Raw genomic sequence first — 115,343 nt, 5'->3', positions numbered from 1 at the left:
CTTTAGCATAGGTGATTATATCAAGATTGAAAAAAGGTTCTACAAGATTTTTGAACCACCGTTAAAAGATTCTTCGAGTGAAATATGGAAAATTGAGGCAATAGAAAGTGTTTGATATTAAAATTAGTAACAATATTAATGAAATAGTCTACAATATTGACGAAAAAGAGCAGAAAGTAAAACTGGCAGCTATAAAAGCACTAAATAGAACAGCACTATGGTTAAAAGCGCAAGCAGCTAAGGAAATCAGTGAGGAAAAGAAGATAAAATTAAGTTTGATAAGAAAGAGATTAAGAATTTTTAAAGCAAAAACAAGCAGATTAGAAGTGTTAATTAGAGCAAATCTCTACGACATTAGAGCATCGACAATTGGCAAAATACAAAAAACAAGAAGAGGATCGAAAGTAGGAAAGCATGAGTTTATAGGAGGATTTGCAGCAGTTATGCCAAAAGGAAATAGCGGTATGTTTAAACGTGAAGGAAGAGCAGCATTGCCAATAAAGGAAGTTAAATTGTCACTCGAACCTGAGGCTTCAAGGATAATAGGGAATCTTGTTAATTATGAGGTTGAGGAAGTGTTTGAAAAGTTCTTTGAACGTGATATTACAAGAAATATATGAATTTTAAAGATTTGCATAACGCAATCTGCACTACGCTGAAGAAAGAAATACCAGCAATTCAAACTTGTGAAATTTATCCATCGATAAGGAAAGAATTATTAGCGCCAGCGTTATTTGTAGAGCTTGTGAGTTTAGAATCGGGAAAAGATCCAGGAACAGAAGAATTAGCACTGAAAGCAAGATTTGAAGCACGAATTGTGATTGATAGCACAATAGAAAATGCAGCTATTATTGTCAGAACATTAGCTGCTGAGGTGGCAAAAGTTGTAAACAAAAATACATGGAATATAAAAAATGTTTCACCAGGAGAATTTATCTCTGCAGAAATTGACGGATTTAGACCCGAATTAGATGCATATTTGGTGTGGATGGTTGATTGGAGTCATCAGCTTCATTTAGGTAAATCGATATGGACAGAAAATAAGATTAAGCCACATACGATTATAATAGAAGAAAATGTTAGAGAGTAATTTTGCTATTTCAGAGCTGCAAAGAAAGTTAGCAAACATTGTACGAATAGGAGTTGTAAAAGAAGTAGATTATGAGAAAGCAAAAGTAAGAGTGAAGATAGGAGAACTTTTAACAGATTTTCTTCCATGGATAACTTCTAGAGCAGGAGAGGAAAGAAGCTGGCTACCACCAAGCATAAATGAACAGGTAGTAATATTGTCACCATTGGGAGAGTTATCATTAGGAGTAGTACTAGCTGGAATATATCAACAGAAGTATGCTGCACCAGAGAATAAAAAAGAAATAAATAGTGTGAAGTTTCAGGATGGAACAAGATTGTTATATGATAAAGAGAAGCATCATTTAGAGATTGAAGTAGTAGACAAAATAACACTGAAAGCTGGGGAATCGAGCATAGAGATGACGAAGAGCGAAATAAAACTGAAAGCAGATAGAATAAACCTTAATTAAATGAATAAATCGGTTGTACGAGTAGGAGATTATTGTGTAGAAGTAACACCGCATTTTTGCATTAGTGGGAGTAACAATGTTTTTGTAAATGGTAAGCCAATGTGCAGACAAGGAGACAGTTTTAGTGAAGGAAGAGCATTAACTGAAGGATCAAAAACAGTGTTTTCAAATGGTCTTGGTATAGGAAGAGTAGGAGATATAGTTTCATGTGGGTTTAAAGTAATAAAAGGCAGTGAAAACGTGTTTGCAGGCTAAAAATGAAAGGGATGGACTCCAAAACAGGAAAAGAATTAGAAGGAATAGAACATCTGAAACAATCAATAATTGATATACTGACCACTCCTATTAACAGTAGAATAATGAGGAGAGATTATGGGTCAAGACTATTTGAATTAGTAGATAAGCCAATAAATAGAGATTTAACTTTGGAAATCTATTCAGCAGTAGCAGAAGCTCTACAAAGGTGGGAGGAAAGATTTAAGCTAGAAAAAGTAAAAATGACAGAGGTGAAAGAAGGAAAAGTAACGCTTGATCTAGAAGGATTATACTTACCAAGCGGGAAAAACATTCATTTTGATGAAATTGTAGTTTAAAGATGAAGCAGCTAAATATTGTAGAAAAGCTGAGTTATGAAGAAATCTTTTCGAGAATGAAAGAAGAGTTAGTCCGTAGAGATGAAACCTTTTCAGGATTAGTAGAATCGGATCCAGCAATGAAGGTATTAGAAGTAGCAGCATGGAGAGAGTTGTTACTCAGACAAAGGATAAACGAAGCTGTAAAGGGTAATTTACTAAAATTTGCAACGGGAGAAGATCTTGATAATTTAGCTGAGTTTTATGGAGTGGAGAGGCAAAAAGAAGAAGATGATGAACGATTTAGAAAAAGAATTAAAGCAAAGATAGTAGGCTCAAGCACGTGTGGAAGCAAGGAGTATTATAGGTATCATGCACTGTCGGCAGATAGTAGAGTAAAAGATGCATTAGTAGAATCACCTATACCAGGAAAAGTACAAATTTCAATCTTATCAACACAATTATCCACAACTGGCATAGTGTCAGAAGAGCTACTAGAAATTGTAAAAAAGCAGGTTACTAGAGATGATATAAGGGTATTAACAGATGCAGTAACAGTGATTGGTTGCAATATTATGGAAATAGATATTCACAGCAGAATGAGCATAAGTCCTGTAATATCGAAGGAGGAAATCAAGAAGCAGTTCATTAAGAAGTTTGAAGCAAATAGAAGGCTGGGATGGAATGTTACAAGATCTTGGATAATAGCAAATTTGTTTGTAGAGGGTGTAGAGAATGTAGAATTAATAGAACCAAAAGAGGATGTTGTGGTACTGGGGAATGAGTGTGCGGTGCTTAGCTACGTCAAGTTAGATAGGATTTAAAACGTATTTTTTGCTTTGTGGAATCATACCAGTGAGAGGATTACGTGCAATAAGTGGTTTAAGGTTTACTGGATAAAAATGACCAATGTTATGCAGACGAAAAGATTCTCCTTCTCCTAGCTGTTGCAACTTATTTTTTAAGGTATTAACAATATAGTCAAATATCAAAGAAAGTATTTTTAATACCGAGAATATCTTTGTTTTTTATCAGTTCTGCAATGATCTCTTGCTTACTCATAAGCTACCTAAATAAAGGAAATTAAAGCAACTTGAAAGAAAAGACAAATGAAAAGTTTATTACCGCCAAACGCAACAAAGCAAGAAAAAGAGCTAGTAGAAACAATCGACTATAAAGTTAATCCCTTACTATTACCCACAAATATAAATGTTTGTTGCATAGCTCTTAATGGCATAACTTTTGCTTGAAATAACTGTTTATATGGTGCAATTTACAGCTTTTAGTTGCTAAAATTATAACTCTTAGTTTAATAATTTTAATCTAATAAGCTTTCAGGTTAATAAAATTAAATTATTTGAGTAAATACAATACTATGTTTTTATTTGTGGGTAATAGTAAGAGTTAATCCAAGTTGCATAAGAGGGTTTAAATTTAGATTAGAAGAAGAAACATTGCCGTGGTTGATTGAGGAATATGGTTTAGAAGAGATACTGCGTTGGGTAAAAGATAGAAGAAAAGCCGTAATAGAAGGAGTAAAATTTCAAAGACTGAGAGGAACTCCAGCATCACTAAAAATAGCACTAAAATGGGCAAATATAGAAGATATTAAAATTATCGAAGAACCACCTGGTAAACATTTTTTTGAGTTGCAAGTAGGGATAAAAGAGGTAGCAAATGACTTCTTCGTAGATGCAGTAGTAGAGCTGGCAAAACTATCACTGCCTGTAAGATCCAGATTGATGAGGATTTTTAACGATTATTATAATGCGCAGAGATTTATATTGGATGAGAGTTTATTTGGAGATCTTCTTTCTGATTATTCAGGGGTAAAAATAGAAAAAGATGGACCAGTGTTATCATTTGGAAGAGTAAATTTTTTCAGGTCTAGTGGTCCAGTTATTAGGATTATAGAAAGCTATCTACGCGATCATTATGAACGAGCTTTAAGCAATGATATATATCGCCTAGATGTAGCAATCCTTGGAGAAACCGAGCCTCACACAAAGAATTATAACGGTATTTATGAAAGAAATCATTTGTGGTACAACTTAAAAGCACTATATCCATTACCACAGAGTTTATTACTTACTATTACCCACAAATAAAAACATAGTATTGTATTTACTCAAATAATTTAATTTTATTAACCTGAAAGCTTATTAGATTAAAATTATTAAACTAAGAGTTATAATTTTAGCAACTAAAAGCTGTAAATTGCACCATATAAACAGTTATTTCAAGCAAAAGTTATGCCATTAAGAGCTATGCAACAAACATTTATATTTGTGGGTAATAGTAAGAGTTTATTACCATCGATTAAATTTGCAAAAGCGCAGATAGTATTATCAGACAGTTGGGATTTAGGAGACATAAATACGTGCTTTCCAGTTAGTAGCGTAGAAGAAAGAGGAAATAAATTTGTATTGGGAAGCGATAAACTTTCAGGGCAATATTGGAATTTAAAACACAAGCCAATTTTAGAAAGATTTAGCGTTACTCACAACTATAAAGTAGAAAATTATACAGATCAGAAGGTCAGAAAATATGTTTTAGCAGAACACAACGTTTACTATAAAAATGATTTGGATTCAGAGCAAAAAGACTCAATACACGAATTAGAAAAGCACATTTTAGTATTTTATCCGGGAGTACTGAAGTGGCATGAACATCGACATTTGCACAGAAGTTGGAAAGATAGTCGAATAATATCTCTAATAAGTTAAGTACTTATATTTAGATACTCATATATTATATTAATAATAGGTAAAAGTGTATGAAATAAAAAGAAAAAGACTTGCTTTCTCATGCTAAAAAGGACATGACTTGAATAGCAGCAGGTAAATATAAGAAATTTGTCTGGCGCTAGAAAAGCTAATTTTGTGAGGTATGAAATGAGTTTTAGCAAGAGTAAGTTTTTTAAAGAAGTAGCAAGTAACGGATTTAAAGACATTAATAAAAGAAATGAAGAAGGAGAGACGATCTTGCATCAAGCAGTAGAAATCTCTGATTACAAAACAGTGAGATTATTAATAAAAAAAGGAGCAGAGGTAAATGCAAGAGATAAAAATGGTTATACACCTCTACACTGTGCAGTATTCGCAAAGAGTTTAGAAAATGTAAAAGTGCTGCTAAGGTCGGGAGCAGAAGTAAATGCCACTCAATATGTCACTGGATGTACGCCACTCCACTCTGCGTGCAAGATGGGAGGAGCAGGAGTTGAAATAATAAAAGAGCTGGTAAAGGCTGGAGCTGAAGTTAATCAACTGAATAAGTACGGCGCAACGCCAATGTATTACATCTGGGAAAGTGAAAAGTATCGTCTATGTGATAGCAAAGAGAGTGAAAAGGCGAGTAAATTTTTGAGAGAAAAAGGAGGAATAACAAAAAGTAGAGAACTGACGTGCTATGGAATAGAGGGCTTACTATTACCCACAAATATAAATGTTTGTTGCATAGCTCTTAATGGCATAACTTTTGCTTGAAATAACTGTTTATATGGTGCAATTTACAGCTTTTAGTTGCTAAAATTATAACTCTTAGTTTAATAATTTTAATCTAATAAGCTTTCAGGTTAATAAAATTAAATTATTTGAGTAAATACAATACTATGTTTTTATTTGTGGGTAATAGTAAGAATAGAGGGGCTAGTGGGAGAAATAGCAGACATGTTGAATGGAAGCTACATGCCGGAGCTAAAAATAATAGAGATAGGAGAAATAAGGAAGAGAGATAAATCGCTAATAAAGAAAGAATGTCAAAATTTAGCAAGCAAGATAATCAGCCAAGTGAATGCAATGATAGATGAGGTGGTAAAAAGGAAGGCTTAGGTTTAAAGAAAAGGTGGGGTAAGTTATGGTAAAGCTGGGTAAAAAAGATGAGTCACTATTAGAGAACTCGTTTAAAAATATTTATGAAAGAGACGAAAAAGGAAGAACAGCTCTACATTATGCAGTAGAGGTAAAAACAGTGAGGTTATTAATCGAAAAAGGAGTAGATGTGAATGCAGCAGATGTAAGAGGACATACAGCACTGCATCTAGCGATAACGGAGAAACGTCTAGAAACCGTGAGAGAATTGATAAAATCAGGAGGGAATGTAAATGCTGAAGAGTATGGCAATAAATGCACTCCGCTGCATCTTGCATGTATGGTAGGAGAAAAAGAAATAGTGGAGGAGCTAGTAAAAGCAGGGGCTGAAATAGAGCAAGCAGATAAATTTGGAATAACAGCGATGGATTATGCGAAAAATAGCAAAGAAATAGCCGAGGTATTAAAGAAAGAAACAGAGAAAATGGAAAGTTTGTTAAAAAAATAAGAGTCGTATCAGAAAGCGCAACAGCAGTTGGTAAAGGAAGGGCTAGACCAAATTTGAAGGCTGTAGCTGATAAAAGTTGGTCTTTTTCATAAGAGTAAATGGATTGATGGAAAAAAGGAGTGGTAAGGCTCCTTGCACTACAAAAACATTTGCAGGAGAAACTATGAGAAAAAGAACATTAACTTGCCGATACGAGCCAGATGAATTAGCGGAACAACATCTAGCAGACGCCTATGAGCTGTTACTAAGGTATGCGGTAAAAAGAAACAATGAAAAGGAGATAAAGAAAAATGATAACAGTGGCCTTATATGCAAGAGTTTCATCGAAGAGTCAAGCGCAGAACAATACAATAGAGAGTCAAATTGCCGAGCTCAAGCATAGAATTGCTGCAGATAAGCATGAGTTATTGAATGAGTATGAATTTAAGGATGATGGGCTTAGTGGGTGGAGTTTAGAACGTGAAGGTTTAGATGCATTACGTGATAAAGTAGGAGAAGATCAAATTGATAAAATTTATATTCATTCACTTGACCGACTATCAAGAAAATCTGCACATCAAATGATACTACTTGATGAATTTGAAAAAGCAGGAGTAGAAGTAATATTCTTAAATCATAAGACTGAAAATAATCCAGAGTCTAAATTGTTATTGGGAATGCAAGGATTAGTGGCAGAATATGAGTGTACAAAGATTATGGAACGTAGTCGTAGGGGAAAACTCCATAGAGCAAAAAAAGGCTGTGTAAGTGTAATTGGCATTGCACCTTTTGGTTATAATCGTATAAAGCATGTAGATAGAGAAAAGACAAAGTTTGAAATAAATGAAGAGGAAGCAAAAATAGTAAAGCAGATATTCATGTGGGTAGGGCACTTACTATTACCCACAAATAAAAACATAGTATTGTATTTACTCAAATAATTTAATTTTATTAACCTGAAAGCTTATTAGATTAAAATTATTAAACTAAGAGTTATAATTTTAGCAACTAAAAGCTGTAAATTGCACCATATAAACAGTTATTTCAAGCAAAAGTTATGCCATTAAGAGCTATGCAACAAACATTTATATTTGTGGGTAATAGTAAGGGTAGGGCAAGAGAGAATAAGTATAAGGGAAGTGATACGTAGACTAAGAGATAAGTCAATTAGAACAAGAACTGGAAAGAAGGTGTGGTGTCCAATAGTAATTTGGAAGGTATTAAGAAATCCAGCATATAAAGGACAAGCAGCGTTTGGTAAATTAAAGAGGGTTGAAAGAAGAGAAAGAAATAAACAAAAGGTTTCTATCTGTCGCACAGATGAGGACAGCTGGATTTATATACCAGTACCAAAAATAGTTGATGAAGGGTTATTTAATAAAGTACAAAAGCAACTGGATGAAAATAGAAAAAGAGCAAGGATGCAGAGAGAGGGAGGAAAAAAGAAATATCTATTACAAGGTCTAGTTGTGTGTCAAAACTGTGGATATGCGTATAGTGGTGCACAATGTGGAGTTGAAGGAAAAAAGTTTAGCTATTATCGCTGTAGTAGTACTATACGTATTACTGATGGTAGGGAGAAGTGTACTAATAAATTGGTCCGTACAGATATGTTAGAAACAGCTATATGGGAAAAGGTGAAAAATTTACTAAAAAACCCAGAGATAATAAAAAATGAGTATCACCGTAGAATTGCAGAAAATAAAAATGATGAATCATCAGATAAGAAGTTTGCAAGAAGGGAAAATCAAATAAAACAAGGCATCGAAAAGTTAATGGAAGACTATTATAGTCAAGAAAATGTAGGAGATAAAGGATATATAAGTGAGGAAGAATTTAAACAGACGATGAAAAGAATGAGGGAACGCTTAAGAGGGATAGAAGAAGAGAAGAAAAAGGTAGTTGATCAAAAAGCAATAGAGAAGGGAATGAACCTTATCATCAACAGTATAAAGAGTCTTTATTCCAGTGTAAAATCTAATTTGGAACAGCTAGATTGGCAAACTAAGCGTGGCATCATTAAAGTGTATTAAACAAGACTTGATCTGACACTTTAAAAAAGTAAGTTATAAAATAATAAAAGAAAGGAGTGTTAGAAATGAGTACAATACAAACAAAAATACTAAAACCAAAGCTAGGGTTATTAGAACTAGCAAAACAACTAGGAAATGTATCTCAAGCATGCAAAGTGATGGGATACTCAAGAGATACATTTTATCGATTCAAAGAGTTGTACGAAAATGGAGGAGAAGAAGCATTACATGAGATAAGTAAGAAAAAACCTCTATTAGCGAATAGAGTTTCCGACGATATAGAAAGAGCAGCGATTGGTATAGCAACAGAATTTCCAGCATATGGGCAAGAAAGAGCTGCAAATGAACTGAGAAAAAGAGGTATAATAATTTCTCAGGGAGGAGTGAGATCTATATGGCTGAGAAATGATCTTGAAACTTTCAAGAAAAGACTTAAAGCACTGGAAGCAAAAGTAGCTCAAGATGGAATTATATTAACCGAAGAGCAACTTGCAGCTTTAGAAAAAGTTAAAGAACAAAGAGAAGCACATGGTGAAATTGACACCGAACATTCAGGTTATTTGGGTTCTCAAGATACCTATTATGTAGGTAATATAAAAGGTATAGGAAGAATCTACCAGCAGACCTTCATTGATACTTATTCTCGAGTAGCATTTGCCAAGCTTTATACAGACAAAACGGCTATTACTGCTGCTGACTTGCTGAATGATAGAGTGATACCATTTTTTGATGAGCAAAATGTGCCATTATTGCGTATCCTTACAGACCGAGGAACAGAGTATTGTGGTAAGCCTGAAAATCACGCTTATCAGCTTTATTTGGGAATCGAAAATATCGATCATTCTAGGACCAAAGCCAATTCTCCACAGACTAATGGCATATGTGAAAGGTTTCATAGAACTATGCAAGATGAGTGTTACAATATTATCTTCAGAAAGAAAATCTACAATTCTTTGGAAGGTCTACAGATTGATGTTGATTATTGGTTGCGTTCTTACAATGAAACAAGACCGCATTCAGGTAAATATTGCTATGGTAAGACGCCTATGCAGACTTTTCTTGATAGCAAACATGTTGCTTTTCAGAAAAATATTAGTAGCATTACACAAGAGACTGATATTAGTTTTGACTACCTCAATTCTTCTGTCAGTTAATTCTTGTCTGTCAGATTAAGTCTTGTCTTTTACAAGTAGAACGAATTCAGATTGGTTATGACCCTTACTATTACCCACAAATAAAAACATAGTATTGTATTTACTCAAATAATTTAATTTTATTAACCTGAAAGCTTATTAGATTAAAATTATTAAACTAAGAGTTATAATTTTAGCAACTAAAAGCTGTAAATTGCACCATATAAACAGTTATTTCAAGCAAAAGTTATGCCATTAAGAGCTATGCAACAAACATTTATATTTGTGGGTAATAGTAAGGTTATGACCAGGTAGAAGTGGCGTTTAGAATCGAAGAACCAGCACAGGATGGAGAGATTTTTAATTTGCAACATTGTACTGGACGTCATGAAACTGAAGCTATTGTATTTGCTTTCGCCAATCTGCAGATTAAAAGGTAAGGATTACTTAATGTATCGGCGTCTTATGTTCAATTTTTTGCAGTATATAGATACTGTATGTCTTTACAAAACTTCATCTACATCTAGATTTTTATCTAAATAAGCTGAACGCGCTTATAAAGCGTTACAAGACATCAAAAAATGCCAATACTCGACAGAGATAGTAAAAGACTAGCTAACTCGGGGATTCTTTGTCTTTTTTTCTGCTTAGTAAATTTCTTAAACATTTGCAGCGTAGGTTAGTTGCAATTAAAAGCAGCTAAATCTTGCTTGTCAAGCGTTTAAAGCATAAAAAACGCCAATATTTTAAAGCAGATAATAACCCCAGGGCTTCTTTTGCCTTTTTTTTTATTTGGTAAATTTCTTAATGTTTATGGCTAAACGACAATCGTCATCCCGCTACTTGTTAGCAGGATCTAGAGATACCGCGAATGAATCGCGGTATGACGGTTTGTGGCGGTATGACGATAAGGTTTATATCTTGTCATCCCAGTGCTTGACACTGGGATGGCTTTGTTGCATCGCTAGCTATGATGGATAAAGATAAAAAAGGTAGAGAATATCAGTAGCTTATTATTCTGGTATTTATAACAAGAACGGTCAGTGAATACCTAAATTTGAGTAAAAGAAATTTCACTACCACTCACTAATCCGGCTAAAATTCAAGAATTCCAATGCTTTAGTTATTTTCAATAGAATTAAATTTATTAATATAAATAATAAATTACTATTCTTAAATTTAATCAGATTGATTGCAAAAAAACAAGATTTTCAATAGGTTGCTTATAATCCTAACTATAGTTAGCCTTTCATAAATAGCGATGCAACAAAGCCATTCCAGCGTCACGCGCTGGAATGACAAAAGCTGCTAATTTTTCATGTAAATAATGGTTATGCAAGCAGTCTATTTTGTAACTAACAAAAGAGGACTTTGATTCGCATGTTTCTCACGCTTATTCTATTATTTAACTATACTTTGAGCAATGTCTTCATAAATCTCTGCCAAATCCTCACTTAGCATTAAAGGATTTCCGCAATCAGAAGCATGGCATATTTGTGGATCTAGAGGAACTCTGCCTAGAAGTTTGATGCCCAGCTCCTCAGACATTTTTTTTGCACCGTCTTTTCCAAATATGTATATTTTTGAGCCGCTTTGAATGAAATAACTCATATTTTCTACAATGCCAATAACCGGTACGCTGAGCTTTGTAAACATATCATAAATTTTGCGAGCATCGATTAAAGAGAGCTCCTGTGGAGTTGAAACTATTATCGCCCCAGTTAAGTTAAAATTTTCCATAAGACTTAAATGCACATCGCCAGTTCCAGGTGGTGTATCAATTATCAAATACTCTATATCGGACCATTTTGTTCCCATTAGCAGACTATAAAGTGCTTTTGTAATCATAGGTCCGCGCCATATTGCTGCACGATCTTTATCGATAAAATAGCCAATTGAAATAGTATGCAGTCCATACTTTTCTATAGGCATTGCTTTACTATCCTGTATTTCTGGCTTTAATTTTTCAGCGCCAAGCATTTTAGGAATTGAAGGACCATATATATCTGCATCAACCAGCGCAACTTTATGTTTCAACTTTGCTAATGAGAGAGCAAGATTAAGCGCAACTGTGGACTTGCCCACACCGCCTTTACCAGAGGCCACAACGATTATATTTTTCACTCCTTCGATATGTAATTTAGCTTTTTGTTGCCCAGTTTGTTTTTGACAAGTAGCAACCACGGTCACTTTTGTCACCCCCGGTATAGCTTTAACAGCTTGCTCACAATTTCTTCTTAATTCTTCATTTGCTTGCGTGTTACCGGCAACTTCAAGCGCAAAACCAACGTCCCCACCTTTAATAATGATTGAGGATATTATACCAAGAGTTTTACCACTTTCTTGTTTTACGACTTTTTTTAAGCTCTCTCTTACAATTTCTTCGTTGATCATTAGTCTTTTAGGTGATTTCTTCCTGAAGTCGTTTAATCTCAGCTTGAGGAAGGCCGGTTGTCTGAGAGATAATATGTAAAAGACAAGACTTAATCTGACAGACAAGAATTAACTGACAGAAGAATTGAGGTAGTCAAAACTAATATCAGTCTCTTGTGTAATGCTACTAATATTTTTCTGAAAAGCAACATGTTTGCTATCAAGAAAAGTCTGCATAGGCGTCTTACCATAGCAATATTTACCTGAATGCGGTCTTGTTTCATTGTAAGAACGCAACCAATAATCAACATCAATCTGTAGACCTTCCAAAGAATTGTAGATTTTCTTTCTGAAGATAATATTGTAACACTCATCTTGCATAGTTCTATGAAACCTTTCACATATGCCATTAGTCTGTGGAGAATTGGCTTTGGTCCTAGAATGATCGATATTTTCGATTCCCAAATAAAGCTGATAAGCGTGATTTTCAGGCTTACCACAATACTCTGTTCCTCGGTCTGTAAGTATTACCTACATAATAGGTATCTTGAGAACCCAAATAACCTGAATGTTCGGTGTCAATTTCACCATGTGCTTCTCTTTGTTCTTTAACTTTTTCTAAAGCTGCAAGTTGCTCTTCGGTTAATATAATTTGTATTAAACAAGACTTGATCTGACACTTTAAAAAAGTAAGTTATAAAATAATAAAAGAAAGGAGTGTTAGAAATGAGTACAATACAAACAAAAATACTAAAACCAAAGCTAGGGTTATTAGAACTAGCAAAACAACTAGGAAATGTATCTCAAGCATGCAAAGTGATGGGATACTCAAGAGATACATTTTATCGATTCAAAGAGTTGTACGAAAATGGAGGAGAAGAAGCATTACATGAGATAAGTAAGAAAAAACCTCTATTAGCGAATAGAGTTTCCGACGATATAGAAAGAGCAGCGATTGGTATAGCAACAGAATTTCCAGCATATGGGCAAGAAAGAGCTGCAAATGAACTGAGAAAAAGAGGTATAATAATTTCTCAGGGAGGAGTGAGATCTATATGGCTGAGAAATGATCTTGAAACTTTCAAGAAAAGACTTAAAGCACTGGAAGCAAAAGTAGCTCAAGATGGAATTATATTAACCGAAGAGCAACTTGCAGCTTTAGAAAAAGTTAAAGAACAAAGAGAAGCACATGGTGAAATTGACACCGAACATTCAGGTTATTTGGGTTCTCAAGATACCTATTATGTAGGTAATATAAAAGGTATAGGAAGAATCTACCAGCAGACCTTCATTGATACTTATTCTCGAGTAGCATTTGCCAAGCTTTATACAGACAAAACGGCTATTACTGCTGCTGACTTGCTGAATGATAGAGTGATACCATTTTTTGATGAGCAAAATGTGCCATTATTGCGTATCCTTACAGACCGAGGAACAGAGTATTGTGGTAAGCCTGAAAATCACGCTTATCAGCTTTATTTGGGAATCGAAAATATCGATCATTCTAGGACCAAAGCCAATTCTCCACAGACTAATGGCATATGTGAAAGGTTTCATAGAACTATGCAAGATGAGTGTTACAATATTATCTTCAGAAAGAAAATCTACAATTCTTTGGAAGGTCTACAGATTGATGTTGATTATTGGTTGCGTTCTTACAATGAAACAAGACCGCATTCAGGTAAATATTGCTATGGTAAGACGCCTATGCAGACTTTTCTTGATAGCAAACATGTTGCTTTTCAGAAAAATATTAGTAGCATTACACAAGAGACTGATATTAGTTTTGACTACCTCAATTCTTCTGTCAGTTAATTCTTGTCTGTCAGATTAAGTCTTGTCTTTTACACATCCAGAAGTAGATTATATGTCTGACAGGAATGCTGCTATTAGGTTAATAAAATTATACGGTGAAGATGGCATGAAAGAATGGAAAAAAGAAGTAAATTATGGGAAAAGATCTTATATTGAAGGGTTTTTCTCAAGATTAAAGCAAATATTCGGATTTAGTTTTAGGAATAAATCTGAGATAAATCGAGAAAAAGAACTGCTAATCAAATGCTATTTGCTTAATAAATTCACTGATATTGGTATGGCTAAATTTGAGATAGTTACATGAATTTACCATAAATCACCATCTCATAAAGTGTGATGCAACAAAGCCATTCCAGTGTCAGCTACTTTCATGACACCACTACCTGTGCAGGAGTTGCCTTCAAAATTACAACGTTTGTGCAATTTTGTACCAGCTATCTGGATAATCAATTCCATAACTCTTCTATTTTATAATACTCCCTTACTTCCGGCCTGAATATGTGAACCATTATGCCTTGAAAATTCAAAACCACCCAATTGCCTTCATCCATACCTTCTACATCTATTTTATCATGTGGCTTGAGGCTTTTTATTACGTGCTCAGCTAAAGCTTTAACGTGACGGCTTGAATCACCAGATGCAATAATCATATATTTTGCAATAACGGTTTTATTCTGCACATCAAAAGTTACTATATCATGACCTTTATTTTGATCTATTATCTCTTCAATTGTACTTCTTATCGATTTCATATCGCTAAGCATTGTTTACAGGTTATATGATTCATTTATAATTATATACTCAAAATTTCTAAATATGAACTATTTTCAACGCAACTACTTGTTAAAGGTATTACCTGCATCTATTTTATCATCATGTTTTTAGCATGTACAATGTATATACTTTTTATATAATTGAAAATAGCTTTTTACTAGTATTCATCATGGGCAAGACTCTCATCTACTTAATCGGCTTTCCAGGCAGTGGTAAGTTTACTACTGCAAAGGAACTGTGTAAAATCATTGGTGCAGTAATAGTAAGCAATAATCTATTCAATAATATTATATTTGATATTGTTAAATTACAAAACGCTGAAGTTCCAGATGACCTATGGGAAAAAATTTTTGCAGTTAGGGAAAATGTATTAGCAATACTGGAAAAACACTATGTAAAATCAAAACATTATATATTTACAAATGAATTGATAGAGGGTGATCCCTATGACCAAAGATTATATAACTCAGTGGTAAATTTAAGTAAAAAAATGGACATGGAAATTTTTTCTGTAGTATTACATTGTAATAATGAAAAACTAGTAAGACGTGTCCAATCAGAAGAGAGATATCAGGAAAATAAAATTACTGATCCGGATTTTGCTATAAAGAAAATTGAAGGGAAAAGGCTATTTATACCTGAGGGTTCGCTTGAAATTGATAACTCGAACTTGAGTGCAAAGGAAGTTGCAAAGAAAATTGTTGAAGAGATGAAGAAAGAAAAAAATGGAAAATTAATTAAAACTTCTGTAACAAATCATTTAAAAACAGAGCGTACTCGTGGTTGAGCAGAAAGATAAGTACCGTCCTTGTGTTGGCATAATGCTATTTAACAGACAAGGACATGCCTTTATTGGAAAACGCTTTGATAGCGATTCTTACTGGCAGATGCCACAAGGAGGTGTTGATGATGGTGAGGAACTGGAACAAGCAGCGTTACGTGAGTTGCTAGAGGAGGTTGGTACTAATAAAGTAAAGGTTATAACTAAAAGCAAGGATTGGATATACTACAACTTGCCTGAAGAAGTTATATCAATATGCTGGAATGGAAAATATTCTGGTCAAAAGCAAAGGTGGTTCTTAATGAAGTTTTGCGGAGAGGATGAGGACATTGATATTAATTATACTGGTCATCCAGAGTTCAAAGAGTGGCGTTGGCAAGGTATAGATAGTTTAGTAGCCAGTGCTATATCATTTAAAAAAGAAGTTTATAAAACAGTGATAGAAGAGTTTTCTTCTATAATAAAAGCCTCAACAATAAGCTCATGATAGTAGATTCTCATTGCCACTTGATTTATTTTTCTGACGATGAAATACCAAAAGTAATTTCAAGGGCAGAGCAAAATGGTGTAAAGGTTTTGCATAACATATGCGTAAGCATTGACGATGTTCCTAAGTTATTAAAAATTTCTTCATCCTATGATCAGGTCTACTCCTCTGTTGGTATACATCCGCTTGATGCTGCTATAGAAAACGGTGAGTGTATACATGTTGATGAATTAGTTGAATTTACCAAGAACCAAAAGGTAATTAGTATCGGTGAAACCGGGTTAGATTTTTATAAATCTGACAACAAAGACAATCAGAAAAAAAGTTTTGCATTACATATAGAAGCGTCAAGAATAACTGGACTACCTTTAGTTATTCACACAAGAAGCGCTGATAATGAGATGATCGATATGTTAAGGTCAGAAATGAAAGCCGGTGCTTTTAGTGGAGTAATGCACTGCTTTGCTTCCTCTAAAGAACTTGCTTATCAATCTATAGATTTGGGGTTATATATTTCATTTTCTGGAATTATTACTTTTAAAAATGCGAGCTTACTCAGAGAAATTGCACAAAATGTACCACGCGAGCGTGTTTTAGTCGAAACTGATGCACCATATCTATCACCTGAGCCTTATAGGGGAAAAAAGAATGAACCAGCAATGGTGAAATACGTTGTTGATTGTTTGGCAGAGTTGTGGAATGAGTCACCAGAACAAGTAGCGAAGGTAACCACAAGCAACTTTTTTAGGCTGTTTGAGCTATAAAGAGGCTCTATAAAACCATTAATTTGCTTATGAACCTAAAGATTTCACCAGCTCTCTCACCGAGTTTACAGACTTATTAAACATTTCTTGTTCACTATCATTCATTTTAACTTCTAGGATCTTTTCAATTCCGTTTTTTCCAATAATTACAGGAACACCAATAAACAAATCTTCTACACCATATTCACCATTAAGGTAAGCAGCACATGGTAATATGCGCCTCTTATCTTTTAAATATGATTCTAACATGCATATAGCTGAAGATGCAGGAGCGTAGTATGCAGATCCAGACTTAAGCAGATCAACTATTTCTTTACCGCCATTGCGAGTGCGTTCAACTATTTCATCGACTTTTTTCTGTGTGATAAGACCCATATCGATAATTTGAGTAAGTGGAATTCCAGCAACTGAAGCACAATTGATTAGTGGTACCATAGTGTCGCCATGTCCTCCAAGCACAAAAGCAGATATATCTTCAACTGAGATATTTAACTCACTTGCAAGAAAGTAACGAAAACGGGAAGAATCAAGCACTCCTGCCATGCCAACAATCATATTAGTTGGAAGGTTTGAAAATTTATGCACCACTGAAACCATGGCATCCAAAGGGTTGGTAACCACTATTACAAACGCGTTTGGAGAATATTTTTTAATATTTTCGCCAACCTCCTTCATTACTTTAGCATTGGTTTGCAGGAGGTCATCCCTGCTCATTCCAGGTTTTCTAGCGATGCCAGCGGTTATTATAATTGCATCGGAGTTTTTTATATCTTCATACCTATTTGTGCCAGTAATATTGACATTAAATCCATCAATAGGGGATGATTCTGCTATGTCGAGTGCTTTACCTTGTGGTATTCCATCACTAATATCAAGTAAAACAACATCACCGAGTTCCCTTAGTGCAATCATATGGGTGAGAGTTCCACCGATATTTCCTGCACCGATTAAAGATATTTTTTTTCTTTGTACTGTCATTTTCTACTCCTTTGTATTTACTTTTATGGTTTTACCTTCCCAAGGCGATAAGCTATCAAACATACGAAAATCTTGCGGTAAATCTATAGGATTATACACAACCTTTTTTGTCTCTATATCATATCTTACTTCCTCATAACCAGTGAGAGGGAAATCTTTTAACATTGGATGACCTTTGAATCCATAGTCTGTTAGAATCCTACGCAAATCAGGGTGATCAGAAAACTCTATTCCATACATATCAAACACTTCACGCTCAAACCACAAAGCCGTACTAAATATCTTCGCTACACTTGGAGGCATGTCGCTTTCACATAACTGAAGCTTTATGTGTACTCTAATATTATGCACAATGCTGAGCAGATTGTATATTAGCTCGAAGCGCTTCTCTCTATTTGGATAGTCAACCCCAAAAATATCAACTAATAGTTCAAACCTACACTTTTCATCATCACGTAGAAAGAATAGGTGCTTTTCAATTTCATCTAAAGTTGAATATATTACAATAATGCCATCATCTTTTTGAATGCACTCGCATTTGGTCTTTTTTTGTATATACTTTGCAGTTTTATCCATTCCGAGTCCGTTTTATTTTGTTTTGTAGGCATAGCATTCCATATAGCAACGCCTCAGCGGTTGGTGGGCATCCAGGGACATACACGTCAACTGGCACAATTCTATCACAGCCTCGGACTACTGAATAAGAGTAATGGTAATAACCACCACCATTTGCACAACTTCCCATGGAAATAACATACTTCGGGTCTGCCATTTGATCATAAACCTTGCGCAATGCTGCTGCCATTTTATTAGTTAGTGTGCCAGCAACAATCATCACATCTGATTGACGTGGGCTTGCACGAAACATTATACCATATCTATCAAGATCATAACGGCTGGATGCAGTATGCATCATCTCAACTGCGCAACATGCAAGACCAAATGTCATTGGCCACAATGAACCAGACCTTGCCCAATTCATTACATAATCTGTTAAATCACCAAATTTAGTGACAAGAAACCCTTCTTTTTTATAACGACCCCAGTCATCATTAGATAGAATTTGATTTGTCATAAACTACTCCCACTCTAATGCACCTTTACACCATTCATAGATAAAACCTATAGTGAGTATTGCAAGAAATACCATCATAGACCAAAATCCACCATAGCTTATCTTAGATAAAGAAACAGCCCAAGGAAAAAGAAAAGCAATTTCTAAGTCAAATATTATAAATAATATTGAAACTAGATAAAATTTAATGTCAAAATTTTTTCTTGCACTGGATAGTGGATTGAAGCCACACTCATATGTGGAAAGCTTTTCACCATCTGGCTTACTCACTGCAAGAAACATAGGCAATATACCTAAAGCAAAAGATACTACAATTGATACGCAGATAAAGATTACTATGGTTAAATATTCGCTCATTTAACAAAACATATAACACTATGAGTTTACATGCTTTCCTAACTTTTTACCACCTAAAATATGCACGTGAAAGTGTGGTACAACCTGCTCTCCATTTTCACCGTAGTTAGTGACTAATCTATATCCTGTTTTTTCTAGATTATATTTGTGTGCTATCTCTCTTACAGTTTTGAAGAAATCCGCTATTTCCTCTTCAGGAGCTTTTAGAATGAAATCATCATATGAAATATATTGATTTTTTGATATAACTAAAATATGAACTGGTGCGTCAGGGTACTTATCATGAAAAGCTAGTACATTTTCATTTTCATGTACCTTCTCACAAGGTAACTCACCTCTTAATATTTGAGCAAAGATGTTATCGCTATCATAAACTTCATTGCTCATATTTTAAGAGCGACCTTTCCCTCTTTCTTCGTTTTTCTCTACATTAGGTGTAGATAGTGGTTTTATCGCTTCACCAGAAGCATCTTCAAGATTTAAAGAGCTTACAAGTTCCCTTACTTTTACCATGTCCTGCTGTTCTTTCAAAAAGGGTTCTATTCCACTTACCCTTTTTCCAGTAATAACTCCTGGTTGTAAGTGATACATATCCCCAGGAACAGTTAGACTATGATGTCTTTCCTCTATTTTTTTAGCTTCACTCATAATACTCCCCTATAACTTATTTTTGCATTCCACAACTTTGCGACTTACCTGCTTTTATAGCTTCTTGCGCCCATTTTTTCTCACCTGAAGCTATAGTTTCTGAAGGCTGACCAACATCAGACTTCACAACTTTGTCTGATGACTGCTTTTGATTGTCATATTCCTTATACAATTTTTCTGCAATACCATTCAGCAATTTTAAGTCTGTATGAATTTTAAATTCTCCACCAGTAATTCCTGCCAGCTTCTTAAGGTCGCCATTAATGCTATCAGCAATTCCTTGAAGAGCAAGCTTTTTTATCTCCCCTGGACTCTTTCCTTTATTTTTAGAGTCAGTTTTAATGTATTCAATTATTTTTTTAACATCAACTTCAATTACAATTTTGTTTTCTTCTCTAAAAATAGTTACATTCGGTAAATCTTTTTTTATTTTATCTAATTGCTCTGGGCTCAAATAAGGTATATCCCCTGTCAGAGTTCTTGATGCTAAAAAACTTACCTTTCCTTTCTCTTGTTTTTTTATTTCTACACCAAGATTTTTACTAGCTTGTGTGGTTTCTATGGGTGGGTCATATTCCTCTTCTTCTTCAGGTACATCTATACCAACAGCTTCCTTTAACGAAACTGTGGCATCATGTTTCATTTCACCCATTGAAGCAAACGGCTTCTTTATAGGGTAAATAAGTGCTTTAGGCACAAGAGCAAGCACCCGACCTGTAGCCTTTACACCTCTACCTAGAAAACTTCCTACTTTAGCTAGTATAGAAGTAGATTCTTCATTTTGGTCGTTTTTTGGCATACATACCTCCAAGGTACTTTCTATAACTAAATACATTTTAATTATAGACGAAAAAATTTAAACTTCTATATCCATTATAAGATAGAATTATAGGGATTGCAACCATTATTTGTACATTGTCTAAAACATGTAGTATTTTCGCTACTTTTATTGTTCAATTTATTATAAAGAATACTCTAAATTATGTGTAAATGGAACACAAATAATATCATTGATGCAACTGGCGGAAGAGACGTAAATGGTTATAATTGGATACATAGCTCAAATATTTCAACGGACACAAGAAGCATAAAAAAAGGTGATTTATTTATTGCACTCAAGGGAAAGAATTTTGATGGCCATAATTTTTTGCATGAAGCGTTTTTAAAAGGGGCTATCGCTGCAATAGTGAGTGAGGGTAAATATAAAAGTTTCCCTCTCATTATTGTACAAGATACCCTGAAAGCTTTGCACGATATGGCATCATATTACATTAGAAATGTTCTTATTGATGCTAAAGTTATTGCAGTTACAGGCAGTGTCGGAAAAACCACTACAAAGGATATGCTACACACTGTTTTATCGCAATATGGAGTGTCCCATGCAAACGAAGGTAACTTAAATAATAATATAGGGTTGCCTTTGACAATTCTAAAAGCTCCAAAGAACTGCCAGTACTTAATCCTTGAAATGGGAATGAATAAAGCTGGTGAAATAAAAGAATTATCAAAGATTAGTAATCCAAATATTGCAGTTATTACCAACATCGAACCTGCACATGTTGAAAATTTTTCATCACTATTTGACGTTGCACAAGCGAAGTTAGAAATTCTGTATGGTATGAAAAATAACGGTACTTTGGTTTTAAGCAGAGATAATAAATATTATGATTATCTCTCATCACACGCCAATAGAAATGTAATAAGCTTCGGTAAAGATAAAAATGCTGAAGTTTGTTTACTAAACTTAATAAGAAACGATGAATCTTCTGTCATTTCAGCACTATCTTCTGTCATCCCAGTGCTTGACTACTTGGATCCAGGAAGTTCAATTGCAAATGAGCATATCAGACGGTTGTATAATAAAGACTGGATTCCAGCGTCACGCGCTGGAATGACATCAAACCGAGTTGCTAATAGATTAAGTTTAAAAATCAGGCTGAGTGATAATCAAATTATAAACTGTAATTTACGTGTACAAGGTGAGCATTTTGCTTATTCGCTACTTGCTGTTGCAGCAGTTGTGCAAAGCCTCGGACTTGATTTATCAAAATTACCACTTGCACTTAAGAATTTTAGTGTAGCGAAAGGTAGAGGCAATATTCATAAGGTCAAATACAATAGAAAATATATACATTTAATTGATGACTCCTATAACGCCAGCCCTGCTTCGATGAAAACTGCGATAAAAACTTTGAGTACATATTCTAATCAGAGAAAAGTAGCTTTGCTTGGTGATATGTTGGAACTTGGTGATGAAAGCATAGAGTTTCATACAGATTTGGTTAAGATTATCACAGAAAATAATATAGATAAAGTTTATACAGTTGGTAAATTTATGTTAGAATTGCATGAGCTTTTGCCAGATAATATAAGAGGCACGCATTTTAGTGATTCTAATCAATTGAAAAGTGATTTAGCTAACATTATTCAGAATAATGATGCAATTCTAGTTAAAGGCTCACGAGGAATGAAAATGGATCTTATTGTACGGGAATTCGTAATAAAATATTAAGCGAAATCATTGTATTAATTTACAGTAACAAATTATTAGGAACTTTAATTGTGACAAAACGTGTAATTATTTTTGGTGGAACGGGGTTTATAGGGAAACACATCGTAAGACGCTTGGCAGCAGAAGGATATTTAATAAAGATATTCACTCGTAATCAGGAAAAAGCTGCTTGTTTAAAATTGTGTGGCAATTTAGGACAAATATCAATATTTAAAGGCGATTTTTTTGATGAAAAATCAGTTCTGGAGGGTATGGAAGAATGTGATGTAGCTATAAACTTAGTGGGAATATTATATGAAGCAAAAAAGCACGATTTTTACGCTGTTCACGTTAAAATAGCTGAAAGGATAGCAAAAGCTGCAAAAATGAAAAATGTACCTATGATGATACATTTTTCTGCTATGGGAATAGAAAATAGCAAGTTGTCAAAATATGCCAAAAGTAAATTGGAAGGTGAAAAAGCTGTAACTTCAGCATTTCAAAAAGCAATAATAATTAGGCCAAGCCTTGTATTTGGTAAAGAAGACAACTTCTTTAATAAATTTGCAAGATTAGCAACTATTCTTCCTTTCTTACCACTAATTGGCAATGGAACAACTAAATTTCAGCCAATATGTGTAACAGACTTAGCTGAAGTGGTATATCGTATTATCAGTTTTAATAAGCAAGACAAGAAAATTTATAACATGGGTGGACCAAAGGTTTACTCTTTCAAAAGCTTATTGAAGTTTATTCTGAATGTTACTAACAGAAAGTGTTTGTTGATCAATGTATCTTTTCCAATGGCAAAGTTAATAGCTTTCTTTTTAGAAAATAAAATTATTTCTATGCTGTTAAAACCAATAACCGGAGATACGAACCCTGTGCTTACTCAAGATCAGGTGAAAGTTATGATGAATAGTTCAATCGAAAGGTCAGCTGACCTTGAAACAATGAAGGTTCGACCATTAGCAATTGAAAATGTAGTGCCAGAGTACTTGAAGATTTATAGAAAGTATTGATAGAAGAGTGTGCCCGGTGGGATTCGAACCTACGACCCACAGCTTAGAAGGCTGTTGCTCTATCCAGCTGAGCTACGGGCACACAACATATATAAAATGCTTCTTAGTACACGTGAAGTCAAGTATTTCGTGTGAATATGATGTTTATCTTGCGACACCTTGTCATTGCAGTTGTGTGTCGCGCGCTGCCAAAATTGGATGCGAGAAGTCTATTTATTTTAGAAAATATTATATAGAAACTTGCTTGACAAGCCTTGCCAGTCCCCTTATCATGAAACTGAAGCTATTTATTTATCTTCTCTGTACAGATTAAATGACAAAAAAACTCACGTATCTGGCGTCCCATGTTTAATTTTTTGCACTATGTGCACCTTATGTCTTTATAAAATTTCTAGGTTTTTACCTAATATAAGCTGAAATGCGCTTATAAAGCATTTAAAACATCAAAAAACGCCGATTTAAAAAATGGATAGTGAATAACTAGCTACCCTAGGGTTTCTTTTGCCTTTTTTTCTGTTTAGTAAATTTCTTAATGTTTATAATTTAGATTAGTTGCGGCTTAAAAGCAACTAAATCGCGGTTATTAAGCGTTTAGAATAAAAAAGCGCCATACTTGAAAGTATAATGTAAGTAATTAGCCAACCACGGGGCTTCTTTTGCCTTTTTTTTCGTTTGGTAAATTCCTTAATATTTATAGCTAAGAGAGCCCAAGAGAGGTGTCATTCCAGCGCGTGACGCTGGAATCCCAAAAAAAGGATGATGTCATCCCAGTGCGTGACACTGGGATGACACTCTCTTGGATGGAAAGCTACTTTCATGACATCATTCTTTTTCCTGGATCCCAGTGGGCTTTGTTGCATCACACTTTATGAGATGGTGATTTATGGTAAATTCATGTAACTATCTCAAATTTAGCCATACCAATATCAGTGAATTTATTAAGCAAATAGCATTTGATTAGCAGTTCTTTTTCTCGATTTATCTCAGATTTATTCCTAAAACTAAATCCGAATATTTGCTTTAATCTTGAGAAAAACCCTTCAATATAAGATCTTTTCCCATAATTTACTTCTTTTTTCCATTCTTTCATGCCATCTTCACCGTATAATTTTATTAACCTAATAGCAGCATTCCTGTCAGACATATAATCTATTTCTGGATGTTCTGCCGCATTGTTTATTGGTGGAATTTTTGTCTTTATATCATATTTGTTACACAACTTATAAAACTTGTGCCTATCACATGCTCTATCTGCATATAGTGCTTTTATGGCATGCTGAAAATCAACTTCTTTTAGCAAATCACAAGCTCCATAGTGATCAGACAATGGCGTCAACTTAAGAACTTTCATTAGCAAACTCTCCTAAAGACATGATGGCGTTTGGGCTTATCTACCTTATCGCAGCTATACAATCGTCCCGGTCGGATTTTAACTCTTACTATTACCCACAAATATAAATGTTTGTTGCATAGCTCTTAATGGCATAACTTTTGCTTGAAATAACTGTTTATATGGTGCAATTTACAGCTTTTAGTTGCTAAAATTATAACTCTTAGTTTAATAATTTTAATCTAATAAGCTTTCAGGTTAATAAAATTAAATTATTTGAGTAAATACAATACTATGTTTTTATTTGTGGGTAATAGTAAGATTTTAACTTTAGCGCGTATACTTGCTCTATCAAAAAGGGCTTGAAAGTTTTTTGGTGCAATAAGTACCTGATAGAGTTTCTGCCTCATTACACCAAATAAAACCGAAAAATTTAAACGATACTCAGCAATTTGATCTGGATTCCAAGGCCCTTGTGCATCACACATATGAAGCGACAATATATTACACATGACTAAGTTTGCCCAAAATTCTTGTAATACAGCCTCTAAATTTACGCCAGAAAAATTCTCTAACTCTGCACCTATTTTGAGTCGTTTATAGCACTCCTCTATATGCCACCTTAATACATAAGCTTTGCTGATATCTTCCAAAGTAAATTTTTCTCGATCAAAAAGTGAAGTAACCAATACCTCTGTTTCTCCGTTGGCTAATGTCAGCACTATTACTCTTACTTTTTGGCTTTTCGTTTTATTTTCTAGCACAAAATCAAAATCTAATTCACCAGATGAAATTCGTTCCCATAGCTTGCTATAATTTCTTTTTTGCAAGCGAAAAATAAAGTCTACTTTCAATTCATAATGCTGCTGAATGAATTTTAATGAAGACGGTCGTAGATAAATAATAATCTATCTTGATTTAATGAACGCATTTGAGTAACGACTTCAGGTAATTGTTCTTCTGCTAACGTTTGCTCACCCACATTCCAAGCCGCAAGGCGAGCACTGCAAATCAGCGAAGTACATAAATCAACAAACAAAGAAACCCTTGCTAATGGTGGCATTATACCTGTTGTTCCATTTGGTTTAAAACGGCCAAACTCGGATACAATTTCTTCAGAGCTCGGTAATCGAATACCAGAACCATCTGCTGCAATAAGCCTATAGCCTCTCCAACTCAGGCTCATCTTGATAGGCTGTTTGGATGCTTAAATTCTTTAAAACCTGTATGACAAATCTTATATCTTGCTTTAGAAAAAGCTTGCTTTGAGGGTGGAACTTTACAAGTCAATGGATCCATAAGCTCGCATTCTATTCCTAAACTTTTCTTAATTAACTTTAAAATCATAGAAAATACTGTCGTAAAAGGAAGTTTTCTTGTTCGTGTAAAACTCAACACAATGGATTCTCTGAAAAGCTTTCGAGTATATTATATTTTTAATTTGTAGAATAAGATTTTTCCTTTTTGTTTGGTAGAAGTCATAGTTTTAAATCCTCCTGATTAAGTTTTATCGCTATGACTCCCCCACCAGAACCGTGCTTGCAGCTTTCCCGCACACGGCTCCACAATGTAGTATTCACAGCATTTCCTATTTTGTATATAATGAGTAGCATATTCTTGGTTTTGGTAATGGATTAACTTGTAGATAGTGTATAAATTGCTTTGAATTCATACTCTTCTTCTGACTACGTCGGTTTATCCATTTATACGCTAGCTTGATTACCCGCCAGAAGAATTTATTCAACCACCGGTAATTTCCGCTAACTCCGAAGTAGTTATAGTGTCCTGTTAGTTTTGCTTTAAGTATTGACCACCAATCTTTAAGGTGAACTTTATTTCGAATCTTTTTCACCCATTCTTTGATTTCTTTAAGTTTTCTAGATAGATTTTCTTTCGAGGTTTTATGACCTACCATTACTCTACCTTTACGACTCCTTGTACCATAATGGGTGAATCCTAGAAAGTTGAAACTTTCCGTTTTTCGTTTCTCCCTTATTCCTTGTTGCCACTCCTTTTTGCCAAACTTTACTATTCTTGTTTTGTCTTCAGATATTTCCAGTCCAAATTTTCCTAGCCTTTGTTTCAGTGACTCTAAGAGTTCTCTAGCATCTTTTTCTCTTTCGCAGCAAATCAGGTGATCGTCTGCATACCTAACTAGCTCCATATAACCTTTAGATCTTAGCTTGAATTTCTTTTCAAACCACAAATCCAGCACATAATGCAAGTATATATTAGCTAGTATAGGACTTACTATTCCCCCCTGAGGTGTGCCTAGTTCAGTTGCTTCATAATGTCCTGCTTCGACTACTCCTGCCTTAAGAAATCGTTTTACTAACCACAGTATGTTTGGGTCTGTTATCCGTTCTCTCAAGCATCTCATTAGCCATTTGTGCTGGACATTATCAAAGAATTTCTTGATATCAACTTCTACTACATAGTTAGTTGGTCTGTACATAACTGCTTTATTTAGTGCATTTACCGCTTGATGACAGCTTCTACCAGGACGAAAACCATATGAGTTATCCAGAAAGTTAGCTTCATAAATATTTTCTAATATCTTCTTCAGCATTATCTGGACTAACTTATCTTCTGTAGACGGTACTCCAAGCCCGCGTTTCTCTTTGCTTCCAGCTTTTGGTATATATACTCTTTTCACTGGTTGCGGTTGATATCGCTTTCTTTTCATACTATCCACCAGAGTGTTGAGCTTCTCTTCAAGATTTTCTCCATAAGCTTCTACTGTCACCTGGTCTATACCGCATGCTTTGTTATGCTTTAGCTCTTTATAACATTCAGCAAGATTCTCTGCGTTTATCAGATGAATTAACGATTAAATTTCAATCGTTTATCTTGCCTGGCTCTTACTGCTATCTGATTTAGTTTTCTTTGCACGTTATTCCAACCTCCGTTGTATTGGCATAGCAATTCCTAAACCAGTCACTATATTGCTGACCGCTTCCCCTTGTATGTGGCTTTCCCACACTCTGAGTACTATCAATCAGTCCGACTTCCTTTATATCTTCCGTCAGTACTCGCCTTTGTTGACTTGTTCCAACGTACCTTAATAGGAATACAAAGGATCTCCCAAGTTTACGTAAACTCCATCTCAACACGTGATACGGCCTCAGATCCCGATAGAGTGAGTGATAACTTGCCCTATTGTTACCCTTCTTGCTGTCTTCCACTATATGCAACGTGTCGACCTCTATGACATCGAGAATTTCGGGACTCAATACCTTCACTTTCGTTGTACCCTGTGTTGTCCATTCCACTAGCTTTACTACGCTCGTTACCTTACGCAGCATAGTGGTTTGTTCCAGCCTGCTGGCTAGGCTTTGCCTGGGTTGGATTTTCACCAACTGGACTTTACGCACTTTGCTTGGCGCACGCATGTTTCACCTAAAAAGGACACATTTTAAACTTCTTTGTTGAAATAAAATAGAAACAAAAGTGCTGTTTCCTGCGGCTTCTGGATAATTTAATGGTAAAAGTTTTAGAGAGAAATTTTATACACTATCGCTGATATTTTTCCTTAAGTTGACGCCATTGAGCATACGGGCACATCAAATTCGAAGCTCGCAGTGATTATCGCATCTTTTACTGGCGGTTTCATGAATGTTATTTCTCCCGTTGAATAATTTACTGAATATTCACTCTCTTCTTTACCATTTAAATAAATCTTTACTGTCCCATGTACTGGCTTTTTGATCATACGTATATGCTTATCTTCCCCACTTACATAAGTTTTGATTAGCTGAAAAGTCGTTTTTTTGTTATCTCCTATACCAATCTCTTGGTTGATGGCTATAAAATCCGACCAATCCTTAAAACGAAACCCTATTGCTTTACCTTTTCGTGCATGAAAAAATGTTATTAGTTCTAGTAGCTGCTCGTTTGATCTGACCCCGTAAGCTATGTTGTATCTAGTGCGTGCATGAGACCAATTGATGTTGCGCTGTTCACAACCATTGTGAGTTGTTACAACGTCAGTAGAAAATTCCGGTCCTCCAGTGGAACCATGAGATATATTTTCTGGAAATCTAATTTCTGTGAATGACATATACCCTCCTGTGAAAGTAAAATAGTTTGGTTGAAGAAAATGTTGTAATTTGAAAGCGTTTCACATAGTAAATGACGCTATGGAAAGTGGATGAGACTACTGAGTTAAACTGCTGTCACACCCACAGCTACTATACTCAGGTTCATTTGAGTTGTCAAGCAAAAAAATAAAATTTTATGGCAAACTGTAACTAGCCTTGCTTGTGACTTAATTCATCTACTTTTTTGCGTAATACATTCAAATCAGTTGCTCCTACAAACAGGCTATCTCCAATTATTAAAAAAGGTGTACCACCTACTCCCAAATCTCTTACTAGAAGCCTACTGTTGTTTATCATTTGCTCAATTTTGTCCGCGTTATCTTTTATGGAATCATTAAAATCGTCCTCATCAATCCCTATGTTTTTCACTATATCCAATATGCTTTTGTCTGAAAATTCTCCTTTGTGACTTAAAGCAGCATGGTGAAAATCGAAATATTTTTCTTTATCGAGAAAATAGACAGCTAAAGCACTTTTTGCTGCCTTTAAAGAAGCGTTACCAAGTATTGGAGCATCCCTAAAGATATACTTAATTTTGCCGTCGTTAATTAACTGCTTTATATCATTCTTTATAGCTTTGCAATGTCCACAAGAATAGTCAAGGAAGCCTACAGCTATAACACTACTATTTTCATTTCCGGAGTAAGGATAAGTAAGGTCAAATATTTGATCCTTGTATTGTGAAATTTTACTTTTGGTTACATTATCTCGAGCAGCGTAACTACTTTTAATCGACTCCTCTTTGAGAGTTCTTACGATCTTATCAAAATTTCTACTGATATAATCATCTAATCTCGTACTTATTTGGTCATCGGTTAGGGTTTGACCGCGGTGTGAAAGCCAATTGTTTATTATCGGCAAGCTTGCTATTGCTATTATTAAAATTAATAAAAACGATATTCTAGACATACAATTTATTTAAAAACCTACAACATAAAACTTTTAGTACACATTTATCTGTATATTAAAAGAAGCATCTAATGTTAATATATAAAAACATTTATATCAAGTGTATTTTATAGCCAATTTTGCTGCAAGTACAAACTTTACGCACAGTGAAACTCAAGCACATTACTGAAAAGCTCATCAGAAGACTTGGTGATGAGGGTGGTGAAACATTTTGGTAGTTGATTATCTTATAACTGCCATGTATAATGCTAACAAACGCGGCGATAAATATTGGTAAAAAAAAGGAAATAGCCATTCTAGGAAGTAAGCTTCTCTTTTTCCCATTTGCTGAGTTTATTGCAGTGTATGGTCGCGTCGTGTGGGTGTAATAAAACAATTTTTCAGTCAATATGCCGATAATTTTAAATATTCTATATGAGTGTCATAATGAAATTTTTAAAAACTCTTTTTAACTTAACATTGTTAGTGTTTTTTATAACTCCTCCAGTTGAAGCAAGGTGGACTAAGTATGAAGATGCTCCCATTGAGATCAAAATTTCTAATAGTACCATTAATATTAATGGGGATGGTACTTATGAATTAGAATCAGAACTCCAAGCAAAAGTACTCAAGGAATCTGGGCGTAGTGCATTCTCCCCATACAGTCTTATTTATAATGGTGATAGTGCAGACCTCACTATTTTAGAAGCTAAAACAGCTTACAATGGGAGGGAATACGTAGTCGCTAAAAACATGATAGAGGACAAGGCGTTGGCTAGTCCTCAAGGTTTCGATCAGCTAAGGCAAGTAACCATATCATTTCCTAAAATGACAATTGGTGCAGAAGTATATCTAAAATATAAACAAATTCATAAAAAAGTTCCTATTGATAATTTTTATGGTTTGCACTTTTCTTATTATGGGCGGTATTTTCAAGCAGAGAATACTAAAATCAATTCTGAGTTGCCTCTAGAGATTAGAGTGAATGATCCAAGAAACGTATTAAAGATCGCTGAGGAGAAAAAGAATGGTGTACATTCTATAAGCATTACTTTAAAAAAGGCAATTTATGAAGGTTTGATAAATGAGCCACATAATGGAATATTGAATTTTAAGCACAATACTTGGGTATCACTGTCAAGCCTATCTAAATGGGAGGATTTAGCAAAAAAATTAGCTCCTGGATATTATAACGTCATTACTCAGCCACTTCCTACAATTTTTACGGCCATAGCAGAATCTGCTGCCAATGAGAGTACTGATGAAGAGAAAATTAACGTTGTTACTTCTTTGTTGAATGAGAAAATTCAATACACGGGAGATTGGCGTACAGTGTCAGGACGATTTTTTCCAAGAGATTTAGAGAAAATTGCTGATTATCAAACTGGAGATTGTAAGGATTTTTCTGTTAGTACGGCTGCTATTTTACAAAAACTTGGTTACAGAGTTCAACCTACTCTAGTTATGAGAGGAATTACTAGCATTCCTAATTCCGAAGCATTACCTAATCTGGGTAATTTTAATCATACGATGCTCAGAGTAACAAATAAAGGTGGAAAAATATATTGGATTGATCCGACTAATAAGGTTAGTATGGCACAAGGTATTTTTCCAGATGTTGCTGACAAAGTTGCTTTAGTATTGGATTCTAAAGAAGTTAGCTACACAAAAATTCCTGCTGTACAAGCTGAAAATTCAAAAATTATATCCCATAGTGAATTAACTATACAAGATAATGTTGTAAACGAACGTGGTCAGCTTACTATGCAAGGGGAGTCAGCTATGAGCTTAGCAAGTGCTGGATTATATTACTCAAACGAGCAGTTAAGAGATTCTGTTTTTTATATAATTAGTGGGGTATATCTTAATGAAAAAGAAAAGAAATTCTTAGAATTGCCTGATCTTACTTCGCGTAATGTAGAGGATCTTACAATTAAGTATGAATTACAACAAAAAAATAAAGTTTTTAGGACGAACCTAGGACTTGTTTTAACTTTAGAAAATAATTTGCTTAATGGTGTCGTAAATACAGTTTCTGACCAAGTGTCAGACATTTTTATAGGTACTCCTCATACTCGTGAAACGCATACGGTAATAAAAGACATTGCGATTAAAAACTGTGCAGAATTGAATTTTGAAATAAATTCTCCATGGTTATATGTAAATAGGTCATGTAAACATCAAAATGGCAGCACAGAATTAAATGATATAGTAGCTATACAGAAAAGCTTTATTACCAATGAAGAGTTAAACACTACTGAATATAAAAACTTAAAAAGCGAGCTGGAGAATAATTTTTCTAGAGCCTCTATAATAATAAGTGAATAGGTTGTGCTGGGAAAAACACTTCTTAAAAGACTTAAAATCTTTAAAATATGTACAACAACTTACACGACTTCATTAAAGCCTTAGAAGAAAAAAAAGATCTGATTAGGATTAAGGAGGAGGTTTCAACAGTTCTTGAAATGACAGAAATTCATCGCAGAGTTTTGTCAAGCAAAGGGCCAGCGATCATTTTTGAAAATGTTATCACAGAAAATGGCAAAAATTCGATTCCAGTTTTGGTGAATTTATTTGGTACTATTAAGAGGATTGCATTGGGGTTGAACATAAACCCTGATGAACTAAGAGATCTTGGTAAACTTTTAGCATTTTTGCAATCACCTGAGCCGCCAAAAAACTTTAAGGATGCTATAAAAATGTTTCCTTTGTTGAAAGTCGTGTTATCGATGCGAAGTAAAGTCGTGAGCAAGGCTCCATGTCAAGAGGTAGTGCTAACCGGAGATGAAGTGGACCTAAGTCTACTGCCCATTCAAACATGCTGGCCAAATGAACCTGCACCACTTATCACCTGGCCAATTGTGGTAACGAAAGGACCCACGAAAGAAAAGCAAGATAATTTTAATCTTGGAATATATCGTATGCAGGTTATAGATAAAAAAACAACACTAATGCGTTGGCTTGCACACAGGGGTGGCGCAACTCACCATAAGCGTTGGAAGGAAGAAGGCAGAAATATGAAATTTCCTGCTGCTGCTGTGATCGGTAGTGATCCTGCAACGATTATTGCTGCGGTAACTCCAGTGCCAGAAACATTGTCAGAATACCAATTTGCTGGACTGCTGCGAAAGAAGCCGCTTGAACTTGTAAATTGTAAGACTATTCCACTTCAAGTGCCAGCTCACGCGGAAATCGTTCTGGAAGGCTATGTGAGTTTGGATAGATATCAAGATGAGGGACCATATGGAGACCACACTGGCTACTATAATTCTGTTGAGCAATTTCCAGAATTTAATATTACTGCAATTACTATGCGTAAAAACCCGATATATCTTAGCACTTTCACTGGCAAGCCACCTGATGAACCATCGATTCTTGGTGAAGCACTCAATGAAATTTTTGTGCCCATTCTTATCAATCAATTTCCAGAGATAGTGGACTTTTATCTGCCACCGGAAGGTTGCTCATATAGAATAGCGATAGTGTCGATAAAAAAATCCTATCCAGGGCAGGCAAAAAGAATTGTTATGGGCATACTTTCTTTTCTAAAGCAGTTTTTATACACGAAGTTTATTATCGTTGTTGATAATGATATAAATGTACGTGATTGGAAGGAAGTAATGTGGGCAATGTCAACGAGGATGGACCCTGTGCGTGATACAATCATGATAGAAAGTGTACCTATTGATTATTTAGACTTTGCTTCCCCTGAAAGTGGACTTGGAGGTAAAATGGGATTTGATGCGACAAATAAAATCCCGCCTGAAACCAAACGAGAGTGGGGAAAGAAAATTGAGATGAGTGAGGAAATAGTAAGGAAAGTCGCGGAGAAGTGGGAGGAATATATGGACTAGACTTCTTGCATAAAAGCAGAAAAAAGTTTGGCGTTTTTTATAATGCCGCGATCGGCATTAACTGATAATTGTGATTTAAGTCCGTCACAGTGCCCTTTTTTTTGTCATCCTAACGTGTGACACTTTATGATGGTGTCATGCAAGTAGCTTGACACTGGTTCCCATCCAAGACGGCAGTGCCCAGACACTGGAATGGCTTTGTTGCATCGCTACTTATGAAAGGCTAACTATAGTTAGGATTATAAGCAACCTATTGAAAATCTTGTTTTTTTGCAATCAATCTGATCAAATTTAAGAATAGTAATTTATTATTTATATTAATAAATTTAATTCTATTGAAAATAGCTAAAGCATTGAAATTCTTGAATTTTAGCCGGATTAGTGAGTGGTAGTGAAATTTCTTTTACTCAAATTTAGGTATTCACTGACCGTTCTTGTTATAAATACCAGAATAATAAGCTACTGATATTCTCTACCTTTTTTATCTTTATCCATCATAGCTAGCGATGCAACAAAGCCCACTGGAATCCAGAAAAAAGAATGGTGTCATCCAAGTAACTGACACTGGTTTGGCTTTGTTGCATAGCAACTGAAAAAATCTGGTGGCTACTGACAAAATTCATTATAAAATAGCCATTTAACCTTGAAAGAAAAAATATGCCACAAAAAATGAGGGTCAGTAACCATAGCGAATATAACAAATTTCTAGAAAAAAGAGGAAATATTTTTCATTATATCAACGAAGCCATAGAAAAGTGGTACGAGAATGGTCCAAAAATACCAGGTGGCAACAATATTTATAGCGATAAAGTTGTAATTTTGGTGCACATAATAACTTGTTTATTTAGAATAGGCCTGAGGCAAACAGTTGGGTTTATAGCAGGATACCTTGAGCAAATTGGGAAAAATTTGCAAGTTATCAGCTATTCACAATCATCAAGAAGGTTTAAGAAACTCAATATTAAGATCAATGATTGCAGAATTGATAAAAATAATATGGAAGATATCGAAATTACTATAGACAGTACAGGAATTAGTATATACAACAACACTCCTGGTCATAGCAAAGAAAATAGCGAAGATAGAAAGTATCGCAGCTATGAACAGACAAGAAAATTGCATGTAATGTTGAATACAAACAGCAAAAAAGCCATAGCTGTAAAATACAGTAACGGTGTCTACTCTGATCACTATGGAGCTTGTGATTTGCTAAAAGAAGTCGATTTTCAGTATGTCATAAAAGTACTATATGCAGATAGGGCATATGACAGAGAAAAGCTCTATAAGCTGTGTAATCAATATGGTATAAAAACGAAAATTCCTCCGAAAAACAACGCAGCAGAGCATCCAAAATTGGATTATATGCTTGATAGAAATGCCGCTATTCAGTTAATGAAATTACATGGTGAGAATGGTATAAAAAGATGGAAAGAAGAAGTAAATTACGGAAAAAGATCGTATATTGAAGGATTTTTCTCAAGGTTGAAGCGAATATTTGGGTTTAGTTTTAGGAGCAAATCTGAGATTAATCGTGAGAAGGAACTGCTACTCAGGTGTTATTTGCTTAACAAATTTACTGAAATAGGCATGGCTAAGTTTGAGATAGCTTCATGAATTTATTGTACGTTACCTACTATCCGAAGAGCGATACAACAAAGCCCACTGGTTTCCATCCAAGACGGTGTCATCCCAGTGCCCAGACACTGGGATCCAGGTTGCTCACAAGCAAACTAGCATAGAAAGTGGTTACAACGTTTTCGATGAGATTATATGGAAAACTGGATCCCAGTGTCAGCTACTCGGATGACATCATCCTTTTTTTGGGATTCCAGCGTCACGCGCTGGAATGACACCTTCCGTATAAACATTAAGAAATTTACCAAATGAAAAAAAAGGCAAAAGAAGCCCTGGGGTTATTATCCGCTTTAAAATATTGGCGTTTTTTATGTTTTAAACGCTTGACAAGCGAGATTCAGCCGCTTTTAATTGCAACTAACTTACGCTGCAAATGTTTAAGAAATTTACTAAGCAGAAAAAAAGACAAAGAATCCCCGAGTTAGCTAGTCTTTTACTATCTCTGTCGAGTATTGGCATTTTTTGATGTCTTGTAACGCTTTATAAGCGCGTTCAGCTTATTTAGATAAAAATCTAGATGTAGATGAAGTTTTGTAAAGACATACAGTATCTATATACTGCAAAAAATTGAACATAAGACGCCGATACATTAAGTAATCCTTACCTTTTAATCTGCAGATTGGCGAAAGCAAATACAATAGCTTCAGTTTCATGATAAGAGGGCTGGCGGAGTTTGTCAAGCAAGTTTTTTTGTTTCTGCGGGCTACCTGAGTCTATTGATTTCATTAGAGCCGAAACTCTTGAGACCTAGGTGATAATTCTATCTAAAAGAATGCCGAAAAAGAGCAGCAACCCTACGTAGGAATTATTTTTAAATATGGACATGCATTGACTGGGATCGTCAGGATTGAAATTTTTGTATTGGCGGTGAAATATGAACCCTACAGCAAGTAGAGCAATATAAAAAATGTTATTTAATGATGATAAGATACCAGCATATAGCCACGTCATAAGAGATATTAAATAAAATCTTTTCAACCAAGATTTTGTTGTATCACCAAAATATAATGCGGTAGATTTCATCCCGAGTTTTTCATCATCTTTTTTATCTTGATGGGCGTATATGGTGTCATAGCTAAGTGTCCAAAAGACGCATCCTATATAAAACAGCAAGGATTCTATACTGATCTGGTTTGTTATTGCTGCTGAGCCCATGAGCGATCCCATATTGAAGGTAAACCCTAAGAACAATTGTGGCCACCAAACATACCGCTTTAATAAAGGGTAAGTAGCTATCATACACATTGAGATTATTCCAAGTATGAGTGTAGTTTTATTAGTTAATAATAAGATTACCAGGGCAATAGACAGTAGCAGTGAAAGTAAAGCTAAAGCCTGCTTTATGTTTAATGCACCACTTGCAAGTGGCCTATATTTTGTTCGTTCAACGTGCGCATCTATTTTTCTATCGAAGATATCATTGATTATGCACCCTGCGGGTCTCATTAAAAATGCACCTATAGTAAACAAAACAAGGAGAAAAAGAACCTGATACGATAGAGAAGTTGAGGCTAAAAGAATACCGCTCAAACTGGGAAATAGCACAAGCCACAAACCTGTTAAACTGTGCAACCTCATTAATGAAAAGTAATGGTTGAAATACATTAATTAAGTGTGATTATGTAATATTTTGCTTACATTAACAAAATTATCGAACGCTAAATCAGGCTTGAAAACTAACTCAGGTATAAATCGCAAATCAACATAACACAATATAGATTTACGTATTGACCATGCAGACTGGTTCATTTCATTAACAACAGTGTTAATATCACAATTATTCTCAGAAGGATCTCCAGTGCGTCTTTTTTCTGGATCTAAGTAGTCAGCTACTTGAATATTCAATGAAGATAACACAATATATACATCTGCTTTTTTCAAATCTTTACTTAATTTTACGTCAGATACCGCTACATTTTTATTGAACACCTTACCTTCCATTAGAATTCTTGATATTGCTCTATGCAATACCGATGCTATCTTTAGGTTTCTAATTTCCTTTTTCATATCCAGCTACTATAACACCCTTTCTTCTTGCACTAATTGATAAGCTTCCAAAATATCTCCAACTTTAATATCGACATTACCCTCTAGTGATACTCCGCATTCAAAGTTTACACCTACTTCTTTAACATCATCTTTAAATCTACGTAGTGCTTTTAACTTTCCTTCATGCACCAATTTGCCACCACGCACTACCTTAATTAAAGAATCTTTTTTTATGACTCCATCACTTACATAACATCCAATGATATTACCAGCTTTAGATACATTAAATATTTGCCTTACAGATGCAGAACCAACACGAACCTCTCGTGTAACAGGCTTTAACATTTTAGTTAAATACATTCTCATGTCGTCAATGAGCTCGTATATTATGTTATAAGTATGTATTTCTACACCTTTTTGTTTTGCCAAGTCCCTTATTTTTGAATCCACTTTTACATTAAAAGCTAAAATTACTGCACTTGATGCTTCTGCAAGCAGCACATCTGAATCTGTTATCCCTCCTACTGCTTTGTGTAGGATATTTAATTTCACTTGGTCTTTACCGAGTTTATCAATTGAACTTGATATTGCTTCAATAGAACCAGTTACATCGCACTTTAAAACTACAGATAGTTCTTCTGTTTCGCTGTTATTACGACTGAATATATCTAAATTATTGTCGCCCAAATCTTCTTTCTTTTTCTTGATTAACTCTAGCCTGTATTCAACAATTTCACGCGCCTGCTTTTCAGAATTTATAACAACAAATTTATCTCCAGCATTTGGCACACCATTTAGACCAGTAATTTCAATTGGAGCGGAGGGTAGTGCTGCTTTTTCTCTTTGACCGAGGTGATTAACCATACTACGTACTTTGCTGTATGTTGTACCAACTACCAATATATCACCAACCTTTAACGTTCCTTCCTCAACTATCAATGTGGCTGATATTCCTTTCGCTTTATCTATTTTGGATTCTATTACCCATCCAAGTGCTCGACAATCTTCTATTGCTTCTAGCTTCATTAATTCAGCGATTAACAAAATCGTCTCTTCTAGTTTATCTAAATTAGTTTTCTTTTTTGCTGATACTGGCACAATCATAACATCACCACCAAGCCCTTCAGGGATGAGATCATATTGAGGCAAACTATTAATTATTTTTTCTACATCACCAGGCTCAGATTTATCAATTTTATTAATAGCAACTATAATGGAAACATTTGCTGCTTTTGCATGATTTATTGCTTCAACTGTTTGTTTCATGATTCCATCGTCAGCTGCAACTACTATTACAACTATATTAGTAATATTGGCACCACGTGCACGCATCGCAGTGAACGCTTCATGTCCTGGTGTATCAATAAAGGTAATTTTTTGCTTATCTTTTGTCGTTATTTGATAAGCACCTATGTGTTGAGTTATGCCACCTGACTCTCTTTCTGCAACATTAGATTCACGAAATGCATCGAGCAATGAGGTTTTACCATGATCGACGTGTCCCATAAAAGTGACGATTGGTGGTTTAGGTTTTTTAGGCAGGCTTTCTCTGCCTTCTATAAAAAATAAATCTTTTTCTCTGTTGGTATCGCTCACTCGTTTAGCCATATGATTAAATTTTTCCACTATTTCACATGCTATATCTGGATCCACCAGATCATCTACTCTATAACTCTCACCGACTTCTTCTTTGAACATTTTTAGCACACTCTTGCTATCTTCTGCCATGCGAATAGATAACTCCCTGATAGTTATTTTGTCTGGTATAATAACTTCTCTTGATATATTTTTACCCTTGGTAAACTTTGACTTTCTACTTCTTATACCAAATCTTTGCTTAAATACAGGGGGTTGTTCAGTTTTTTCATCTATTGCCTGTGCAATTACCAGTTTAGAATGCTTAGAATATATATCTTTGTTGACTTTAGAAGACTTTTTATCGTCGCCCTCATAGTCAATATTATCTTCTTTTAGTTCAACTAAGTGAGTATCACTTAAAACTTGCTTATTTATTTCTTTAGATAAAGTGTCCGCTTCATTTTTCTCGTCAATCTCTTTATTGCTGTCTTCTTTTGCTGTTTTCTCTTTTTCTTCTCTCTGATTTTTTTCTTTCAGCAAAGCAGCATTCTGCACAGCATTAATGCGGAAAATTTGTTCTTTCTCTGTTAAAGAACCTAATTTACTCTCGTCAAATAAATTATGTTCTTCTGCATCATGAGATTTTTTTCTTCTTTTTTTTACTATTGTAGCTCCAGTACTTGGGCTAGTTGAAGAGTTTAAATTGAGGTCTAATTTAAGCTTGCTTAAGCCTTGGAGCGTTAATTTTTTATTACTGATATCTTCATTATTCATATTATTTTATTATATTAACCCAAGCTTTTTACGTGCTTCTATGATTATTGAGTCTACTGTATCTTTTAGATTTTCTGAATTCATCTTATTATCAGCTGAGGAAGAGAGTATGCTGCAAAACTCATAACTTGATAAATCTGCTATGTCCTCTAAAGTCTTAATATCATGTTTACTAAGAGCAATTTTATTGTCTATTGATAAAGTTAAATTGATTACATCATCTTCCATACCTAGACTTTTTAGCTCTTCTATTTTTCTATCATTTTCTGCTTTCAGATACTTGTTTGCTCTATTGTGAAGTTCGTTTGCAATATCCTCATTAAAGCCCTCTATTGAAGCAAGCTCTTTAATTGAAGCGCTGGATATATCTTCTACGCTTGAAAAACCTTCTGTCACCAATAGCTGACCCATAATCTCTTCTAAGTTTAAAGCTTCAGCAAATAAAGCTGAACATTGACTAAGTTCTTTACTTCGCCTTTCTGATTCTTGCTGAGTGCTTAATATCTCAATTTTCCATCCAACAAGCTCTGAAGCTAATCTTACATTCTGGCCCTTTTTTCCTATAGCTAAACTCAATTGATCTTCAGCAACTATTAATTCTATGCAATTTTCATTTTCATCAATAATAACCTTCGATACTTCTGCAGGAGTAATGGCTTTAATAACAAATTGACCCAAATCTGAGGAGTAATTTATAACGTCAATTTTTTCACCATTTAATTCGTGTATAATGGTTTTTATTCTATCTCCCTTAACTCCAACACAAGCACCTACTGGATCAATGTTCTTGTCAGGAGAGAAAACAGCAACCTTAGACCTTGAGCCGGCGTCTCTAGCTATACCTTTAATTGTTACTAACCCATCAGCAATTTCTGGTATTTCTTGATTTAATAATGCCTCTAAAAAGCCTTCATGAGTCCTAGAAAGAATAATTTGACGTCCATCATCAGAGCGCTTAACAGTCTGTATATAAGTTTTAACCTTATCGCCTTCACGAAATGATTCACCACCGGTTAAATTTCGTAATGGAAGATATGCCTTAGTGCCATTTATGTCTATAATAAGATCTGAATATTCTACTTGTTTAACAATACCATACCTTATTTCTCCCACCTTATCTTTAAATTCCTCATATTGCTTTTTTGACTCTTCATCTTTAATTATTTGAGCAATTTTTTGCTGGGCAATTCTTGCTGAAGCAAGATCAGTGTTAAGAGAGAGTAATTCACTAACAGTATCTCCAATTTTTGCATCTTCTTTTATTAATTTAGCTTGTGTCAGCGTAATTGATTCATACTCAGTATTCTCTTCTCTATTTGATTCGTCATCAATAACTTTTAGTTTTCTGTATGAAGTAACTTTGCCTGTGTTTCTATCTATATTAACTACAATTTTACTTTTGCTACCATATTTTTGATAAGCCACTGCTTCTATAGCACTTTCTAGTGCCTTTATTACAACATCAAAATCTAAACCTTTTTGAAGTGAAAGCTCTCCTGCTGTTTTTATTACATCAAGGCTTCCAACTATGTTATTCTTGTTACTTTTCTGCTTAACACTGCTTTTACGATTAGCAATCATAATAAATAAATCCAATGTAATTAGTTATAATTATAGCTCCAACGGGCAAAGAACACTATCTTAAATGTTAAATGATTGCTAATTTAAGTCAAGTTTTTTCATGTCTTTGTATAACAAGCAACGCAGGAGTAAAGAATAAAGTTAAAACCGTTGCAACCAATATTCCACTTGCTATGGTTGTTGAAATGTCAACCCACCACTGGCTTGATGGAGCATCATATGTGATTTGTAGCGTAAAAAAATTGATATTTAACCTGGTAATCATCGGTATTAAACCAAGAACTGTGGTTGCAACGGTAAGCAATATTGGCCTAACGCGAGAAATTGCAGCGTTTATTACACATCGCTTGATGTCATTTTTGTGTACCTTAATTTGGTGATGAAAGGCATCAAGTAATAGTATGTTATTATTCACTATAATTCCCGCCAAAGCAATTATCCCCACTCCACACATAACAACTACGAAAACTTGTTGGATAAGAAAGAAAACAAAAAACACACATGTTGTGGATAAAAACACTGCTGTCATTACGATAAATGTATGGTATACATTATTAAACTGTGTCACTAATACCAATATCATTAGTGTAATCGCTAATATAAAAGCCTTTAACAAAAATGCTCCTGATTTTTGTTGATCTTCTTTGTCGCCTTTAAAATCAATTTTTACTCCCTTGTCCCAATCCTGGGCAATAGAATTCTGAATGAACTTTACTCTTTCATCAACAAGATAGCCAGTATCAACGTCAGCAGAGATTGTCACTATGCGTAATCCATCAATCCTGTTTAGTTTGTTTACCTTTTTTTCGGGAGCATATTTTACTATATTGCTCATAGGATACGGGCCATTAACTGTATTGATAAAAAGATTGTCTATAGTCTTCATGTTGCGATCCTTTCCAGGGAAACGGAGTACAATATCGATTTCTTCATCCGTGTTATTTGGTCTATATTTTCCAATCAACACTCCATTTGTAACCATCTTTATAAAATCGCCAATGGTTGCAACACTTACTTCAGAGCTTGTAGCCTTACTCTTATCAACACTCATATTCCACTCTATTTCAGGTGCTGATCTGCTATCTTGAATATTTATAAACCCGGATGAAGGTTGGTTCATAATTTCTAGAATTTTCTCTGCTGCTAAATTCAAACTGGATACACTCCCGCTGAGGTTAATTTGTATTGGCTTGTCAGCCGACGGTCCTGGCTTTTCCTCTTGAACATTAATTATTATTCCTTTCATGTCTTGTTTGGTAGAAGTCATAGTTTTAAATCCTCCTGATTAAGTTTTATCGCTATGACTCCCCCACCAGAACCGTGCTTGCAGCTTTCCCGCACACGGCTCCACAATGTAGTATTCACAGCATTTCCTATTTTGTATATAATGAGTAGCATATTCTTGGTTTTGGTAATGGATTAACTTGTAGATAGTGTATAAATTGCTTTGAATTCATACTCTTCTTCTGACTACGTCGGTTTATCCATTTATACGCTAGCTTGATTACCCGCCAGAAGAATTTATTCAACCACCGGTAATTTCCGCTAACTCCGAAGTAGTTATAGTGTCCTGTTAGTTTTGCTTTAAGTATTGACCACCAATCTTTAAGGTGAACTTTATTTCGGATCTTTTTCACCCATTCTTTGATTTCTTTAAGTTTTCTAGATAGATTTTCTTTCGAGGTTTTATGACCTACCATTACTCTACCTTTACGACTCCTTGTACCATAATGGGTGAATCCTAGAAAGTTGAAACTTTCCGTTTTTCGTTTCTCCCTTATTCCTTGTTGCCACTCCTTTTTGCCAAACTTTACTATTCTTGTTTTGTCTTCAGATATTTCCAGTCCAAATTTTCCTAGCCTTTGTTTCAGTGACTCTAAGAGTTCTCTAGCATCTTTTTCTCTTTCGCAGCAAATCAGGTGATCGTCTGCATACCTAACTAGCTCCATATAACCTTTAGATCTTAGCTTGAATTTCTTTTCAAACCACAAATCCAGCACATAATGCAACTATATATTAGCTAGTATAGGACTTACTATTCCCCCCTGAGGTGTGCCTAGTTCAGTTGCTTCATAATGTCCTGCTTCGACTACTCCTGCCTTAAGAAATCGTTTTACTAACCACAGTATGTTTGGGTCTGTTATCCGTTCTCTCAAGCATCTCATTAGCCATTTGTGCTGGACATTATCAAAGAATTTCTTGATATCAACTTCTACTACATAGTTAGTTGGTCTGTACATAACTGCTTTATTTAGTGCATTTACCGCTTGATGACAGCTTCTACCAGGACGAAAACCATATGAGTTATCCAGAAAGTTAGCTTCATAAATATTTTCTAATATCTTCTTCAGCATTATCTGGACTAACTTATCTTCTGTAGACGGTACTCCAAGCCCGCGTTTCTCTTTGCTTCCAGCTTTTGGTATATATACTCTTTTCACTGGTTGCGGTTGATATCGCTTTCTTTTCATACTATCCACCAGAGTGTTGAGCTTCTCTTCAAGATTTTCTCCATAAGCTTCTACTGTCACCTGGTCTATACCGCATGCTTTGTTATGCTTTAGCTCTTTATAACATTCAGCAAGATTCTCTGCGTTTATCAGATGAATTAACGATTAAATTTCAATCGTTTATCTTGCCTGGCTCTTACTGCTATCTGATTTAGTTTTCTTTGCACGTTATTCCAACCTCCGTTGTATTGGCATAGCAATTCCTAAACCAGTCACTATATTGCTGACCGCTTCCCCTTGTATGTGGCTTTCCCACACTCTGAGTACTATCAATCAGTCCGACTTCCTTTATATCTTCCGTCAGTACTCGCCTTTGTTGACTTGTTCCAACGTACCTTAATAGGAATACAAAGGATCTCCCAAGTTTACGTAAACTCCATCTCAACACGTGATACGGCCTCAGATCCCGATAGAGTGAGTGATAACTTGCCCTATTGTTACCCTTCTTGCTGTCTTCCACTATATGCAACGTGTCGACCTCTATGACATCGAGAATTTCGGGACTCAATACCTTCACTTTCGTTGTACCCTGTGTTGTCCATTCCACTAGCTTTACTACGCTCGTTACCTTACGCAGCATAGTGGTTTGTTCCAGCCTGCTGGCTAGGCTTTGCCTGGGTTGGATTTTCACCAACTGGACTTTACGCACTTTGCTTGGCGCACGCATGTTTCACCTAAAAAGGACACATTTTAGACTTCTTTGTTGAAATAAAATAGAAACAAAAGTGCTGTTTCCTGCGGCTTCTGGATAATTTAATGGTAAAAGTTTTAGAGAGAAATTTTATACACTATCGCTGATATTTTTCCTTAAGTTGACGCCATTGACCTTACAGGAGCTAGCAGAATTTCTTTTGCTTTTTTTAATTTTGACGGTCTTTGTATGTTGTCTGGTGTATTTACTACTGCTGGCATAATTAGTTTAAGTTAATATCAATATTATTAATATACTATATTTTTTCTTATTTTGTCAACTCAAATTTCTACTTCCGCACTTTCTTATTGTTGCTTACAATGATTATAGCTACATCATGTGCTTTTCTTAATTAAAAACTTCAATTATTAATTGTAAGTTACTGAATTTCTTATCATAGCATCTGTCATCCAAGTAGCCCCTTTCTTGTCATCCCAGTGCCTTGACTACTTGGATCCAGCTTTCTATGTGACCTCATCAAAAATGTTTATTTTTCAGCCATTTTTATACTTATCAACTCAGTGTGCTTGCTTACAATTAAAATTCCTAGATCCCAGTGTCGGAGCACTGGGATGACAAAGGAGGAAGCACTGGGATGACAAGGTTATAGGTGTCATCCAAGTAGCGTGACACTTGGATCTTCTCTCAACAATTTCAAAAAAATCTATCAAAAGGAGGATTACTATGTCTACAATAATTTTATCATCAATTTTTGGTCAAGCAGGCAGCATTTTTGGGCCAATTGGCCGGATTATCGGCTCAGAACTTGGTGCTCTTCTTGGTGCACAGCTAGATGGGGCAATGTTCGGCCTTGAAGCCGAGCAAAAAGTAACGCATGGGGCAAGGCTAAAAAATCTGCAAGTTCAAACCTCAACCTACGGCAGAACGATCCCAATTATCTATGGCACTGCTCGTGTTGCAGGGAATATTATTTGGGCACAGCCAATAAAAGAAGAGGCGATAACCACCAAAAGTAAAATTGGAAGAGGTATGAACGTTACATATAATTACTATGCAACGCTTGCAATTGCGATCTGCAAGGGGAAAGTAGAAAAATTAAACAGAATCTGGGCAGATACAACATCACTTAGCTTTGATGAAATAGATTATACTTTTTACAGCGGCAGAGAAGACCAAAATCCTGATCCATTTATGTCATCAATTGAAGGAGAGGGGAATGTGCCGGCTTATAGGGGAATATCTTACATAGTCATCAAGAATTTTCCTTTAGCAGACTATAACAATCGCGTCCCGATATTTACATTTGAAGTGCGAACTGCATTAAAGCCCGTTGGGTTTTCAATAGCGGAAAATATTCGGAATATCAATATCATACCAGGTTCAGGTGAGTTTGTATATGATACAAAAATACAGAAGAAAATCGCGCAAGAGAAAATAAGCAGCAACCAATATATCCCATATGGGCTGGCGCAAAGGGTAAATCACAACAACCACACTAAAAAGAGCGATGCAATGCTTTCTTTGGATCAATTAAAGGGAGATTTGCCAAATGTTGAGTGGGTGTCGGTAGTAGTCAATTGGTTTGTGAATGATCTGAACATTAAAGATTGTAAAATATACCCTGCAGTTGAATTTCAAGATGATTCTGCAATATTACCTGATGATTGGCAAGTAGGGGGTGTAACCAGAGATAATGCTCAGCTAATTTCAAAAGATGCGAGTGGAAACCCAAGGTATGGTGGCACAGTTAGTGATGCAGCGTTGATAAGATATATAGAAGAGCTACACAGCAGAGGCTACAAGGTGATGCTCTATCCAATGCCCTTACTTGATACAAAGAACAAAGAGTGGCGAGGAAGGTTGAGCGGGACTCCTGAAGATATAAGTGATTTTTTTAAGAATCAGTACAACAAATTTATAGAGCATTATGCAAGCATTGCCAAACAAACTAAAGTGGAAGGGTTTATCATTGGTTCTGAATTTGCGCAACTTACCAAAATCAGGGATGAACAAGGGAATTACCCTGCCGTTATAGAGCTGGTCAAACTTGCAAAACAGATAAAACTTCAGCTTGGGGAAGAAGTCATAGTAACTTACGCTGCTGATTGGAGTGAATACCACTCATATGATGGTTGGTATAATATGGATGAACTGTGGTCTTCAGAGTATATCGACGTTGTTGGCATAGATGCTTATTTTCCACTGACTGATGGTCCAGAGCCTCCTTTTGGTTATTCCGCGGAAGATGTAATGGGTGGTTGGAGCAGTGGAGTGGGGTATGATTATTTCTATGATTACTCAAAGGGTGAGCCTGAAAGAGTAAAGTATAACGACAGCAGGTATGCGTGGAAAAACATAGCAAAATGGTGGAGTGAAACTCACATAAATCCAGGTGGTAGTAAAACGAAATGGCAACCAAAAATGAAAAAAATATGGTTTACTGAGTATGGATTTCCCAGTATGAACGGCTGCACTAATGAGCCAAATGTGTTTGTTGACAAAGGCAGCATAGAGAGCAAATATCCACGATATTCAAACCTTACTATTACCCACAAATATAAATGTTTGTTGCATAGCTCTTAATGGCATAACTTTTGCTTGAAATAACTGTTTATATGGTGCAATTTACAGCTTTTAGTTGCTAAAATTATAACTCTTAGTTTAATAATTTTAATCTAATAAGCTTTCAGGTTAATAAAATTAAATTATTTGAGTAAATACAATACTATGTTTTTATTTGTGGGTAATAGTAAGGTCTTTATATGAGAGTCAAAATCCAAATAACTTGTATCTTGAACTGAAAAGACCAACTGGTTTCCTTTTATTCTTTCCTTAGTTTCTTTATAATGGGAAGAATAAATTTCCTTATCTTCAAGCTTTTCATTGCTAAATAATCTATATGCACCCTTAGCTTCTTTCCACCCACTACAGCTTTGATTAATTGAACCAGATGCCTTACCCTCTATGCAATAACTTGTTTTTATAAGCCTTTTATTAAGCCTTTTATCTCCCAAATTAATGTGTTTTAACTCTCTTTCCAGCCATTTATCCCATAAGCCATCTGTATATTGCACGCTTGTACTTGTTTCTATCATTTTGATCCTAAATTATTTAGCTTACTCACTTTTTACATTTGTGGGTAAAAGTAAGTATTCAAACGGAGAGGTGAGCTTTCTTTCGCAAAAAATTGCAATTGAAGGAACGCTAAAGAAGTGGCAAAGCTCGGAAATGGTAGAAAAAATGTTTCTCTGGGCGTGGGATGCAAGGCCATTTCCTTATTTCCCCAATTTGTGTGATATGTGGACTGACTGCCATAATTGGCAGACAGGACATTGGATTCAGGGAAAGCTTTCACAGCTTAATATTTCCGATGTTTTATCGGATCTGTTACAAAAAACAGGTTTAAAAAGCGATCAGTTCGATACAAGCAACGTCAAAGGGTTATTGTCTGGGTATGTGATAAACGACCAGCAACCCGTACGTTCAATTATTAAAATGCTGCAAAGTTGCTATTTTTTTGATGTGGTTGAACAGGACTCTAAACTGAAATTTGTCCAAAAGGGCAGGGGAGTTACGACTGGAATACCAATTGGTGAAATGGTTTTCAGTAACAATTCAAAACTTGCTAATATCAGTCAATTAGATTTAAACAATAAAGTTAACGTCGTTTATTTTAATCGCAATTTTGGCTATCCAATTGATGTTAAATATGCTGAGTTGCCAAAGCAAGGCGCTGCTATAACAGTTGAAATACCGCTCATTATGGAGGAGGGAGAGGCGCAAAATATAGCTGAGGTTTTACTTTATTCTTCGTGGCAAGAGAGAAATATATACAATTTCAAGCTGCCGATAAAATATGCGTGGCTTGTGCCAAGTGATGTAATAACGATTTTAGACGGTGAGAAAAAGCATACGGTGAGAATTATAAAAACAAAATTCGAAAGCATGTCCATTCAAGTAATTGGCGTTGGTTATGATCACTCTATATATAAGCTTTCTTTTCCTTCAACAAGGTCACTTATGCTGAAGGAATACCCTCCCTCTCACATTAGCAAAACCATCGTAGAAATGATAGATTTACCGGATATTAAAGGTAATAGTGCAAGCTTTACTTTAATTAGTGAGGAAAAGAATTGGAAGGGAGCAACACTCTTTATTTCGTACAACGATAAGGATTATAAGCCTATTGCAAGCACAAACAAGCAGTCTACTTACGGATATGTAATGGAATCTACCGACGAGGGGCTTATAGTAGTGCTACGTTTTGGTAAGCTGCTAGGAATTATCGATTCAAATTCAGCATTAATCGGAAAAGAGGTAATAAAATTCCAGAGTGCTGAACTTATAGATAAAAATAAATATAAGCTTAGTAACCTAATCAGAGGACAAGAAGGTACTAAAGAGTATCAGCACACTGCAGGTGAAAAATTTGTTCTACTTGATGATTCAATAATATCTTTCGAAGTGCAAAGGGGAAAAAAGTTTTACCTAAAAGCAGTGACTTACGGTGACTCGCTGGAAAATACGGAAGTGAAAGTGATAAATTCATTTAGTAATTGAAATTTAATAAAGTAAGTGCTAGAATTAATATACAGGTATTAATGGTAGAGATATAACATGTCAAAGGAAATGGTCAATGCGTTGAAAGCTGAAGTGAAGAAGCTCAAATATGCTGATTTCAAAGCTAACACTTGGGACGAAGTAATTTCTGGTGAGGGAACATATAAGGATCTTAATAGAACACACGGCCTTGCTATTAACGGACAAAAAATAACTAACGAATTTATTAACAATCTGTATTCAAACCATAAAAATCTAATTCTACGGGATGAAAACGGAAAAGGGAATTATCGTCCATTTCTCAGACAAATTTTTACAGAAATGTTTAAATACGTTGGTGCAACAATTCCCAATAACTCTATTATTGAGGAGTTAATAAATAACTATTATCAGGGCGGATATACTCATTTTCTTCCTAATGATATGAGTCAAGCTCTTGGATCTTTTCATTTGTCAATGCAAAGCAACTGTATGACAAGAGAGTATATTATGGATTGTCGTGAACCCAATTGTATAAAGCTTAGTTTTAGCATGAAATATACAAAAATGCTTAACTATGATGATTATACATATATCGAAACACCAGGTTTTTGCAGTTCAGCGGAATTTAAACTGAAATGTGAAGATAAAAATGTAACATATGAAGATGGTAAAGTACTTCTTACCATTCCTAAAGAGCTAAAAAACTACAAAGTAAGTGGTAAGAATTTGTTTGATGTTATTGTTGAATATTTTCAGAAGCTTTGCGAAAAATTGGGCTTTAAATTTGAGACAAAAGTGGAACATAGCCTTGGTGAACCACTAAAGGTAGTAAGTGAGGCAAATGCATCTTCTGTTGAAGACTTAAAGCTTAAAGTGAATAATCAAAGGTAAAATATTGAAATTCGTGCTTTTCATGATTTTAGCTTAAGATTTCAGTGTCCGCTACTCGAATGACATCGTTTACTATGTAACATTGTACTTATACTAATGAAAAAAATACATTATAATTAAGCATATTTACCAATAAATCATTAAGTGAAAACAGCTCTTTCGCAAAATATCATCTCTCTTATTATGATATTGTCTGTAGCAATTGTCGATATGGCAACTGACCTATACTCAGTTGCACTACCAAGCATTGCCAATTATTTTAAAGTAGAAGGCAGTGTAGTGCAGCTTACAATTAGCTTGAATCTAGTTGGATTTGCGGTATCTGGATTAATTTATGGTCCATTATCGGACCATTATGGTAGGCGTCCAATGATGCTGATTGGTATGACAATTTTTACTCTGGCAAGTGTCATGTGTTATATAGCCGACAGTATTGCGCTCTTGATACTAATTCGCTTCATACAAGGGGCAGGGGCTGGTGTTGCAGGTGTTGTTGGGTATGCAGCAATAAGGGATATGTACTCGGGTAGTGAATACTCGAGAGTAATTTCAAAATTAAATATGGTTGTGGCACTCTCACCTGGAATAGCTCCAGTGGTGGGCAGTTATATAATTTCACATGGTTATCATTGGAAATTTTTGTTTTTTATTATGTCACTCGCAGCAATTGCTATACTTATTTTTATCTACTTTAAGTTACAAGAAACACTCACTGTAAATAAAAATGAAACCAGTATAACTAACATAACTACTAATATCTTCAAGCAATATATATCAATATTTAGAAATTATCGTTTCCTTGGGTTTTCAGCCATTCATGGATTAACTTTCATGTGGCTTTGGGCATACATTGCTAACTACCCGTTCATATTTGAATCGATGGGCATTGAAGTACAGTATTTTGGCTACCTCATATCGATCATAGTCATATTTTACATAATTGGAACTTTAATTAATAGAAGGTATGTACCAAAAGTAGGGGTTAGCAAAATGCTAATAATAGGTTTGGTGTTACCGATAATATCCGATAGTTTATTGGTATATTTTTATTTCGCGGACAAGTTAAATATATTAATTCTTCAAACTGTTTGGATTCCAGCCAATATCGGACTTGCATTAATAATAAGCAATAACGTAACTTCTGCTTTAGAAACGATCAAAGGTATAGGGCTTGGTAGTGCAGTCCTCTCATTCTGCAATATGATGTTTGGGGCTATTGGAATATATATAGTAGGAAAATTTTTTCGCTATGGTATTTTACCAAATTTACTATTAACAATAGCATGCTCTACAATTGCAATTCTTATGTACAGCCGGCTCAAATATACTGAAAACATGGGGAATAGCCATTATTTACGTGATCCAGGAACATAGAGCTCATGGGTTATTAATGGCTTTATCATGATAATATAATTTTACAGGGGGTGAGAGCTCATAGATTATTAACGACTTTATCATAACAATATAGTTTTACAGGAGGTATGGGATGAGCAATTCAAACAGAGATATAAATGCTGAATTACTTGAGGCTGTTAAAAACGGTGAAATTGATAAGGTAAAAAGTCTAATAAGTGAAGGAGCAAAGGTTAATGTAAAAGATCAAGATAAAAAGACTCCTTTACATTGGGCTTACTATTACCCACAAATATAAATGTTTGTTGCATAGCTCTTAATGGCATAACTTTTGCTTGAAATAACTGTTTATATGGTGCAATTTACAGCTTTTAGTTGCTAAAATTATAACTCTTAGTTTAATAATTTTAATCTAATAAGCTTTCAGGTTAATAAAATTAAATTATTTGAGTAAATACAATACTATGTTTTTATTTGTGGGTAATAGTAAGTACATTGGGCTGTTGAAAATGGCCATAAAGAGGTAGTAGAAGTTTTACTAAATAATGGGGCAAATGTTAATGCGGAAGATACAGATGGAAAGACTCCTTACGATTTAGCCACTGATGAAGAAATAAAAACTCTACTACAAAACACAGCTAAATTACTTGAGGCTGCTGGAAAAGATAACATTGAGGAAGTAACCCGTCTAATAAGTGAAGGAGCAAATGTTCATGCACAAGATAGATTTGGCAATGCTCCTTTACATTGGGCTGCTAGAAATGACAATACAGATGCAATAAATGCCTTATTAGCAGCAGGGGCTCATGTTAATAAGGAAAATGGTTGGGGACATACTCCTTTATATTTAGCTGCTACCTATAGCTGTAAAGAGGCAGTTGAAGTCCTATTGAGAGCAAATGCAGATGTTAATAAGGAGGGAAAGCTTTTTGGATATACTCCTTTACATTCAGCTGCTAAAAAAGATAGTAAAGAGGTAGTAGAAGTTTTACTAAATAATGGGGCAAATGTTAACGCAGTAAATCGAAATGGAGACACTCCTCTCAATTTAGCCACTAACGAAGAAATACGCACTCTATTAATAGATACTGCTTTACTTGAGGCTGCTAAAAGTGGTGATATTAATGAAGTAAAACATCTAATAAGTGAAGGAGCAGATGTTAATGCAGTTAAAGGTTTGCATACTTCTTTATATTGGGCTGCTAAAAATGGTCATGTTAGTATAATAGAAGTTCTATTAGATAATGGAGCAGATGTTGCTCATGTCAATTATTCTATGGAACGTGATGTGTTGACTCTATTACAAGAAAAAGAAGCTGAATATTGCAAGAGCTCTTTACATCTGGCTGCTAGGCTTGGCAACTTGAAAGAAGTAGAAAATCTATTAAGGGAAGGAGCAGATGTTAATGTAAAAAATGATAAAGGAAAGACTCCTTTACACTTTGCTGCTGAAAGTGGTTATCAGCAGGTGGTGCAAGCTCTATTGGATAAAGGGGCAAATGTTAATGCGAAAGATAAAGATGGAAAGACTCCCTTAGATTTAACTACTAACGAAGAAATAAGAACTCTATTAGAAAATGCAGGAAAAACAGATAATGCTAGTCCAGTATTGCAAAATGATGAAGAAGAAAGCCAAGTTCCACAAAATGCTGCTTTACTTGAGGCTGCTAAAAGTGGTGATATTAATGAAGTAAAGCGTCTAATAAGTGAAGGAGCAAACGTTAACGCAGTTGAAGATTTGTATACTCCTTTATATTGGGCTGCTAAAAATAATCATTTTAATATAGTAGAAGTTCTATTAGATAATGGAGCATATGTTGATGGTGTCAATTATTCTATGGAACGTGATGTGTTGACTCTATTACAAGAAAAAGAAGCTGAATATTGCAAGAGCTCTTTACATCTGGCTGCTAGGCTTGGCAACTTGGAAGCAGTAAAAGATCTATTAGGGAAAGGGGCAAATGTTAATGCACAAAATGACACAAGAGAGACTCCTTTACACGTCGCTGCTAAAAAGGGCCATAAAGATGTAGTAGAAGCCCTACTGAACGTACAATCAATGGCGTCAACTTAAGAACTTTCATTAGCAAACTCTCCTAAAGACATGATGGCGTTTGGGCTTATCTACCTTATCGCGGCTATACAATCGTCCCGGTCGGATTTTAACTTTAGCGCGTATACTTGCTCTATCAAAAAGGGCTTGAAAGTTTTTTGGCGCAATAAGTACCTGATAGAGTTTCTGCCTCATTACACCAAATAAAACCGAAAAATTTAAACGATACTCAGCAATTTGATCTGGATTCCAAGGCCCTTGTGCATCACACATATGAAGCGACAATATATTACACATGACTAAGTTTGCCCAAAATTCTTGTAATACAGTCTCTAAATTTACGCCAGAAAAATTCTCTAACTCTGCACCTATTTTGAGTCGTTTATAGCACTCCTCTATATGCCACCTTAATACATAAGCTTTGCTGATATCTTCCAAAGTAAATTTTTCTCGATCAAAAAGTGAAGTAACCAATACCTCTGTTTCTCCGTTGGCTAATGTCAGCACTATTACTCTTACTTTCTGTCCTTTCATTTTATTTTTTAGCTTTTCATTTTCTAATATAAAATCGAAATCTAATTCTCCAGATGCAATTCGTTCCCATAGCTTGCTATAATTTCTTTTTTGCAAGCGAAAAATAAAATCTACTTCCAAATCATAATGCTGCTGAATGAATTTTACTGAAGACGATCATAGATAAATAATAATTTCTTTTGATTTAATGAACGCATTTGAGTGATAACTTCGGGTAATTGCTCTTCCGCCAACGTTTGTTCACCTATATTCCAAGCCGCAAGACGAGCACTACAAATCAGCGAAGTACACAAATCAACAAACAAATTGCCAATGGTGGCATTGTGCCTGTTGTTCCATTTGGTTTAAAGCGGCCAAACTCGGATACAATTTCCTCAGAGCTGGGTAATCTCATACCAGAACCATCTGCTGCAATAAGCCTATAGCCTCTCCAACTCAGGCTCATCTTGATAGGCTGTTTGGATGCTTAAATTCTTTAAAACCTGTATGACAAATCTTATATCTTGCTTTAGAAAAAGCTTGCTTTGAGGGTACATGTCAATGGCTCCATAAGTTCACATTCTATTCCCAAACTTTTTTTAACTAACTTTAAAATCATAGAAAATACTGTCGAAAAAGGAAGTTTTCTTGTTCGTGTAAAACTCAACACAATGGATTCTCTGAAAAGCTTTCGAGTATATTATATTTTTAATTTGTAGAATAAAATTTTTTCCTTTTTGTTTGGTAGAAGTCATAGTTTTAAATCCTCCTGATTAAGTTTTATCGCTATGACTCCCCCACCAGAACCGTGCTTGCAGCTTTCCCGCACACGGCTCCACAATGTAGTATTCACAGCATTTCCTATTTTGTATATAATGAGTAGCATATTCTTGGTTTTGGTAATGGATTAACTTGTAGATAGTGTATAAATTGCTTTGAATTCATACTCTTCTTCTGACTACGTCGGTTTATCCATTTATACGCTAGCTTGATTACCCGCCAGAAGAATTTATTCAACCACCGGTAATTTCCGCTAACTCCGAAGTAGTTATAGTGTCCTGTTAGTTTTGCTTTAAGTATTGACCACCAATCTTTAAGGTGAACTTTATTTCGAATCTTTTTCACCCATTCTTTGATTTCTTTAAGTTTTCTAGATAGATTTTCTTTCGAGGTTTTATGACCTACCATTACTCTACCTTTACGACTCCTTGTACCATAATGGGTGAATCCTAGAAAGTTGAAACTTTCCGTTTTTCGTTTCTCCCTTATTCCTTGTTGCCACTCCTTTTTGCCAAACTTTACTATTCTTGTTTTGTCTTCAGATATTTCCAGTCCAAATTTTCCTAGCCTTTGTTTCAGTGACTCTAAGAGTTCTCTAGCATCTTTTTCTCTTTCGCAGCAAATCAGGTGATCGTCTGCATACCTAACTAGCTCCATATAACCTTTAGATCTTAGCTTGAATTTCTTTTCAAACCACAAATCCAGCACATAATGCAACTATATATTAGCTAGTATAGGACTTACTATTCCCCCCTGAGGTGTGCCTAGTTCAGTTGCTTCATAATGTCCTGCTTCGACTACTCCTGCCTTAAGAAATCGTTTTACTAACCACAGTATGTTTGGGTCTGTTATCCGTTCTCTCAAGCATCTCATTAGCCATTTGTGCTGGACATTATCAAAGAATTTCTTGATATCAACTTCTACTACATAGTTAGTTGGTCTGTACATAACTGCTTTATTTAGTGCATTTACCGCTTGATGACAGCTTCTACCAGGACGAAAACCATATGAGTTATCCAGAAAGTTAGCTTCATAAATATTTTCTAATATCTTCTTCAGCATTATCTGGACTAACTTATCTTCTGTAGACGGTACTCCAAGCCCGCGTTTCTCTTTGCTTCCAGCTTTTGGTATATATACTCTTTTCACTGGTTGCGGTTGATATCGCTTTCTTTTCATACTATCCACCAGAGTGTTGAGCTTCTCTTCAAGATTTTCTCCATAAGCTTCTACTGTCACCTGGTCTATACCGCATGCTTTGTTATGCTTTAGCTCTTTATAAACGCGAATTCTGGACTAAGGAAGGAAGAAAGTATAGGAAATAGAAGGCTTTTTGGATTTGATGGAATAGGAAATGAGAGTAGAAAAGATATGAACCAAAAAATTAACAGGGGATCTATGGCGAGTGTGTTCAATTTCTAGTCTATTTTTTAGGTAACCAAAAACAGTCTCAATGATAGACCTTTTTCTCAGTAAAATCTTCTCATTTAGCGAAATTAATGCATTTTTCATACCTTTTTTCACCTTGGTAACAAGTTTCAAACCTCGGTCAAACAGCTTCTGAAAAAGCTCTTTTGCAATATAACCTTTGTCACCAAACAAAAGGCCGGTTAATTTTCCCGTCAGATTTGGCACAGGTATCCTATCATCAACATTGCCTTTTGTTAGCGTAAGTGCATGAATTTCACCATTTTCATTGATTACCATATGTAATTTGAAACCAAAAAACCAGCCGTAAGTACTCTTGCTTAATTTTGCAATTCCAGCAAAAACTTTGTTTTTGGATATTCTTTTTGCATGACAAACTGCAATGGGAGTTGTGTCTATATATGAAATTCCAGTGTTTTCTGACTGTCCACAAAGCCAATGCAACAACATTGCTAAATGCCACAAAACCCTAGGCTTTAGAGCAACAAACCTGGTATATGAAGGCAACTTTGGAAACTCTGATTTGTAGAGCAACGTTAGGTAATGTAGGTAGAAAGTTTTGAAATTTTTACACGGAGATTGTTGATATAGCAGGATTATTGTCATGATTTCGGAGTGCTCAATTTCCGTTATTCTTGTGGGTTTTTTACCATTTGGCAGTAGTTTACCTGCAAAATTTTTCTCTATATCTCTGCAAAAATCATCGACCAAACAAAACAGTTTTGTTATATCTTCCATGGGTAACCTCATCTATTTTTTTATAACTGCTGAGTTTACCCTGTTTTCTTGCCTTTTCTATTCTCCTTTAATCCAGAATTCGCGTCATCAGTTATTGGATTGACCGTTGTTACAAGCTTTGAAAGATCAACGATTGTTTTAGATTCAGGTTCAGGCTTAACTTGTGGACAAGGGGGACAAGGGGGACAAGCAGGACAAGCAGGAGCAGGGGGACAAACAGTATCAGGACAAGCAGGACAAGGTGGTATATTTAAATCGAATTCGGGGAGCTGTATATTTAATTCGAGTCCATCATGCCGCGAGTCAAAGCAGTTATGGCAACGTGGGTCAAAGTTATGATGGTACCGTGGGTCAGTTGTGCAAGCTGTGCGCACAGGAGTACATGAATCCATACGTGGATACGAAGAAAAATTGTAAGTCATAAAAATCCTTTAAAAAGCAACTATTAGATTATTATAGGATAAAAAAGTTAATGATTTAATAATTTTAAGGCTAAAATTAGCATATACAAAATCCTTAACTTACAGTACATTTCAAAATACGACTTTAATGTAGCAGGTATTAGAGTTAAAAGTTTTACTATGGTAGAATAATGATAAGATTCCAAGAAGAAGCTGTCAGTAGTCAAATTAGTCGTGTTGCTGAAATAAATTGTAATATATGGTTACTGTGAATAACAATTGCTTATCTTCTCAAACAAAATATGAAACACATGGGTTGAATAACACCCATGTGCTCTTGGAAGCACGTATAGCTAGACGTGCGTTTATGAGTTGTTTAAAAACAATCTTCTAATAAAGAAACCCAAATTCATCACAAGGATTATGACATGTGTCATAATAGTTATAATATGAGTTAAAATGATTGTGGCACGAATTAGTAGCACAAGGTGCGTATGCAGGTGCACAAGCTTGTGCACAGTTCGATACTGGTGCTGGTGAAACTGATGCTGGCGAATTAAAAGCCGTACATGGTAGTTTTGGTAAATGACTATAATTATAAACCATAATGATCCTTTAAAAAATACTATGAGATTATTATAAATTAAAATGATTAAAAATTTAATAATTTTAATTATAAATCTAGCATATCAACTAACGGTATGATTTAAATTTTCTTTCAATTCCACTGTATCTTCGCCAGTTTTGCATATAGCCCGTCTTTACTTATTAGAGAGTCATGAGTGCCTACTTCTTCTACTTTTCCATGATTAATTACTATAATCTTGTCAGTCTTGAGTGCGGTTGATAGCCTGTGTGTAATTACGATCGTTGTTCTGTTTTGCATTAACTTGCTCAATGCTTTTTGCACGAGGTTCTCACTTTTGTAATCAAGGGCGGAGGTTGCTTCATCCAGTATTAAAACCTGAGGGTTTTTGAGTATGGCTCTTGCTATTATAATACGTTGTTTTTGTCCTTCAGAAAGTTTTAACCCTCTTTTTCCTACAAATGTATCAAATTTATCAGGCAGCTTATCAATAAATTCCATCGCATAAGCACCGATAGCTGCTTGCCTTACTTCCTCATATTCAGCACCAGGTTTGCCGTATAGTATATTTTCCATTATTGAGCAAGAAAATATCATGTGATCTTGTGGCACTAAGCCAAACAGCAATCTGAGGTCATTTAGCGCAATTGACTTAATGTTGTGCCCATCGATAGTAATGCTGCCTTTGTTTGGATCATGAAAACGGAGTAGAAGCTTTAAAATGGTGCTTTTACCACTGCCAGATGGTCCAACAATTGATACTGCTTGACCTGCCTCTATAGAAAATGATACGTTATTTAACGCTGGCTTATCAGACTGAGATTCATAAAAAAATGTTACGCCATTAAACGAAATTCCTTTTTGAACACTACAAATTTTTATAGGATCATCGGGATCTACTATAGAGCTTTTCATATTTTTAAATTCAAATAAACGCTCTACTATTCCAAGACCTCGTTGTAAATCACTGATATTATCGCTCAAATTATTTATAGCTCCTGCTGCGAGTGCTGAATAAACCACAAATGAGGAGAGTTCTCCAATAGTTATATTATTGCTTAAGACTTCTTTAATGCCAAAAAAGAGCAAAACAACTAGTGAACCTATCACACACGTGATAACTAGAGTTACTAGAATAGCACGCAAGAGTACTAATTTTACGTATGATTTTGATACTGAGTTTAAATGTTCCTTAAAACGGATTTTTTCGTTTTCCTCGAGTACAAACGATTTGATAGTCACTATAGATCTAAAATTTTCCTCACTAAATGACGCAAGCTCACTTAATTTATCCTGGGCAAAGCGTGCATAGCTACGCACTTTTTTTCCAAGTGAGGTCATGATAATGAGTAGTATAGGTATTATTGCGGCTGCATACGCAGTTAGTTGTACATTTGTATACAATAACATAGCAACACTGCCAATCAGAATCACAAAATTTCGTAATATGGTTAGTAAGCTGCTGTTTATTATTGATTGCAGCACAGAGGTATCAGTAATTAACGCTGAGATAACATCTTGTACGCCTGTGTTCTCAAAGAAACTTGGTTGCAAGTTAGTGATACTGCTATATAAGTCATATCTGATTCTTGCGATAACTTTCTCGCTGCCAATGCCAATGAAATATAACCGAGTAAATGCAGTGAGAGAAATGGCTAAAACTATAAGTATTGCAACTAATAGTTTGGTAGTAAAATCGTGCTCTGTGCCAGAATCAATTATATTGCTTAAGCCTCTGCCAAAGAGGAGGATCGTTAAGGCTGAAAATAAAACTGCAATAAAAGCTATGACAAAATAGGATAGATTAGGCTTTATATAGTAAAATAACTGCCTAATATTAGATCGCATCTTATTTTAAAGTTTCTAAAGTTAAGTATATAGATTTTAGTTTCAGGGGAAAGATTTTAGTTTCAGGGGAAAGATTTTAGTTTCAGGGGAAAGATACCGTCTCACCAGTCAACAAAAAAATTATAAAAATTGCTCAAGTTACATCATAAAATCAAAAAATACTTCTTATTCATATCCTGTGTAGCGGTACACAGATTATAGTTAGTGGATATGTTGATAAGTAAATTAGTTACATATAAAACAGCAGAAATTTACTTATCAACATATCCACTAACCAACAACATTCAATAAATTTGTGTAAGATGCCATTTTACATAAGATGAATTAGAAGCATTTTTTGATTTTAAAGTACTAAACCTTCAGTTAACCTTTTAGCCCTATAGTTCTTGATATGATCTGGATCAAAGGCCTTTTTTGAACTTAAAACACCAAAAACTATATGAAGTAACTTACGCATTGCAGCACCAACTATGGCCATAGCATGCTTGCCTTTCTCTTTTAATCTTTCGCAAGAAGCCATAATGATAGGATTGTGCTTTTTAGCTGCTATAGCAGGAAAGTACATTGCCTTACGTAATGTTCGTGAACCGGTTTTACTTAATCTGGGCTTGGCATGTACGGATGAGCCTGATGTTATATTTTGTGGTATAATTCCAGCATATGCTGCCAATTGCCTAGCATTTATAAAGGCTTTTATACCAGGAATTTCAGCTAAAATAGCTATTGCTGTTTCCTCTCCTATTCCTGGAATAGTTAATAGGAGTTGAAAATCTTCCAACAATTCTTTGTGTTGTTTTAATAGTTCGCGTATGGAGTTTTTTATTGTTTCTATTTTTTGCTCTATGTTCATTGCAAGGTCTTCCCAAGCATTTGCAACTTCTTTAGGCAGCCTCTCTTTTTTTTCTAAATGATTATTTGCTAATGTTAACTCATCCTTTAACGCATTTGAGCAACGATAAAGATGTTTTAATTTTTTCTTTTCAAGAGAAGGTAGTGTCCAACGAGAAGGTTTCTGTCTTTGACAATAATCTGCAATAATCTCTGCATCAGTCTGGTCATTCTTTTGTCGTGTAAGCTTACTTTTTGCATAAAACCTTATGCAAGCTGGGTTTACAACACTAACGAAATATCCAGCGTTGTGGAGGAACTCAGCCAAAGCTTCGCTATAACAACCAGTGGATTCCATGCAAGCTTTTACTTCTTCTATGTTATGTTTTTGTAGAAAGTTCAGCAGACCTTGAAACCCAGTATCATCATTTTTAAATTTCCTTTTCCTAGTTTCACGCTTTCCTTTTTTACTTATGAATGAGAGAGAAACATCAAAACGTTCTTTTGAAACATCTATACCTAAAAAGTTGTTGATCATATATAACTCCATATACTACTATTAAAAATGAAAAGTAAGGCTTACCTTGTGAATACAGAATTAGAACCATTTAGGTTTTTCTACGATACCGTCCAGCCTCTACTTTTGAGAAGGGAATTCTTTTCTTTCCCACAGATTTTATATCTAAGGTATTGCCCAGAGTTTTTCCCTTCTCCATCTAATACTTAAGCTTAAAGCATTAGATGCTTTTTTCAAGATACAAGGTATAGCTGAGTTTGTTATATATACTGACTTGAACAATTATGTAGAACAGCCATTAGGTCTTTTTAAAACATTAATGAATAGAATTTTGGGAAAAAATTTTCCAACCAAGAACAGTAGTATAAGTAATTTTGTAAATGATGAGTTGTCAAGTTTCACTTTAGAAACAGCAGCTAAGTATACAAGAATTTTAAAAAAAATTGATCTCTTGGAACAATTAGAAAAAGATTTCAGAAAAAATAATATTTTAAAAGATTCTTTAAATTTAGAACAAAGTGAAAAGAGTCAAGGAAAAGATAGATCACACGAAGTGAGTTTGGAAGGTAGAAAGCAAAAGGAAGGTACTTTTGAGCTGCGAAAAGAAGAACAGCCGAAAGAAAAATTAGGTGGTAATCGCATGAGGCAAATAAAGCGACCAACAACAGCACCTCCGGCTGCTTCAGATTCGAGGAAGGTACGCTTTAAATCAGAAATATCCTCAGATGGAGAAAGCAAGGCAAAGTCTACATCTTCTTTACTAAAAGGAGCTAATAGTTTTAGTATGCCTGATGCTAAGGAAAATCCTTCTGAGGATTCAGGCTATGAAAGTTCATTAGATCAGGGGTCTGAATATGAAGACATATCAAATTATCAAGAAAAAAAGCAAAAGGAAAATCCTTTATATGAGCAGAGAGAAGATTCAGGCTATGGAAGTTCATTAAATGAAGAGTCTGTATACAAAGAGATATCAAATTATCAAGAGAAGAAGAGTAAAATTTTAATAGAAAATTCGCAGAGTTCAAAATCGCCCAAAGAAGAGCCAATTTATGCAACAGTTCCTAAAGAACATATAGAAGCAAAAAGAGAACGTAAGCAGAAACAACAACCTCAATCCCTCGTACCACCAAAACCACCGCAAGTGCCAAAAAAAATGTTTACTACTGGTCAAGAAGTTAGACAAGAATCGAAAGTGGTAATCAAAGATAAACCTGCAGTACTGCCAAAGCCTAAAAATCTAAGCCGTGCTAATCAAAAAGTAAGCACAGAGCCAAAAGTAGTAGGAGTAATTCTTAAAAAATCAGCTGAAAGAGTACCACTAAAATCTGAAAATCAAGACAATAGGAAATCAGCACAAAAAGCTGCTGGTAAGGCGATACCAAAAGTAGCAGCAGCTACTATGAAAGGAGGAGCTAATCGCGAGATGGGCAGTAAAGTAAAGGCATTAAAAGAAAAATTTGAGCAAAATCAAGCAAAAGGAAATGCTAATGTACAGCTTGCTGAAAGCAAAACCACTCCAGCAGCACAAGCGGATATCGGTGTGAAGAAAAAACAATCTCATTCATTTCTAACAGAGAATAAAAGATCTGCAACGAAACACGTAACAGCAAAATCTGATCCAAAATCTCATGTCAGCAAAAATTCCCTTCTCACGCATGCAAATGTAAAGGAAATGGTTGCACAAATTGAGAAAGGAAAAGGAGGAAGATAGTAACATTTGGGAAAAAAACATATGTGTCAAGTCAAGAGATTGTGAGCAAATTTAGGAAATTATAGCTAAACTGACTTAGATTTACCGACAATTTGAAAAACCGTCATTCCGCTAACTATAGTATTTTCGAAAGCGAATGATAAAGGTATAATATGTTTTTTTAAAGTAGGGAAAGCGATGGTATATAGTGTAGATTTAAGGGAAAAAGCAGTGTCTTTGGTAGAAAAAGGAAAGTCAAAGGTTGAAGTTGCAGAGGTTTTTGAGATAGGGATAGCAACACTATATAGATGGCTAAAAAAGAAAGCTACTGGCCAAGGTCTCAAAGCGGTAAAAAGTACTGGTTTTATTCGAAAAATAGATCCAGAAATACTCAAAAAATATGTCAAAAAACACCCAGATCACACACTAGCAGAAATGAAACAAAACCTTGGCTTTGGGATAAGTGCAATTTGGTATAGATTAAGACAGCTAAAAATAACCTTTAAAAAAAGTCACATTCTATCAAGAGCGCAATCAAGAAGATAGGCAGCAATTTATCGATAAAGTCTCAAAAATAGACCACTGTAGCATTTTATATATAGATGAAGCAGGTGTATTAAACAAGACTTGATCTGACACTTTAAAAAAGTAAGTTATAAAATAATAAAAGAAAGGAGTGTTAGAAATGAGTACAATACAAACAAAAATACTAAAACCAAAGCTAGGGTTATTAGAACTAGCAAAACAACTAGGAAATGTATCTCAAGCATGCAAAGTGATGGGATACTCAAGAGATACATTTTATCGATTCAAAGAGTTGTACGAAAATGGAGGAGAAGAAGCATTACATGAGATAAGTAAGAAAAAACCTCTATTAGCGAATAGAGTTTCCGACGATATAGAAAGAGCAGCGATTGGTATAGCAACAGAATTTCCAGCATATGGGCAAGAAAGAGCTGCAAATGAACTGAGAAAAAGAGGTATAATAATTTCTCAGGGAGGAGTGAGATCTATATGGCTGAGAAATGATCTTGAAACTTTCAAGAAAAGACTTAAAGCACTGGAAGCAAAAGTAGCTCAAGATGGAATTATATTAACCGAAGAGCAACTTGCAGCTTTAGAAAAAGTTAAAGAACAAAGAGAAGCACATGGTGAAATTGACACCGAACATTCAGGTTATTTGGGTTCTCAAGATACCTATTATGTAGGTAATATAAATGTATTAAACAAGACTTGATCTGACACTTTAAAAAAGTAAGTTATAAAATAATAAAAGAAAGGAGTGTTAGAAATGAGTACAATACAAACAAAAATACTAAAACCAAAGCTAGGGTTATTAGAACTAGCAAAACAACTAGGAAATGTATCTCAAGCATGCAAAGTGATGGGATACTCAAGAGATACATTTTATCGATTCAAAGAGTTGTACGAAAATGGAGGAGAAGAAGCATTACATGAGATAAGTAAGAAAAAACCTCTATTAGCGAATAGAGTTTCCGACGATATAGAAAGAGCAGCGATTGGTATAGCAACAGAATTTCCAGCATATGGGCAAGAAAGAGCTGCAAATGAACTGAGAAAAAGAGGTATAATAATTTCTCAGGGAGGAGTGAGATCTATATGGCTGAGAAATGATCTTGAAACTTTCAAGAAAAGACTTAAAGCACTGGAAGCAAAAGTAGCTCAAGATGGAATTATATTAACCGAAGAGCAACTTGCAGCTTTAGAAAAAGTTAAAGAACAAAGAGAAGCACATGGTGAAATTGACACCGAACATTCAGGTTATTTGGGTTCTCAAGATACCTATTATGTAGGTAATATAAAAGGTATAGGAAGAATCTACCAGCAGACCTTCATTGATACTTATTCTCGAGTAGCATTTGCCAAGCTTTATACAGACAAAACGGCTATTACTGCTGCTGACTTGCTGAATGATAGAGTGATACCATTTTTTGATGAGCAAAATGTGCCATTATTGCGTATCCTTACAGACCGAGGAACAGAGTATTGTGGTAAGCCTGAAAATCACGCTTATCAGCTTTATTTGGGAATCGAAAATATCGATCATTCTAGGACCAAAGCCAATTCTCCACAGACTAATGGCATATGTGAAAGGTTTCATAGAACTATGCAAGATGAGTGTTACAATATTATCTTCAGAAAGAAAATCTACAATTCTTTGGAAGGTCTACAGATTGATGTTGATTATTGGTTGCGTTCTTACAATGAAACAAGACCGCATTCAGGTAAATATTGCTATGGTAAGACGCCTATGCAGACTTTTCTTGATAGCAAACATGTTGCTTTTCAGAAAAATATTAGTAGCATTACACAAGAGACTGATATTAGTTTTGACTACCTCAATTCTTCTGTCAGTTAATTCTTGTCTGTCAGATTAAGTCTTGTCTTTTACAGATCAAAAAATTAAGACCAAGGCTGGCTTTAGTGTAGAAGAAATAAGGCAGAAATATGAGCGTAGAGATTCTGGCTACGATTCTGGCTATGATTCCGATACAAAAGTTGAACAACAATTAGAATTAGCTCCTAAATCTGAGATAGGTTCAGTGAGTATTGAGCATGGAGTAATAGGAGGCTGTCGATATAAGATTACTGATATATCCCTCTAACTATGTGATTCAAAATAATTGAATTGACTTTATATATGTAATCGATATAACCTAGTTAGATTCAAGTTGACTCTTTCGTCTAGTGGTTAGGACACCACCCTTTCACGGTGGTAACACGGGTTCAAATCCCGTAAGAGTCACTCAAGTAGAATATAATTAAAGTTTTGAATGGGAAAAATTAGGCTCTATGTTGAAGAAGCTTTATCACAAGGCGTGAGTTTAGCACTTAATCCACAACAAAGTCACTATATTTGCAATGTAATGCGGCTTAAGAAGTATGATAATCTCTCTCTTTTTAATGGAAAAGATGGAGAATGGTTAGGAGAAGTAGTTAATATATCGCGTAAATTGACAGAAGTTACACCCAAAGAATGCACTAAACAACAGCAATATGAGGAAAATTTATACCTGTATTGTGCCATGGTAAAAAGTGCTGCTTTGAACAACATAGTAAGACAGGCAACTGAAATGGGAGTAATCTGCATTCAATTTATTTCAACAGAACGTACAGTGGTAAAAAATATTAACCTAAGTAGAGCAAAATTACAAGCAATCGAAGCAGCGGAACAATCAGGTAGGATAAGTATACCAGAGATTTTGCCTCCTATTAACTTTTGTGAGTTACCTGATTCCCAAAGTAAAAATTTTGTTTTGTGTGATGAAACAGGTAAAGCTGACAAAGTGCTGAAAGGCAAAAAAAATGTTGCTATTATTGTTGGTCCTGAAGGTGGTTTTTCATCTTATGAACTTGATCTTGCCGATAAGTTTTGTCAAAAATTGAGTCTAGGAAAAAGAATTTTAAGGGTCGATACTGCTGTAGTTGCTGCACTCACTTTCACCAATTGGTGTAGCTAGATTTTTAAATATGGCTAAGGTTTGGGTCATAAAGAAATCTGGTTCAGTGTTGCGCGCACAAAAACCCTGTAGACTTTCTACGAAGCAGTCTGTTGTTAAAGAGGAGCTAATAAAAAACATATTCTAAGATAATATTAAATCTCATATTATATTTTTTCTAAAGTAAACAAATGAATCTTGCATTTTGCCTGAGTTATTGATACTCTGAGTAAAGAAGTCGGGGCGTAGCGCAGCCTGGTAGCGCATTTGGTTTGGGACCAAAGGGTCGGGAGTTCAAATCTCTCCGCCCCGATGTTAGTATAATTGTAAGAACGCTGTAACATAAGAGCAATCTCCATCAGTAAGCAAGTAGCTGACACTGGAATGACATTATTTACCATGTAAATTATGGCATATTACATTTTAACGCTCAAGTTTATAAAATAATTGACAATGTTAATTTTCTAATTTATAAATAGATTTTGGAATGATTACCGAAGGAGGTATAGAGTTTGATAGAAGTATCAGTCCATTATGGTGATGTAGACAGAGCTCTTCCAGTATTGAAAAAAACAATTCAAAAGGAAGGAAGAGGGTTGAAAATGAAAAAACAATATCATGAAAAAAAATCAGAAAAAAGAGCTAAAAAGAAAGCTGAAGCTAAAAAAAAGAGGTACCAACAAGAGTGCAGAAGGCAACGTTATGGTTGGTAGTTTGTACTCAAGTTAATAGTTTATCATTGGTTATTTTATGAATATTCACGAATATCAAGCGAAAGAAGTTTTGCATAAATTTAATGTCCCAGTGCCAAAAGGTTTTGTTGCTACATCTGCAGAAGAAGTAAAGACTCAAGTAAGTCAATTAAAATCTGACGTGTTTGTAGTTAAAGCTCAAATTCATGCAGGTGGTAGGGGTAAAGCCGGTGGCGTAAAGCTAGCAAAGTCAGTTGAAGAAGCTCAACAGTTTGTAAAGGACATGATTGGTATGACTTTAGTTACTCATCAAACAGGGCCAAGCGGGCAGCAAGTAAGAAAAGTGTACGTTGAAGAAGGCTCAAGCATTAAGAAAGAGTATTATTTAAGCCTGGTAATCGACCCGAAGCTCAGTAGGCCAATATTCATATTTTCCTCAGAAGGTGGAATGGACATCGAAGAAGTGGCAAAAAATTCTCCTGCAAAAATTGTGAAATTTGATATTGATCCTGCTACAAGTTTTGATAGCAGCAAGTTAAGCAGCAGTTTTCATTTGAGTCCAGAACAAATAGAAAAGATATCGAACATTGCAAAAAAAATATATGATGCGTTTATTGCAACTGATGCGAGCCAAATTGAAATTAATCCACTGGTTGAAACAAATTCTGGAGATTTTATTGCGCTCGATGCAAAAATTAATTTCGATGATAATGCTTTATATCGTCACCCAGAAATTATGGAACTTCGTGATTATGATGAGGAAGTGAAAGAAGAGATAGAGGCTTCAAAGTATGGGCTCAGTTACATCAAAATGGATGGCAGTATTGGTTGCATGGTAAATGGTGCAGGTCTTGCTATGGCAACAATGGATATAATAAAATACTACGGAGCAGAGCCTGCTAACTTTTTGGATGTTGGTGGTGGAGCGAGTAAAGAAACTGTAACTGAAGCATTTAAAATCATATTGTCTGATAGCAACGTAAAAGGAATTCTGGTTAACATATTTGGTGGTATAATGCGTTGCGATATTATCGCAAGTGGAATTGTTGCGGCTGCAAAAGAAATGAGCATTAAAGTTCCTCTAGTGGTTAGATTATCAGGTACTAATTTTGAAGAAGGAAAAAAAATTTTAGAAGAGTCAGGATTAAATATTATTGCTGCAGATGAGCTAGATGAAGCTGCGCAAAAGATAGTAAAAGAGGTAAAATAAAGCATGTCCGTTTTAGTAAACAAAGATACAAGATTAATATGCCAGGGTTTTACTGGTGCACAAGGCACATTTCATTCAGAGCAAGCAATTGATTACGGAACGAAAATGGTGGGAGGTGTAACTCCTGGAAAGGGTGGGAGCACTCACCTTAATTTACCGGTTTTTAATACTGTAGCAGAAGCCAAAGAAAAAACCGGTGCAAATGCTACAGTTATATATGTACCTGCTAAATTTGCTGCTGCTGCAATACTTGAAGCAATAGATGCAAAAATAGAATTGATAATTTGTATTACAGAGGGCATTCCTATACTTGATATGGTGAAAGTTAAGCGTGCGCTTATCGGCTCAAAAAGTCGATTGATTGGTCCCAACTGCCCGGGAATTATTACACCTGAAGAATGCAAAATAGGAATTATGCCTGGCCATATCCATAAGCGTGGACACATAGGAATTATGTCTCGCTCCGGAACTTTAACTTACGAGGCAGTAGCACAAACAACCGCTGTTGGTCTTGGTCAATCCACATGTATCGGAATTGGGGGAGATCCAGTTCATGGTATAACATTTGTTGACTGTATGGAGCTCTTTTTAAAAGATGACGATACTCATGGTATTGTAGTTATTGGTGAAATAGGTGGAAACGAAGAAGAAGATGTATCACATTTTGTAAAAACAGAAAAAACTAAAAAGCCAATCGTTGGTTTTGTAGCAGGCCAAACGGCACCTCCAGGAAGACGTATGGGACACGCTGGAGCAATCATCTCTTCCAGCGGTGGAAGTGCTGGTGCAAAACTAGAAGTTATGCGGAGCGCTGGAATTGCAATTGCTGAAACCCCTGCAGTAATTGGTAAGAAGGTATTGGAAGTAATGCATCACTAGAATTAGGGTCACAAAAACCCTATATCACCGGTCATGAATACGTTATTTGCCCATTCGATTAATAACTTGCCTCCTGGTAAATTTACTGAAGTCTGTTGGGCAACCAGATATCCACGTAGTGTGGATGCAACAAGTGCTGCACAGGCTGCACTACCGCATGATGCAGTAATGCCTGTACCTCTTTCCCAAACTCTTAAAGCTATTTCTCCAGACTTTTCAACTTGTGCAATACTAACATTAATTTTCCGAGGAAATAATGCGTGATTTTCTAGCTTTGGTCCTAAATTTCGCAATGGTATTTCACTTATGTTATCAACAAAAAAAACTATGTGAGGATTGCCAATATTTACTGCAACAGGATCTTTTAGCATTTCAAGCTCTATAGGTAAGTGAAGAGTGTCACACTCAGTAGACAAGGGAATTTCATGCCATTTTAGCAAAGGTTTACCCATGTTAACCTTTATGGATTTATCACCCACTTTAAAACACTCTAAAATGCGTTTGCTTGTTAGCTCAATAATGGAGTATTCAGCACCTTTTTCTGACATTAGCAAATATCCAACACAGCGTGCTGCGTTTCCGCACATTTCAGCTCGACTGCCATCAGCATTATAGATATGCATAAAACAGTCTGCAGCATTAGACATTGTTATAATTATCACTTGATCACAACTGCTTTGATCAGCAATTTGTCTATGGTTCCAGTCTAAATTGTTTGTTGAACGTGAGTCTATGATAACGAAATTGTTACCAGTGCCGTGCATTTTGATAAAATTTTCAGAATTTTGGCCACTCATCATAAAAAAATATTTCTTCTATTGGTCTTCTTTTCTTCTTACTTGTTTCAGCACCCTCTTCTTCGTAACCAACCGCTATCACTGACATTACGTTAAAGTCATTGGGTATATTGAACTCTTTCACTATTTTATCTCTATCAAATCCACCCATTTGATGGGCCATTAAGTTCATAACTGCAGCTTGTAACATAAGTCCATAATTTGCTGCACCAGTATCATGATTAGCCCAAAGATTTTCTCCTTTACCTTGTTTACGGAAGTTTTTAGCACTTAAAGATATGATTAACACTTGTGCATCTTTTGCCCATTTTTGATTAGATTCATCAAGGCAATTTAGCAGCTTTTCCCATGCGCTTTGATTGTTCTGTTTGTTGCATATTACGTATCTCCAGGGTTCATCACCAAAACATGAGGGAGTCAGCCTTACAGCTTCCATTAAAATATCCATGTCTTCCTGAGATATTGCTCTTGTAGGATCGTATGAACGTCCGCTGTGTCTTGCTTTCATCAACGATAATAGATCTTGTTTACTCATCATTTTTAATTTAATAGTGCATAAATAATTCATTGTAGCACAATATAAGCAAAATTTAAATTGCAAAACCTCTCATACACATATATTACATTTAATAAGTTATTTTTATTGGGAAGGTATGTTTATAACACAATCTAGCAGCAGATCAACACTGGCTGAAATATTGTCTTGCGTTTTACTTTTATTCTTGATGGCTCAAATAAGTATACCATTGCAGCCTGTGCCTATCACATTGCAAACTTTAGGAGTAATGCTTATTGGGCTTAAATTTAACCGCAGAACAGCATTCTATTCTGTGCTTACATATCTATCACTTGGTGCAGCAGGATTGCCTGTTCTTGCGAATTTTTCTGGTGGTTATCACGCTCTTCTTGGACCAACCGGTGGATATTTAATTGGCTGTTTAGCTGCTGTTATGGTAATGAGCAAAGTAAATGAATTACTGAACTCTAAATATAAATCATTTGTGTGTAATTCTTTAAGTTGTCTGGCTGGTACAGTTATAATCTTTATTTGTGGTGTTAGTTGGCTTGCTGTTTACTTGGGTCTGGGACAAGCAATAATGGTGGGTGTTTTACCATTTATCCTTCCTGGTTTGGTAAAAATTTTTCTACTTGTAGCAGCTTTGCAATATTTGAAAAAATGATAAAATTCCGCCCTCATCATTTCATGTGCACCCTCGCGTTTCGGGGATATGGGTATTCTCAGGGTTTTGTAGAAAATTATAAAAGGATAGCAAGCAAAGTAATTAGTACTCAAATCGAAGTAGTTGGTAACCTTGATAATATCTGTAGTGCTTGTCCAAATCAGACTAAACAAGGTAAATGCACCACACAAGCTAAAGTTTTAGAGCTAGATAGAAGGCATATGGAAATTTTAGGAATTAAAATTGGCGAGACTTTAACTTGGAATGAGGCAGTAAAAAAGATTAGGGAGAAAATGTCTTTAAAGAAATTCGAGTACGCATGTGAGGGGTGCAACTGGCAGCCATATGGAATATGTAAAAATGCCCTTTTAAATCTACAAAGGTAGTTGATAAAATGTTAAGATAAATTGAAGCATTTTTGTGGAAATAAAGCGAAATATGGAAGACAAAAGATAAATGCATTCTGAAAAGCTACACAGCATGTTCGTCCCGCTAATTAATAATATCTTTATTATTGTATGAGATAGGTAATTTAGCATTTATGAATTTGTAATGTGTTACGCATAGCTCAAAGAAATAAGGTTTACTGGTTACACGCTGCAGCCAATGCCACAACACTAGGACCTATGTTTATCTGCATGTTAATTTGCGTTGTGATTTTATGGAGGTCTTCTGTTACCTATGCTAGTGAAAATTTGGAGATACAAAAGGCCTTCGATAGTGTTGTCAAGCATATAAAAGCTGATAAAAAATATAAAGATCTTGATGTTATTGAGAGAAAAAGTGACAAATTTAATATCAAAATTTCGCAGAATTCTGGCAAGAATTTTGACATATACTCTACTTTAAAAAAAGCAAAAGATTCCTTTGAATCAGGAGATAATGAAGCAGCTATTTCTCTCCTTAATCAGATTATCGCAAAGTTTCCTTATCATAAAAATGCTTTAATTGGATTGGGAAATATTTATTACGCTAATAAAGAATACAAAAAAGCTGTAGAGATTTACACAAGACTGTTAAAAGAACACCCTAGTAACCCTTACATATTAAAAAATTTTCTGACGATAATCTCACAATATGATCCTGATCTGGCGTTGAGTGAAATGTTAAAATTGTATGATATACATAAAAATTATGCTCCTTTATTAGCAAATTTAGGTCTGATCTATATGAAAAAGGAGGATTATGTAAAAGGTAAAGAGTATATGATAACTGCTATTTCCCTCGATGAAAACAATATTTTTTATACTTATAATTTAGCTGTTATTCTAGATAAACTTTCAGATTTTCAAAATGCTACAATATTCTACTTAAAGTTGTTAAACATGGCTACAACTTCGAAAGATGTGAGTGAAAAAATACCTTTATACAAAGTGACAGCAAGACTAAAATTTATAAAACTTCACAGCACGCACCCAAAGATTTCATAAAAGCTTATAGCTTACCTAAAGCTAATTTATCGTATCTGTTCAAGCAATGGCGTCAACTTAAGGAAAAATATCAGCGATAGTGTATAAAATTTCTCTCTAAATTTTTTATCATTAAATTATCCAAAGAGTGCAATAAACAGCACTTTTGTTTCTATTTTATTTCAACAAAGAAGTTTAAAATGTGTCCTTTTTAGGTGAAACATGCGTGCGCCAAGCAAAGTGCGTAAAGTCCAGTTGGTGAAAATCCAACCCAGGCAAAGCCTAGCCAGCAGGCTGGAACAAACCACTATGCTGCGTAAGGTAACGAGCGTAGTAAAGCTAGTGGAATGGACAACACAGGGTACAACGAAAGTGAAGGTATTGAGTCCCGAAATTCTCGATGTCATAGAGGTCGACACGTTGCATATAGTGGAAGACAGCAAGAAGGGTAACAATAGGGCAAGTTATCACTCACTCTATCGGGATCTGAGGCCGTATCACGTGTTGAGATGGAGTTTACGTAAACTTGGGAGATCCTTTGTATTCCTATTAAGGTACGTTGGAACAAGTCAACAAAGGCGAGTACTGACGGAAGATATAAAGGAAGTCGGACTGATTGATAGTACTCAGAGTGTGGGAAAGCCACATACAAGGGGAAGCGGTCAGCAATATAGTGACTGGTTTAGGAATTGCTATGCCAATACAACGGAGGTTGGAATAACGTGCAAAGAAAACTAAATCAGATAGCAGTAAGAGCCAGGCAAGATAAACGATTGAAATTTAATCGTTAATTCATCTGATAAACGCAGAGAATCTTGCTGAATGTTATAAAGAGCTAAAGCATAACAAAGCATGCGGTATAGACCAGGTGACAGTAGAAGCTTATGGAGAAAATCTTGAAGAGAAGCTCAACACTCTGGTGGATAGTATGAAAAGAAAGCGATATCAACCGCAACCAGTGAAAAGAGTATATATACCAAAAGCTGGAAGCAAAGAGAAACGCGGGCTTGGAGTACCGTCTACAGAAGATAAGTTAGTCCAGATAATGCTGAAGAAGATATTAGAAAATATTTATGAAGCTAACTTTCTGGATAACTCATATGGTTTTCGTCCTGGTAGAAGCTGTCATCAAGCGGTAAATGCACTAAATAAAGCAGTTATGTACAGACCAACTAACTATGTAGTAGAAGTTGATATCAAGAAATTCTTTGATAATGTCCAGCACAAATGGCTAATGAGATGCTTGAGAGAACGGATAACAGACCCAAACATACTGTGGTTAGTAAAACGATTTCTTAAGGCAGGAGTAGTCGAAGCAGGACATTATGAAGCAACTGAACTAGGCACACCTCAGGGGGGAATAGTAAGTCCTATACTAGCTAATATATAGTTGCATTATGTGCTGGATTTGTGGTTTGAAAAGAAATTCAAGCTAAGATCTAAAGGTTATATGGAGCTAGTTAGGTATGCAGACGATCACCTGATTTGCTGCGAAAGAGAAAAAGATGCTAGAGAACTCTTAGAGTCACTGAAACAAAGGCTAGGAAAATTTGGACTGGAAATATCTGAAGACAAAACAAGAATAGTAAAGTTTGGCAAAAAGGAGTGGCAACAAGGAATAAGGGAGAAACGAAAAACGGAAAGTTTCAACTTTCTAGGATTCACCCATTATGGTACAAGGAGTCGTAAAGGTAGAGTAATGGTAGGTCATAAAACCTCGAAAGAAAATCTATCTAGAAAACTTAAAGAAATCAAAGAATGGGTGAAAAAGATTCGAAATAAAGTTCACCTTAAAGATTGGTGGTCAATACTTAAAGTGTATTAAACAAGACTTGATCTGACACTTTAAAAAAGTAAGTTATAAAATAATAAAAGAAAGGAGTGTTAGAAATGAGTACAATACAAACAAAAATACTAAAACCAAAGCTAGGGTTATTAGAACTAGCAAAACAACTAGGAAATGTATCTCAAGCATGCAAAGTGATGGGATACTCAAGAGATACATTTTATCGATTCAAAGAGTTGTACGAAAATGGAGGAGAAGAAGCATTACATGAGATAAGTAAGAAAAAACCTCTATTAGCGAATAGAGTTTCCGACGATATAGAAAGAGCAGCGATTGGTATAGCAACAGAATTTCCAGCATATGGGCAAGAAAGAGCTGCAAATGAACTGAGAAAAAGAGGTATAATAATTTCTCAGGGAGGAGTGAGATCTATATGGCTGAGAAATGATCTTGAAACTTTCAAGAAAAGACTTAAAGCACTGGAAGCAAAAGTAGCTCAAGATGGAATTATATTAACCGAAGAGCAACTTGCAGCTTTAGAAAAAGTTAAAGAACAAAGAGAAGCACATGGTGAAATTGACACCGAACATTCAGGTTATTTGGGTTCTCAAGATACCTATTATGTAGGTAATATAAAAGGTATAGGAAGAATCTACCAGCAGACCTTCATTGATACTTATTCTCGAGTAGCATTTGCCAAGCTTTATACAGACAAAACGGCTATTACTGCTGCTGACTTGCTGAATGATAGAGTGATACCATTTTTTGATGAGCAAAATGTGCCATTATTGCGTATCCTTACAGACCGAGGAACAGAGTATTGTGGTAAGCCTGAAAATCACGCTTATCAGCTTTATTTGGGAATCGAAAATATCGATCATTCTAGGACCAAAGCCAATTCTCCACAGACTAATGGCATATGTGAAAGGTTTCATAGAACTATGCAAGATGAGTGTTACAATATTATCTTCAGAAAGAAAATCTACAATTCTTTGGAAGGTCTACAGATTGATGTTGATTATTGGTTGCGTTCTTACAATGAAACAAGACCGCATTCAGGTAAATATTGCTATGGTAAGACGCCTATGCAGACTTTTCTTGATAGCAAACATGTTGCTTTTCAGAAAAATATTAGTAGCATTACACAAGAGACTGATATTAGTTTTGACTACCTCAATTCTTCTGTCAGTTAATTCTTGTCTGTCAGATTAAGTCTTGTCTTTTACAACTAATTTGTTGTCTAAGTGAAGAAGGTCGCCCTTCCTCACTCGACTGCAAAACCGTACGTGAGACTTTGCGCCTCATACGGCTTCTCTCTAATTTGGTGCTTTTCATGCACACCTCCTGTGTAATTCATCGTGACAATGTCCATGTAACAAAGATAAGTTTGTGATCATATTGTTTCGTCTATTCCGGTCTTTGTGATGTATTTCTATTGTATCATCACTTTTAAACCATAGTCTACAATTATCGCATTTACTTTGTTGCAACCTCAATAATTTTATTACTCCTAGTGGCTTATCTGGTATTTTTCTCAGACGTTTACCCCAATATACCCAATCACCATCATATGGGGATCTGGTTTTTTGCACTTTGATATGTCGTTTAATAACATGATCGCTGTGTATAGTAAGACGTACCTTGTTACTTGTCATAAAGCGCCAGTTTTCGTTATTATACTTCTTAAAGTACTTTCTTTTTATCCAGCATCTCCCTTTGTTTGGGTGCCTAAAAACTGCCCACTTCCAGAGTTTTCTATGCATAATATTATCCAATGAGCTAAAGATTTTACATGAAACTACCGAGGAGTAATATTGACTCCATCCTCTGTTTATTGGATTGAGATCCTTTATCACACGTTCTTGTGGTGCTCCACGCATTTCTCTGAGTTTATGTTTAATAGCTAGTGTATGCTGTTTTATAGAATTACGACTTGGTTTGATTAATAACTTGTAACCTTTCTTACTTTCTTTTATTGGATATTGTCTTATTGAAAATCCAAGAAAATCAAATCCTGGTTTTGTTTCGTCAATGGTTCTTAATGTATGAGAAACTCTTGTTTTAGAGGGCTTTAATTTTAGTCCAATGGTTTCTAACCATTCTTCAACTAAAATTTTTGCTTTAAGAATAATCTCTTCGTTTTCATGTATGATGACAAAATCATCACAGTAGAAAATTACACTAATAGACTTTTGCGCGTTTCTATGCGATATCCTACCATATTTTCTTTTCATGCATTGAAAGAGTTCGTTTGTTAATGCTTTTTTGACATGTTGCTCTAATCCGTGTAATGCAACACAAGCTAGCAACGGTGAGATCGTCCCTCCTTGAATTGTACCACGTTTTGTGGATTGAAGCTTTCCATCTTCCATAACACCAGCTCCTAACCATCCTTTTATGATTTTCTTTAATGTTGGTGTGGTATTGAGCTTTTCAAGCAATTTATTATGGTTAATATTGTCAAAGCATCCAGAAATATCAGCATCTAATACATATGCTGTTTTCTGTTTTAGCACATCAAATATGGCTTCAATTGCATCATGACATGATCTACCAGGTCTAAAACCATAAGTGTTTGGCTCAAGTTTTGCCTCCCATTCTGGTTCTAAAGCCATTTTTACAAGTGTTTGTTTTGCTCGACACGATATAGTGGGTATACCAAGTGGGCGATGCTCCGATGGCTTACCAGATTTTGGAATCCAGACACGTCTTGATGGCTTTGCTTTTTCTTTTATATCTAAAGAATATGATAGTTGTAATCTTTCTTTTTGATTAAGGTTAGCTTTTCCATCAATACCTGCAGTCTTCTTCCCCCTATTGTCCTGTGTTACTTTCTTAACAGCGAGTGTTTTTGCACTTGTTGATTTGAGTAATAATCTCTGAAGATTATGCATCTTTTTGATATCATTACATTTAGAAGCTTGGTAAATTCGTTTTTGTAGCTTAAATGAAGATTTCTTTAGCTTGCGCCAAGGAATTCCATTCCATTCATACCTAACTTTTTGCTGGTCCATAACATATTCACTACTATTCACCACTTTACCTTCCAAATTAAAGTGTTTACGTCTGCATATCCCAGATATTACTTTGGGCATTAGCTTCTTAAACAATCCTTCCACATAGTAGCTTGTGGCTGGCTACTTACTTATATTTTAATGAATATAAGAGCTTCTATGTGGTTACTCTGTTCCATGGCTTCGTTTCACGTTAAACTTAGATTCCTACTATTTGCCGGAAGCTTGGAACATCAATAACTAAAGTCTTCAATCTTTAGTTCCCTTTTTGCTTCGTACCATTTTGGTCTATGCGTAGTTCAATCTCTTTTCGCATATTATGCTTTGACGACAATTCAAACATAGGTTTCTCTCGTAATCATATCTAACTCTGTTTGCAGGGATTCACCACGAGATTTAGTGTTACCTGCTTTTATCTCATGCTTGCATCCCAGAGGTTGCCACTCTTTGAAATGTGAGATATACATTATCCCTGATGTCTGGGAAGATGGAATTTAACCACCACAAAACCATGACCTTCCAGGTCGCACTGAAAAAAAATAGCCAACGGTCTACTACACTTTCTAGTTGTTCTTCTCTACTCTTAGGAAATTTTGGCAGCTCTATGAAGATAAATTGAAAATCTTTTAAGTCATGCTCATTGGTTTTCTCATCTCTTATAGTGTGGCTGGATATATAATCAAGCTTATCAGGAAATAAATTACAATTAGAGATAGCAATAAAGAAAACCTTCTTTAAATCAATGTACTTACCAGATTTATCAGCTTGCCTTGAGTAAGCCTTAGCAGCATATAATTGAGCTCGTTTTTCGAAGCCTTTATCGCGAGTAAGCTGCATTTCAATCACATACCTGGCCCCACTAGAATCCCTGCAAAGAACATCAACTATACTTTGTTTATCAGATGCAATTTCAGGATCCATTATAGTACTGAGGAATTCCACTTCTTGTATAGTATTTATCTCAGTAAACCCTAAAATATCATTCAAAAAATGTATGAGAATATTCTTATTTTTTTCAGTGCCAAATATTTTTTTGAAGGTTAAATCCAGCTTAGGGTCGAGAAACTTAGATAAAGCCATAGCCAAAGTGCTTAAAAATATTAATAATTATACACACAATTATTCAACCATATTTTTGAAGATAGCTATAGCTATGCCGCCGCGAACCGTCATACCGCCGCGGTATCTCTAGATCCCGCTAACAAGCAGCGGGATGACGAATTACTTAACCGTCATACCACCGCGAACCGTCATACCGCGATTCATTCGCGGTATCTCGGCATAGATTCCGCTAACTAGTAGCGGAATGACGATTGTGCATCGTGCTTTGCTAAAAAAAAATCACAGAATACAGTCTGGTTACATTACTCTAGCTATACGCAACAACTTTACTTTCAACAATTTTATTAGCAATAATACGACTTTCACAATCAATATTTATTATATCAGATAGTGAATTAATATCAGTATAACTATCAAAACTTTCCATTGTTGATTCCACTATCTCTACTATTTTTAAAAAGCCAATTCGTGACTTCAAAAATTCATTAACAGCTATTTCATTTGCAGCATTGAGCACAATACTATTTGCTTGTGGAGCAGAAGAGTTTAACACTGCCATGCTAAGCTTTAGCGCAGGAAAACGCTTATGGTCTGGCTCTTGAAAGGTCAATTTTCCTTGCTTTGTTAAATCTAGTCTACAATTTAAAGCTGATCTTTCCGGCCAAGACAAAGCATATGAAATGGGAATTGCCATGTCAGTCTCTGCAAGCACAGCAAAGTTGAACCCATCCTTATAAGTTACAATTCCATGTACTATTGACTCAGGATGCACTATTGCTTCAATTTTATCCGGGCTGATATTAAACAAGTTATGTGCTTCTATTATCTCTAGTGCCTTATTCATCATTGTTGCACTATCAACCGAGATTTTCTTTCCCATATTCCAAGTGGGGTGACTAAGCGCCTGATCTACCATGATATTTCTTAATTGCTCAAGGCTATAATTTAAGAATGGTCCACCAGAAGCAGTAAGTATGATCTTTTCTATGCATTTGTCGTCATTTTGCAAAATTTGAAAAATTGCATTGTGCTCAGAGTCAATAGGGATTATTTGTACATTTTTTTCTTTAGCTTTTTTGAGTAATAACTTTCCACCGCAAACAATGCTTTCTTTGTTTGCCAATGCAATGACTTTGGTACCGCTTTCTATAACTTCCATAACTGGCCCAAGGCCTGCAATGCCAACTATTGCAACAACTGAGAGATCAACAGGTATGGTAGCAATATTTGTAGCACCAATTGCTATTTTTACATCTGTACCAAGTAAACTTTCTTTCAAATCTTTGTAAAGCCTTTCATCGGAGATAGCAACATATTTTGCATTTAGCAGTTTTGCTTGGTGTGCCAGTAGAGCAAAGTTCGAATGGGCACTTAGTGCTTCCACTTGGTATTCTTCTTTTCTCTTTGAGAGCAAATCTACAGTCTTTTTTCCAACACTTCCTGTTGACCCTAAAACTGAAACCTTTTTCACTAAGACAAACTCATGTTAATTATAACAACAGCAACTTTTCTTATTAGGCCTTCTCGCATACTATTCAGCAGTTTTTAAGCGTTTAACCAAGTTCATGCCCGTGGTCATCGCCAACAGATGGTGAAGGACCAGGTGAAAAAGATTGACCATGGTGATCACCTGCATCATGCATGTCTTGCAAACCATCAGCATTATGAGCTATTTCGTTATTGGCATGAGGGTAATCATCTGAGTGATGTCCATCATCACCATGAGCCATATCCATTCCTTCTGATGGCATATCTTCTCCACCTCCACCTGAAAAATATTCTGCAAGGCCTTCAAGAAATTTTATGCCAAACATATTACCTGATTTTCCAAACAGCGTTACTAGACTACTACCACTCACCAAACCTTCAAACACGTTACTATAAGCAGCAATTGCTCCTTCATGAAAGTTGAACAACCATTTCATTCCATCCACGACTGTTGAAACAGAGTCACTATGACCAAGACCAAAACCACTTTTTTCACCAGCAGCCTCTTGGTGTTGCTGCTGCGCTTGCCATTCTGCAATGTTTGGACCTTGAGCTTCACTCATAAATTTTTACTCTCAACCTTAAGCTATTATTTTATCACAAATATTGCAAAATATCAATAGAGCTTTTGAATATAGCTAATACAAACAATTCTGTTATCTTATATAGGATCCAGTTTGAAAAAAATCTGAATTCCAATGTTCACTACCTTTTACAAAGTTAAAACTTAAAAATATGACTGTTAGCAATAGTGTATATATCTTTAGCTATATATAATGAATGAATTTTTTTATATATTCGTTATTAGTATTTTGTATTTCCTGAACAGTTCCATGGGAAATGATCTCCCCTTCATATAATACTGCTATTTTATCAGCTATTTTAAATGCGCTATGAATATCATGTGTAATCGTGATAATTGTAGGGTTAAGATCTCTAGATAATTTTATTATTATCTCGTTTACTATATCTGACATAATTGGGTCCAATCCTGAAGTTGGTTCATCCAAAATAATGATTTCTGGATTGTGTGCAATCGCCCTTGCAAGTGCCACTCTTTTTTTCATTCCACCTGATAGCTCTATTGGAAACATATCTGCTATGCTTTCCTCCAGTCCAACATCATTTAACTTCTCGATTGCTAGCTGTTTTGCCTCTTTTTTGCTGATATTAAAGCGCTTTTTATAATTAAAAGATATATTTTCCCACACTGTAACGTAGTCAAATAAAGCGGAATTTTGAAATAAAACCCCAAATTTATTTTTGCTTTTACTATTTATTTTAACAGACCCTGAGTCTGGAGCAAGCAAGCCGATAATTGTTTTTGTTAATACAGATTTGCCGCTTCCTGAGCCACCAAGTATGACTAATGATTCCCCTTTTAATATATCAAAATTTAGATCTTTTAGTACTGTCCTATCATCAAAAGATAAGCTTAAGTTCAATATTGATATTATGGGGTTACGCATGTATCAAAGTAATCATGTAGTTTGCTAAAATGATCAGTATGGACGATAAAACAACAGTTGATGTTGTAGCAACACCTACTCCTCGTGCACCTTCTTTGCAATGGTAACCGTAATAGCAGCTTGAGACAGAAATTATGGCGCCAAATACAGTTGCTTTTATTAGCCCAGTTATAAAATCATACGTATTAAAGAACTGAGCTGTGTGTTTAATGTATATATTTAAATTGTGGTTAAATTCGAAGACTGCAGTGATACATCCTCCAAATATTCCTATTAAATCTGCACATACTGTAAGTATGGGAAATACTATGATTGACGCTAAAATCCTTGGTGCAATTAAATATTTAAAAGGGTTGATGTTCAAGGTTGTAAGTGCATCTATTTGCTCGGTGATGCGCATTGTACCAATTTCTGCTGCAACTGATGATCCAACCTTTCCTACCATTATTAAGCTGATCAAAACTGGTCCTAACTCTTTAATGATAGTGATCGTAACAAGTTTGGGTATTATCTGTTCTTGGTTAATTAATGGGTCACTCAAGCTACTTTGTAAAACTATTGCCGCTCCTATAAAAACTCCAGTGAGCCCAACAATTGGCAGAGAGAAAAAGCCTATCTCTATAATTTGTCTTGCTATGTTGCTAAAATAATATGGTGGCACAAGGCAGTGGTATAGAGATTGAATAAAAAATATGAATGCACTACCAAGCCTTAACAAAAAATTGATAAAGTACCTACCAATTATTCTAACACTATTTATATCAAAAAAGCTCACTTTGTATTCATTTTAGCTAGAGGTTAGTCTTACTGATTTTATTAAAATTTTTATTAACTTTATCGCAAAGTATAGCTGAGATATGTTTTAAGTTCAACATACTTGATGTTTTAATTTAAAGCTCATATAGCTAACCCAAGAAAGGTTTCCCTACGTCATACCGCCACGGTATCCACAACTGTACGAACGTTGTAGTTTGGGAGCAATTCCCACCAGTGGGCCAGTGCCCAGACACTGGGATGGCTTTGTTGCATCGCTCAAGTGAAAAGAACTGGCAGTTACTGACAAAATTCATTATAAATAGCCATTTAACTGTTGAAGAAAAAATATGCCACAAAAAATGAGAGTCAGTAACTGCCATGAATATAACAAATTTCTCCAAGAAAGAGGAAGCATTTTTTGTTATATCAATGACGCCATAGAAAATTGGTACGAGAATTGTCCAAAAATGCAGGGCGGCAACTATATTTATAGTGATAAAGTTGTGATTTTGGTGCATATAATCGTCAGTTTCTTTAGAATTGGTTTAAGACAAACAGTCGGGTTTATAAAAGGGTATTTGCAACAAATAGGAAGAGATTTGGCAGTTATCAGCTATTCACAAGCATCAAGAAGGTTTAAGAAACTTAATATTAAGATAAATGATTGCAGAATTGATAAAAATAATATGGAAGATATCGAAATTGCTATAGACAGTACAGGAATTAGTATATACAACAACACTCCTGGTCACAGCAAGGAAAATAGCACTGACAGAAAATATCGTGGCTATGAGCAAACGAGAAAATTGCACGTAATGTTGAATATAAACAACAAAAAAGCCATAGCTGTAAAATACAGTAACGGTGTCTACTCTGATCACTATGGAGCTTGTGATTTGCTAAAAGAAGTTGATTTTCAGCATGCCATAAAAGCACTATATGCAGATAGAGCATGTGATAGGCACAAGTTTTATAAGTTGTGTAACAAATATGATATAAAGACAAAAATTCCACCAATAAACAATGCGGCAGAACATCCAGAAATAGATTATATGTCTGACAGGAATGCTGCTATTAGGTTAATAAAATTATACGGTGAAGATGGCATGAAAGAATGGAAAAAAGAAGTAAATTATGGGAAAAGATCTTATATTGAAGGGTTTTTCTCAAGATTAAAGCAAATATTCGGATTTAGTTTTAGGAATAAATCTGAGATAAATCGAGAAAAAGAACTGCTAATCAAATGCTATTTGCTTAATAAATTCACTGATATTGGTATGGCTAAATTTGAGATAGTTACATGAATTTACCATAAATCACCATCTCATAAAGTGTGATGCAACAAAGCCCACTGGGATCCAGCTTCTATGCAACTTAATTAAAAACGTTTGTTTTAGCATAAGACAACTACCTTTAGCTCATCAGCTCAGTTATAAGCAAAATTTCTGGATTCCAGACTGGAATGACATCATCTGTTGTGCAATTTACCTTCAAAAATGAATGTTCGTACAGCTATGGATTCATTCGCGGTATAGATTCCGCTAACAAGTAGCGGAATGACGGTTTTTCAAATTGTAGAGCCACTTTAGCTATAGAACTCAATTACATAAGCAAACCTTACTTATTTTACTATCCCTGTTTACTTCCTGTAAAAAACATGTTACTAATGAATTGAATTTTGTAGTAGAATGGAGGAAGTTTTGGCAGTTCCAAAAAGAAAAAAGTCAAAGTCAAGGCGTAATATGCATCGTTCTCATCATGCTATTGAGCCTAAGAATGTTGTGGTATGTTCAACAACTGGGGAATTCATGTTGCCTCATAACGTAGCAGTTGATGGCAGTTACAAAGGAAAACGGGTTTTCATCAAGCAACAGGCAGAGTGACTATTATGATATGTTACCTACGGTCAATAATAATATAGTTATTGCACTTGACGCTATGGGGGGCGATTTTGCGCCTCTTTCCGTAATTCATGGTGCTGGTTTTTTTTTAGACAACCTTGTTGACCCAGGCATTAAAGTTTTTTTTCATATTTATGGAGATAAGGAAGAAGTATCTCCTTTGCTTTCAAAATACAAAAAAGTAAGTAACAATTCTGAGTTTACTCATTGTTCTGACAATGTTCTTGCAAATGATAAGCCATCTTTTGCACTGAGGCATCGTAAAGACTCAAGTATGAAAGCTGCCATTGAGGCAGTAAAAAAAGGTAAAGCTTTCGGAGTGGTGTCTTCAGGCAACACCGGAGCATTGATGGCAATTTCCAGATTTATTTTAGGAACATTACCAAACATTTATCGTCCTGCTATTGCCTCTATCTGTCCAACTAAGACAAAAAGCTTCGCTTTGCTTGACCTTGGTGCAAATGTTGATTGTAATGCCGACTCATTATTTCAATTTGCGTTAATGGGTAGTATATTTGCAAAGATAGCATTAAAAATTGACAATCCTGAAGTTGCTTTGCTAAATATCGGCACAGAAGAAGTTAAAGGTAATGACTCAGTGCGCGGCGCTTTTGAGTTGCTTAAAAACGCTCCAGGCATTAATTTCAAAGGGTATATAGAGGCAAGTGAATTTTTAGAGGGTAATATAGATGTGATTGTTGCTGATGGTTTTGTTGGCAATGTAATGCTCAAAACGGCTGAGGCAACCGCTAGTACCTTTATCAATCTAATAAAGCAGGAAGTATTCAATTCGTGGATAGCGAAAATGCTTGTTGGTATATTGTTAAAATCCAAACTAAATAAAGCTTTAACGCGTTTTAATCCCAAAATTAGAAGTGGAGCTATGTTTTTAGGGCTGAATGGTATCATCATTAAAAGTCATGGAAATTCTGATGCTATTTCTTTTGCCCATGCCATAAAATTTGCAGTAAATGCAATTAGTGAAAATTTAAATCAAAAGATAATTAACGGGGTAAGTCATATTGAATAAAAGTTTCATATTAAGCACTGGATCTTACCTACCAAGAAAAATGTTGAGTAACAACGAAATTGCATCGATAGTTGAGACGAGCGATGAATGGATAAGGCAGAGAACAGGAATAGTTCAAAGGCATATAGCAGATGAAGGAGAACTAACGTCAGATCTAGCTGTAAATGCAGCAAAAAGTGCTATAGAAAAAGCTAAAATTTCAGTAGATGAAATTGACTTGATTATAGTTGCTACAACAACTCCTGATAAAACTTTTCCTAGCTGTGCAACGATTGTACAAAGTAAGTTAAAATGTAAAAACGCATTTGCTTTTGATGTACAAGCAGCATGCTCTGGTTTTATATATGCAGTTACAGTTGCTGATTCGCTCATAAAATCTAACAATAGAATTAAATATGCATTGGTTATAGGTGCTGAAATAATGTCTAGGATTGTTGATTGGGAAAATAGGTCAACTTGTGTACTCTTTGGTGATGGTGCTGGTGCAGTAATAATGAAATCAGCATGTCATTTTAACGTCATTCCAACAAATGATGCTGATACTTGGGTGGCAGAGAAGGGGGTTACAAAAGGTATAATTTCAACTAGCCTATATTCTGATGGCAATGTGGACATACTATGTACGAACGGAGGGATATCCTCAACTGGTGATTCTGGAAAAATATGCATGAATGGAAGAGAAGTGTTTAAACATGCAGTGGATAAGTTAACAGCCTCAGTAGAGGAAACTCTGAAATGCAATAATTTGAAAATCACTGATATTGACTGGTTAATTCCCCATCAAGCAAACATTCGTATTATTGAAGCAGTAGTAAAGAAATTAGATTTTCCTATAGAGAAAGTGATTAATACCGTTGATAAGCATGCAAACACCTCAGCGGCATCAATTCCACTGGCCTTAGACTATGCAATACAAGAATCAAAAATAAAATCAGGAAATCTGGTACTGCTGATTTCAATAGGTGCAGGCCTGACCTGGGGTTCCGTGTTGCTGCACTATTAGACTTCCTGCATTACCTCCTGTCATCCAAGTACCCTCTTTGTCATTCCAGTGCCTCTTTCTCCTGTCATCCCAGTGCCCTGACTACTTGGATCCAGAAAAAAGAATGGTGTCATGAAAGTAGCTGATACTGGTTTTCATCCAAGAGGGTGTCATCTCAGTGCCCTGACTACTTGGATCCAGGAAAAAAATGGTGTCATCCAACTCCCCTGTCATCCCAGTGCTTGACACTGGGATGGCTTTGTTGCATCGCTAGCTATGATGGATTAAAGATAAAAAAGATAGGGAATATCAGTAGCTTATTATTCTGGTATTTATAACAAGAACGGTCAGTGAATACCTAAATTTGAGTAAAAGAAATTTCACTACCACTCACTAATCTGGCTAAAATTCAAGAATTTCAATGCTTTAGCTATTTTCAATAGAATTAAATTTATTAATATAAATAACAAATTACTATTCTTAAATTTGATCAGATTGATTGCAAAAAAACAAGATTTTCAATAGGTTGCTTATAATCCTAACTATAGTTAGCCTTTCATAAGTAGCGATGCAACAAAGCCCACTGGGATCCAGGAAAGTTTGCTTGTAAGCAAGCAAACTAGCACAGAAAGTGGTTACAACATTTTCGATGAGATTATATGGAAAACTAGATCCCAGTGTCAAGCACTGGGATGACAAAAAAAGGAGCACTGGGATGACATCATCCTTTTTTTGGATTCCAGCATCAAGTGCTGGAATGACACCTCTCTTGGGCTCTTTTAGCCACAAATATTTAAGAAATTTACCAAATGAAAAAAAAGGCAAAAGAAGCCCTGGGGTTATTATCCGCTTTAAAATATTGGCGTTTTTTATGTTTTAAACGCTTGACAAGCGAGATTAAGCTGCTTTTAATTGCAACTAACTTACGCTGCAAACGTTTAAGAAATTTACTAAGCAGAAAAAAAGACAAAGAATCCCCGAGTTAGCTAGTCTTTTACTATCTCTGTCGAGTATTGGCATTTTTTGATGTCTTGTAACGCTTTGTAAGCGCGTTCAGCTTATTTAGATAAAAATCTAGATGTAGATGAAGTTTTGTAAAGACATACAGTATCTATATACTGCAAAAAATTGAACATAAGACGCCGATACATTAAGTAATCCTTACCTTTTAATCTGCAGATTGGCGAAAGCAAATACAATAGCTTCAGTTTCATGATAAGGGAGCTGGCGAGGTTTGTCAAGGAAGTTTTTCTTTCCCGTGAATTCCCTTTGAAGTTGAATATTGAAAATTGACTGGAGAGTTGTGGATTACTTTGTATATGTCATAACAAGCCATGGCGCTCTCAGCAAAACCATTTAGTATTAATTTTAGTTTGCCTGAATAAATAGCTATATCTCCGATTGCATATATCCTATCTCTACTGGTTTTAAGTGTAGCTGGGTCGACAACTATGCGGCTATGTTCTAACTGTATACCCCAATTGTTTATTGGACCAAGATTCATTGACAATCCAAAAAATGGCAGCAAAAAATCAGCGGATATTTCTTTTTCTTCCTTAGAGGCAATGTTTTTTACTATCACTGTGCTCAATTGCCCATTACCTCCTGCTAGTTCGTGTAATTGATATGGCACTACCAGTTCTATTTTTCCATCAATTTCAAGTGATTCTAATTTATTTCTAGTTTCAGGAGTGCAGCGAAATTCCTTTCTCCTATGTATCACATAAATTTTCTTTGCAACTTTAGAAAGTTCTACAGTCCAATCAGCCGCAGAATCACCCCCCCCTGCAATGACTATAGTTTTATCCTGAAAATCAGAAATTTTATTTACACTGTAAAATACAGATTTATTTTCATATTCTAATATACCACTTAAGGGTGGACGGTTAGGTTCAAACATTCCATTACCTGCAGCAATGATAACGGCTTTGCATTTTACCTCTGTACCTATGCTCGTTATGATAGTAAAGTTTTCACCTTCGTTATTTGAAATCTTTTCTACTTTTTGACTTAAATGGTAAATAGGCTTAAATGGCGAAGCTTGCTCCATTAGCTGCTCAATTAATTTTTGGGCAGTAATTACAGGATAACCAGGTATATCGTATATTGGCTTTTCTGGGTAAAGAGCTGTGCATTGTCCTCCTGCTTGATCCAAAACATCTATTATATGACATCTCATATCAAGCATTCCCGCTTGAAAAGCAGTGAATATTCCAACAGGTCCTGCACCTATTATTACTATATCGGTTTTCATATTCAGATGGTGATCTATTTATAGATATTAGCTTTCTTTGCTAACAAGGTCAATTTACAAAGGGATGTATTTTTAAAAGATGTGGCTAGATTAGACAAGATTTCCAGCGTTATGAACCACATAGTCCAAATAAGCTCTAAAAATCAGCTAGCATAGCGAGATGCTGTGCGGACGGAATGGGATTCGAACCCATGGTACGCTCATCACGTACGTCAGTTTTCAAGACTGGTGCCTTAAACCGCTCGGCCATCCGTCCATTTCTTTTCTATCACAACATTTGATTTTAAGCAATCTATAAAAGCTTTACTTGCCCACGCAAAAGTTGCTAAACACACTACTCAATATTTCCTCAACATCAATAATTCCAATCACTGCACCAAGTTCAAATGCAGCAAGCCTCAAATCTTCAGATATCAACTCAATTGGATTATCGATATTAAAACGTTGTAAATGTTCCAGTGCTTTCTTCATGTGATTCCTATGTCTTTGCCGAGTGATTACAGGAGTGTCTCTATCATGCCCAAATTTTTCCTCTGCCTTCTCTTTTATGAGAGAGATCAATTTGTTTGTACCTATTCCCTTTAAAATAGAAATAGGTAGAAAATCTATGCCATTAATTTTTATATTGTGATTATTGATAACATCGTCAGCTTTGCTCAATACATAAATGGTGTCATTTTGGTCTGATGTCATGCAAGTAGCTGACACTGGTTTCCAGCTTATCTCATCATGAACATTGTTTTCAGCACATGTTTCTAGAATCCATTGTCTATTGCATAATTTGCAAGTATTTTTATATCTGGATCCCAGTGTCAAGCACTGGGATGACACCGTTTGTTGATTACAATATTTGCATAGTTGTGTGTCAACGACAGATGGTATATTGCCTGTGGCTTGATAATTGACATCGTGTCGTTGTTCAAAAGGAAATAGCTCTATTCTTAAATCAGCTTCAAAAGACCTCTTTTTCGCTCGACTTATACCTTCTAATTCTATTGGATCTGAACTTTCACGAATTCCAGCAGTATCAGAGAGAATGATTGGGTATCCGCCAATGTCAATATGAGCTTCAAGTATATCTCTTGTTGTGCCTGCATATTCAGAAACAATAGCAATATCACGCTTGGCTAAGAAATTAAACAGAGTTGATTTACCGACATTTGGTTCACCAGTTATTACAATATGTAAACCCTCACGCAACCTTTCACCCCGTCTATTATCATTTAAATGCTCTTGTATCAACCGCACAAGAGCTCGCACTTCATTATTAATTTTTTCCAATTCATTTTTTTCTGTCCAAACATCCTCTGGAAAGTCTATATATGCTTCGATTTTGGATTGTATCGTTATTAATCTTTGCCTCCAATTGCTGTATAGTCTCTCCAATTCTCCTGATATCTGCTTAATCGCTTGTTTAGCTTGCATTTTCGTCTCAGCATCAATTAAGTCTGCAATCCCTTCTATTTGCGTTAAGTCAAATTTACCATTTAGAAAAGCCCTAAGTGAGAATTCTCCAGGCTTGGCCATAACGAAAACTTTTGATAATTCCTCCAAGATGATTTTTATAACTGCCTTGCTTCCATGCACTTGTAACTCTATAACATCCTCGCCAGTGAAACTGTTTGGAGCAGGGAAATAGATGATTATTCCATTATCTATCAATTGACTGGAATCATCATATAGATCAACTAAAGTAGCAAATCTTGGTTTAATTTCTTTCTTAATATGAAAATGATTTAAAGCTTTAAGCGCGTAGTTGCCTGAAATTCTGATTACTGCAACTCCTGACTTACCAAATACGGTCGATAAAGCGAAAATAGTTTCATTTGTGTTTGTCATTATTTATATAAACTACTTAGCAATATTACACTTAAGAAACCAAAATACCTAAAAAGTCACCCAGGTGAAAATATTTATTTTGAAAACTGATAATATGATTTATAATGACTGACACAAGTTTTAAATATTTTATGCTCAAGAAATTAGCTTGGTACTGGTCTTTTGTAGAGTTAATTAAAGGGTTTGTTATTACATTAAAATATATGTTTAAGCCAAAGGTTACTTTGAGGTATCCTATGGAGAAGGGCCCTTTAAGTCCAAGGTTTCGTGGTGAGCATGCGTTGCGTAGGTATCCAAACGGTGAAGAACGATGCATAGCTTGTAAATTGTGTGAAGTTATCTGCCCTGCTCAAGCAATAGTTATTGAAGCAGAGGAAAGAGAAGACGGTAGTCGCCGCACCACGCGCTATGATATTGATATGACAAAATGCATATACTGCGGACTTTGCCAAGAGGCATGTCCAGTTGATGCAATTGTGGAGGGTCCTAACTTTGAATTTGCTACTGAAACAAGAGAGGAGCTAATGTACAATAAAGAAAAGTTATTGCGTAATGGTGAAGTTTGGGAAGACGCAATTGCACTCAGGTTAAAGAAGAATAGGCCTTATTATTAATGTTCAGAGCTTATAACCCTGTTATCCATTATGATTTAGGGGCAGTGCCCACTAGGGGTGGTGTCATCCCAGTAGCTGATACACAACTGTACGAACATTTGTTTGCGAGGGCAGTATGTTAAATGTTATAGCCTGTTTTGCCTCAAACACAAAGGTGTCATCCCAGTGCTTGACACTGGGATCCAGTAAAATTGATTGTGAACAAGCACACTATACAACATTTTCAATGAAATTACAAAAAAGCTGGATTCCAGTGTCAAGCACTGGAATGACACCATTTGCTGTGCAATTTACCTTCGAAAATGAATGTTCGTATGGCTATGTGCGTGACACTGGGATGACACCGTTGGAAGAAGCAAACCGCCTTCAAGCTACATGTCCGTATAGGTTTATTTATGGTTAGGATTACTTTTTCAACCGAACAAAAAGTAAAAGAATACAGTGGTAAAGTCATTGGCTTTGATATATTACAACCAGATGCTTTGAAAGAAGCAATTGCCTTTAAGGTAAATGGTGAGTTGCATGATCTCTCACGTGAAATTGAAGCTGATGCAGAGATAGAGGTGATACAACTGAGTGACGAAGCGGGTTTAGATATAATAAGGCATGATGCTGCTCACATAATGGCACAGGCAGTGAAAGAGCTATTTCCTAATACTCAGATTACTATCGGCCCAACAATTCAGGACGGTTTTTACTATGATTTTGCTACAGGTCGTACCTTCACTACGGACGATCTTACCGCAATAGAAAAGAAAATGAAAGAGATTGTAAAAAGTAACCACAGATTTGTTCGAGAAGTTTGGACTCGCAAGCAGGCAATTGATTTCTTTAGTGGTATAGGCGAAAAATATAAGGTTGATATTATCTCATCCATACCAGAGGGTGAAAACCTAACTGTTTATAGGCAAGGTGATTTTATTGACCTATGTCGTGGTCCGCACTCACCATCAACCGGCAGAGTTAAAGCGTTTAAACTTATGAAAGTAGCGGGTGCATACTGGCGAGGTGATGCAAAGGGCCCAATGTTGCAGCGAATATATGGTACAGCATGGAGAAATAAGGATGAATTAAACGCTTACCTTGAGTGCCTCAAAGAAGCAGAAAAACGTGATCACCGCAAAATTGCTAAGGATATGGATTTATTTCACATTCAAGAGGAAGCTGTTGGGCAGGTTTTTTGGCATGAACAAGGATATATTCTATATAATGTTCTTGAGTCTTACATCAGAAAGAAGCTAATAAATAATGGCTATTTTGAGGTAAAAACTCCTATTTTAGTAAGTAAAGAGCTGTGGGAGGAATCTGGACATTGGGATAAGTTTCGTGAAAATATGTTTATTGTTGACGAATCTGAGAATAAAAAGTTAGCAATAAAACCCATGAATTGTCCTTGTCATGTGCAGATTTTTAATTCTCACACCAGGAGCTACCGTGATTTACCAATACGTATGGCAGAGTTTGGCACATGCCATAGAAATGAAAGCTCAGGATCATTGCACGGACTGATGCGAGTGCGTGGTTTTACGCAAGACGATGCACACATTTTTTGTATGGAAAAACAAGTGAATTCTGAGACTATAAAGTTTTGTGACCTTTTAAAAGAAGTATATTCAGAGCTTGGATTTAATGAAATTTCTGTGAAATTTTCAGACCGTCCAGATATTAGAGCAGGTAATGATGAAGTGTGGGATAGAGCTGAAAAAGCGCTGCTTGAAGCCGTTAAAGAAGCAGGCTTGAGTTATAAACTTAACCCTGGTGAAGGTGCGTTTTATGGTCCAAAGTTAGAGTTTGTCTTGAAAGATGCAATAGGCAGAAGCTGGCAATGTGGAACATTACAAGTTGATTTCATTTTACCAGAACGTCTGGGAGCTTTTTATATAGGAGCAGATGGACAAAAGCATCACCCTGTCATGTTACATAGGGCAATTCTTGGAACTTTTGAGCGTTTTATTGGAATTTTGATAGAAAATTATGCAGGAAAATTTCCAGTTTGGCTTGCTCCAACGCAACTTGCTATTCTGACCATTACAAATGAGGCTGACGGTTACGCCACAGAAATTAGCAATATTTTAAAAGAACAAGGTGTGAGAGTCAAGACTGATTTGACCAATGAAAAAATTAGTTATAAGATACGTTTGCATAGTTCAAACAAGGTTCCTATATTGTGGATTGTAGGCAAAAATGAAGTTACAAGTAAAACTGTGTCAGTAAGAAATTTAGGATCGGAAAGACAGGAGTCTTTTTCTTTGGAAAAGGCTAATGAATCGCTGTTAAAAAGTATTAATTTGAATTAAGGGAGTTAAAGTTTGCAAGTTAAAAAGAACAATAAAAACAGAATTAATGGATTTATCACAGCTAAGGAGGTACGCTTAGTTGATCATAGTGGTGAAATGGTCGGAATCGTGCCAATAGAACGAGCTTTGGAATTTGCACAGGGTGTTGGTTTAGACTTGGTGGAAATTGCACCTGATTCAACCCCTCCAGTATGTAAAATTCTGGATTATAGCAAGCAAAAGTATGATATAAAAAAGAAAGCAAGTGAAGCAAAAAAGAAACAAAAAACATTAACTATAAAAGAAATTAAACTGGGTCCTAATATTGGTGATCACGACTACGAAACAAAATTGCGTCAAGCAAGAGACTTACTTGTCCACGGACATAAAATTAAAGTCACAATGAGATTTAGAGGGAGAGAGCTTATAAACACTGAAGTTGGACTGGAAAAATTAGAACGGCTAATTCGAGACACTGAAGATATCGCAAAGGTAGAATTGGCACCTAAAAGAGAAGGGAATCAATATTTTTTAGCTCTGGTTGCTAAGTAGCAAAACGGCTTAAGAAGTATAAGTAAAGTTAAATTATCGCTCTCTCTTTGATAACATGGCGAAAATGTCTTATTAATCCTTGAATCGGCCAAGCTGCAGCATCGCCAAGCGCGCAAATTGTATGTCCTTCTATTTGAGTTGTAAGGTCAAGCAGCTTATCTATTTCATCAGGTTTAATATCTCCTGCCACCATCCTCTTCATAATCCTCCACATCCATCCAGTACCTTCACGGCATGGTGTGCATTGTCCACAGGACTCATGCATATAAAAGTGTGATAACCTCTCTATTGCAGCTATTATATCAGTTGATTTATCCATCACTATTACAGCAGCAGTACCAAGCCCTGATTGTGCAGTTCTTAATGAATCAAAATCCATTTCAATAGTATCGCATATAGATTTTGGAATTAATGGCACTGAAGACCCACCAGGTATTACAGCAAGTAAATTATCCCAACCTCCTCGCACTCCACCTGCGTATTTTTCAATTAATTCACGTAATGGAATTCCGAGCTCTTCTTCAACATTACACGGGTTGTTTACATGTCCTGAAATACAAAAGACCTTGGTACCAGTATTATTTGGTTTACCAAGAGATGTAAACCATTCTCCTCCGCGATTTAGAATATCTGGAACCATGGCTATAGTTTCAACGTTGTTTATTGTGGTTGGGCAGCCAAAAAGTCCAACACCTGCGGGAAATGGAGGCTTCATGCGAGGAAAGCCCTTTTTTCCTTCAATTGATTCAAGTTGAGCTGTTTCTTCTCCACATATGTAAGCTCCTGCACCCCTATGGATAAACACATCAAGATCATAACCTGATTTGCAGGCATTTTTTCCAATTAAGTTTTCTTTATAGGCTTCCTCAAGTGCTTTTTTCAGAACTAAATATTCATTATAAAATTCACCCCTGATATAAATATACGCAACTGATGCGCTGATCGCTCTGCTGGCCAGGAGAACTCCCTCAAGTAACTTATGTGGCTCATATCGCAATATATCTCTATCTTTACATGTACCAGGTTCTGACTCATCTGCATTGACTACTAAATATGCTTTTGGGAGATTTTTGGGCATAAAGCTCCACTTAAGGCCGGTGGAAAATCCTGCACCCCCTCGACCTCTCAAGCCAGATTTCTTTACTTCATCAATGATTTTTTCTGATCCTAAATCCAGTAATTCCTTTGTTTTTTGCCAACCACCACGTTTTTTTGCACCCTCAAGTAGTGGAGTTTCTTTACCATTTAGGTTGGTGAATATTTTGTCTTGTTCTTTTAGCATGTTTTTCAAAATTTGTGAGTGATCCCGACGCGATTCGAACGCGTGACCCACTGATTAAAAGTCAGTTGCTCTACCGGCTGAGCTACGGGATCATTTCATTTTTCAGCTATACTAAACATCAATACAGTTTTTATCCGTTTTAATCAAACTAAAATTTTCATGTGTGGTTAAATAAATTATATAATATACTGCGTTAGTGATAATTTAGTTAAAAAATTTTTAAAGGAAAACTTCTTGTTAATTTTCAGTTCACAGATTTATTTGGATGGTGTGACGTATAACGCTAAGGAGACAAAAAAATAGAGAAGTGTGTACACCCTGCAGAATTTGTACACTATTTAGCAATAGCCTAATAGATAAATATTTCTTGCATTTCAGCCTGAGTGATTTATGCTTTAAGCAAGAATTACCTGGGGGTATAGCTCAGCTGGTAGAGCATCTGTTTTGCACGCAGAAGGTCAGCGGTTCGATCCCGCTTGCCTCCACCAGTCTATACAGCTCTAGCCGCCACAAAACCTGTCAAAGCAGCTTATTTTAATCTATGAGGATTTTATACTACTTCCCTGAAAATCTCTATTTCTTTTCGTAACTTTTCTCTACACAAGTAATGTTGGTTATTACAATTGTAATATATACCAATTTAACAAAAAATTAATCAATAAATGTTAGAATATTAACAATTAATTTATTGGTAACGCCTATGAGTGGAAAAAAGCATGTTTTTAAGATGATACCTGGAAAAGAGGTGTTTAGAAAAACCCCGACTACAAGGATAAAGTGGCCTGAAGGTAATGATCCTACAATGCCTATTAAAAAAGTTGAGCTTGTATCGCTGGATGATAAAAACGATGTAGTACTAGGCTTATTGCCTATAAAACTTTGCAGCAGTTCTTGCCTAGACAGTTACATATGTCTGGAGGAAGAAAATGAAGGAAATCTGGTAGCCAAAGATTATAAAAGTGATTCTAACTTAGATTATGTAAAAAGTAACCATACATTTGTATATTACGGTAATGAGTTGGCTAAGTTATCATATACAAGAGAGCTTGTGCAGCCTTTCAAAACTATGTGTAGCAGTTCTATTAAATCAAAAAAATTGGAATACAAATATGTAACATGGGAAGATTCAGATACTGGCAACAATAAATATTATTTTTCAGACGAGGCAGGAAATATAATCGATTCACCTGACAATAAGGTATTACAAGACATTATGTTATACTACGGTGAGAGACATATAAGAGATGTGCTACTGTTGCTATCAAGCACGTTTACCAAAGTTTTTATTCAGGGCCTAACAGACGACCAACTAAAAACTCTTGCCAATACTCTTAGTAACGAGCAACTGCAAAAAATAATTCCTGAACTGAGCTCAAGCCAGTTGCAGGCCTTAGCAGAGAACTTAACAGATGAACAACTTCAAGCTTTAGTGGATCATCTAACCAATCACCAGCTAAAAACCCTCGCTCAGGAACTAAATCCAGAAAAGTTACAAATAATTGTTCCTATTTTAAATGATACTCAGCTTGAAGCTCTAGTGAGAAAATTAAATTCAGAGCAAGTAAAAGAAATTTTACCTCACTTAAAAGTGGATCAGTTCAAAGCACTTATTAAAACTTTAAATGACGAGCAATTTACAGTGCTTGCAAAAGACTTAGCTGAGCACCACTTGACAATACTCTCCAAAGAATTAGAAGGTGATCAGTCAATGGCGTCAACTTAAGGAAAAATATCAGCGATAGTGTATAAAATTTCTCTCTAAATTTTTTATCATTAAATTATCCAAAGAATGCAATAAACAGCACTTTTGTTTCTGTTTTATTTCAACAAAGAAGTCTAAAATGTGTCCTTTTTAGGTGAAACATGCGTGCGCCAAGCAAAGTGCGTAAAGTCCAGTTGGTGAAAATCCAACCCAGGCAAAGCCTAGCCAGCAGGCTGGAACAAACCACTATGCTGCGTAAGGTAACGAGCGTAGTAAAGCTAGTGGAATGGACAACACAGGGTACAACGAAAGTGAAGGTATTGAGTCCCGAAATTCTCGATGTCATAGAGGTCGACACGTTGCATATAGTGGAAGACAGCAAGAAGGGTAACAATAGGGCAAGTTATCACTCACTCTATCGGGATCTGAGGCCGTATCACGTGTTGAGATGGAGTTTACGTAAACTTGGGAGATCCTTTGTATTCCTATTAAGGTACGTTGGAACAAGTCAACAAAGGCGAGTACTGACGGAAGATATAAAGGAAGTCGGACTGATTGATAGTACTCAGAGTGTGGGAAAGCCACATACAAGGGGAAGCGGTCAGCAATATAGTGACTGGTTTAGGAATTGCTATGCCAATACAACGGAGGTTGGAATAACGTGCAAAGAAAACTAAATCAGATAGCAGTAAGAGCCAGGCAAGATAAACGATTGAAATTTAATCGTTAATTCATCTGATAAACGCAGAGAATCTTGCTGAATGTTATAAAGAGCTAAAGCATAACAAAGCATGCGGTATAGACCAGGTGACAGTAGAAGCTTATGGAGAAAATCTTGAAGAGAAGCTCAACACTCTGGTGGATAGTATGAAAAGAAAGCGATATCAACCGCAACCAGTGAAAAGAGTATATATACCAAAAGCTGGAAGCAAAGAGAAACGCGGGCTTGGAGTACCGTCTACAGAAGATAAGTTAGTCCAGATAATGCTGAAGAAGATATTAGAAAATATTTATGAAGCTAACTTTCTGGATAACTCATATGGTTTTCGTCCTGGTAGAAGCTGTCATCAAGCGGTAAATGCACTAAATAAAGCAGTTATGTACAGACCAACTAACTATGTAGTAGAAGTTGATATCAAGAAATTCTTTGATAATGTCCAGCACAAATGGCTAATGAGATGCTTGAGAGAACGGATAACAGACCCAAACATACTGTGGTTAGTAAAACGATTTCTTAAGGCAGGAGTAGTCGAAGCAGGACATTATGAAGCAACTGAACTAGGCACACCTCAGGGGGGAATAGTAAGTCCTATACTAGCTAATATATAGTTGCATTATGTGCTGGATTTGTGGTTTGAAAAGAAATTCAAGCTAAGATCTAAAGGTTATATGGAGCTAGTTAGGTATGCAGACGATCACCTGATTTGCTGCGAAAGAGAAAAAGATGCTAGAGAACTCTTAGAGTCACTGAAACAAAGGCTAGGAAAATTTGGACTGGAAATATCTGAAGACAAAACAAGAATAGTAAAGTTTGGCAAAAAGGAGTGGCAACAAGGAATAAGGGAGAAACGAAAAACGGAAAGTTTCAACTTTCTAGGATTCACCCATTATGGTACAAGGAGTCGTAAAGGTAGAGTAATGGTAGGTCATAAAACCTCGAAAGAAAATCTATCTAGAAAACTTAAAGAAATCAAAGAATGGGTGAAAAAGATCCGAAATAAAGTTCACCTTAAAGATTGGTGGTCAATACTTAAAGCAAAACTAACAGGACACTATAACTACTTCGGAGTTAGCGGAAATTACCGGTGGTTGAATAAATTCTTCTGGCGGGTAATCAAGCTAGCGTATAAATGGATAAACCGACGTAGTCAGAAGAAGAGTATGAATTCAAAGCAATTTATACACTATCTACAAGTTAATCCATTACCAAAACCAAGAATATGCTACTCATTATATACAAAATAGGAAATGCTGTGAATACTACATTGTGGAGCCGTGTGCGGGAAAGCTGCAAGCACGGTTCTGGTGGGGGAGTCATAGCGATAAAACTTAATCAGGAGGATTTAAAACTATGACTTCTACCAAACAAAAAGGAAAAAATTTTATTCTACAAATTAAAAATATAATATACTCGAAAGCTTTTCAGAGAATCCATTGTGTTGAGTTTTACACGAACAAGAAAACTTCCTTTTTCGACAGTATTTTCTATGATTTTAAAGTTAGTTAAAAAAAGTTTGGGAATAGAATGTGAACTTATGGAGCCATTGACATGTACCCTCAAAGCAAGCTTTTTCTAAAGCAAGGTATAAGATTTGCCATACAGGCTTTCAAGAATTTAAGCATCCAAACAGCCTATCAGGATGAACCTGAGTTGGAGAGGCTATAGACTTATTGCAGCAGATGGTTCTGGTATGAGATTACCCAGCTCTGAGGAAATTGTATCCGAGTTTGGCCGCTTTAAACCAAATGGAACAACAGGCACAATGCCACCATTGGCAATTTGTTTGTTGATTTATGTACTTCGCTGATTTGCAGTGCTCGCCTTGCGGCTTGGAATGTGGGTGAGCAAACGTTAGCAGAAGAACAATTACCTGAAGTCGTTACTCAAATGCGTTCATTAAATCAAGATAGATTATTATTTATCTACGACCGTCTTCATTAAAATTCATTCAGCAGCATTATGAATTGAAAGTAGACTTTATTTTTCGCTTGCAAAAAAGAAATTATAGCAAGCTATGGGAACGAATTTCATCTGGTGAATTAGATTTTGATTTTGTGCTAGAAAATAAAACGAAAAGCCAAAAAGTAAGAGTAATAGTGCTGACATTAGCCAACGGAGAAACAGAGGTATTGGTTACTTCACTTTTTGATCGAGAAAAATTTACTTTGGAAGATATCAGCAAAGCTTATGTATTAAGGTGGCATATAGAGGAGTGCTATAAACGACTCAAAATAGGTGCAGAGTTAGAGAATTTTTCTGGCGTAAATTTAGAGGCTGTATTACAAGAATTTTGGGCAAACTTAGTCATGTGTAATATATTGTCGCTTCATATGTGTGATGCACAAGGGCCTTGGAATCCAGATCAAATTGCTGAGTATCGTTTAAATTTTTCGGTTTTATTTGGTGTAATGAGGCAGAAACTCTATCAGGTACTTATTGCGCCAAAAAACTTTCAAGCCCTTTTTGATAGAGCAAGTATACGCGCTAAAGTTAAAATCTTACTATTACCCACAAATAAAAACATAGTATTGTATTTACTCAAATAATTTAATTTTATTAACCTGAAAGCTTATTAGATTAAAATTATTAAACTAAGAGTTATAATTTTAGCAACTAAAAGCTGTAAATTGCACCATATAAACAGTTATTTCAAGCAAAAGTTATGCCATTAAGAGCTATGCAACAAACATTTATATTTGTGGGTAATAGTAAGAGTTAAAATCCGACCGGGACGATTGTATAGCCGCGATAAGGTAGATAAGCCCAAACGCCATCATGTCTTTAGGAGAGTTTGCTAATGAAAGTTCTTAAGTTGACGCCATTGAGTGTTCAGTGGCATAATTAGGAGCTGTTACGGGTCAAATCTTTTAAAGGATATAATTGAGCATCCTTTTAATGTTGAGTTAGCGAATAACACCCTAAATATAGAGAACTTCAAATTCTATGCTCAACAAAAGACGTTGTTCTTAGGTGATTATATTCGTACCACCTTAATTACTGCATCCAAAATGGAAGATTATAGTAGTATTATCTCGCTTGCTGAAGTAGCCCAAAGAGTAGTGACTGTTAATAGAATGCTATATGACTACTACTTTACTATGTACGGTATAAGTCGCGAAAAGAAATCTCTTGAGTGTTTTAATTTCACTAATTTTCTTTTATCCATCTCGCATAGTAATACCTATGAGGCTATGACGGTTTTGTATTCTTGCATGTTTATATACGAGACTGTCGTTGATAGCATGAAAAATAGATTCAAGAAAAATAATAGATATAGGGATTGGTTTAATTTTTGTTACAGTGATTCAGTAAAGTCTGGATGCATTATTTTGGAAAATATTGTTGATGGATATTGCAGCAGAGCAAGAGAAAACGAAAAGAGCAGAATGCTTGAGTTGTTTAGAATAACTGCACAATTTGTGTTAGATTTTTTGAACGGTGCATATAATTTTTCAAGATTCAATCAATTTCCTAAGGAACATTGACAATTTTAAGCTAATTTGTATCCTTAATAAGTATTTTTTAAAATGCTATGAAAAGTAAAGAACATGATTTTCATTTAGTGGATCCAAGCCCTTGGCCAATTGCTGTATCAGCAGCAATTCTTATTCTTGCACTTGGATTAGTTGGCGCGCTTCATAAACAAATTGTCGGAATGTTTTGTTTAGTTTTGGGAATCTCCGCAGTATCAGGGGTGCTGTTTTATTGGTGGAGAGATGTAATAAGGGAGGCCATTTATGACAAATGTCACACTGCCATTGTAAAACATGGACTCAAATTTGCAATGTACTTATTTATTCTCTCGGAGGTCGTATTTTTTATAGTGTTCTTTTGTTCATTCTTTAAAGCCTGGCTTGATCCAGTTTTTTTATTTGAGGCGTTTTCTCCTGCAAAAAAAGTTGAATGGCCCCCTGAGGGAATTTTGCCACCTGATCCGTGGTCACTACCATTCATGAATACATTAATATTATTGCTTTCTGGTACAACAATTACTTGGGCAAATCACTCTTTACTTAAAAATGATAAAAAGAGCATGATTAAAATGCTGTCCATAACTATATTGCTTGGGGTTTTTTTTATAATAGTGCAAGCAATAGAGTATCATGAAGCGAGTTTTTCTCTACAAGAAACAGGAGAAAAGCTTATTTATACATCCAATTTTTATATGATTACCGGTTTTCACTGCGCACACGTTATAATAGGAATAATATTTTTATCAGTGTGTTTATTTAGAGCACGGAAAGGCCAATTTACACTTCAGGACCATTTGTGCTTTGAGTTTGCCTCCTGGTATTGGCACTTTGTAGATGTAGTCTGGATATTTTTATTTTTGTTTGTCTATTGGTTAAGCGTTTATTAAGTGGTTAAAATAATAGGTCTAGATCCAGGAATAAGCAAGACTGGGTGGGCCATTATCAGCCTGAACGAAAAAAATAATATTGAATTTTTGGGCGGCGGTACCATATCAACTGATGGTAAATTGGGTACAGGTGAACGCCTACATATAATTTTTGAACAATTAAAGAAAGTAATTTCCCTATACTCTCCGAATGAAGCTGCGGTGGAGAAAATTTTTGTTAATAAAAATCCTAAATCTTCACTAACTTTAGGATATGCAAGAGGGGTTGTAATTTTAGCGTTAAAAATAACAAAGCTAACTATGAATGAATATGATGCAAACTATGTAAAAAAAAGCATTACCGGAAATGGCCATGCTGATAAGGATCAGATTATATTTATGGTGAAGCAAATAGTTAAAAACTTGAGTATAAAATGCCACCATGCTGCTGACGCTCTTGCTGTAGCAATTTGTCATGCTTATACGAAAGGTTCTTGTTTTGTTGAGTAACTTTTATATGGGATTCAGTTTGAAGATTTCCAGATCTGGAAAAACTATTTGATTGTATTTATCTTGTCTAACGTTCGTTGCAAAATAATACATGCGGAGATTTTATCATCTATTTTTTTCGATTTTGTGATTGATATTCCAGTAATTTTTAGTGTATGAGTTGCGATAGATGTTGAGAAGCTTTCGTCTTGTAAGTATATATTTACTTTATATTTTTTTATTATTTTATTTGCGAATTGGATTATAGTTTTACACCATTTAGTTTCTTGCTCGTCCATTTTTAATGGTAGTCCTATTACCATTGATCCAGATTCATTTTCTTTGAATATTCTATGCAGATAACCTAAATCTTTGCTCATATTTTTTCTGTGATATATGCTATGAGCTGTGGCTATGAGCTGTGTTTTATCGCTAAATGCTATGCCTATTTGCTTTTCTCCCATGTCAAGGCACATTATGCGCTTATTTTTTGGAATAGACTTTAGAAACTCATCTGGATTTCTATGTAGCATCTATTAGACTTCCTTTAAAGTGACCTTACCAAAAAAGTGGAGAGAAAGTTAAGAAAATTTTTTACAAAAAGAATAATGAATCAAATTGCTCAGGAATGCAATAGACTTCTTGCATAACCCAAACTAAGTAGAAAAAAGGTATCATCTAAGTAGCTGACACTGGTTTCCATCCAAAAGGGCAGTGCCCCATAAGTGTTGAAAGTATCAAAAATAACGTGATATGAGATGATCAACGGCATGTAAATTACCTCCCGACAGTAAAACAATCGAACGTATAAAAGAGTCATTTAGATCCAATGTGAATTGCAGTAATGCTATTTTGAACCCATGTAGATTATTTTTGATTTTATAAACAAGAAATAACAAAGCCGTAATAATAATCATGTAAATATACACCTTCATGCCATTCATAGTATGGCTTAAAAAGTGCTTATATCCAAGATTTTGCTTTATAAATTTAAAGAACACTTCTATATCCCATCTGCGCCTATATAGCTCTGTTACTTCATAAGCTGGCATTTCAAACAAGTTTGTCAAAAACCATATTTCATCTCCAATTTTATTTCTGATTTTTATTAGCCGTAGATCATGCTTTTCTGCCACTTTACCTCGTGCACGATAAAGATTAACTATTATATCTTCTAAAATCTCTGATCCATCCGATTTTTGTTCTCTTATAACTTTGTTCCTGCTTATAACATCATGTTTTCTTCCTACTTTAACTCTTGTGATAAATTTGTACTCCTTTTCATCAAATTCGGCAAAAGTTCCAACTTTTCTGATTCCTCTATCAAATAATAAAATATCCTCTTTTTCAACTTTAGCTTCATTAATTGCTCTCACTAATGCTATATCTTCACTACTTTCTTCTTGTCCTTTACAAAATCTTATACTTGTCGGCAATTGATCCTTTAATCCTACACTCACTTTAACTTGACTGTCGTTACTTTTACCGCCTATTTTTAGCCCATCTTTTATGAGATATCCCGATAAATTTATGATCGTCGAATCAAACTTATGTAAGTTATTTGATGTTTTTTGGGGTAATAGCTTTTTAATCTTGCTCATCAAATCAATATATACTCCCTTAAAATATTCTGGATTTATAACTTTTAACCTTTTTGACAAACCACTGTATGTTACTGTACTTTTATCGCTATTCTTATCCATTATACACCTGTTTATTACCATTTCTAGCGCTCTTAGGCTTGTTTTTTGCCCCATTAATATTAACTTCATTAGACCTTTAAATATAATCTTGCCCAACAATTTAGTATTACATTTATCTACTTCACTTAATTTTCCTAGCCTTTCTAAATCCTCATCTTTTATTAAATTTAGTACTCTTTCTATTTGATCCATTATTGCCTCCATTTTCTTGCAATAATAGTTCTTTATGTCTTTTTTGTGTTACTTTCAACACTTATGGGCAGTGCCCCTATGATGTCATTCCAGTGCTTGACACTGGAATCCAGACTTTAATTGTTATACTTGTAAATAAGTCTGGTGAGAATAGACGTTCATCTCAAAATGCAGTATTTTTGTTGAAATAGCTCAACTGGATTCCAGCGGGCTTTGTTGCATCACACTTTATGAGATGGTGATTTATGGTAAATTCATGTAACTATCTCAAATTTAGCCATACCAATATCAGTGAATTTATTAAGCAAATAGCATTTGATTAGCAGTTCTTTTTCTCGATTTATCTCAGATTTATTCCTAAAACTAAATCCGAATATTTGCTTTAATCTTGAGAAAAACCCTTCAATATAAGATCTTTTCCCATAATTTACTTCTTTTTTCCATTCTTTCATGCCATCTTCACCGTATAATTTTATTAACCTAATAGCAGCATTCCTGTCAGACATATAATCTATTTCTGGATGTTCTGCCGCATTGTTTATTGGTGGAATTTTTGTCTTTATATCATATTTGTTACACAACTTATAAAACTTGTGCCTATCACATGCTCTATCTGCATATAGTGCTTTTATGGCATGCTGAAAATCAACTTCTTTTAGCAAATCACAAGCTCCATAGTGATCAGAGTAGACACCGTTACTGTATTTTACAGCTATGGCTTTTTTGTTGTTTATATTCAACATTACGTGCAATTTTCTCGTTTGCTCATAGCCACGATATTTTCTGTCAGTGCTATTTTCCTTGCTGTGACCAGGAGTGTTGTTGTATATACTAATTCCTGTACTGTCTATAGCAATTTCGATATCTTCCATATTATTTTTATCAATTCTGCAATCATTTATCTTAATATTAAGTTTCTTAAACCTTCTTGATGCTTGTGAATAGCTGATAACTGCCAAATCTCTTCCTATTTGTTGCAAATACCCTTTTATAAACCCGACTGTTTGTCTTAAACCAATTCTAAAGAAACTGACGATTATATGCACCAAAATCACAACTTTATCACTATAAATATAGTTGCCGCCCTGCATTTTTGGACAATTCTCGTACCAATTTTCTATGGCGTCATTGATATAACAAAAAATGCTTCCTCTTTCTTGGAGAAATTTGTTATATTCATGGCAGTTACTGACTCTCATTTTTTGTGGCATATTTTTTCTTCAACAGTTAAATGGCTATTTATAATGAATTTTGTCAGTAACTGCCAGTTCTTTTCACTTGAGCGATGCAACAAAGCCCACTGGGATCCAGAAGACTTAATTTCAACCAAATAATAAAGGCTGGATCCCAGTGCTTGGCACTGGAATGACAGCAATCCTACGTCATACCGCAATTCATTCGCGGTATCTCGGCCGCTAACAAGTAGCGGGATGACGGTTATCGTTTAGCTACAAACATTAAGAAATTTACCAAACGAAAAAAAAGGCAAAAGAAGCCCCGTGGTTGGCTAATTACTTACATTATACTTTCAAGTATGGCGTTTTTTTATTCTAAACACTTAATAACCGCGATTCAGTTGCTTTTAAACCGCAACTAATCTAAATTATAAACGTTAAGAAATTTACTAAACAGAAAAAAAGGCAAAAGAAACCCTAGGGTAGCTAGTTATTCACTATCCATTTTTTAAGTTGGCGTTTTTTTATGTTTTAAACGCTTTATAAGCGCGTTTCAGCTTATGTAGGTAGAAGTTTTATAAAGACATAAGGTGCACATAGTGCAAAAAATTAAACATGAGACGCCAGATACGTGAGTTTTTTTGTCATTTAATCTGTACAGAGAAGATAAATAAATAGCTTCAATTTTATGATAAGAGGGCTGGCGAAGCTTGTCAAGTAATCTTTTGCATTTAACCCGTTTCTATGGGTAAAACAATCTGCATACCACTTAGCTAACATGAGTTTTGTTTTGACTTTTTGTGCTAATTTTGCAGAATATTAAGATTATCATTTAAATAAAATACATGACGAAAGAGGATTGGGAAGCGGTAATTGGGCTTGAGGTACACGCTCAAGTTTCTTCTAATACGAAGCTATTTTCTAGCTCATCAACGGAATTTGGTGCTGAGCATAACACTCAAGTTTCTCTAGTTGATGCGGCAATGCCAGGTACGCTGCCAATACTAAATTATTACTGCATAGAGCAAGCAATACGCACTGGTCTTGCACTTTCTGCAGAAATTAATAAGTATTCTTACTTTGATCGGAAAAATTATTTTTATCCTGATTTACCACAAGGTTACCAGATAACCCAGTTTTTTGAGCCGATAGTTAAAAACGGTAGAGTATTTATCAACGATAATGAAAAAGAAATAAGAATCGCGAGAATTCATTTAGAGCAAGATGCAGGAAAGAGCGTTCATGAGGAAAGCAAAACTTATGTAGATTTAAATCGTGCAGGGGTTGCTTTAATGGAAATTGTTTCAGAACCAGATCTCCGTTCATCTGCAGAAGCTGCAGAATGCATGAAAAAATTGAGGCAGATTTTGCGTTACATTGGTTCGTGTGATGGTGATATGGAAAAGGGATCACTTCGTTGTGATGCAAATGTTTCTGTCCGCCTAAAAGGCAGTAGCGCACTTGGCACTCGTTGTGAGATAAAAAATCTGAACTCGATACGTTATATTGTGCAAGCTATAGACTATGAAATACAAAGACAAATTGAAATTTTAGAAAGTGGGGAAGAAATAAGTCAAGATACCTTATTGTTTGATGTTGCTTCGGGAAAAACAAAAGTGATGAGAAGCAAAGAGGATGCAAGCGACTATAGATACTTCCCTGAGCCTGATTTGTTGCCAATTGAGGTAAGCCAGGATAAAATCGATTCTATTAAATCATCTTTGCCCGAGTTACCAGATCAAAAAAAGCTGCGATACATTGAAGAATTGGGTATCAACGAATACGATGCAAACGTCATTACTTCCGATAAGGCGATTGCTGATTACTTTGAGGAATTGATAAAAAAACATGATTCAAAGCTCGCGGTCACCTGGTTAACTGTAGAGCTTTTCGGTCGTTTAAATAAAGCAAATATTGATATTGTGAGCTCCCCAATCAAAGCAAATGCTTTGTCCGAACTCTTGGATTTTATCGTTGATGAAACAATCTCTGCTAAACTTGGCAAACAGGTATTCGATAGTATGTTTGAAACTGGCAAACCTGCATCTTTAATTATAGAAGAGCAAGACCTAAAACAAATAACCGATAGAGGTCAAATATCAGGAGTTATCGACACAATCGTCAATAACAACCAAGATAAAGTTCAAGAATACAAAAGCGGTAAAACAAAGTTATACGGATTCTTTGTCGGCGAAGTTATGAAACTTACCAAAGGAAAAGCCAGCCCTGATGTGGTGAATTCAATTTTGAGTGAGAGATTAAGTAATTAGTCACATTTTTTTATTTACATAACAGCACATCTCGTAGATATTCTCAGATTTACGCTACGATATCTGTATATCATGACATATAACTTTTTTACCATTTGTTGGTACTATTTTTAAAATTACGTGAGGCTGAGGATGCCTGAAACTTATCCTACTGGAGGGGCGAAAAACTTTATTCATGGTATTGACTATCAAAAATTGTGGCTAATGCTGTTTTTTAGACGTGCAGTGAATAGAAAGTACTTTTTCCGCTTAGCCACGGAAATGAGTTCAGCTGCAGGTTTTGACGATATTGTTTTCCGGTATGAGCAAAATGGGACAACAGTATGTATGCTTATACAAGTTAAACATAAACAAGATGGCAGCAAGAAGATCTGTGTAGGCGACTTATTGACAAAAAGTGGTGAACTTAACTTAGTAAAACATTTTGCTGCCTTTTTAGAAATTCAAGGTAATGAAGAATTCAAGGATAAAATAAAGGATTTTTTTATTGTTATAAATGTTGATTTTGACTATGAAAGTCTAGCAAGCAAGGGAATTACAGTCGAAAAAATAGAAACACAGGATGAGTTTCTGAATATAGGCGATAGTGCAAAATATAAGCTTAGAGACTTACGTAATAATATTGCTCAATACTTAAAGCAAAGGATGAGTGCTGAAGATAGGGAAGTAAGCGATGAAGAAATAAAAGGCTTTTTAAATGAGCTAGTGTTTGTAGTGAATTTGCCTAGTGATGTTGAGCTAGAAAAGTTAATCAGAAATGAGATAAATGATGACTTGGCCAGAAGGTTCAAATACTTTGGTGATAATGACTCCGTTCTCAATGCCCTTTCCACAATGATATCAAATTGGATGAAGGATAAAAGAGGGCGTTTTCTCACACCAGAAGAAGGAAAAGAATTTTTCCAAAAAGTGGAGCTATGGGCCAGCACTCTATGTGGGATAGAACGAGGGGTAAAGAAAGGGAATAAAGGAATTGATAAAATAGCAAAACAACAGCGTAAGGATAGTAAAACACTGAATGAAATACATGCAGCTGTAACAGCGCAAAATAACAAGCAGAGGCCCCATAAGAAACCTTATGGTCCTCGTGACAAAAAATCGAAAGCGAGAGAAGAAGGAGATATAGAAGAATTAGATGAATTTGATGAAATAGAAGCTTTAGAATTTGTTAAAAGGGCTTTGAATATAGAAAACAATTTACAGAATAAGGAAATAAAAAAGCTGGCACAGGAACTACAATATTCCCAATTGGCTTTAAAACTTACTATTACCCACAAATAAAAACATAGTATTGTATTTACTCAAATAATTTAATTTTATTAACCTGAAAGCTTATTAGATTAAAATTATTAAACTAAGAGTTATAATTTTAGCAACTAAAAGCTGTAAATTGCACCATATAAACAGTTATTTCAAGCAAAAGTTATGCCATTAAGAGCTATGCAACAAACATTTATATTTGTGGGTAATAGTAAGGCTTTAAAACTAGCGGTTACATATATTAGTGAAGAAAATATTGTATTTAGTCATAGGGGTAGAAAAAGGATTAGAGTTGGTGGCTATCTGAAAAAGTGTGAAAAGATAGCAGAGAAGCTACTTGACTTTAAGTCCGAATATAAAAGTGATCGTTATGCTAAGGCAACTTTCATAACTTGGAAAATTACAATTGATGCTATAGTGCAAAAAAAATTTGGGCCGGAAGCATTGAGCATTCTCGAGATAATGGCCTATTTTTCTCCTAATGAGATTTATATAGAAGAAATCTTTTCACAGCAAGTAGCTAATGATAAAGAAGCGTTGTGGAATGCTGTTGAGTTACTTAATCGATATTCAATGATTAAATTAAGGAAAGGAGTAGTAAATATTTACAGACTAGTGCAAAAGGTGACTAGATTAAAATTACAAGAGAAAGGCCGAGAAGAAGAGGTCTTAAGGAAAGCTCTAGAATTGATAAACAGTTATGATGTATTAATAGATAATTCTATTGTTGCATCTGTTTGGGGATATGTGAGTAAGTATGGTGAGTTAATTGACGAATTTTACTTTAATCCTATTTATGGTAGATGGAAATATACGCCGTTGCATTCACTTGCCGAAAGTGGCAGTTATGAGGCAGTTAGGTGCGTATTAACACATATGGAAGAAAAACACCCAGATAAATTTAATTGTGTTGTTAATGCTAGGGATGGATCTGACAGCACTCCATTGTGTTCAGGCAATGGCGTCAACTTAAGGAAAATATCAGCGATAGTGTATAAAATTTCTCTCTAAAACTTTTACCATTAAATTATCCAGAAGCCGCAGGAAACAGCACTTTTGTTTCTATTTTATTTCAACAAAGAAGTTTAAAATGTGTCCTTTTTAACGCGAATTCTGGATTAAAGGAGAATAGAAAAGGCAAGAAAACAGGGTAAACTCAGCAGTTATAAAAAAATAGATGAGGTTACCCATGGAAGATATAACAAAACTGTTTTGTTTGGTCGATGATTTTTGCAGAGATATAGAGAAAAATTTTGCAGGTAAACTACTGCCAAATGGTAAAAAACCCACAAGAATAACGGAAATTGAGCACTCCGAAATCATGACAATAATCCTGCTATATCAACAATCTCCGTGTAAAAATTTCAAAACTTTCTACCTACATTACCTAACGTTGCTCTACAAATCAGAGTTTCCAAAGTTGCCTTCATATACCAGGTTTGTTGCTCTAAAGCCTAGGGTTTTGTGGCATTTAGCAATGTTGTTGCATTGGCTTTGTGGACAGTCAGAAAACACTGGAATTTCATATATAGACACAACTCCCATTGCAGTTTGTCATGCAAAAAGAATATCCAAAAACAAAGTTTTTGCTGGAATTGCAAAATTAAGCAAGAGTACTTACGGCTGGTTTTTTGGTTTCAAATTACATATGGTAATCAATGAAAATGGTGAAATTCATGCACTTACGCTAACAAAAGGCAATGTTGATGATAGGATACCTGTGCCAAATCTGACGGGAAAATTAACCGGCCTTTTGTTTGGTGACAAAGGTTATATTGCAAAAGAGCTTTTTCAGAAGCTGTTTGACCGAGGTTTGAAACTTGTTACCAAGGTGAAAAAAGGTATGAAAAATGCATTAATTTCGCTAAATGAGAAGATTTTACTGAGAAAAAGGTCTATCATTGAGACTGTTTTTGGTTACCTAAAAAATAGACTAGAAATTGAACACACTCGCCATAGATCCCCTGTTAATTTTTTGGTTCATATCTTTTCTACTCTCATTTCCTATTCCATCAAATCCAAAAAGCCTTCTATTTCCTATACTTTCTTCCTTCCTTAGTCCAGAATTCGCGTTTTTTAGGTGAAACATGCGTGCGCCAAGCAAAGTGCGTAAAGTCCAGTTGGTGAAAATCCAACCCAGGCAAAGCCTAGCCAGCAGGCTGGAACAAACCACTATGCTGCGTAAGGTAACGAGCGTAGTAAAGCTAGTGGAATGGACAACACAGGGTACAACGAAAGTGAAGGTATTGAGTCCCGAAATTCTCGATGTCATAGAGGTCGACACGTTGCATATAGTGGAAGACAGCAAGAAGGGTAACAATAGGGCAAGTTATCACTCACTCTATCGGGATCTGAGGCCGTATCACGTGTTGAGATGGAGTTTACGTAAACTTGGGAGATCCTTTGTATTCCTATTAAGGTACGTTGGAACAAGTCAACAAAGGCGAGTACTGACGGAAGATATAAAGGAAGTCGGACTGATTGATAGTACTCAGAGTGTGGGAAAGCCACATACAAGGGGAAGCGGTCAGCAATATAGTGACTGGTTTAGGAATTGCTATGCCAATACAACGGAGGTTGGAATAACGTGCAAAGAAAACTAAATCAGATAGCAGTAAGAGCCAGGCAAGATAAACGATTGAAATTTAATCGTTAATTCATCTGATAAACGCAGAGAATCTTGCTGAATGTTATAAAGAGCTAAAGCATAACAAAGCATGCGGTATAGACCAGGTGACAGTAGAAGCTTATGGAGAAAATCTTGAAGAGAAGCTCAACACTCTGGTGGATAGTATGAAAAGAAAGCGATATCAACCGCAACCAGTGAAAAGAGTATATATACCAAAAGCTGGAAGCAAAGAGAAACGCGGGCTTGGAGTACCGTCTACAGAAGATAAGTTAGTCCAGATAATGCTGAAGAAGATATTAGAAAATATTTATGAAGCTAACTTTCTGGATAACTCATATGGTTTTCGTCCTGGTAGAAGCTGTCATCAAGCGGTAAATGCACTAAATAAAGCAGTTATGTACAGACCAACTAACTATGTAGTAGAAGTTGATATCAAGAAATTCTTTGATAATGTCCAGCACAAATGGCTAATGAGATGCTTGAGAGAACGGATAACAGACCCAAACATACTGTGGTTAGTAAAACGATTTCTTAAGGCAGGAGTAGTCGAAGCAGGACATTATGAAGCAACTGAACTAGGCACACCTCAGGGGGGAATAGTAAGTCCTATACTAGCTAATATATAGTTGCATTATGTGCTGGATTTGTGGTTTGAAAAGAAATTCAAGCTAAGATCTAAAGGTTATATGGAGCTAGTTAGGTATGCAGACGATCACCTGATTTGCTGCGAAAGAGAAAAAGATGCTAGAGAACTCTTAGAGTCACTGAAACAAAGGCTAGGAAAATTTGGACTGGAAATATCTGAAGACAAAACAAGAATAGTAAAGTTTGGCAAAAAGGAGTGGCAACAAGGAATAAGGGAGAAACGAAAAACGGAAAGTTTCAACTTTCTAGGATTCACCCATTATGGTACAAGGAGTCGTAAAGGTAGAGTAATGGTAGGTCATAAAACCTCGAAAGAAAATCTATCTAGAAAACTTAAAGAAATCAAAGAATGGGTGAAAAAGATCCGAAATAAAGTTCACCTTAAAGACTTACTATTACCCACAAATATAAATGTTTGTTGCATAGCTCTTAATGGCATAACTTTTGCTTGAAATAACTGTTTATATGGTGCAATTTACAGCTTTTAGTTGCTAAAATTATAACTCTTAGTTTAATAATTTTAATCTAATAAGCTTTCAGGTTAATAAAATTAAATTATTTGAGTAAATACAATACTATGTTTTTATTTGTGGGTAATAGTAAGCCTTAAAGATTGGTGGTCAATACTTAAAGCAAAACTAACAGGACACTATAACTACTTCGGAGTTAGCGGAAATTACCGGTGGTTGAATAAATTCTTCTGGCGGGTAATCAAGCTAGCGTATAAATGGATAAACCGACGTAGTCAGAAGAAGAGTATGAATTCAAAGCAATTTATACACTATCTACAAGTTAATCCATTACCAAAACCAAGAATATGCTACTCATTATATACAAAATAGGAAATGCTGTGAATACTACATTGTGGAGCCGTGTGCGGGAAAGCTGCAAGCACGGTTCTGGTGGGGGAGTCATAGCGATAAAACTTAATCAGGAGGATTTAAAACTATGACTTCTACCAAACAAAAAGGAGAAAATCTTATTCTACAAATTAAAAATATAATATACTCGAAAGCTTTTCAGAGAATCCATTGTGTTGAGTTTTACACGAACAAGAAAACTTCCTTTTTCGACAGTATTTTCTATGATTTTAAAGTTAGTTAAAAAAAGTTTGGGAATAGAATGTGAACTTATGGAGCCATTGACATGTACCCTCAAAGCAAGCTTTTTCTAAAGCAAGATATAAGATTTGTCATACAGGTTTTAAAGAATTTAAGCATCCAAACAGCCTATCAAGATGAGCCTGAGTTGGAGAGGCTATAGGCTTATTGCAGCAGATGGTTCTGGTATTCGATTACCGAGCTCTGAAGAAATTGTATCCGAGTTTGGCCGTTTTAAACCAAATGGAACAACAGGTATAATGCCACCATTGGCAATTTGTTTGTTGATTTGTGTACTTCGCTGATTTGTAGTGCTCGTCTTGCGGCTTGGAATATAGGTGAACAAACGTTGGCGGAAGAGCAATTACCCGAAGTTATCACTCAAATGCGTTCATTAAATCAAAAGAAATTATTATTTATCTATGATCGTCTTCAGTAAAATTCATTCAGCAGCATTATGATTTGGAAGTAGATTTTATTTTTCGCTTGCAAAAAAGAAATTATAGCAAGCTATGGGAACGAATTGCATCTGGAGAATTAGATTTCGATTTTATATTAGAAAATGAAAAGCTAAAAAATAAAATGAAAGGACAGAAAGTAAGAGTAATAGTGCTGACATTAGCCAACGGAGAAACAGAGGTATTGGTTACTTCACTTTTTGATCGAGAAAAATTTACTTTGGAAGATATCAGCAAAGCTTATGTATTAAGGTGGCATATAGAGGAGTGCTATAAACGACTCAAAATAGGTGCAGAGTTAGAGAATTTTTCTGGCGTAAATTTAGAGGCTGTATTACAAGAATTTTGGGCAAACTTAGTCATGTGTAATATATTGTCGCTTCATATGTGTGATGCACAAGGGCCTTGGAATCCAGATCAAATTGCTGAGTATCGTTTAAATTTTTCGGTTTTATTTGGTGTAATGAGGCAGAAACTCTATCAGGTACTTATTGCGCCAAAAAACTTTCAAGCCCTTTTTGATAGAGCAAGTATACGCGCTAAAGTTAAAATCCGACCGGGACGATTGTATAGCCGCGATAAGGTAGATAAGCCCAAACGCCATCATGTCTTTAGGAGAGTTTGCTAATGAAAGTTCTTAAGTTGACGCCATTGTCTGAACGGATACGGAATGACACCATCCTTTTTTTTGGATTCCAGACTGGAATGACACCTCTGGACACTTCCGTCGTAAAGGAACCAGTGTCAGCTACTCGGATGACACCTTTTTTCTACTTAGTTTGGGTTATGCAAGAAGTCTAATGAAGTGAAAATAAATTTATTTACCAAAATAGAGTTGCCTTGGTCTACAGATCTTAGTTTCTTTATCATTTATCATTTCATACCACTGAGTAACCCAACCAGTGGTTCTTGCAAGTGCAAAAATAGGCGTGAACATATTTGAGGGAATATCGATAGCATTCATTATTATACCTGAGTAAAAATCAACATTTGGATATAACTTACGCACAATAAAATATTCATCCTTTAAAGCTATTTCTTCAAGTTTTTTTGCAATTTTAAGCAGTTCATTATTTTGTTCTAGTTTACTTAGAACCTCATGGCAAGCGCCTTTCAATATACGCGCGCGCGGATCATAATTTTTATAAACACGATGTCCAAATCCCATCAATTTAAATGGATCTTTATCATCTTTAGCTTTTTCGATGAATTTATCTATATCTCCACTTTGCTCTATCTCTTTTAGCATATTTATAACTGCCTCATTAGCTCCACCATGTGCTGGTCCCCAAAGTGTAGCAACTCCTGCAGAGAGGCTTGCAAACAGATTAGAACCAGCCGATCCCACCAATCTGACAGCCGCCGTAGAAGCATTCTGTTCATGATCAGCATGGAGAGTAAATATTTTATCCAGAGCTTTTGCAAAAAGGGTGCTTTTATCATTATCAACAGCATCGCCAAATATCATCTTTAAGAAATTTTCACTGTAACTTAATTCATTGTTAGCATTTATGAATTCCTGATTGTTGATATGCCTATAAATCATTGCAATAATTGTGGAAACTTGCGCTATTGCAGAAATTCCAAAATCTAGATCTTCACCATTGATATTGTTGCCATGCTTTTCATGGTAAGATGCTGACAAACTTGCAAAACATGCAACTAAGATTGACATAGGGTGAGCAGTTTTTGGAAATGCTTTAATTACATTTGTAACTTGCTCTGATACTTTGGATGATTCTTGTATTTTGAGAAGAAATTTTTTGTGTTGCTCTGAACTGGGTAATTCACCATAGAGCAATAAATAAATCACAGCAGTAAAATTATTATTCTCTGCCAAATCAGCTATATTATGTCCCCTATATTTAAGAACTCCTTCATCTCCATCAATGAATGTAATTGTAGAAGAGCATGAAGCTGTAGAAACAAACCCTGGATCGTAAGTGAATAATCCTGTCATCTTATATAAATCCTTGATATTTAACACATCAGGACCTGTTGTTCCGCTTAATACAGGTAGCTCGATTTTTAATCCATTACTTAGTTCTAATAGCACTTTTTTATCCATCACTTAAGCTACTTAAATTTTATACAGAATATACAAACTGAGGAGTATATATTAATACAGTTAACTTTACATTAACCGTATTAAGCGGTCATCAATGCTTTTACTTTTGCATTTAAGCGACTTATTTTACGCGCAGCAGTATTCCTATGAATAACACCTTTATTCACACACTTGTGTAAATTAGATTCAGCATTCCGAAATGCCAGAACAACATTTTCTTTGTCGCCAGACTTGATTATATCAACCAATTTTCTAATAGAGGTGCGAGTTTTACTTTTCCGCATCTTATTTATTAAAGTGCGCTTTGCTATTACCTTTATCATTTTTTTAGCACTCTTATGATTTGCCATATATTAATACCTAAAATACTGTACTTTTCTTTTAATTATAAAGTTTTTTTGTTAATTTGCAATATCAGTTTTTCCTATGGTTAATCTACTGCTTCTCTCTTCAATAATT

102 protein-coding genes, 6 tRNA genes and 18 pseudogenes (2 of these 126 cut by a window edge) are annotated in these 115,343 nt (G+C 35.4%); 76 read left to right on the top strand and 50 right to left on the bottom strand.

What is annotated here, in order from left to right; translation table 11 throughout:
- The 16 genes and pseudogenes from NL281_RS08365 to NL281_RS08290 all read left to right on the top strand — a co-directional run.
- On the top strand, positions 1–115 hold the final stretch of the coding sequence (locus NL281_RS08365) for a head-tail joining protein (RefSeq protein ID WP_253303344.1). It extends 197 nt beyond the left edge of the window; 115 of the gene's 312 nt are visible here — the last part of the coding sequence; its start codon lies beyond the left edge, outside the window; its stop codon occupies positions 113–115.
- Between the two features lie 19 nt (positions 116–134).
- Positions 135–620 (top strand): phage tail protein, encoded by a 486-nt coding sequence (locus NL281_RS08360; RefSeq protein WP_370274078.1) that lies wholly within the window; start codon positions 135–137, stop codon positions 618–620.
- Positions 617–1,090 carry a hypothetical protein gene (locus tag NL281_RS08355; RefSeq protein ID WP_138265010.1) on the top strand — a complete coding sequence of 158 codons (474 nt, stop codon included), beginning with the start codon at positions 617–619 and terminating at the stop codon, positions 1,088–1,090. The genes NL281_RS08360 and NL281_RS08355 overlap by 4 nt, the downstream gene beginning before the upstream one ends.
- Positions 1,077–1,541 carry a phage baseplate assembly protein V gene (locus NL281_RS08350; RefSeq protein WP_208571542.1) on the top strand — a complete coding sequence of 155 codons (465 nt, stop codon included), beginning with the start codon at positions 1,077–1,079 and terminating at the stop codon, positions 1,539–1,541. The genes NL281_RS08355 and NL281_RS08350 overlap by 14 nt, the downstream gene beginning before the upstream one ends.
- Complete coding sequence (locus tag NL281_RS08345) at positions 1,542–1,796, top strand: PAAR domain-containing protein (protein ID WP_253303343.1); 255 nt, start codon at positions 1,542–1,544, stop codon at positions 1,794–1,796.
- A 2-nt stretch (positions 1,797–1,798) separates the two neighbouring features.
- On the top strand, positions 1,799–2,134 hold the full coding sequence (locus NL281_RS08340; protein ID WP_065095147.1) for a GPW/gp25 family protein: 336 nt from the start codon (positions 1,799–1,801) through the stop codon (positions 2,132–2,134).
- A 2-nt stretch (positions 2,135–2,136) separates the two neighbouring features.
- Positions 2,137–2,937 (top strand): baseplate assembly protein, encoded by an 801-nt coding sequence (locus tag NL281_RS08335; RefSeq protein ID WP_253303342.1) that lies wholly within the window; start codon positions 2,137–2,139, stop codon positions 2,935–2,937.
- Between the two features lie 285 nt (positions 2,938–3,222).
- Positions 3,223–3,363 carry a hypothetical protein gene (locus NL281_RS08330; protein WP_253303341.1) on the top strand — a complete coding sequence of 47 codons (141 nt, stop codon included), beginning with the start codon at positions 3,223–3,225 and terminating at the stop codon, positions 3,361–3,363.
- A 120-nt stretch (positions 3,364–3,483) separates the two neighbouring features.
- Positions 3,484–4,191 (top strand): annotated as a pseudogene (locus NL281_RS08325) (phage tail protein); the annotation flags it as partial.
- A 225-nt stretch (positions 4,192–4,416) separates the two neighbouring features.
- Positions 4,417–4,839, top strand: a pseudogene (locus tag NL281_RS08320) (phage tail protein); the annotation flags it as partial.
- A gap of 168 nt (positions 4,840–5,007) precedes the next feature.
- Positions 5,008–5,598 (top strand): ankyrin repeat domain-containing protein, encoded by a 591-nt coding sequence (locus NL281_RS08315; protein ID WP_253303340.1) that lies wholly within the window; start codon positions 5,008–5,010, stop codon positions 5,596–5,598.
- A gap of 153 nt (positions 5,599–5,751) precedes the next feature.
- Positions 5,752–5,943, top strand: a pseudogene (locus NL281_RS08310) (ankyrin repeat domain-containing protein); the annotation flags it as partial.
- 25 nt (positions 5,944–5,968) lie between these two features.
- Positions 5,969–6,430 (top strand): ankyrin repeat domain-containing protein, encoded by a 462-nt coding sequence (locus tag NL281_RS08305; protein ID WP_253303339.1) that lies wholly within the window; start codon positions 5,969–5,971, stop codon positions 6,428–6,430.
- A 299-nt stretch (positions 6,431–6,729) separates the two neighbouring features.
- The gene (locus NL281_RS08300; RefSeq protein WP_253303338.1) at positions 6,730–7,350 is read left to right on the top strand and encodes a recombinase family protein; all 621 of its coding nucleotides are present in this window, start codon (positions 6,730–6,732) and stop codon (positions 7,348–7,350) included.
- 150 nt (positions 7,351–7,500) lie between these two features.
- Complete coding sequence (locus tag NL281_RS08295) at positions 7,501–8,442, top strand: recombinase family protein (protein WP_253303337.1); 942 nt, start codon at positions 7,501–7,503, stop codon at positions 8,440–8,442.
- A 65-nt stretch (positions 8,443–8,507) separates the two neighbouring features.
- A complete protein-coding gene (locus NL281_RS08290; RefSeq protein ID WP_253303703.1) occupies positions 8,508–9,596 on the top strand; it encodes an IS481 family transposase in 1,089 nt (362 codons plus the stop codon).
- A gap of 1,380 nt (positions 9,597–10,976) precedes the next feature.
- On the opposite strand, the gene NL281_RS08285 is transcribed toward NL281_RS08290, so the two are convergent.
- Together NL281_RS08285 and NL281_RS08280 are read right to left on the bottom strand one after the other, a co-directional pair.
- Positions 10,977–11,969, bottom strand: coding sequence for an Mrp/NBP35 family ATP-binding protein (locus tag NL281_RS08285; RefSeq protein ID WP_253303336.1), 993 nt, complete (start codon positions 11,967–11,969; stop codon positions 10,977–10,979).
- 108 nt (positions 11,970–12,077) lie between these two features.
- Positions 12,078–12,600 (bottom strand): annotated as a pseudogene (locus NL281_RS08280) (integrase core domain-containing protein); the annotation flags it as partial.
- A gap of 74 nt (positions 12,601–12,674) precedes the next feature.
- Between NL281_RS08280 and NL281_RS08275 the strand changes: the two are divergent.
- On the top strand, positions 12,675–13,763 hold the full coding sequence (locus tag NL281_RS08275; protein ID WP_253303703.1) for an IS481 family transposase: 1,089 nt from the start codon (positions 12,675–12,677) through the stop codon (positions 13,761–13,763).
- Positions 13,764–13,797: 34 nt separating this feature from the next.
- A pseudogene (locus tag NL281_RS08270) lies at positions 13,798–14,067 on the top strand (IS5 family transposase); the annotation flags it as partial.
- Between the two features lie 20 nt (positions 14,068–14,087).
- Here the strand turns inward: NL281_RS08270 and NL281_RS08550 are convergent.
- Positions 14,088–14,219 (bottom strand): hypothetical protein, encoded by a 132-nt coding sequence (locus tag NL281_RS08550; RefSeq protein WP_256469371.1) that lies wholly within the window; start codon positions 14,217–14,219, stop codon positions 14,088–14,090.
- Complete coding sequence (gene rsfS, locus NL281_RS08265; protein ID WP_015589391.1) at positions 14,210–14,527, bottom strand: ribosome silencing factor; 318 nt, start codon at positions 14,525–14,527, stop codon at positions 14,210–14,212. Before rsfS ends, NL281_RS08550 begins: the two co-directional genes overlap by 10 nt.
- A 179-nt stretch (positions 14,528–14,706) precedes the next feature.
- Here rsfS and NL281_RS08260 point away from each other — a divergent pair, with 179 nt between their 5' ends.
- Genes NL281_RS08260 through NL281_RS08250 form a run of 3 tightly spaced genes read left to right on the top strand, consistent with a single transcriptional unit; the run spans position 14,707 to position 16,569 of the window.
- Positions 14,707–15,324 (top strand): AAA family ATPase, encoded by a 618-nt coding sequence (locus NL281_RS08260; protein ID WP_022626414.1) that lies wholly within the window; start codon positions 14,707–14,709, stop codon positions 15,322–15,324.
- Positions 15,317–15,805 (top strand): RNA pyrophosphohydrolase, encoded by a 489-nt coding sequence (locus tag NL281_RS08255; protein ID WP_253303334.1) that lies wholly within the window; start codon positions 15,317–15,319, stop codon positions 15,803–15,805. The genes NL281_RS08260 and NL281_RS08255 overlap by 8 nt, the downstream gene beginning before the upstream one ends.
- The gene (locus tag NL281_RS08250; protein WP_010082353.1) at positions 15,802–16,569 is read left to right on the top strand and encodes a TatD family hydrolase; all 768 of its coding nucleotides are present in this window, start codon (positions 15,802–15,804) and stop codon (positions 16,567–16,569) included. The genes NL281_RS08255 and NL281_RS08250 overlap by 4 nt, the downstream gene beginning before the upstream one ends.
- A 27-nt stretch (positions 16,570–16,596) precedes the next feature.
- On the opposite strand, the gene mdh is transcribed toward NL281_RS08250, so the two are convergent.
- The 7 genes from mdh to NL281_RS08215 are packed head-to-tail and all read right to left on the bottom strand — an operon-like array spanning position 16,597 to position 20,426.
- Complete coding sequence (gene mdh, locus NL281_RS08245) at positions 16,597–17,547, bottom strand: malate dehydrogenase (RefSeq protein WP_253303333.1); 951 nt, start codon at positions 17,545–17,547, stop codon at positions 16,597–16,599.
- A gap of 3 nt (positions 17,548–17,550) precedes the next feature.
- A complete protein-coding gene (locus NL281_RS08240) occupies positions 17,551–18,123 on the bottom strand; it encodes an NADH-quinone oxidoreductase subunit C (RefSeq protein ID WP_007548576.1) in 573 nt (190 codons plus the stop codon).
- A complete protein-coding gene (locus NL281_RS08235; protein WP_006279574.1) occupies positions 18,116–18,622 on the bottom strand; it encodes a NuoB/complex I 20 kDa subunit family protein in 507 nt (168 codons plus the stop codon). The genes NL281_RS08240 and NL281_RS08235 overlap by 8 nt, the downstream gene beginning before the upstream one ends.
- A gap of 3 nt (positions 18,623–18,625) precedes the next feature.
- Positions 18,626–18,979 (bottom strand): NADH-quinone oxidoreductase subunit A, encoded by a 354-nt coding sequence (locus NL281_RS08230; RefSeq protein WP_006279576.1) that lies wholly within the window; start codon positions 18,977–18,979, stop codon positions 18,626–18,628.
- An 18-nt stretch (positions 18,980–18,997) separates the two neighbouring features.
- Positions 18,998–19,366, bottom strand: a complete 369-nt coding sequence (locus NL281_RS08225) for an HIT domain-containing protein (protein ID WP_010082356.1) — start codon at positions 19,364–19,366, stop codon at positions 18,998–19,000.
- Between the two features lie 3 nt (positions 19,367–19,369).
- Positions 19,370–19,627, bottom strand: a complete 258-nt coding sequence (locus NL281_RS08220; protein ID WP_006279579.1) for a hypothetical protein — start codon at positions 19,625–19,627, stop codon at positions 19,370–19,372.
- A 16-nt stretch (positions 19,628–19,643) separates the two neighbouring features.
- Positions 19,644–20,426, bottom strand: coding sequence for a hypothetical protein (locus tag NL281_RS08215; RefSeq protein WP_253303332.1), 783 nt, complete (start codon positions 20,424–20,426; stop codon positions 19,644–19,646).
- Positions 20,427–20,609: 183 nt separating this feature from the next.
- Here NL281_RS08215 and NL281_RS08210 point away from each other — a divergent pair, with 183 nt between their 5' ends.
- Together NL281_RS08210 and NL281_RS08205 are read left to right on the top strand one after the other, a co-directional pair.
- A complete protein-coding gene (locus tag NL281_RS08210; RefSeq protein ID WP_253303331.1) occupies positions 20,610–22,139 on the top strand; it encodes a UDP-N-acetylmuramoyl-tripeptide--D-alanyl-D-alanine ligase in 1,530 nt (509 codons plus the stop codon).
- Between the two features lie 50 nt (positions 22,140–22,189).
- On the top strand, positions 22,190–23,140 hold the full coding sequence (locus NL281_RS08205) for a complex I NDUFA9 subunit family protein (RefSeq protein ID WP_253303330.1): 951 nt from the start codon (positions 22,190–22,192) through the stop codon (positions 23,138–23,140).
- 8 nt (positions 23,141–23,148) lie between these two features.
- On the opposite strand, the gene NL281_RS08200 is transcribed toward NL281_RS08205, so the two are convergent.
- A tRNA-Arg gene (locus NL281_RS08200) sits at positions 23,149–23,222 on the bottom strand.
- Positions 23,223–23,871: 649 nt separating this feature from the next.
- Between NL281_RS08200 and NL281_RS08195 the strand changes: the two genes are divergently transcribed.
- Positions 23,872–24,012 (top strand): hypothetical protein, encoded by a 141-nt coding sequence (locus NL281_RS08195; RefSeq protein WP_253303329.1) that lies wholly within the window; start codon positions 23,872–23,874, stop codon positions 24,010–24,012.
- A 20-nt stretch (positions 24,013–24,032) separates the two neighbouring features.
- Here the strand turns inward: NL281_RS08195 and NL281_RS08190 are convergent.
- The 5 genes and pseudogenes from NL281_RS08190 to NL281_RS08170 form a co-directional block, all read right to left on the bottom strand.
- Positions 24,033–24,464: pseudogene (locus NL281_RS08190) on the bottom strand (transposase); the annotation flags it as partial.
- Between the two features lie 326 nt (positions 24,465–24,790).
- A pseudogene (locus NL281_RS08185) lies at positions 24,791–25,920 on the bottom strand (IS4 family transposase); the annotation flags it as partial.
- A gap of 138 nt (positions 25,921–26,058) precedes the next feature.
- Complete coding sequence (gene ltrA, locus NL281_RS08180; RefSeq protein ID WP_253303141.1) at positions 26,059–27,216, bottom strand: group II intron reverse transcriptase/maturase; 1,158 nt, start codon at positions 27,214–27,216, stop codon at positions 26,059–26,061.
- A gap of 786 nt (positions 27,217–28,002) precedes the next feature.
- The gene (locus NL281_RS08175; RefSeq protein WP_253303327.1) at positions 28,003–28,530 is read right to left on the bottom strand and encodes a TIGR02217 family protein; all 528 of its coding nucleotides are present in this window, start codon (positions 28,528–28,530) and stop codon (positions 28,003–28,005) included.
- Positions 28,531–28,720: 190 nt separating this feature from the next.
- The gene (locus NL281_RS08170; protein WP_253303326.1) at positions 28,721–29,479 is read right to left on the bottom strand and encodes a DsbA family protein; all 759 of its coding nucleotides are present in this window, start codon (positions 29,477–29,479) and stop codon (positions 28,721–28,723) included.
- Positions 29,480–29,905: 426 nt separating this feature from the next.
- On the opposite strand from NL281_RS08170, the gene NL281_RS08165 reads away from it, so the two are divergent.
- The 3 genes from NL281_RS08165 to NL281_RS08155 all read left to right on the top strand — a co-directional run bounded on the left by NL281_RS08165 (position 29,906) and on the right by NL281_RS08155 (position 34,926).
- Positions 29,906–31,786: a DUF3857 domain-containing protein gene (locus tag NL281_RS08165; RefSeq protein WP_236514513.1), complete on the top strand. Its 1,881-nt coding sequence runs from the start codon at positions 29,906–29,908 to the stop codon at positions 31,784–31,786.
- A gap of 47 nt (positions 31,787–31,833) precedes the next feature.
- Entirely contained in the window at positions 31,834–33,312 is a 1,479-nt protein-coding gene (locus tag NL281_RS08160; RefSeq protein ID WP_253303325.1) for a UbiD family decarboxylase, read from the top strand.
- Positions 33,313–33,969: 657 nt separating this feature from the next.
- Positions 33,970–34,926 carry an IS5 family transposase gene (locus tag NL281_RS08155; RefSeq protein WP_253303324.1) on the top strand — a complete coding sequence of 319 codons (957 nt, stop codon included), beginning with the start codon at positions 33,970–33,972 and terminating at the stop codon, positions 34,924–34,926.
- A 768-nt stretch (positions 34,927–35,694) separates the two neighbouring features.
- Here NL281_RS08155 and ubiA read toward each other — a convergent pair.
- The 6 genes and pseudogenes from ubiA to ltrA (NL281_RS09390) all read right to left on the bottom strand — a co-directional run bounded on the left by ubiA (position 35,695) and on the right by ltrA (NL281_RS09390) (position 43,340).
- Entirely contained in the window at positions 35,695–36,552 is an 858-nt protein-coding gene (gene ubiA / locus NL281_RS08150) for a 4-hydroxybenzoate octaprenyltransferase (protein WP_010963177.1), read from the bottom strand.
- Between the two features lie 3 nt (positions 36,553–36,555).
- Complete coding sequence (locus tag NL281_RS08145; protein WP_038249615.1) at positions 36,556–36,954, bottom strand: ribosome-binding factor A; 399 nt, start codon at positions 36,952–36,954, stop codon at positions 36,556–36,558.
- A 9-nt stretch (positions 36,955–36,963) separates the two neighbouring features.
- Positions 36,964–39,288, bottom strand: coding sequence for a translation initiation factor IF-2 (infB, locus tag NL281_RS08140; RefSeq protein ID WP_253303323.1), 2,325 nt, complete (start codon positions 39,286–39,288; stop codon positions 36,964–36,966).
- A gap of 9 nt (positions 39,289–39,297) precedes the next feature.
- Positions 39,298–40,869: a transcription termination factor NusA gene (nusA, locus tag NL281_RS08135; protein ID WP_006279771.1), complete on the bottom strand. Its 1,572-nt coding sequence runs from the start codon at positions 40,867–40,869 to the stop codon at positions 39,298–39,300.
- 88 nt (positions 40,870–40,957) lie between these two features.
- Positions 40,958–42,136 (bottom strand): efflux RND transporter permease subunit, encoded by a 1,179-nt coding sequence (locus NL281_RS08130; protein ID WP_253303322.1) that lies wholly within the window; start codon positions 42,134–42,136, stop codon positions 40,958–40,960.
- A 106-nt stretch (positions 42,137–42,242) separates the two neighbouring features.
- Positions 42,243–43,340 (bottom strand): annotated as a pseudogene (ltrA, locus tag NL281_RS09390) (group II intron reverse transcriptase/maturase).
- 1,414 nt (positions 43,341–44,754) lie between these two features.
- Here ltrA (NL281_RS09390) and NL281_RS08120 point away from each other — a divergent pair.
- Complete coding sequence (locus tag NL281_RS08120; RefSeq protein ID WP_253303321.1) at positions 44,755–46,614, top strand: baseplate megatron protein TIM-barrel domain-containing protein; 1,860 nt, start codon at positions 44,755–44,757, stop codon at positions 46,612–46,614.
- Between the two features lie 122 nt (positions 46,615–46,736).
- On the opposite strand, the gene NL281_RS08115 is transcribed toward NL281_RS08120, so the two are convergent.
- The gene (locus NL281_RS08115; RefSeq protein ID WP_253303320.1) at positions 46,737–47,126 is read right to left on the bottom strand and encodes an IS4/Tn5 family transposase DNA-binding protein; all 390 of its coding nucleotides are present in this window, start codon (positions 47,124–47,126) and stop codon (positions 46,737–46,739) included.
- 40 nt (positions 47,127–47,166) lie between these two features.
- On the opposite strand from NL281_RS08115, the gene NL281_RS08110 reads away from it, so the two are divergent.
- The 6 genes and pseudogenes from NL281_RS08110 to NL281_RS08090 all read left to right on the top strand — a co-directional run bounded on the left by NL281_RS08110 (position 47,167) and on the right by NL281_RS08090 (position 52,891).
- Positions 47,167–48,591, top strand: a complete 1,425-nt coding sequence (locus tag NL281_RS08110; RefSeq protein WP_253303319.1) for a phage tail protein — start codon at positions 47,167–47,169, stop codon at positions 48,589–48,591.
- A 57-nt stretch (positions 48,592–48,648) separates the two neighbouring features.
- Positions 48,649–49,464 carry a hypothetical protein gene (locus NL281_RS08105; RefSeq protein ID WP_253303318.1) on the top strand — a complete coding sequence of 272 codons (816 nt, stop codon included), beginning with the start codon at positions 48,649–48,651 and terminating at the stop codon, positions 49,462–49,464.
- A gap of 183 nt (positions 49,465–49,647) precedes the next feature.
- Complete coding sequence (locus tag NL281_RS08100) at positions 49,648–50,838, top strand: multidrug effflux MFS transporter (protein ID WP_253303751.1); 1,191 nt, start codon at positions 49,648–49,650, stop codon at positions 50,836–50,838.
- A 112-nt stretch (positions 50,839–50,950) separates the two neighbouring features.
- Positions 50,951–51,115 carry an ankyrin repeat domain-containing protein gene (locus NL281_RS08095; RefSeq protein ID WP_253303317.1) on the top strand — a complete coding sequence of 55 codons (165 nt, stop codon included), beginning with the start codon at positions 50,951–50,953 and terminating at the stop codon, positions 51,113–51,115.
- 204 nt (positions 51,116–51,319) lie between these two features.
- Positions 51,320–52,075: pseudogene (locus NL281_RS08955) on the top strand (ankyrin repeat domain-containing protein); the annotation flags it as partial.
- A gap of 18 nt (positions 52,076–52,093) precedes the next feature.
- On the top strand, positions 52,094–52,891 hold the full coding sequence (locus NL281_RS08090; RefSeq protein WP_370274077.1) for an ankyrin repeat domain-containing protein: 798 nt from the start codon (positions 52,094–52,096) through the stop codon (positions 52,889–52,891).
- A gap of 9 nt (positions 52,892–52,900) precedes the next feature.
- On the opposite strand, the pseudogene NL281_RS08085 reads toward NL281_RS08090, so the two are convergent.
- The 3 genes and pseudogenes from NL281_RS08085 to NL281_RS08075 form a co-directional block, all read right to left on the bottom strand.
- A pseudogene (locus tag NL281_RS08085) lies at positions 52,901–54,138 on the bottom strand (IS4 family transposase).
- Between the two features lie 106 nt (positions 54,139–54,244).
- Positions 54,245–55,342 (bottom strand): annotated as a pseudogene (ltrA, locus tag NL281_RS08080) (group II intron reverse transcriptase/maturase).
- A gap of 117 nt (positions 55,343–55,459) precedes the next feature.
- Positions 55,460–56,329 (bottom strand): IS982 family transposase, encoded by an 870-nt coding sequence (locus tag NL281_RS08075; RefSeq protein ID WP_253303228.1) that lies wholly within the window; start codon positions 56,327–56,329, stop codon positions 55,460–55,462.
- A gap of 99 nt (positions 56,330–56,428) precedes the next feature.
- Between NL281_RS08075 and NL281_RS08070 the strand changes: the two genes are divergently transcribed.
- Positions 56,429–56,668, top strand: a complete 240-nt coding sequence (locus NL281_RS08070; protein WP_253303315.1) for a hypothetical protein — start codon at positions 56,429–56,431, stop codon at positions 56,666–56,668.
- 525 nt (positions 56,669–57,193) lie between these two features.
- On the top strand, positions 57,194–57,319 hold the full coding sequence (locus NL281_RS08545) for a hypothetical protein (protein ID WP_256469370.1): 126 nt from the start codon (positions 57,194–57,196) through the stop codon (positions 57,317–57,319).
- Between the two features lie 129 nt (positions 57,320–57,448).
- On the opposite strand, the gene NL281_RS08065 is transcribed toward NL281_RS08545, so the two are convergent.
- Entirely contained in the window at positions 57,449–59,164 is a 1,716-nt protein-coding gene (locus tag NL281_RS08065) for an ABC transporter ATP-binding protein (RefSeq protein ID WP_253303314.1), read from the bottom strand.
- Between the two features lie 343 nt (positions 59,165–59,507).
- Positions 59,508–60,530: an IS110-like element ISWen2 family transposase gene (locus tag NL281_RS08060; RefSeq protein WP_253303218.1), complete on the bottom strand. Its 1,023-nt coding sequence runs from the start codon at positions 60,528–60,530 to the stop codon at positions 59,508–59,510.
- Positions 60,531–60,840: 310 nt separating this feature from the next.
- Between NL281_RS08060 and NL281_RS08055 the strand changes: the two genes are divergently transcribed.
- The 11 genes and pseudogenes from NL281_RS08055 (at position 60,841) to sucD (ending at position 68,441) form a co-directional block, all read left to right on the top strand.
- Complete coding sequence (locus NL281_RS08055) at positions 60,841–62,220, top strand: hypothetical protein (protein WP_253303313.1); 1,380 nt, start codon at positions 60,841–60,843, stop codon at positions 62,218–62,220.
- A gap of 177 nt (positions 62,221–62,397) precedes the next feature.
- Positions 62,398–62,745 carry an IS630 transposase-related protein gene (locus NL281_RS08050; protein ID WP_370273970.1) on the top strand — a complete coding sequence of 116 codons (348 nt, stop codon included), beginning with the start codon at positions 62,398–62,400 and terminating at the stop codon, positions 62,743–62,745.
- Positions 62,746–62,884: 139 nt separating this feature from the next.
- Positions 62,885–63,415 (top strand): annotated as a pseudogene (locus NL281_RS08045) (helix-turn-helix domain-containing protein); the annotation flags it as partial.
- A 75-nt stretch (positions 63,416–63,490) separates the two neighbouring features.
- Positions 63,491–64,579, top strand: a complete 1,089-nt coding sequence (locus tag NL281_RS08040; RefSeq protein WP_253303703.1) for an IS481 family transposase — start codon at positions 63,491–63,493, stop codon at positions 64,577–64,579.
- 22 nt (positions 64,580–64,601) lie between these two features.
- The gene (locus tag NL281_RS08035; RefSeq protein WP_253303311.1) at positions 64,602–64,826 is read left to right on the top strand and encodes a hypothetical protein; all 225 of its coding nucleotides are present in this window, start codon (positions 64,602–64,604) and stop codon (positions 64,824–64,826) included.
- Between the two features lie 68 nt (positions 64,827–64,894).
- Positions 64,895–64,966, top strand: a tRNA-Glu gene (locus NL281_RS08030).
- Positions 64,967–64,994: 28 nt separating this feature from the next.
- On the top strand, positions 64,995–65,681 hold the full coding sequence (locus NL281_RS08025) for a 16S rRNA (uracil(1498)-N(3))-methyltransferase (protein WP_006279818.1): 687 nt from the start codon (positions 64,995–64,997) through the stop codon (positions 65,679–65,681).
- Between the two features lie 218 nt (positions 65,682–65,899).
- A tRNA-Pro gene (locus NL281_RS08020) sits at positions 65,900–65,973 on the top strand.
- Between the two features lie 199 nt (positions 65,974–66,172).
- A complete protein-coding gene (gene rpsU / locus NL281_RS08015) occupies positions 66,173–66,373 on the top strand; it encodes a 30S ribosomal protein S21 (protein ID WP_006279819.1) in 201 nt (66 codons plus the stop codon).
- 37 nt (positions 66,374–66,410) lie between these two features.
- Complete coding sequence (gene sucC, locus NL281_RS08010; RefSeq protein WP_006279820.1) at positions 66,411–67,562, top strand: ADP-forming succinate--CoA ligase subunit beta; 1,152 nt, start codon at positions 66,411–66,413, stop codon at positions 67,560–67,562.
- A gap of 3 nt (positions 67,563–67,565) precedes the next feature.
- Positions 67,566–68,441 carry a succinate--CoA ligase subunit alpha gene (gene sucD, locus NL281_RS08005; RefSeq protein WP_253303310.1) on the top strand — a complete coding sequence of 292 codons (876 nt, stop codon included), beginning with the start codon at positions 67,566–67,568 and terminating at the stop codon, positions 68,439–68,441.
- A gap of 8 nt (positions 68,442–68,449) precedes the next feature.
- Here sucD and dapF read toward each other — a convergent pair whose 3' ends face one another.
- Entirely contained in the window at positions 68,450–69,238 is a 789-nt protein-coding gene (gene dapF, locus NL281_RS08000) for a diaminopimelate epimerase (RefSeq protein ID WP_253303309.1), read from the bottom strand.
- Positions 69,219–69,806, bottom strand: coding sequence for a nitroreductase family protein (locus NL281_RS07995; protein WP_006279823.1), 588 nt, complete (start codon positions 69,804–69,806; stop codon positions 69,219–69,221). The genes dapF and NL281_RS07995 overlap by 20 nt, the downstream gene beginning before the upstream one ends.
- Positions 69,807–69,891: 85 nt before the next feature.
- Here NL281_RS07995 and NL281_RS07990 point away from each other — a divergent pair, with 85 nt between their 5' ends.
- From NL281_RS07990 to NL281_RS07970, 5 genes and pseudogenes are all read left to right on the top strand, one after another.
- Positions 69,892–70,419, top strand: coding sequence for a biotin transporter BioY (locus NL281_RS07990; RefSeq protein ID WP_253303308.1), 528 nt, complete (start codon positions 69,892–69,894; stop codon positions 70,417–70,419).
- Positions 70,416–70,805, top strand: coding sequence for a DUF1284 domain-containing protein (locus NL281_RS07985; RefSeq protein WP_006279825.1), 390 nt, complete (start codon positions 70,416–70,418; stop codon positions 70,803–70,805). Before NL281_RS07990 ends, NL281_RS07985 begins: the two co-directional genes overlap by 4 nt.
- A gap of 168 nt (positions 70,806–70,973) precedes the next feature.
- Positions 70,974–71,849, top strand: a complete 876-nt coding sequence (locus NL281_RS07980; protein ID WP_253303307.1) for a tetratricopeptide repeat protein — start codon at positions 70,974–70,976, stop codon at positions 71,847–71,849.
- 907 nt (positions 71,850–72,756) lie between these two features.
- Positions 72,757–73,653, top strand: a pseudogene (ltrA, locus tag NL281_RS07975) (group II intron reverse transcriptase/maturase).
- Positions 73,654–73,718: 65 nt separating this feature from the next.
- Positions 73,719–74,807 carry an IS481 family transposase gene (locus NL281_RS07970; protein ID WP_253303703.1) on the top strand — a complete coding sequence of 363 codons (1,089 nt, stop codon included), beginning with the start codon at positions 73,719–73,721 and terminating at the stop codon, positions 74,805–74,807.
- Between the two features lie 10 nt (positions 74,808–74,817).
- On the opposite strand, the gene NL281_RS08540 is transcribed toward NL281_RS07970, so the two are convergent.
- The 7 genes and pseudogenes from NL281_RS08540 to NL281_RS07940 all read right to left on the bottom strand — a co-directional run bounded on the left by NL281_RS08540 (position 74,818) and on the right by NL281_RS07940 (position 81,422).
- On the bottom strand, positions 74,818–74,949 hold the full coding sequence (locus tag NL281_RS08540) for a hypothetical protein (RefSeq protein WP_256469360.1): 132 nt from the start codon (positions 74,947–74,949) through the stop codon (positions 74,818–74,820).
- Positions 74,946–76,733, bottom strand: coding sequence for a group II intron reverse transcriptase/maturase (gene ltrA, locus NL281_RS07965; RefSeq protein ID WP_253302976.1), 1,788 nt, complete (start codon positions 76,731–76,733; stop codon positions 74,946–74,948). The genes NL281_RS08540 and ltrA (NL281_RS07965) overlap by 4 nt, the downstream gene beginning before the upstream one ends.
- A 426-nt stretch (positions 76,734–77,159) precedes the next feature.
- Positions 77,160–77,708, bottom strand: a pseudogene (locus NL281_RS07960) (Rpn family recombination-promoting nuclease/putative transposase); the annotation flags it as partial.
- Between the two features lie 289 nt (positions 77,709–77,997).
- Positions 77,998–79,161 carry a 1-deoxy-D-xylulose-5-phosphate reductoisomerase gene (gene dxr, locus NL281_RS07955; protein ID WP_253303306.1) on the bottom strand — a complete coding sequence of 388 codons (1,164 nt, stop codon included), beginning with the start codon at positions 79,159–79,161 and terminating at the stop codon, positions 77,998–78,000.
- A gap of 82 nt (positions 79,162–79,243) precedes the next feature.
- Positions 79,244–79,741, bottom strand: a complete 498-nt coding sequence (locus tag NL281_RS07950; RefSeq protein ID WP_007548965.1) for a hypothetical protein — start codon at positions 79,739–79,741, stop codon at positions 79,244–79,246.
- Between the two features lie 204 nt (positions 79,742–79,945).
- Positions 79,946–80,647 carry an ABC transporter ATP-binding protein gene (locus NL281_RS07945; RefSeq protein ID WP_006279859.1) on the bottom strand — a complete coding sequence of 234 codons (702 nt, stop codon included), beginning with the start codon at positions 80,645–80,647 and terminating at the stop codon, positions 79,946–79,948.
- Positions 80,640–81,422 carry an MlaE family ABC transporter permease gene (locus tag NL281_RS07940; protein WP_015589313.1) on the bottom strand — a complete coding sequence of 261 codons (783 nt, stop codon included), beginning with the start codon at positions 81,420–81,422 and terminating at the stop codon, positions 80,640–80,642. Before NL281_RS07940 ends, NL281_RS07945 begins: the two co-directional genes overlap by 8 nt.
- Positions 81,423–81,637: 215 nt before the next feature.
- Here NL281_RS07940 and NL281_RS08535 point away from each other — a divergent pair, with 215 nt between their 5' ends.
- The 6 genes from NL281_RS08535 to NL281_RS07915 all read left to right on the top strand — a co-directional run bounded on the left by NL281_RS08535 (position 81,638) and on the right by NL281_RS07915 (position 86,196).
- Complete coding sequence (locus NL281_RS08535) at positions 81,638–81,766, top strand: hypothetical protein (RefSeq protein ID WP_256469369.1); 129 nt, start codon at positions 81,638–81,640, stop codon at positions 81,764–81,766.
- Positions 81,751–82,707 (top strand): IS5 family transposase, encoded by a 957-nt coding sequence (locus NL281_RS07935; protein WP_253303014.1) that lies wholly within the window; start codon positions 81,751–81,753, stop codon positions 82,705–82,707. Before NL281_RS08535 ends, NL281_RS07935 begins: the two co-directional genes overlap by 16 nt.
- Positions 82,708–83,103: 396 nt before the next feature.
- Positions 83,104–83,286, top strand: a complete 183-nt coding sequence (rpmF, locus tag NL281_RS07930; RefSeq protein ID WP_010962967.1) for a 50S ribosomal protein L32 — start codon at positions 83,104–83,106, stop codon at positions 83,284–83,286.
- Positions 83,287–83,296: 10 nt separating this feature from the next.
- Complete coding sequence (gene plsX, locus NL281_RS07925) at positions 83,297–84,334, top strand: phosphate acyltransferase PlsX (protein ID WP_151807807.1); 1,038 nt, start codon at positions 83,297–83,299, stop codon at positions 84,332–84,334.
- Entirely contained in the window at positions 84,327–85,337 is a 1,011-nt protein-coding gene (locus NL281_RS07920) for a beta-ketoacyl-ACP synthase III (RefSeq protein ID WP_182321005.1), read from the top strand. The genes plsX and NL281_RS07920 overlap by 8 nt, the downstream gene beginning before the upstream one ends.
- Before the next feature lie 694 nt (positions 85,338–86,031).
- Complete coding sequence (locus NL281_RS07915) at positions 86,032–86,196, top strand: hypothetical protein (protein ID WP_253303305.1); 165 nt, start codon at positions 86,032–86,034, stop codon at positions 86,194–86,196.
- Positions 86,197–86,553: 357 nt separating this feature from the next.
- Here the strand turns inward: NL281_RS07915 and NL281_RS07910 are convergent, their stop codons facing one another.
- The 3 genes from NL281_RS07910 to mnmE all read right to left on the bottom strand — a co-directional run bounded on the left by NL281_RS07910 (position 86,554) and on the right by mnmE (position 89,409).
- A complete protein-coding gene (locus NL281_RS07910; protein ID WP_253303304.1) occupies positions 86,554–87,570 on the bottom strand; it encodes an NAD(P)/FAD-dependent oxidoreductase in 1,017 nt (338 codons plus the stop codon).
- Between the two features lie 168 nt (positions 87,571–87,738).
- Positions 87,739–87,826 (bottom strand) — tRNA-Ser (locus NL281_RS07905).
- 47 nt (positions 87,827–87,873) lie between these two features.
- Positions 87,874–89,409, bottom strand: coding sequence for a tRNA uridine-5-carboxymethylaminomethyl(34) synthesis GTPase MnmE (mnmE, locus tag NL281_RS07900; protein WP_253303303.1), 1,536 nt, complete (start codon positions 89,407–89,409; stop codon positions 87,874–87,876).
- A gap of 131 nt (positions 89,410–89,540) precedes the next feature.
- Between mnmE and nuoI the strand changes: the two genes are divergently transcribed.
- From nuoI to infC, 4 genes are all read left to right on the top strand, one after another.
- On the top strand, positions 89,541–90,023 hold the full coding sequence (gene nuoI, locus NL281_RS07895; protein WP_038199316.1) for an NADH-quinone oxidoreductase subunit NuoI: 483 nt from the start codon (positions 89,541–89,543) through the stop codon (positions 90,021–90,023).
- 115 nt (positions 90,024–90,138) lie between these two features.
- Positions 90,139–90,426 (top strand): hypothetical protein, encoded by a 288-nt coding sequence (locus NL281_RS07890; protein ID WP_049973587.1) that lies wholly within the window; start codon positions 90,139–90,141, stop codon positions 90,424–90,426.
- Positions 90,419–92,320: a threonine--tRNA ligase gene (gene thrS, locus NL281_RS07885; RefSeq protein ID WP_253303302.1), complete on the top strand. Its 1,902-nt coding sequence runs from the start codon at positions 90,419–90,421 to the stop codon at positions 92,318–92,320. Before NL281_RS07890 ends, thrS begins: the two co-directional genes overlap by 8 nt.
- A 12-nt stretch (positions 92,321–92,332) precedes the next feature.
- Positions 92,333–92,851 carry a translation initiation factor IF-3 gene (gene infC / locus NL281_RS07880; protein ID WP_182320999.1) on the top strand — a complete coding sequence of 173 codons (519 nt, stop codon included), beginning with the start codon at positions 92,333–92,335 and terminating at the stop codon, positions 92,849–92,851.
- Positions 92,852–92,879: 28 nt separating this feature from the next.
- Here the strand turns inward: infC and nuoF are convergent, their stop codons facing one another.
- Positions 92,880–94,133 (bottom strand): NADH-quinone oxidoreductase subunit NuoF, encoded by a 1,254-nt coding sequence (nuoF, locus tag NL281_RS07875; protein WP_253303750.1) that lies wholly within the window; start codon positions 94,131–94,133, stop codon positions 92,880–92,882.
- A 19-nt stretch (positions 94,134–94,152) separates the two neighbouring features.
- Positions 94,153–94,225 (bottom strand) — tRNA-Lys (locus NL281_RS07870).
- A 320-nt stretch (positions 94,226–94,545) separates the two neighbouring features.
- On the opposite strand from NL281_RS07870, the gene NL281_RS07865 reads away from it, so the two are divergent.
- The 7 genes and pseudogenes from NL281_RS07865 (at position 94,546) to ruvC (ending at position 101,405) form a co-directional block, all read left to right on the top strand.
- Positions 94,546–94,621, top strand: a tRNA-Ala gene (locus NL281_RS07865).
- A 212-nt stretch (positions 94,622–94,833) separates the two neighbouring features.
- Positions 94,834–95,856 (top strand): magnesium and cobalt transport protein CorA, encoded by a 1,023-nt coding sequence (locus NL281_RS07860; protein WP_253303301.1) that lies wholly within the window; start codon positions 94,834–94,836, stop codon positions 95,854–95,856.
- An 846-nt stretch (positions 95,857–96,702) separates the two neighbouring features.
- A pseudogene (ltrA, locus tag NL281_RS09385) lies at positions 96,703–97,800 on the top strand (group II intron reverse transcriptase/maturase).
- Between the two features lie 106 nt (positions 97,801–97,906).
- Positions 97,907–99,054 (top strand): annotated as a pseudogene (locus tag NL281_RS07845) (IS4 family transposase); the annotation flags it as partial.
- Between the two features lie 327 nt (positions 99,055–99,381).
- Positions 99,382–100,041, top strand: coding sequence for a TenA family protein (locus NL281_RS07840; protein WP_010962391.1), 660 nt, complete (start codon positions 99,382–99,384; stop codon positions 100,039–100,041).
- Positions 100,042–100,088: 47 nt separating this feature from the next.
- The gene (locus NL281_RS07835) at positions 100,089–100,916 is read left to right on the top strand and encodes a cytochrome c oxidase subunit 3 (RefSeq protein ID WP_006279354.1); all 828 of its coding nucleotides are present in this window, start codon (positions 100,089–100,091) and stop codon (positions 100,914–100,916) included.
- The gene (gene ruvC / locus NL281_RS07830) at positions 100,917–101,405 is read left to right on the top strand and encodes a crossover junction endodeoxyribonuclease RuvC (RefSeq protein WP_038199503.1); all 489 of its coding nucleotides are present in this window, start codon (positions 100,917–100,919) and stop codon (positions 101,403–101,405) included.
- A gap of 44 nt (positions 101,406–101,449) precedes the next feature.
- On the opposite strand, the gene ruvX is transcribed toward ruvC, so the two are convergent.
- The 4 genes from ruvX to NL281_RS08530 all read right to left on the bottom strand — a co-directional run bounded on the left by ruvX (position 101,450) and on the right by NL281_RS08530 (position 104,609).
- A complete protein-coding gene (gene ruvX / locus NL281_RS07825) occupies positions 101,450–101,917 on the bottom strand; it encodes a Holliday junction resolvase RuvX (protein WP_253303300.1) in 468 nt (155 codons plus the stop codon).
- A 204-nt stretch (positions 101,918–102,121) separates the two neighbouring features.
- Entirely contained in the window at positions 102,122–103,291 is a 1,170-nt protein-coding gene (locus NL281_RS07820) for an IS4 family transposase (protein ID WP_253303197.1), read from the bottom strand.
- A 242-nt stretch (positions 103,292–103,533) separates the two neighbouring features.
- Positions 103,534–104,490 carry an IS5 family transposase gene (locus NL281_RS07815; protein ID WP_253303014.1) on the bottom strand — a complete coding sequence of 319 codons (957 nt, stop codon included), beginning with the start codon at positions 104,488–104,490 and terminating at the stop codon, positions 103,534–103,536.
- The gene (locus NL281_RS08530; protein ID WP_256469368.1) at positions 104,475–104,609 is read right to left on the bottom strand and encodes a hypothetical protein; all 135 of its coding nucleotides are present in this window, start codon (positions 104,607–104,609) and stop codon (positions 104,475–104,477) included. The genes NL281_RS07815 and NL281_RS08530 overlap by 16 nt, the downstream gene beginning before the upstream one ends.
- Positions 104,610–105,299: 690 nt before the next feature.
- Between NL281_RS08530 and gatB the strand changes: the two genes are divergently transcribed.
- The 7 genes and pseudogenes from gatB (at position 105,300) to NL281_RS07780 (ending at position 113,444) form a co-directional block, all read left to right on the top strand.
- Entirely contained in the window at positions 105,300–106,724 is a 1,425-nt protein-coding gene (gatB, locus tag NL281_RS07810) for an Asp-tRNA(Asn)/Glu-tRNA(Gln) amidotransferase subunit GatB (RefSeq protein ID WP_253303299.1), read from the top strand.
- 132 nt (positions 106,725–106,856) lie between these two features.
- Entirely contained in the window at positions 106,857–108,005 is a 1,149-nt protein-coding gene (locus NL281_RS07805; RefSeq protein ID WP_253303298.1) for a hypothetical protein, read from the top strand.
- A gap of 144 nt (positions 108,006–108,149) precedes the next feature.
- Positions 108,150–108,995, top strand: a complete 846-nt coding sequence (locus NL281_RS07800) for a hypothetical protein (RefSeq protein WP_253303297.1) — start codon at positions 108,150–108,152, stop codon at positions 108,993–108,995.
- Positions 108,996–109,173: 178 nt separating this feature from the next.
- Entirely contained in the window at positions 109,174–110,043 is an 870-nt protein-coding gene (locus NL281_RS07795; protein ID WP_253303228.1) for an IS982 family transposase, read from the top strand.
- 734 nt (positions 110,044–110,777) lie between these two features.
- Positions 110,778–111,710 (top strand): annotated as a pseudogene (ltrA, locus tag NL281_RS07790) (group II intron reverse transcriptase/maturase).
- Positions 111,711–111,845: 135 nt separating this feature from the next.
- Entirely contained in the window at positions 111,846–112,100 is a 255-nt protein-coding gene (locus tag NL281_RS09380) for a hypothetical protein (RefSeq protein ID WP_253303193.1), read from the top strand.
- Between the two features lie 106 nt (positions 112,101–112,206).
- A pseudogene (locus NL281_RS07780) lies at positions 112,207–113,444 on the top strand (IS4 family transposase).
- Between the two features lie 189 nt (positions 113,445–113,633).
- On the opposite strand, the gene NL281_RS07775 reads toward NL281_RS07780, so the two are convergent.
- From NL281_RS07775 to NL281_RS07765, 3 genes are all read right to left on the bottom strand, one after another.
- A complete protein-coding gene (locus tag NL281_RS07775) occupies positions 113,634–114,884 on the bottom strand; it encodes a citrate synthase (RefSeq protein ID WP_077188600.1) in 1,251 nt (416 codons plus the stop codon).
- An 80-nt stretch (positions 114,885–114,964) separates the two neighbouring features.
- Entirely contained in the window at positions 114,965–115,234 is a 270-nt protein-coding gene (gene rpsT / locus NL281_RS07770; protein ID WP_012673338.1) for a 30S ribosomal protein S20, read from the bottom strand.
- 51 nt (positions 115,235–115,285) lie between these two features.
- Positions 115,286–115,343, bottom strand: partial view of a lysophospholipid acyltransferase family protein gene (locus tag NL281_RS07765; protein ID WP_010963063.1) — the 3' portion only. It continues 668 nt past the right edge of the window; the window shows 58 of its 726 coding nt (coding positions 669–726); its start codon lies off the right edge, out of view; the stop codon is at positions 115,286–115,288.

It is taken from the genome of Wolbachia endosymbiont of Phyllotreta cruciferae (assembly GCF_918697765.1).
GTDB lineage: Bacteria > Pseudomonadota > Alphaproteobacteria > Rickettsiales > Anaplasmataceae > Wolbachia > Wolbachia pipientis.
This window is presented reverse-complemented; position numbering and strand designations above follow the sequence as displayed.

Bases quoted from the DNA above. Each gene is read 5' to 3' on its own strand.
- NL281_RS08355 (WP_138265010.1), top strand. From the start codon at position 617: ATGAATTTTAAAGATTTGCATAACGCAATCTGCACTACGCTGAAGAAA.
- NL281_RS08350 (WP_208571542.1), top strand. From the start codon at position 1,077: ATGTTAGAGAGTAATTTTGCTATTTCAGAGCTGCAAAGAAAGTTAGCA.
- NL281_RS08345 (WP_253303343.1), top strand. From the start codon at position 1,542: ATGAATAAATCGGTTGTACGAGTAGGAGATTATTGTGTAGAAGTAACA.
- NL281_RS08340 (WP_065095147.1), top strand. From the start codon at position 1,799: ATGAAAGGGATGGACTCCAAAACAGGAAAAGAATTAGAAGGAATAGAA.
- NL281_RS08335 (WP_253303342.1), top strand. From the start codon at position 2,137: ATGAAGCAGCTAAATATTGTAGAAAAGCTGAGTTATGAAGAAATCTTT.
- NL281_RS08330 (WP_253303341.1), top strand. From the start codon at position 3,223: ATGAAAAGTTTATTACCGCCAAACGCAACAAAGCAAGAAAAAGAGCTA.
- NL281_RS08315 (WP_253303340.1), top strand. From the start codon at position 5,008: ATGAGTTTTAGCAAGAGTAAGTTTTTTAAAGAAGTAGCAAGTAACGGA.
- NL281_RS08305 (WP_253303339.1), top strand. From the start codon at position 5,969: ATGGTAAAGCTGGGTAAAAAAGATGAGTCACTATTAGAGAACTCGTTT.
- NL281_RS08290 (WP_253303703.1), top strand. From the start codon at position 8,508: ATGAGTACAATACAAACAAAAATACTAAAACCAAAGCTAGGGTTATTA.
- NL281_RS08285 (WP_253303336.1), bottom strand. From the start codon at position 11,969: ATGATCAACGAAGAAATTGTAAGAGAGAGCTTAAAAAAAGTCGTAAAA.
- NL281_RS08275 (WP_253303703.1), top strand. From the start codon at position 12,675: ATGAGTACAATACAAACAAAAATACTAAAACCAAAGCTAGGGTTATTA.
- NL281_RS08550 (WP_256469371.1), bottom strand. From the start codon at position 14,219: ATGGAATTGATTATCCAGATAGCTGGTACAAAATTGCACAAACGTTGT.
- rsfS (WP_015589391.1), bottom strand. From the start codon at position 14,527: ATGCTTAGCGATATGAAATCGATAAGAAGTACAATTGAAGAGATAATA.
- NL281_RS08260 (WP_022626414.1), top strand. From the start codon at position 14,707: ATGGGCAAGACTCTCATCTACTTAATCGGCTTTCCAGGCAGTGGTAAG.
- NL281_RS08250 (WP_010082353.1), top strand. From the start codon at position 15,802: ATGATAGTAGATTCTCATTGCCACTTGATTTATTTTTCTGACGATGAA.
- mdh (WP_253303333.1), bottom strand. From the start codon at position 17,547: ATGACAGTACAAAGAAAAAAAATATCTTTAATCGGTGCAGGAAATATC.
- NL281_RS08240 (WP_007548576.1), bottom strand. From the start codon at position 18,123: ATGGATAAAACTGCAAAGTATATACAAAAAAAGACCAAATGCGAGTGC.
- NL281_RS08235 (WP_006279574.1), bottom strand. From the start codon at position 18,622: ATGACAAATCAAATTCTATCTAATGATGACTGGGGTCGTTATAAAAAA.
- NL281_RS08230 (WP_006279576.1), bottom strand. From the start codon at position 18,979: ATGAGCGAATATTTAACCATAGTAATCTTTATCTGCGTATCAATTGTA.
- NL281_RS08225 (WP_010082356.1), bottom strand. From the start codon at position 19,366: ATGAGCAATGAAGTTTATGATAGCGATAACATCTTTGCTCAAATATTA.
- NL281_RS08220 (WP_006279579.1), bottom strand. From the start codon at position 19,627: ATGAGTGAAGCTAAAAAAATAGAGGAAAGACATCATAGTCTAACTGTT.
- NL281_RS08215 (WP_253303332.1), bottom strand. From the start codon at position 20,426: ATGCCAAAAAACGACCAAAATGAAGAATCTACTTCTATACTAGCTAAA.
- NL281_RS08210 (WP_253303331.1), top strand. From the start codon at position 20,610: ATGTGTAAATGGAACACAAATAATATCATTGATGCAACTGGCGGAAGA.
- NL281_RS08175 (WP_253303327.1), bottom strand. From the start codon at position 28,530: ATGTCATTCACAGAAATTAGATTTCCAGAAAATATATCTCATGGTTCC.
- NL281_RS08170 (WP_253303326.1), bottom strand. From the start codon at position 29,479: ATGTCTAGAATATCGTTTTTATTAATTTTAATAATAGCAATAGCAAGC.
- NL281_RS08165 (WP_236514513.1), top strand. From the start codon at position 29,906: ATGAAATTTTTAAAAACTCTTTTTAACTTAACATTGTTAGTGTTTTTT.
- NL281_RS08160 (WP_253303325.1), top strand. From the start codon at position 31,834: ATGTACAACAACTTACACGACTTCATTAAAGCCTTAGAAGAAAAAAAA.
- NL281_RS08155 (WP_253303324.1), top strand. From the start codon at position 33,970: ATGCCACAAAAAATGAGGGTCAGTAACCATAGCGAATATAACAAATTT.
- ubiA (WP_010963177.1), bottom strand. From the start codon at position 36,552: ATGTATTTCAACCATTACTTTTCATTAATGAGGTTGCACAGTTTAACA.
- NL281_RS08145 (WP_038249615.1), bottom strand. From the start codon at position 36,954: ATGAAAAAGGAAATTAGAAACCTAAAGATAGCATCGGTATTGCATAGA.
- infB (WP_253303323.1), bottom strand. From the start codon at position 39,288: ATGAATAATGAAGATATCAGTAATAAAAAATTAACGCTCCAAGGCTTA.
- nusA (WP_006279771.1), bottom strand. From the start codon at position 40,869: ATGATTGCTAATCGTAAAAGCAGTGTTAAGCAGAAAAGTAACAAGAAT.
- NL281_RS08130 (WP_253303322.1), bottom strand. From the start codon at position 42,136: ATGACTTCTACCAAACAAGACATGAAAGGAATAATAATTAATGTTCAA.
- NL281_RS08120 (WP_253303321.1), top strand. From the start codon at position 44,755: ATGTCTACAATAATTTTATCATCAATTTTTGGTCAAGCAGGCAGCATT.
- NL281_RS08115 (WP_253303320.1), bottom strand. From the start codon at position 47,126: ATGATAGAAACAAGTACAAGCGTGCAATATACAGATGGCTTATGGGAT.
- NL281_RS08105 (WP_253303318.1), top strand. From the start codon at position 48,649: ATGTCAAAGGAAATGGTCAATGCGTTGAAAGCTGAAGTGAAGAAGCTC.
- NL281_RS08100 (WP_253303751.1), top strand. From the start codon at position 49,648: ATGATATTGTCTGTAGCAATTGTCGATATGGCAACTGACCTATACTCA.
- NL281_RS08095 (WP_253303317.1), top strand. From the start codon at position 50,951: ATGAGCAATTCAAACAGAGATATAAATGCTGAATTACTTGAGGCTGTT.
- NL281_RS08090 (WP_370274077.1), top strand. From the start codon at position 52,094: ATGGAACGTGATGTGTTGACTCTATTACAAGAAAAAGAAGCTGAATAT.
- NL281_RS08075 (WP_253303228.1), bottom strand. From the start codon at position 56,329: ATGGAAGATATAACAAAACTGTTTTGTTTGGTCGATGATTTTTGCAGA.
- NL281_RS08065 (WP_253303314.1), bottom strand. From the start codon at position 59,164: ATGCGATCTAATATTAGGCAGTTATTTTACTATATAAAGCCTAATCTA.
- NL281_RS08060 (WP_253303218.1), bottom strand. From the start codon at position 60,530: ATGATCAACAACTTTTTAGGTATAGATGTTTCAAAAGAACGTTTTGAT.
- NL281_RS08050 (WP_370273970.1), top strand. From the start codon at position 62,398: ATGGTATATAGTGTAGATTTAAGGGAAAAAGCAGTGTCTTTGGTAGAA.
- NL281_RS08040 (WP_253303703.1), top strand. From the start codon at position 63,491: ATGAGTACAATACAAACAAAAATACTAAAACCAAAGCTAGGGTTATTA.
- NL281_RS08025 (WP_006279818.1), top strand. From the start codon at position 64,995: ATGGGAAAAATTAGGCTCTATGTTGAAGAAGCTTTATCACAAGGCGTG.
- sucC (WP_006279820.1), top strand. From the start codon at position 66,411: ATGAATATTCACGAATATCAAGCGAAAGAAGTTTTGCATAAATTTAAT.
- sucD (WP_253303310.1), top strand. From the start codon at position 67,566: ATGTCCGTTTTAGTAAACAAAGATACAAGATTAATATGCCAGGGTTTT.
- dapF (WP_253303309.1), bottom strand. From the start codon at position 69,238: ATGAGTGGCCAAAATTCTGAAAATTTTATCAAAATGCACGGCACTGGT.
- NL281_RS07995 (WP_006279823.1), bottom strand. From the start codon at position 69,806: ATGAATTATTTATGCACTATTAAATTAAAAATGATGAGTAAACAAGAT.
- NL281_RS07990 (WP_253303308.1), top strand. From the start codon at position 69,892: ATGTTTATAACACAATCTAGCAGCAGATCAACACTGGCTGAAATATTG.
- NL281_RS07985 (WP_006279825.1), top strand. From the start codon at position 70,416: ATGATAAAATTCCGCCCTCATCATTTCATGTGCACCCTCGCGTTTCGG.
- NL281_RS07970 (WP_253303703.1), top strand. From the start codon at position 73,719: ATGAGTACAATACAAACAAAAATACTAAAACCAAAGCTAGGGTTATTA.
- NL281_RS08540 (WP_256469360.1), bottom strand. From the start codon at position 74,949: ATGAAAAGCACCAAATTAGAGAGAAGCCGTATGAGGCGCAAAGTCTCA.
- NL281_RS07950 (WP_007548965.1), bottom strand. From the start codon at position 79,741: ATGAGTGAAGCTCAAGGTCCAAACATTGCAGAATGGCAAGCGCAGCAG.
- NL281_RS07945 (WP_006279859.1), bottom strand. From the start codon at position 80,647: ATGCGTAACCCCATAATATCAATATTGAACTTAAGCTTATCTTTTGAT.
- NL281_RS07935 (WP_253303014.1), top strand. From the start codon at position 81,751: ATGCCACAAAAAATGAGAGTCAGTAACTGCCATGAATATAACAAATTT.
- plsX (WP_151807807.1), top strand. From the start codon at position 83,297: ATGTTACCTACGGTCAATAATAATATAGTTATTGCACTTGACGCTATG.
- NL281_RS07915 (WP_253303305.1), top strand. From the start codon at position 86,032: ATGACATCATCCTTTTTTTGGATTCCAGCATCAAGTGCTGGAATGACA.
- NL281_RS07910 (WP_253303304.1), bottom strand. From the start codon at position 87,570: ATGAAAACCGATATAGTAATAATAGGTGCAGGACCTGTTGGAATATTC.
- mnmE (WP_253303303.1), bottom strand. From the start codon at position 89,409: ATGACAAACACAAATGAAACTATTTTCGCTTTATCGACCGTATTTGGT.
- nuoI (WP_038199316.1), top strand. From the start codon at position 89,541: ATGCTCAAGAAATTAGCTTGGTACTGGTCTTTTGTAGAGTTAATTAAA.
- NL281_RS07890 (WP_049973587.1), top strand. From the start codon at position 90,139: ATGTTAAATGTTATAGCCTGTTTTGCCTCAAACACAAAGGTGTCATCC.
- thrS (WP_253303302.1), top strand. From the start codon at position 90,419: ATGGTTAGGATTACTTTTTCAACCGAACAAAAAGTAAAAGAATACAGT.
- nuoF (WP_253303750.1), bottom strand. From the start codon at position 94,133: ATGCTAAAAGAACAAGACAAAATATTCACCAACCTAAATGGTAAAGAA.
- NL281_RS07860 (WP_253303301.1), top strand. From the start codon at position 94,834: ATGAGTGGAAAAAAGCATGTTTTTAAGATGATACCTGGAAAAGAGGTG.
- NL281_RS07835 (WP_006279354.1), top strand. From the start codon at position 100,089: ATGAAAAGTAAAGAACATGATTTTCATTTAGTGGATCCAAGCCCTTGG.
- ruvX (WP_253303300.1), bottom strand. From the start codon at position 101,917: ATGCTACATAGAAATCCAGATGAGTTTCTAAAGTCTATTCCAAAAAAT.
- NL281_RS07820 (WP_253303197.1), bottom strand. From the start codon at position 103,291: ATGGAGGCAATAATGGATCAAATAGAAAGAGTACTAAATTTAATAAAA.
- NL281_RS07815 (WP_253303014.1), bottom strand. From the start codon at position 104,490: ATGCCACAAAAAATGAGAGTCAGTAACTGCCATGAATATAACAAATTT.
- gatB (WP_253303299.1), top strand. From the start codon at position 105,300: ATGACGAAAGAGGATTGGGAAGCGGTAATTGGGCTTGAGGTACACGCT.
- NL281_RS07805 (WP_253303298.1), top strand. From the start codon at position 106,857: ATGCCTGAAACTTATCCTACTGGAGGGGCGAAAAACTTTATTCATGGT.
- NL281_RS07800 (WP_253303297.1), top strand. From the start codon at position 108,150: ATGCCATTAAGAGCTATGCAACAAACATTTATATTTGTGGGTAATAGT.
- NL281_RS07795 (WP_253303228.1), top strand. From the start codon at position 109,174: ATGGAAGATATAACAAAACTGTTTTGTTTGGTCGATGATTTTTGCAGA.
- NL281_RS07775 (WP_077188600.1), bottom strand. From the start codon at position 114,884: ATGGATAAAAAAGTGCTATTAGAACTAAGTAATGGATTAAAAATCGAG.
- rpsT (WP_012673338.1), bottom strand. From the start codon at position 115,234: ATGGCAAATCATAAGAGTGCTAAAAAAATGATAAAGGTAATAGCAAAG.